At 72.6% G+C, this 111,729-nt stretch carries 108 protein-coding genes, 3 tRNA genes, 2 pseudogenes and 1 riboswitch; of the genes and pseudogenes, 42 read left to right on the top strand and 71 right to left on the bottom strand.

Translation table 11 applies throughout. The annotated features are described in order from the left end of the window. Positions 1–54: 54 nt before the first annotated feature. From IE294_RS49755 to IE294_RS49075, 7 genes are all read right to left on the bottom strand, one after another. On the bottom strand, positions 55–168 hold the full coding sequence (locus IE294_RS49755; protein WP_359834900.1) for a putative leader peptide: 114 nt from the start codon (positions 166–168) through the stop codon (positions 55–57). Positions 169–182: 14 nt separating this feature from the next. Then, the gene (locus IE294_RS24875; RefSeq protein ID WP_189889639.1) at positions 183–992 is read right to left on the bottom strand and encodes a GNAT family N-acetyltransferase; all 810 of its coding nucleotides are present in this window, start codon (positions 990–992) and stop codon (positions 183–185) included. 47 nt (positions 993–1,039) lie between these two features. Next, a complete protein-coding gene (locus IE294_RS24870) occupies positions 1,040–2,059 on the bottom strand; it encodes an ABC transporter substrate-binding protein (RefSeq protein WP_189889637.1) in 1,020 nt (339 codons plus the stop codon). Positions 2,060–2,174: 115 nt separating this feature from the next. Further along, positions 2,175–2,966 (bottom strand): amino acid ABC transporter ATP-binding protein, encoded by a 792-nt coding sequence (locus tag IE294_RS24865; RefSeq protein WP_189889635.1) that lies wholly within the window; start codon positions 2,964–2,966, stop codon positions 2,175–2,177. After that, the gene (locus IE294_RS24860; RefSeq protein ID WP_189889633.1) at positions 2,963–3,946 is read right to left on the bottom strand and encodes an amino acid ABC transporter permease; all 984 of its coding nucleotides are present in this window, start codon (positions 3,944–3,946) and stop codon (positions 2,963–2,965) included. The genes IE294_RS24865 and IE294_RS24860 overlap by 4 nt, the downstream gene beginning before the upstream one ends. Before the next feature lie 353 nt (positions 3,947–4,299). Beyond that, positions 4,300–4,410, bottom strand: a riboswitch (SAM riboswitch). Between the two features lie 77 nt (positions 4,411–4,487). Continuing rightward, positions 4,488–5,375: a glutathione S-transferase C-terminal domain-containing protein gene (locus tag IE294_RS24855; protein WP_189889631.1), complete on the bottom strand. Its 888-nt coding sequence runs from the start codon at positions 5,373–5,375 to the stop codon at positions 4,488–4,490. An 82-nt stretch (positions 5,376–5,457) separates the two neighbouring features. After that, the gene (locus tag IE294_RS49075) at positions 5,458–5,580 is read right to left on the bottom strand and encodes a putative leader peptide (protein ID WP_268252808.1); all 123 of its coding nucleotides are present in this window, start codon (positions 5,578–5,580) and stop codon (positions 5,458–5,460) included. A 140-nt stretch (positions 5,581–5,720) separates the two neighbouring features. Here IE294_RS49075 and IE294_RS24850 point away from each other — a divergent pair, with 140 nt between their 5' ends. The 7 genes from IE294_RS24850 to IE294_RS24820 all read left to right on the top strand — a co-directional run bounded on the left by IE294_RS24850 (position 5,721) and on the right by IE294_RS24820 (position 12,892). Continuing rightward, positions 5,721–6,881 carry an NAD(P)/FAD-dependent oxidoreductase gene (locus IE294_RS24850; RefSeq protein ID WP_189889629.1) on the top strand — a complete coding sequence of 387 codons (1,161 nt, stop codon included), beginning with the start codon at positions 5,721–5,723 and terminating at the stop codon, positions 6,879–6,881. After that, positions 6,878–7,180 (top strand): (2Fe-2S)-binding protein, encoded by a 303-nt coding sequence (locus IE294_RS24845; RefSeq protein WP_189889627.1) that lies wholly within the window; start codon positions 6,878–6,880, stop codon positions 7,178–7,180. Before IE294_RS24850 ends, IE294_RS24845 begins: the two co-directional genes overlap by 4 nt. Beyond that, complete coding sequence (locus IE294_RS24840) at positions 7,173–8,570, top strand: FAD-dependent oxidoreductase (protein WP_189889625.1); 1,398 nt, start codon at positions 7,173–7,175, stop codon at positions 8,568–8,570. Before IE294_RS24845 ends, IE294_RS24840 begins: the two co-directional genes overlap by 8 nt. A 79-nt stretch (positions 8,571–8,649) precedes the next feature. Continuing rightward, a complete protein-coding gene (locus IE294_RS24835) occupies positions 8,650–9,546 on the top strand; it encodes a dihydrodipicolinate synthase family protein (protein WP_189889624.1) in 897 nt (298 codons plus the stop codon). A gap of 13 nt (positions 9,547–9,559) precedes the next feature. After that, entirely contained in the window at positions 9,560–10,561 is a 1,002-nt protein-coding gene (locus tag IE294_RS24830) for a proline racemase family protein (RefSeq protein WP_189889622.1), read from the top strand. 32 nt (positions 10,562–10,593) lie between these two features. Next, complete coding sequence (locus tag IE294_RS24825; protein WP_229917328.1) at positions 10,594–11,280, top strand: GntR family transcriptional regulator; 687 nt, start codon at positions 10,594–10,596, stop codon at positions 11,278–11,280. Between the two features lie 178 nt (positions 11,281–11,458). Then, entirely contained in the window at positions 11,459–12,892 is a 1,434-nt protein-coding gene (locus tag IE294_RS24820) for an amino acid permease (RefSeq protein ID WP_189889618.1), read from the top strand. A gap of 21 nt (positions 12,893–12,913) precedes the next feature. Here the strand turns inward: IE294_RS24820 and IE294_RS24815 are convergent, their stop codons facing one another. The 6 genes from IE294_RS24815 to IE294_RS24790 form a co-directional block, all read right to left on the bottom strand. After that, a complete protein-coding gene (locus tag IE294_RS24815) occupies positions 12,914–14,128 on the bottom strand; it encodes a sensor histidine kinase (RefSeq protein WP_189889617.1) in 1,215 nt (404 codons plus the stop codon). A 34-nt stretch (positions 14,129–14,162) separates the two neighbouring features. Beyond that, positions 14,163–15,917: a sodium/solute symporter gene (locus tag IE294_RS24810; protein WP_189889615.1), complete on the bottom strand. Its 1,755-nt coding sequence runs from the start codon at positions 15,915–15,917 to the stop codon at positions 14,163–14,165. Between the two features lie 49 nt (positions 15,918–15,966). Beyond that, complete coding sequence (locus IE294_RS47810) at positions 15,967–16,368, bottom strand: hypothetical protein (RefSeq protein ID WP_229917327.1); 402 nt, start codon at positions 16,366–16,368, stop codon at positions 15,967–15,969. 76 nt (positions 16,369–16,444) lie between these two features. After that, on the bottom strand, positions 16,445–17,233 hold the full coding sequence (locus IE294_RS24800) for a LytR/AlgR family response regulator transcription factor (RefSeq protein ID WP_189889613.1): 789 nt from the start codon (positions 17,231–17,233) through the stop codon (positions 16,445–16,447). A gap of 176 nt (positions 17,234–17,409) precedes the next feature. After that, positions 17,410–17,483: transfer RNA gene (locus IE294_RS24795), tRNA-Pro, on the bottom strand. A gap of 45 nt (positions 17,484–17,528) precedes the next feature. Continuing rightward, on the bottom strand, positions 17,529–18,959 hold the full coding sequence (locus tag IE294_RS24790) for an MFS transporter (protein WP_189889611.1): 1,431 nt from the start codon (positions 18,957–18,959) through the stop codon (positions 17,529–17,531). 241 nt (positions 18,960–19,200) lie between these two features. Here IE294_RS24790 and IE294_RS24785 point away from each other — a divergent pair, with 241 nt between their 5' ends. After that, positions 19,201–19,779, top strand: coding sequence for a TetR/AcrR family transcriptional regulator (locus IE294_RS24785; RefSeq protein WP_189889609.1), 579 nt, complete (start codon positions 19,201–19,203; stop codon positions 19,777–19,779). 27 nt (positions 19,780–19,806) lie between these two features. On the opposite strand, the gene IE294_RS24780 is transcribed toward IE294_RS24785, so the two are convergent. Then, positions 19,807–20,322, bottom strand: coding sequence for a hypothetical protein (locus IE294_RS24780; protein WP_189889607.1), 516 nt, complete (start codon positions 20,320–20,322; stop codon positions 19,807–19,809). A 130-nt stretch (positions 20,323–20,452) separates the two neighbouring features. Here IE294_RS24780 and IE294_RS24775 point away from each other — a divergent pair, with 130 nt between their 5' ends. Beyond that, positions 20,453–20,797, top strand: coding sequence for a cupin domain-containing protein (locus tag IE294_RS24775; RefSeq protein WP_189819139.1), 345 nt, complete (start codon positions 20,453–20,455; stop codon positions 20,795–20,797). 25 nt (positions 20,798–20,822) lie between these two features. On the opposite strand, the gene IE294_RS24770 is transcribed toward IE294_RS24775, so the two are convergent. After that, a complete protein-coding gene (locus IE294_RS24770) occupies positions 20,823–21,830 on the bottom strand; it encodes a LacI family DNA-binding transcriptional regulator (RefSeq protein WP_189889605.1) in 1,008 nt (335 codons plus the stop codon). A 127-nt stretch (positions 21,831–21,957) separates the two neighbouring features. Here IE294_RS24770 and IE294_RS24765 point away from each other — a divergent pair, with 127 nt between their 5' ends. Then, complete coding sequence (locus IE294_RS24765) at positions 21,958–23,118, top strand: Gfo/Idh/MocA family protein (protein WP_189889603.1); 1,161 nt, start codon at positions 21,958–21,960, stop codon at positions 23,116–23,118. On the opposite strand, the gene IE294_RS24760 is transcribed toward IE294_RS24765, so the two are convergent. Beyond that, positions 23,099–24,130, bottom strand: coding sequence for a LacI family DNA-binding transcriptional regulator (locus IE294_RS24760; protein WP_189889601.1), 1,032 nt, complete (start codon positions 24,128–24,130; stop codon positions 23,099–23,101). The genes IE294_RS24765 and IE294_RS24760 overlap by 20 nt on opposite strands. Positions 24,131–24,286: 156 nt before the next feature. Here IE294_RS24760 and IE294_RS24755 point away from each other — a divergent pair, with 156 nt between their 5' ends. Genes IE294_RS24755 through IE294_RS24745 form a run of 3 tightly spaced genes read left to right on the top strand, consistent with a single transcriptional unit; the run spans position 24,287 to position 27,275 of the window. After that, positions 24,287–25,453, top strand: a complete 1,167-nt coding sequence (locus IE294_RS24755) for a phytanoyl-CoA dioxygenase family protein (protein ID WP_189889599.1) — start codon at positions 24,287–24,289, stop codon at positions 25,451–25,453. Between the two features lie 8 nt (positions 25,454–25,461). After that, entirely contained in the window at positions 25,462–26,238 is a 777-nt protein-coding gene (locus IE294_RS24750) for an SDR family oxidoreductase (RefSeq protein ID WP_189889597.1), read from the top strand. Positions 26,239–26,270: 32 nt separating this feature from the next. Continuing rightward, a complete protein-coding gene (locus tag IE294_RS24745; protein ID WP_189889595.1) occupies positions 26,271–27,275 on the top strand; it encodes a Gfo/Idh/MocA family protein in 1,005 nt (334 codons plus the stop codon). Positions 27,276–27,324: 49 nt separating this feature from the next. Here IE294_RS24745 and IE294_RS24740 read toward each other — a convergent pair whose 3' ends face one another. The 5 genes from IE294_RS24740 to IE294_RS24720 form a co-directional block, all read right to left on the bottom strand. Continuing rightward, on the bottom strand, positions 27,325–27,525 hold the full coding sequence (locus IE294_RS24740; RefSeq protein WP_014676274.1) for a hypothetical protein: 201 nt from the start codon (positions 27,523–27,525) through the stop codon (positions 27,325–27,327). Positions 27,526–27,684: 159 nt separating this feature from the next. Then, positions 27,685–28,593, bottom strand: a complete 909-nt coding sequence (locus tag IE294_RS24735) for a sugar phosphate isomerase/epimerase family protein (protein ID WP_189889593.1) — start codon at positions 28,591–28,593, stop codon at positions 27,685–27,687. A gap of 2 nt (positions 28,594–28,595) precedes the next feature. Then, on the bottom strand, positions 28,596–29,507 hold the full coding sequence (locus IE294_RS24730) for an ATP-binding cassette domain-containing protein (protein WP_189889590.1): 912 nt from the start codon (positions 29,505–29,507) through the stop codon (positions 28,596–28,598). A 3-nt stretch (positions 29,508–29,510) separates the two neighbouring features. After that, the gene (locus IE294_RS24725) at positions 29,511–30,587 is read right to left on the bottom strand and encodes an ABC transporter permease (RefSeq protein WP_189889588.1); all 1,077 of its coding nucleotides are present in this window, start codon (positions 30,585–30,587) and stop codon (positions 29,511–29,513) included. Then, entirely contained in the window at positions 30,587–31,606 is a 1,020-nt protein-coding gene (locus IE294_RS24720; RefSeq protein ID WP_189889586.1) for a sugar ABC transporter substrate-binding protein, read from the bottom strand. Before IE294_RS24720 ends, IE294_RS24725 begins: the two co-directional genes overlap by 1 nt. A gap of 176 nt (positions 31,607–31,782) precedes the next feature. Between IE294_RS24720 and IE294_RS24715 the strand changes: the two genes are divergently transcribed. From IE294_RS24715 to IE294_RS24695, 5 genes are all read left to right on the top strand, one after another. Next, positions 31,783–32,574 carry a GntR family transcriptional regulator gene (locus IE294_RS24715; protein ID WP_229917326.1) on the top strand — a complete coding sequence of 264 codons (792 nt, stop codon included), beginning with the start codon at positions 31,783–31,785 and terminating at the stop codon, positions 32,572–32,574. A gap of 267 nt (positions 32,575–32,841) precedes the next feature. Then, entirely contained in the window at positions 32,842–34,155 is a 1,314-nt protein-coding gene (locus IE294_RS24710; RefSeq protein WP_189889584.1) for an ABC transporter substrate-binding protein, read from the top strand. An 8-nt stretch (positions 34,156–34,163) separates the two neighbouring features. Next, complete coding sequence (locus tag IE294_RS24705) at positions 34,164–35,144, top strand: carbohydrate ABC transporter permease (protein WP_189889583.1); 981 nt, start codon at positions 34,164–34,166, stop codon at positions 35,142–35,144. Continuing rightward, the gene (locus IE294_RS24700; RefSeq protein ID WP_189889581.1) at positions 35,141–36,028 is read left to right on the top strand and encodes a carbohydrate ABC transporter permease; all 888 of its coding nucleotides are present in this window, start codon (positions 35,141–35,143) and stop codon (positions 36,026–36,028) included. The genes IE294_RS24705 and IE294_RS24700 overlap by 4 nt, the downstream gene beginning before the upstream one ends. A gap of 26 nt (positions 36,029–36,054) precedes the next feature. Beyond that, the gene (locus IE294_RS24695) at positions 36,055–38,073 is read left to right on the top strand and encodes a beta-galactosidase (protein ID WP_189889580.1); all 2,019 of its coding nucleotides are present in this window, start codon (positions 36,055–36,057) and stop codon (positions 38,071–38,073) included. A gap of 10 nt (positions 38,074–38,083) precedes the next feature. Here the strand turns inward: IE294_RS24695 and IE294_RS24690 are convergent, their stop codons facing one another. After that, on the bottom strand, positions 38,084–39,070 hold the full coding sequence (locus IE294_RS24690) for an aldo/keto reductase (RefSeq protein ID WP_189889578.1): 987 nt from the start codon (positions 39,068–39,070) through the stop codon (positions 38,084–38,086). A gap of 107 nt (positions 39,071–39,177) precedes the next feature. Between IE294_RS24690 and IE294_RS24685 the strand changes: the two genes are divergently transcribed. Continuing rightward, on the top strand, positions 39,178–40,533 hold the full coding sequence (locus IE294_RS24685) for a cellulase family glycosylhydrolase (RefSeq protein WP_373315847.1): 1,356 nt from the start codon (positions 39,178–39,180) through the stop codon (positions 40,531–40,533). A gap of 57 nt (positions 40,534–40,590) precedes the next feature. On the opposite strand, the gene IE294_RS24680 is transcribed toward IE294_RS24685, so the two are convergent. From IE294_RS24680 to IE294_RS24665, 4 genes are read right to left on the bottom strand one after another with little or no spacing between them, the layout of a single operon-like run. Beyond that, a complete protein-coding gene (locus tag IE294_RS24680) occupies positions 40,591–42,975 on the bottom strand; it encodes a beta-xylosidase/alpha-l-arabinosidase (RefSeq protein ID WP_189889574.1) in 2,385 nt (794 codons plus the stop codon). Further along, positions 42,972–43,790, bottom strand: coding sequence for a carbohydrate ABC transporter permease (locus IE294_RS24675; protein WP_189889572.1), 819 nt, complete (start codon positions 43,788–43,790; stop codon positions 42,972–42,974). Before IE294_RS24675 ends, IE294_RS24680 begins: the two co-directional genes overlap by 4 nt. Next, positions 43,787–44,743, bottom strand: coding sequence for a carbohydrate ABC transporter permease (locus tag IE294_RS24670; RefSeq protein WP_189819120.1), 957 nt, complete (start codon positions 44,741–44,743; stop codon positions 43,787–43,789). Before IE294_RS24670 ends, IE294_RS24675 begins: the two co-directional genes overlap by 4 nt. A gap of 7 nt (positions 44,744–44,750) precedes the next feature. Continuing rightward, on the bottom strand, positions 44,751–46,055 hold the full coding sequence (locus IE294_RS24665) for an ABC transporter substrate-binding protein (protein ID WP_189889570.1): 1,305 nt from the start codon (positions 46,053–46,055) through the stop codon (positions 44,751–44,753). Positions 46,056–46,188: 133 nt separating this feature from the next. On the opposite strand from IE294_RS24665, the gene IE294_RS24660 reads away from it, so the two are divergent. Next, positions 46,189–47,211 (top strand): LacI family DNA-binding transcriptional regulator, encoded by a 1,023-nt coding sequence (locus IE294_RS24660; RefSeq protein WP_189889567.1) that lies wholly within the window; start codon positions 46,189–46,191, stop codon positions 47,209–47,211. Between the two features lie 522 nt (positions 47,212–47,733). Here IE294_RS24660 and IE294_RS24655 read toward each other — a convergent pair. After that, complete coding sequence (locus tag IE294_RS24655) at positions 47,734–48,819, bottom strand: endo-1,4-beta-xylanase (RefSeq protein ID WP_189889565.1); 1,086 nt, start codon at positions 48,817–48,819, stop codon at positions 47,734–47,736. Between the two features lie 310 nt (positions 48,820–49,129). On the opposite strand from IE294_RS24655, the gene xynA reads away from it, so the two are divergent. The 3 genes and pseudogenes from xynA (at position 49,130) to IE294_RS24640 (ending at position 50,961) form a co-directional block, all read left to right on the top strand. Further along, complete coding sequence (xynA, locus tag IE294_RS24650; RefSeq protein ID WP_014676256.1) at positions 49,130–49,825, top strand: endo-1,4-beta-xylanase XynA; 696 nt, start codon at positions 49,130–49,132, stop codon at positions 49,823–49,825. 65 nt (positions 49,826–49,890) lie between these two features. Further along, positions 49,891–50,571, top strand: a pseudogene (locus IE294_RS24645) (polysaccharide deacetylase family protein); the annotation flags it as partial. Between the two features lie 219 nt (positions 50,572–50,790). Continuing rightward, positions 50,791–50,961 (top strand): hypothetical protein, encoded by a 171-nt coding sequence (locus IE294_RS24640; protein ID WP_189889561.1) that lies wholly within the window; start codon positions 50,791–50,793, stop codon positions 50,959–50,961. A 114-nt stretch (positions 50,962–51,075) separates the two neighbouring features. Here IE294_RS24640 and IE294_RS24635 read toward each other — a convergent pair whose 3' ends face one another. Both IE294_RS24635 and IE294_RS24630 read right to left on the bottom strand, forming a co-directional pair. Beyond that, positions 51,076–52,092, bottom strand: coding sequence for a zinc-dependent alcohol dehydrogenase family protein (locus IE294_RS24635; protein ID WP_229917325.1), 1,017 nt, complete (start codon positions 52,090–52,092; stop codon positions 51,076–51,078). A gap of 274 nt (positions 52,093–52,366) precedes the next feature. Next, positions 52,367–52,440 (bottom strand) — tRNA-Pro (locus IE294_RS24630). 104 nt (positions 52,441–52,544) lie between these two features. On the opposite strand from IE294_RS24630, the gene IE294_RS24625 reads away from it, so the two are divergent. From IE294_RS24625 to IE294_RS24615, 3 genes are all read left to right on the top strand, one after another. Further along, entirely contained in the window at positions 52,545–53,051 is a 507-nt protein-coding gene (locus IE294_RS24625; protein ID WP_189889559.1) for a DUF309 domain-containing protein, read from the top strand. 146 nt (positions 53,052–53,197) lie between these two features. Further along, positions 53,198–53,980, top strand: coding sequence for a precorrin-6A synthase (deacetylating) (gene cobF / locus IE294_RS24620; protein ID WP_229917324.1), 783 nt, complete (start codon positions 53,198–53,200; stop codon positions 53,978–53,980). A gap of 238 nt (positions 53,981–54,218) precedes the next feature. After that, a complete protein-coding gene (locus IE294_RS24615) occupies positions 54,219–54,581 on the top strand; it encodes a hypothetical protein (RefSeq protein WP_229917323.1) in 363 nt (120 codons plus the stop codon). Here IE294_RS24615 and IE294_RS24610 read toward each other — a convergent pair. Further along, positions 54,568–55,314 (bottom strand): cobalt-precorrin-6A reductase, encoded by a 747-nt coding sequence (locus IE294_RS24610; RefSeq protein ID WP_189889555.1) that lies wholly within the window; start codon positions 55,312–55,314, stop codon positions 54,568–54,570. The genes IE294_RS24615 and IE294_RS24610 overlap by 14 nt on opposite strands. Positions 55,315–55,383: 69 nt before the next feature. Between IE294_RS24610 and IE294_RS24605 the strand changes: the two genes are divergently transcribed. Beyond that, on the top strand, positions 55,384–56,163 hold the full coding sequence (locus IE294_RS24605; RefSeq protein WP_189889725.1) for an HAD-IIA family hydrolase: 780 nt from the start codon (positions 55,384–55,386) through the stop codon (positions 56,161–56,163). 31 nt (positions 56,164–56,194) lie between these two features. Here the strand turns inward: IE294_RS24605 and IE294_RS24600 are convergent, their stop codons facing one another. From IE294_RS24600 to IE294_RS24590, 3 genes are all read right to left on the bottom strand, one after another. Then, positions 56,195–56,968 (bottom strand): sulfite exporter TauE/SafE family protein, encoded by a 774-nt coding sequence (locus tag IE294_RS24600; RefSeq protein ID WP_189889553.1) that lies wholly within the window; start codon positions 56,966–56,968, stop codon positions 56,195–56,197. 84 nt (positions 56,969–57,052) lie between these two features. Beyond that, positions 57,053–58,564 (bottom strand): long-chain-fatty-acid--CoA ligase, encoded by a 1,512-nt coding sequence (locus IE294_RS24595; RefSeq protein ID WP_189889551.1) that lies wholly within the window; start codon positions 58,562–58,564, stop codon positions 57,053–57,055. 73 nt (positions 58,565–58,637) lie between these two features. Further along, positions 58,638–59,825: a thiolase family protein gene (locus IE294_RS24590; protein ID WP_189889549.1), complete on the bottom strand. Its 1,188-nt coding sequence runs from the start codon at positions 59,823–59,825 to the stop codon at positions 58,638–58,640. Between the two features lie 163 nt (positions 59,826–59,988). Here IE294_RS24590 and IE294_RS24585 point away from each other — a divergent pair, with 163 nt between their 5' ends. The 5 genes from IE294_RS24585 to IE294_RS24565 all read left to right on the top strand — a co-directional run bounded on the left by IE294_RS24585 (position 59,989) and on the right by IE294_RS24565 (position 63,276). After that, positions 59,989–60,798, top strand: a complete 810-nt coding sequence (locus tag IE294_RS24585; RefSeq protein ID WP_189889547.1) for an alpha/beta hydrolase — start codon at positions 59,989–59,991, stop codon at positions 60,796–60,798. An 84-nt stretch (positions 60,799–60,882) separates the two neighbouring features. Then, positions 60,883–61,374, top strand: a complete 492-nt coding sequence (locus IE294_RS24580) for a Dps family protein (RefSeq protein WP_189889545.1) — start codon at positions 60,883–60,885, stop codon at positions 61,372–61,374. A 32-nt stretch (positions 61,375–61,406) separates the two neighbouring features. Then, on the top strand, positions 61,407–61,751 hold the full coding sequence (locus IE294_RS24575; RefSeq protein WP_189889543.1) for a DUF3140 domain-containing protein: 345 nt from the start codon (positions 61,407–61,409) through the stop codon (positions 61,749–61,751). A 12-nt stretch (positions 61,752–61,763) separates the two neighbouring features. Further along, positions 61,764–62,411, top strand: coding sequence for an HhH-GDP family DNA glycosylase (locus tag IE294_RS24570; RefSeq protein WP_189889541.1), 648 nt, complete (start codon positions 61,764–61,766; stop codon positions 62,409–62,411). A 67-nt stretch (positions 62,412–62,478) separates the two neighbouring features. Further along, positions 62,479–63,276 carry an SAM-dependent methyltransferase gene (locus IE294_RS24565; protein ID WP_189889539.1) on the top strand — a complete coding sequence of 266 codons (798 nt, stop codon included), beginning with the start codon at positions 62,479–62,481 and terminating at the stop codon, positions 63,274–63,276. Here the strand turns inward: IE294_RS24565 and IE294_RS24560 are convergent. After that, positions 63,266–64,141 (bottom strand): Cof-type HAD-IIB family hydrolase, encoded by an 876-nt coding sequence (locus tag IE294_RS24560; RefSeq protein WP_189889537.1) that lies wholly within the window; start codon positions 64,139–64,141, stop codon positions 63,266–63,268. The genes IE294_RS24565 and IE294_RS24560 overlap by 11 nt on opposite strands. A gap of 371 nt (positions 64,142–64,512) precedes the next feature. Here IE294_RS24560 and IE294_RS24555 point away from each other — a divergent pair, with 371 nt between their 5' ends. From IE294_RS24555 to IE294_RS24535, 5 genes are all read left to right on the top strand, one after another. After that, positions 64,513–65,325: an SAM-dependent methyltransferase gene (locus IE294_RS24555; RefSeq protein WP_189889535.1), complete on the top strand. Its 813-nt coding sequence runs from the start codon at positions 64,513–64,515 to the stop codon at positions 65,323–65,325. A 39-nt stretch (positions 65,326–65,364) separates the two neighbouring features. Beyond that, the gene (locus IE294_RS24550; protein ID WP_189889533.1) at positions 65,365–66,768 is read left to right on the top strand and encodes a type I glutamate--ammonia ligase; all 1,404 of its coding nucleotides are present in this window, start codon (positions 65,365–65,367) and stop codon (positions 66,766–66,768) included. A gap of 2 nt (positions 66,769–66,770) precedes the next feature. Then, positions 66,771–67,946, top strand: a complete 1,176-nt coding sequence (locus tag IE294_RS24545; protein WP_189889531.1) for an amidohydrolase family protein — start codon at positions 66,771–66,773, stop codon at positions 67,944–67,946. Between the two features lie 7 nt (positions 67,947–67,953). After that, entirely contained in the window at positions 67,954–68,490 is a 537-nt protein-coding gene (locus IE294_RS24540) for an NUDIX hydrolase family protein (RefSeq protein WP_189889529.1), read from the top strand. Between the two features lie 147 nt (positions 68,491–68,637). Further along, positions 68,638–69,375: a hypothetical protein gene (locus tag IE294_RS24535; RefSeq protein WP_189889527.1), complete on the top strand. Its 738-nt coding sequence runs from the start codon at positions 68,638–68,640 to the stop codon at positions 69,373–69,375. An 81-nt stretch (positions 69,376–69,456) separates the two neighbouring features. Here IE294_RS24535 and IE294_RS24530 read toward each other — a convergent pair. Then, a tRNA-Pro gene (locus tag IE294_RS24530) sits at positions 69,457–69,530 on the bottom strand. A 124-nt stretch (positions 69,531–69,654) separates the two neighbouring features. Here IE294_RS24530 and IE294_RS24525 point away from each other — a divergent pair. Together IE294_RS24525 and IE294_RS24520 are read left to right on the top strand one after the other, a co-directional pair. Next, on the top strand, positions 69,655–70,362 hold the full coding sequence (locus tag IE294_RS24525; protein WP_189889525.1) for a thiamine pyrophosphate-binding protein: 708 nt from the start codon (positions 69,655–69,657) through the stop codon (positions 70,360–70,362). Positions 70,363–70,384: 22 nt separating this feature from the next. Then, complete coding sequence (locus tag IE294_RS24520) at positions 70,385–71,308, top strand: transketolase family protein (RefSeq protein ID WP_189889523.1); 924 nt, start codon at positions 70,385–70,387, stop codon at positions 71,306–71,308. A gap of 716 nt (positions 71,309–72,024) precedes the next feature. On the opposite strand, the gene IE294_RS24515 is transcribed toward IE294_RS24520, so the two are convergent. From IE294_RS24515 to IE294_RS24450, 14 genes are all read right to left on the bottom strand, one after another. Next, positions 72,025–73,317, bottom strand: a complete 1,293-nt coding sequence (locus IE294_RS24515; protein WP_189889521.1) for an MFS transporter — start codon at positions 73,315–73,317, stop codon at positions 72,025–72,027. A gap of 125 nt (positions 73,318–73,442) precedes the next feature. After that, positions 73,443–73,802, bottom strand: a complete 360-nt coding sequence (locus IE294_RS24510) for an MmcQ/YjbR family DNA-binding protein (RefSeq protein WP_189889519.1) — start codon at positions 73,800–73,802, stop codon at positions 73,443–73,445. A 74-nt stretch (positions 73,803–73,876) separates the two neighbouring features. Continuing rightward, positions 73,877–74,422 (bottom strand): GNAT family N-acetyltransferase, encoded by a 546-nt coding sequence (locus IE294_RS24505; protein WP_229917322.1) that lies wholly within the window; start codon positions 74,420–74,422, stop codon positions 73,877–73,879. Next, on the bottom strand, positions 74,419–74,985 hold the full coding sequence (locus tag IE294_RS24500; RefSeq protein ID WP_189889517.1) for a helix-turn-helix domain-containing protein: 567 nt from the start codon (positions 74,983–74,985) through the stop codon (positions 74,419–74,421). The genes IE294_RS24505 and IE294_RS24500 overlap by 4 nt, the downstream gene beginning before the upstream one ends. Positions 74,986–75,031: 46 nt before the next feature. Then, on the bottom strand, positions 75,032–75,934 hold the full coding sequence (locus tag IE294_RS24495) for a LysR family transcriptional regulator (protein ID WP_189889515.1): 903 nt from the start codon (positions 75,932–75,934) through the stop codon (positions 75,032–75,034). A 30-nt stretch (positions 75,935–75,964) separates the two neighbouring features. Continuing rightward, a complete protein-coding gene (locus IE294_RS24490; RefSeq protein WP_189889513.1) occupies positions 75,965–77,158 on the bottom strand; it encodes a glycine C-acetyltransferase in 1,194 nt (397 codons plus the stop codon). 45 nt (positions 77,159–77,203) lie between these two features. Continuing rightward, entirely contained in the window at positions 77,204–78,232 is a 1,029-nt protein-coding gene (gene tdh / locus IE294_RS24485; protein WP_014676226.1) for an L-threonine 3-dehydrogenase, read from the bottom strand. 197 nt (positions 78,233–78,429) lie between these two features. Continuing rightward, on the bottom strand, positions 78,430–79,005 hold the full coding sequence (locus IE294_RS24480; RefSeq protein WP_189889511.1) for a GAF domain-containing protein: 576 nt from the start codon (positions 79,003–79,005) through the stop codon (positions 78,430–78,432). 61 nt (positions 79,006–79,066) lie between these two features. After that, positions 79,067–79,666 carry a GTP-binding protein gene (locus tag IE294_RS24475; protein ID WP_189889509.1) on the bottom strand — a complete coding sequence of 200 codons (600 nt, stop codon included), beginning with the start codon at positions 79,664–79,666 and terminating at the stop codon, positions 79,067–79,069. Then, positions 79,644–80,015: a DUF742 domain-containing protein gene (locus IE294_RS24470; RefSeq protein WP_189889507.1), complete on the bottom strand. Its 372-nt coding sequence runs from the start codon at positions 80,013–80,015 to the stop codon at positions 79,644–79,646. The genes IE294_RS24475 and IE294_RS24470 overlap by 23 nt, the downstream gene beginning before the upstream one ends. Before the next feature lie 2 nt (positions 80,016–80,017). Next, positions 80,018–80,452, bottom strand: coding sequence for a roadblock/LC7 domain-containing protein (locus IE294_RS24465; RefSeq protein WP_189889505.1), 435 nt, complete (start codon positions 80,450–80,452; stop codon positions 80,018–80,020). Between the two features lie 89 nt (positions 80,453–80,541). Further along, positions 80,542–82,974, bottom strand: coding sequence for an ATP-binding protein (locus tag IE294_RS24460; RefSeq protein ID WP_268252807.1), 2,433 nt, complete (start codon positions 82,972–82,974; stop codon positions 80,542–80,544). A 698-nt stretch (positions 82,975–83,672) separates the two neighbouring features. Continuing rightward, positions 83,673–84,407: a TetR/AcrR family transcriptional regulator gene (locus tag IE294_RS24455; RefSeq protein WP_189889503.1), complete on the bottom strand. Its 735-nt coding sequence runs from the start codon at positions 84,405–84,407 to the stop codon at positions 83,673–83,675. A gap of 91 nt (positions 84,408–84,498) precedes the next feature. After that, positions 84,499–85,674 (bottom strand): MBL fold metallo-hydrolase, encoded by a 1,176-nt coding sequence (locus IE294_RS24450; protein ID WP_189889501.1) that lies wholly within the window; start codon positions 85,672–85,674, stop codon positions 84,499–84,501. A 195-nt stretch (positions 85,675–85,869) separates the two neighbouring features. On the opposite strand from IE294_RS24450, the gene IE294_RS24445 reads away from it, so the two are divergent. Both IE294_RS24445 and IE294_RS24440 read left to right on the top strand, forming a co-directional pair. Then, positions 85,870–87,045, top strand: a complete 1,176-nt coding sequence (locus tag IE294_RS24445; protein WP_189889500.1) for a glutamate dehydrogenase — start codon at positions 85,870–85,872, stop codon at positions 87,043–87,045. Positions 87,046–87,101: 56 nt separating this feature from the next. Next, positions 87,102–87,722, top strand: coding sequence for a TetR/AcrR family transcriptional regulator (locus IE294_RS24440; RefSeq protein ID WP_189889498.1), 621 nt, complete (start codon positions 87,102–87,104; stop codon positions 87,720–87,722). A gap of 239 nt (positions 87,723–87,961) precedes the next feature. On the opposite strand, the gene IE294_RS24435 is transcribed toward IE294_RS24440, so the two are convergent. Together IE294_RS24435 and IE294_RS24430 are read right to left on the bottom strand one after the other, a co-directional pair. Further along, on the bottom strand, positions 87,962–88,747 hold the full coding sequence (locus IE294_RS24435) for an SGNH/GDSL hydrolase family protein (RefSeq protein ID WP_189889496.1): 786 nt from the start codon (positions 88,745–88,747) through the stop codon (positions 87,962–87,964). A gap of 195 nt (positions 88,748–88,942) precedes the next feature. After that, positions 88,943–91,018: an alpha-galactosidase gene (locus tag IE294_RS24430; protein ID WP_189889719.1), complete on the bottom strand. Its 2,076-nt coding sequence runs from the start codon at positions 91,016–91,018 to the stop codon at positions 88,943–88,945. A gap of 172 nt (positions 91,019–91,190) precedes the next feature. On the opposite strand from IE294_RS24430, the gene IE294_RS24425 reads away from it, so the two are divergent. After that, positions 91,191–91,988 carry a tyrosine-protein phosphatase gene (locus IE294_RS24425; RefSeq protein WP_189889494.1) on the top strand — a complete coding sequence of 266 codons (798 nt, stop codon included), beginning with the start codon at positions 91,191–91,193 and terminating at the stop codon, positions 91,986–91,988. A gap of 10 nt (positions 91,989–91,998) precedes the next feature. On the opposite strand, the gene IE294_RS24420 is transcribed toward IE294_RS24425, so the two are convergent. From IE294_RS24420 to IE294_RS24330, 20 genes and pseudogenes are all read right to left on the bottom strand, one after another. Then, positions 91,999–92,232 carry a hypothetical protein gene (locus IE294_RS24420; RefSeq protein WP_189889492.1) on the bottom strand — a complete coding sequence of 78 codons (234 nt, stop codon included), beginning with the start codon at positions 92,230–92,232 and terminating at the stop codon, positions 91,999–92,001. A 512-nt stretch (positions 92,233–92,744) separates the two neighbouring features. Further along, positions 92,745–92,867 (bottom strand): DUF6126 family protein, encoded by a 123-nt coding sequence (locus IE294_RS24415; RefSeq protein WP_014676213.1) that lies wholly within the window; start codon positions 92,865–92,867, stop codon positions 92,745–92,747. Then, positions 92,864–93,493, bottom strand: a complete 630-nt coding sequence (locus tag IE294_RS24410; protein WP_189889490.1) for a helix-turn-helix domain-containing protein — start codon at positions 93,491–93,493, stop codon at positions 92,864–92,866. The genes IE294_RS24415 and IE294_RS24410 overlap by 4 nt, the downstream gene beginning before the upstream one ends. A 91-nt stretch (positions 93,494–93,584) precedes the next feature. Then, complete coding sequence (locus IE294_RS24405) at positions 93,585–94,970, bottom strand: aspartate aminotransferase family protein (RefSeq protein ID WP_189820378.1); 1,386 nt, start codon at positions 94,968–94,970, stop codon at positions 93,585–93,587. Continuing rightward, positions 94,967–96,865, bottom strand: coding sequence for a 1-deoxy-D-xylulose-5-phosphate synthase (gene dxs, locus IE294_RS24400; protein WP_189889488.1), 1,899 nt, complete (start codon positions 96,863–96,865; stop codon positions 94,967–94,969). The genes IE294_RS24405 and dxs overlap by 4 nt, the downstream gene beginning before the upstream one ends. Before the next feature lie 36 nt (positions 96,866–96,901). Continuing rightward, the gene (ispG, locus tag IE294_RS24395; RefSeq protein ID WP_189889486.1) at positions 96,902–98,029 is read right to left on the bottom strand and encodes a flavodoxin-dependent (E)-4-hydroxy-3-methylbut-2-enyl-diphosphate synthase; all 1,128 of its coding nucleotides are present in this window, start codon (positions 98,027–98,029) and stop codon (positions 96,902–96,904) included. A 4-nt stretch (positions 98,030–98,033) separates the two neighbouring features. Then, positions 98,034–99,056, bottom strand: coding sequence for an adenosyl-hopene transferase HpnH (gene hpnH / locus IE294_RS24390; protein WP_014676208.1), 1,023 nt, complete (start codon positions 99,054–99,056; stop codon positions 98,034–98,036). 5 nt (positions 99,057–99,061) lie between these two features. After that, positions 99,062–99,703, bottom strand: a complete 642-nt coding sequence (locus tag IE294_RS24385) for a phosphorylase family protein (protein WP_189889484.1) — start codon at positions 99,701–99,703, stop codon at positions 99,062–99,064. A gap of 1 nt (position 99,704) precedes the next feature. After that, positions 99,705–101,735, bottom strand: a complete 2,031-nt coding sequence (gene shc, locus IE294_RS24380; RefSeq protein ID WP_189889482.1) for a squalene--hopene cyclase — start codon at positions 101,733–101,735, stop codon at positions 99,705–99,707. A gap of 120 nt (positions 101,736–101,855) precedes the next feature. Further along, positions 101,856–102,989 carry a polyprenyl synthetase family protein gene (locus tag IE294_RS24375; RefSeq protein ID WP_189889480.1) on the bottom strand — a complete coding sequence of 378 codons (1,134 nt, stop codon included), beginning with the start codon at positions 102,987–102,989 and terminating at the stop codon, positions 101,856–101,858. Next, positions 102,989–104,416 (bottom strand): hydroxysqualene dehydroxylase HpnE, encoded by a 1,428-nt coding sequence (gene hpnE, locus IE294_RS24370; protein WP_189889478.1) that lies wholly within the window; start codon positions 104,414–104,416, stop codon positions 102,989–102,991. Before hpnE ends, IE294_RS24375 begins: the two co-directional genes overlap by 1 nt. Continuing rightward, positions 104,413–104,634 (bottom strand): DUF6380 family protein, encoded by a 222-nt coding sequence (locus IE294_RS49750; protein WP_359834795.1) that lies wholly within the window; start codon positions 104,632–104,634, stop codon positions 104,413–104,415. The genes hpnE and IE294_RS49750 overlap by 4 nt, the downstream gene beginning before the upstream one ends. A gap of 38 nt (positions 104,635–104,672) precedes the next feature. After that, positions 104,673–105,635, bottom strand: a complete 963-nt coding sequence (hpnD, locus tag IE294_RS24365; protein WP_189889476.1) for a presqualene diphosphate synthase HpnD — start codon at positions 105,633–105,635, stop codon at positions 104,673–104,675. Continuing rightward, complete coding sequence (gene hpnC, locus IE294_RS24360; RefSeq protein WP_189889474.1) at positions 105,632–106,528, bottom strand: squalene synthase HpnC; 897 nt, start codon at positions 106,526–106,528, stop codon at positions 105,632–105,634. Before hpnC ends, hpnD begins: the two co-directional genes overlap by 4 nt. A gap of 361 nt (positions 106,529–106,889) precedes the next feature. Beyond that, a complete protein-coding gene (locus IE294_RS24355) occupies positions 106,890–107,678 on the bottom strand; it encodes an ABC transporter ATP-binding protein (protein WP_189815727.1) in 789 nt (262 codons plus the stop codon). After that, positions 107,671–108,600 (bottom strand): ABC transporter permease, encoded by a 930-nt coding sequence (locus IE294_RS24350; protein WP_189889472.1) that lies wholly within the window; start codon positions 108,598–108,600, stop codon positions 107,671–107,673. The genes IE294_RS24355 and IE294_RS24350 overlap by 8 nt, the downstream gene beginning before the upstream one ends. Before the next feature lie 90 nt (positions 108,601–108,690). Then, complete coding sequence (locus tag IE294_RS24345; protein ID WP_189889470.1) at positions 108,691–109,563, bottom strand: glycosyltransferase family 2 protein; 873 nt, start codon at positions 109,561–109,563, stop codon at positions 108,691–108,693. 8 nt (positions 109,564–109,571) lie between these two features. Continuing rightward, positions 109,572–110,351 (bottom strand): CDP-alcohol phosphatidyltransferase family protein, encoded by a 780-nt coding sequence (locus IE294_RS24340; protein WP_189889468.1) that lies wholly within the window; start codon positions 110,349–110,351, stop codon positions 109,572–109,574. Beyond that, complete coding sequence (locus tag IE294_RS24335) at positions 110,329–111,390, bottom strand: iron-containing alcohol dehydrogenase family protein (protein WP_189815730.1); 1,062 nt, start codon at positions 111,388–111,390, stop codon at positions 110,329–110,331. Before IE294_RS24335 ends, IE294_RS24340 begins: the two co-directional genes overlap by 23 nt. Further along, a pseudogene (locus tag IE294_RS24330) lies at positions 111,378–111,729 on the bottom strand (phosphocholine cytidylyltransferase family protein); the annotation flags it as partial. The gene IE294_RS24335 and the pseudogene IE294_RS24330, both read right to left, overlap by 13 nt.

The following is a 111,729-nucleotide window of genomic DNA, read 5'->3' as shown; positions in this document are numbered from 1 at the left end:
CACGGGCGGGCGCGGCGGGAGGAGCCCCGGGCCGGGGCGGGGGCCGGGAAGGGGTCAGTGGCGACAGAGCGCGGCGGACACGCGCTGGAGGTCTATGTGCGGCCGGGAGTGCAGACGGACGGACCGGTACGGGTGCGGGGCGCGCGGCGGGCGGGCCCGCGGGGGCACTCGGGTCACGGCCGTCACCTCCGTCCGTCGGGCTCGGCGGGCCGGGTCGGCGTCCGCCTGGCGGATCTCGTCGTGACGTCCAACGTCCGGCCGGCGCCGGTTGTTCCCGGGCTGCGCAGATGCGTGATGCGGGAGCGGCGGCGCAGGGTGAACCCGATCGACTCGTAGAGCCGGATCGCGGGCGTGTTGTCGGCGGCGGCGTGCAGGAACGGGGTGTCCCCGCGGTCCCGGATGCCGGCCGCGACCGCGCGCACCAGCCGGGTGGCCAGTCCCCGGCCGCGGTACGCGGGGTCGGTGCACACGGCGCTGATCTCGGTCCAGCCGGGCGGCCGCAGCCTCTCCCCCGCCATGGCGACGAGCCTGCCTCGGTGCCGGATGCCGAGGTAGGTGCCCATCTCGACGGTCCGGCTCAGGAACGGGCCCGGCCGGGTGCGGGCCACCAGATCGAGGATCTCGGGAACGTCGTCGGCTCCCAGGCGGACCGCCCGCGGGTCCGGCTCGGCCCGCAGCGCGGTGTCCACGAGCTGGACTCCGGTGCCCTCGCCGAGCACCTCCCAGCCGTCGGGAACCCGCTCGACCGGCTTGACCCGTACGGGGTTTCCCGGACCGACGAGCGTGTGCAGGTCGGCCCAGGCCGCCGGGTCCGCCGGGTCGGCGAGCGCCGCGAAGGCGTAGGTCTCCGGCCGGTAGCGGGCCGCGCGGCCGTACCGGTCGGCGAGATGGGCGTGCGGGCCGGTGAGGGCGGCCCAGACGGCGTTGTCCAGGACGGGGTCGGCGGGCAGGAGCGGGGCCGCGCCTGGGCGGACGTCGGTCGGGTGGGCCACGGAAGCGATCCCCTCTGTTGACTCCATGTCGGTGGAGCGACGTCCCGTCAGGAGTTGTCCAGCGGCAGCCCGGGCGGGTTGACCTCCGACTTCGCCACGGACTCGTTGGAGAGGCCGTAGGCGGCCAGCCACTTGCCGTACTGCCCGTGCTCGATCAGGTGGTTCAGGGCGTCGGCGAGCGGCTTGGCGAGTCCGCTGTCCTTCTTGGCGGTCGCGGCGATCAGGCCCTGGAGCGTCTCGCCGGCACCGGAGAAGGTGCCCGCGTTGCGGGTGGCGTTGGGGGTGTTCGCGGTCTGCCGGGCACGGTAGGCGACCGCGGGGTTGGGACCGAGGAAGGCGTCGATCTTTCCGCTGCTCAGCGCCAGGTTGGTGGCGTTCTGGTCCGGGAAGTACTTGACGGTGAGCTTCTTGCCCTCCTTGGCCAGCCTGGCCTTCCACTCCAGGAGGATCTTCTCCTGGTTGGTGCCGGCGCCCACGCTGACCGTCTTGCCGGCGAGGTTCTCGTAGTCGCCGTCGAAGTTCCAGGAGTTCTTCTTCAGCACCTCGAAGGCCAGGTTGTCCTTGCGGTAGGAGGCGAACTCGTACTTCCGCTTGCGTTCCTCGGTGACGGTGACGTTGGAGAACGCCACGTCGACCTTGCCGCTGTCGACGCCGACGAAGAGGTTCTCCCAGGTGGAGTTCCTGATCTCGGGCTTCAGGCCGAGGACCGCGGCCACCAGGCGGCCGAGGTCGGGCTCGGAGCCGGTGAGGGTCTTCTGGTCGCTGCCCACGAAGTTCAGCGGCGCGGAGCCCGAGGGCAGGGCTCCGACGCCGATGACGAGCTTGCCGCTCCTGCGCACGGAGGCGGGCAGTTCGGCGCTGATGGACTTCACTTCGGAGACCTTGAGCGCGGTCTCCTCGGCGGCTCCGTTGGACAGCCGCCCCACGGTCACCGTGCCGGTGGCGTCGGTCTTGGTGACGGCCTCGCTGTCACCTCCGCAGGCGGCGAGCCCGGTGGCGAGGGTGGCGACGGCGGTCGCCGCGGTGATGCCGCGGAACACGGCGCGTCGGGAGAGGTGGCTGGGCATGGCGTGGCTGTCCTTGTCTCGCTGATGAGGGCGGTGAGCGACGGGAGTGCGGTGGGGGGTGGTGGTCATGGAGGGCCTGAGCGGCAGAGCCGGAGCACCCTGCCGGGCGGCGCGGTCAGAGCACCTTGCCGAGGAATTCCCGGGTCCGTGCGTGCCGGGGCCGGTCCAGCACCTCGCCGGGCGGGCCCTGTTCGACGATCCGGCCGCCGTCGATGAAGACGACCCGGTCGGCGACCTCGCGGGCGAAGCCGATCTCGTGGGTGACGATGACGAGGGTGGTGCCGCTGGTGGCCAGGTCCTTGATGACGGCCAGCACCTCGCCGACGAGTTCGGGGTCGAGCGCCGAGGTCGGCTCGTCGAAGAGGATGATCCCGGGCCGCAGGGCGAGGGCGCGGGCGATGGCGACGCGCTGCTGCTGGCCGCCGGACAGCTGCCGCGGGTAGGCGCCGGTCTTGTCGCCGAGGCCGACGCGGTCGAGGAGTTCCCGGGCGAGTTCCTGCGCCGCCGCCCTGGTCAGCCCGCCGGTGGCGGCGGGGGCCGCGGCGACGTTCTCCAGGACGGTCAGGTGCGGGAAGAGGTTGAAGTTCTGGAAGACGAAGCCGATCCGGCTGCGCTGGGCGAGGATGGCGCGCTCGCTGAGTTCCCTGAGCCGGTCCCCGTGCCGCCTCACCCCGATCAGCTCGCCGCCCACGCTGACGTGGCCGATCTCGGGCTTCTCCAGGTGGTTGACGACCCTGAGCAGCGTGGACTTGCCGGAGCCGGACGGTCCGAGGATCACCGTGACCTCGCCGGGGCGGACGGTCAGGTCGATGCCGTCGAGGACGCGGTGGGAGCCGTACCACTTGTGGACGCCGTGCACTTCGAGCGCGGCGGGGGCGGCCTTCGGCAGGGTCTGCGCGGTGGTCATACGGCGGCCTCCCGGCTCAGCCGGGCCCGCAGGCCGGCGAGGACGGCCCGGGCCTTCTGCAAGGGGGTCGGCGGCAGGGTGCGGGTGGCGCCCCGGGCGTAGTACCGCTCGACGTAGAACTGGACGACGGACACGGCGCTGGTGAGGATCAGGTACCAGACGGTGGCGACCATCAGCAGCGGCACGACGTCACCGGGGTAGGTGCTGCCCATCGACTGCACCGTGCCGAACAGGTCGAGCAGCGACACGTAGAAGACCAGGGACGTGCTCTTGATGAGGCCGATGAGCTGGTTGACGTAGTTCGGGGTGATGGACCTGAGGGCCTGCGGGAAGACGATCCTGCGGAACTGGTAGCCCCGGGGCAGGCCGAGCGCGGCGGCGGCCTCGTGCTGTCCCTGGTCCACGGAGAGGATGCCGCCGCGGACCACCTCGGCCGCGTACGCCGCCTCGTTGAGGCTGAGGCCGATGACGGCGATCGTCATGTCCGTGGCCAGCCGGGACTCGTCGAAGGTGACGAAGGCGGGTCCGAACGGCACGCCGAGGCTCAACGTCTTGTACAGGGCACTGAAGTTGTAGAGGAAGATCAGTACGACGATGAGCGGTACGGAGCGGAACAGCCAGGTGTAGGTCCAGCTGACCGCGCGCAGAACCGGGCTCCCGGAGAGCCGGGCGAGTGCCAGCAGGATGCCGCCGAGGAGCCCCAGGACGGCGCTGAGCGCGGCGACTTCGAGGGTGACGAGGAGGCCGTCGAGGACGGTGGGGCGCAGGAACCAGTAGCGGAAGCGGTCCCACTGGTAGAAGGGGTTCGTGACCAGTCCGTGCAGGATCTGCGCGACGAGTACGAGGACGGCGGCGGTGACGATCCACCGGCCGGGCCGGCGCAGCGGCTGGACCGGCTGGGCGGACAGGGGTTTTGACGGTGTGTCGGCGGGGGCCGGCGCCTCGGCTAGGGAGACGGCGGCGCCTGCGGGTTCACTCATGGCGGGCTCCGGCGGAGTCGGTCACCCCGGGGCCGCGCGGGAGCGGAGGTGGGCCACGACGGCACTGGGGCACGAGGCGGCGCACTAACAGGCGCGGAACCGGGGGCTGGGCGGACAACGGCACACCGGACGGACGGTGTGCGGCGGGAACGCGGGGGCTGGGAGGAGACGTCAGCCCTGACAGCGGGCAGAGCCCGGTGCGGTACACAGTGCGCTGTTCACGCGGAGCAGATCGACGGCGCGGTCGGCGACGAGGAGACCGGCGTACGACGGTACGCAGCCCTGGGGGCGGCTCGCGGCCGTCCTGGGAGCTGCGTACATGGCGTCACCTGTCACTGTTCCGGCCCCGTGGGGCCTCGCGCTTACCGAAAACGTCATCCGGTCCGGTCGTCACCTGGGGCACCCCACCGCGGTGCGAGGGTTGCCGGTCAGCGAGCCAGGGCTTGGCGCTGACGCTCATGACCGTTCTGAGCCGTAAGTAAGGCAGTTGCCCGTTCGAATGTCAACGGCCGTCCGCCCAGTGGACCTCGGCGGCCCGCTCTCACCTGCGCGAAGCGTCCGGGGCATCCGCGGCGTGGCCTGCCCAGTCCAGGATCTGGACAGCGGCTCCGGCGGCCTCCAGGCCCTGGCAGCGACCGTGGTGGCGGCGGGCGATGCCGTCGAGGTCGAGGTGGCGGCCGAAGGCGGGGTGGGCGGCCAGGCGGCGGGCGTAGGCCCACAGGGCGTGGTGGCCGACGATGCGGTGCACGGCGGAGGCGTCGAGGTGGCAGCGGTGGACGGTGTCGAGTTGCACGAGGGTGACCCACAGCTCGATGTCGGCGGCGGTGAGCCGGTCGTCGGCCAGGTACTCCGCGCCGCTCAGCCGCCGCTCCAGCCGGCCCAGGGTGTCCAGCAGCACGTCGAGGGCGGCGGCCCGTTCGGCGGGGTCGGCACCGGCGCGGCCGGCGCCCTGCGCGGCCTCCTCGATGCCCTCGGCGCACATCCGCTCGACGGCCTCGATCACGGACTCCAGGCCGGAGGGGTACAGGCGGGCGTCGCCGCCCGGCCGGAACCGGTCCAGGTCGCGCAGGATGTCGGGGGTGTGGGTGCTGACGATGCGTCCGGACCAGTCGTCGCTGAGCACGGGCGCGAGCGCCGGGCCGGTGTAGTGGTGGGCGCTCGCCTCGTAGAGCGGGCGGAGCACGGCGTGGCCGCCGCCGGGACAGTCCGGGACAGCGGGCAGGAGGGTGACGGGACAGCGGTCGTCCAGGCCGAGCAGGCTGTGGCCGACGGCGAGGCGCAGCCCGTCGGGGCAGGCGGTCGACAGATGGAGCCGGTAGCGGTGCGGCACGGCGTAGTGGCCGCTGCGCGCGTCCCGGCCGATCCGGCCTCGGAAGACGGGCGCGGTACCGCGGGTGGACGGGACGGCGGCGAGCGGAGTGATGGACATGCGTCTCCCCGGGTGGTGGGTGTGCGAAGGGGCGCGCCGGCACGGGCGTGACCGGTCGGTGGGGGCGGAGGGGCGGCCCGGCTCAGCGGTGGCGGCTGATCGCGCTGCACACGCGCTGGAGGTCGATGTGGCGACGGGAGGTGAGCAGGGGGGCGCACAAGGGCGTCCGGCCGGTCCGGCCGGTGCCCGTTGCGCGGCGCGTCATGATTCCCTACCTGTTCACTAGGATTCCCTCCCTGGAGTGTCGATCGGGCTCCGTACGACGTCAAGGGGGCGTCCACGCCTGGGGATCGAGGTCGGCGCCGGGTACTCCTCAGGGAGAGAAACATGTGACATAGTACTGGCGTGGCGAAGCTACTGACCTGCGATGTCGTGGTCGTCGGGGCCGGAATGACGGGCGCGGCCTGTGCCCTGTACGCCGCGCGCGCCGGACTCGACGTACGACTGGTGGACCGGGGCCCGGTGGCCGGCGGTACCACCGGAGCCGGCGAGGGCAACCTCCTCGTCTCCGACAAGGAGCCGGGCCCGGAACTCGAACTCGCGCTGCTGTCGGCCCGGTTGTGGGCCGAGCTGGCGGGGGAACTGGGCGCCGCGATCGAGTACGAACCCAAGGGCGGCCTCGTGGTCGCCTCCACGCCCGGCGCCCTGACCGCCCTGCGGGACTTCGCCGCGGACCAGCGGACCGCCGGCGTCACCGCCGTACCGGTCGACGCCGACCAGGTCGCCGAGCTGGAGCCGCACGTGGCGCCCGGCATGGCGGGCGCGGTGCACTACCCGCAGGACGCCCAGGTCATGCCCGCGCTGGCGGCCGCACACCTGGTCCGCGCCTCCGGCGCCGCCCTGCACACCGGCCGTACGGTGACCGGGGTGCTGCGCACCGCGCGGGGAGCCGTCCGCGGCGTCCGCACCGACCGGGGCGACATCCACGCACCGGCGGTGGTGAACGCGGCCGGCACCTGGGGCGGCGACCTCGCCTCGCTCGCCGGCGTCCGGCTGCCGGTGCTCCCCCGGCGCGGCTTCGTACTGGTCACCGAGCCGCTGCCGCGCATGGTCCGGCACAAGGTGTACGCGGCGGACTACGTGGCCGACGTGGCCAGCGACTCGGCCGCGCTGCGCAGCTCACCGGTCGTGGAGGGCACGGCCGCCGGTCCGGTGCTGATCGGCGCCACCCGGGAACGGGTCGGCTTCGACCGGTCGTTGTCGCTGACCGCGATGCGGGCGCTCGCCGCCGGGGCGATCGGGCTGTTCCCGTTCCTGCGAGGGGTCCGCGCGCTGCGCACGTACGCGGGCTTCCGGCCGTACCTGCCGGACCATCTGCCGGCGATCGGGCCCGATCCGCGGGTGCCCGGCCTGTTCCACGCCTGCGGGCACGAGGGCGCCGGCATCGGACTGGCCCCCGGCACCGGGCGGTTGATCGCGCGGACGCTCACCGGGAAGGCGCCGGAGCTGGACCTCACGCCGTTCCGGCCGGAGCGGTTCGACACCGAGGGAGGCGACGTCCAGTGAATCCGAGGGAGTTGACCCGGGCCCGGCCGGGTCCCGCCCACACCGTGACCTTCGACGGCCGGCCCCTGGAGGCGCTGCCGGGCCAGACGGTCGCGGCGGTGCTGTGGGCGGCGGGCGTGACGTCCTGGCGCAGCACACGGGACGCCGGGCGGCCCCGCGGGGTGTTCTGCGGGATCGGGGTGTGCTTCGACTGCCTGGTCACCGTCAACGGCCGCCCCAACCAACGGGCCTGCCTGGTTCCGGTGCGCCCGGGAGACGACATCCGCACGCAGGAGGGGACGGGCCGGGACGATGACTGAACGACCGCGCCTCGCCGTCGTCGGCGCGGGCCCGGCCGGGCTCGCCGCGGCGCTGGCGGCGGCAGCACGGGGCGTCCAGGTGACCCTGGTCGACGCCGCCGACCGGGCCGGCGGACAGTTCTACCGGCAGCCCGCCGCCGCCCTCGGCGCCCGCCGGCCGCAGGCCCTGCACCACCAGTGGCGCACCTGGGAGCGGCTGCGGGACGGCCTGGACCGGCACCGCACGGCCGGCCGGATCACCCATCTGACCGACCATCACGTCTGGTGCGTCGTACGGGACTCCGCCTCCGCAGCGTTCGCCGTGCACGCCCTGCTCGGCCCCGCCCAGGAGGACGGCGTCACCGTGCACGCCGACGCGGTGCTGCTCGCCACCGGCGCCTACGAGCGGGTGCTGCCCTTCCCCGGCTGGACGCTGCCCGGCGTCGTCACGGCGGGCGGGGCGCAGGCCATGCTCAAGGGCGGTCTGGTGCTGCCCGGCCGCAGGGTGGTGGTGGCCGGGACCGGACCGCTGCTGCTGCCGGTGGCCGCCGGGCTCGCCGCGGCCGGCGCGCGGGTCGCCGCGCTGGTGGAGTCCGCCGGTCCCGGCGCGCTGCTGCGCCGGGCGCCGGCCCTGGCCGCACAGCCCGGCAAACTCGCCGAGGGCGCCGGCTACGCGGCCCGGCTGGGGCGGCACGGCGTGCGCACCCTGGCCCGGCACACCGTCGTGGCGGCGCACGGCACCGACCGGCTGGAGGCGGTGACGGTGGCCGCGCTGGACCGGGACGGACGCCCGCGGCCCGGCAGCGCCCGGCGCATCCCCTGCGACACCCTGGCCGTGGGCCACGGCATGCTGCCGCACACCGACCTCGCCGAGACCCTCGGCTGCACCCTGTCCGGCACCGCCGTACGGGTCGACGCCGAACAGCGCACCGACGTGCCGGGCGTCTGGGCCGCCGGGGAGGCCACCGGCGTCGGCGGCGCGGCGCTCGCGCTCGCCGAGGGGCACATCGCCGGGCGCTCGGCCGCCGCCCGGCTGCGCGGCACCGCCCCCGACCCGGGCGGCTGGGGCGCCGCCGCCCGGACCCGCACCCGGCTGCGCGCGTTCGCCACGGCCCTGGACGCGGTGTACGCCCCGCCGGCGGGCTGGGCGGACCGGGTCCGGGACGAGACGGTGGTGTGCCGCTGCGAGGAGGTCACCGCCGGGGAGGTGCGCGGGGCCGTCGACTCGCTCGGCGCGGGAGACCTGCGCACGGTGAAGCTGCTCACCCGGGCCGGGATGGGCTGGTGCCAGGGGCGGATGTGCGCGCCCGCGGTGGCGGGCCTGGCCGGCTGCCCGCTCACCGCCGGACGGCGGCCGTTCGCCCGGCCGGTACCGCTCGGCGTCCTGGCCGCCCTGCCGGAGACGGAGTGAGGCCGCGGCAGGTCCCATCCCGAACCGGCCTTCTGAACCGCTCAGTAATATGTCACACCCCATTGAATGAGGGATCACCATGAGCAACTCTGAGCACCGCCCCTGGCGCGGCATCCTCGTCGCCACCGCCCTCCCGCTGCGCGCCGACCTCTCGGTCGACCACGACCGCTACGCCGAGCACTGCGCCTGGCTCGTCGCGAACGGCTGCGACGGCGTCGTGCCGAACGGCTCGCTCGGCGAGTACCAGGTGCTCACCCCCGAGGAGCGCGCCCGGGTGGTGGAGACCGCCGTGGCCGCGATCGGCGGGGAGCGGGTGATGCCGGGCGTCGCCGCGTACGGCTCGGCCGAGGCCCGCCGCTGGGCCGAGCGGGCGGCCGAGGCCGGCTGCGCGTCGGTGATGCTGCTGCCGCCCAACGCCTACCGCGCCGACGAGCGCTCCGTCCTCGCCCACTACGCGGAGGTCGCGAAGGCGGGCCTGCCGGTGGTGGCGTACAACAACCCGATCGACACGAAGGTCGACCTGGTGCCCGAACTCCTCGCCCGGCTGCACGGCGAGGGGCTCGTCCACGCGGTCAAGGAGTTCTCCGGTGATGTCCGCCGCGCCTACCGCATCGCCGAACTCGCCCCGGAGCTCGACCTGTTGATCGGCGCCGACGACGTGCTGCTGGAGCTGGCGGTGGCCGGCGCCAAGGGCTGGGTGGCCGGCTATCCGAACGCGCTGCCGCGCGCGTCGGCGGAGCTGTACCGGGCCGCGCTGGCCGGTGACCTGACCACCGCGCTCCCCCTGTACCGGCAACTGCACCCGCTGCTGCGCTGGGACTCGAAGACGGAGTTCGTCCAGGCGATCAAGCTCTCCATGGACGTCGTCGGGCGGTACGGCGGCCCGGTGCGCCCGCCGCGCGTGCCGCTGCTCCCCGAGCAGGAGGCCGCGGTCCGTGCGGCCACCGAGAAGGCCGTCGCCGCCGGCCTGGCGTGAGAGGAACCGGACCATGCGCAGCAAGCTCGTCCTGCACGCCGTCGACTCGCACACCGAGGGCATGCCGACCCGCGTGATCACCGGCGGGATCGGCACCATCCCGGGGGCGACCATGAACGAACGGCGGCTGTGGTTCCGCGAACACCGCGACGACGTCAAACAGCTGCTGATGAACGAGCCGCGCGGACACGCCGCGATGAGCGGCGCGATCCTTCAGCCGCCGACCCGCCCCGACTGCGACTGGGGCGTGGTCTACATCGAGGTCTCCGGCTATCTGCCGATGTGCGGGCACGGCACGATCGGCGTGGCGACCGTGCTGGTCGAGACCGGCATGGTGGAGGTCACGGAACCGGTGACCACGATCCGGCTCGACACCCCGGCGGGGGTCGTGGTCGCCGAGGTCGCGGTGGAGGACGGCGCCGCGCGGAACGTGACGCTGAGGAACGTGCCGTCGTTCGCCGTCGCCCTGGACCGCGAGATCACCCTCCCGGACGGCCGTACCGTCACCTACGACCTGGCCTACGGCGGCAACTTCTACGCGATCCTGCCGCTCGACGCCTTCGGGCTGCCCTTCGACCGCGCCCGCAAGGACGACATCCTCACGGCCGGCCTGTCCCTGATGGACGCGATCAACGCGGAGGCGGAGCCGGTGCATCCGGAGGACCCCTCGATCCGGGGCTGTCACCACGTCCACCTCCACGCGCCCGGCGCCACGGCCCGGCACTCCCGGCACGCCATGGTCATCCACCCCGGCTGGTTCGACCGGTCCCCGTGCGGCACGGGGACCAGCGCGCGCATGGCGCAACTGCACGCGCGCGGCGAACTCCCGCTGCACACCGAGTTCGTGAACGAGTCGTTCATCGGCACCCGGTTCACCGGCCGGCTGCTGGGGACCGCGGAGGTCGGCGGGGTCCCGGCCGTGCTGCCCAGCTTCACCGGCCGCGCGTGGATCACGGGGACCGCGCAGTACCTGCTGGACCCGGCCGATCCGTTCCCGGAAGGGTTCGTCCTGTAGCGTCCTCTACACTCACCCCGGTGATGCGTGACATGGCACAGAACACCCAGGGCGACCAGATGCCCGCGCTGCCCCGGCTCGGCGGCCGGCGGAGCAGCTACCGCGAGCGGGTCGCGGACGCCCTGCGCGCCGCGCTGATCGCGGGCGAGCTGCGGCCGGGCGAGGTGTACTCGGCGCCCTCGCTGGCCGCCCGGTTCGGCGTCTCGGCCACCCCGGTGCGGGAGGCGATGCTCGACCTGGCCAAGGAGGGCCTGGTCGACACCGTGCCCAACAAGGGCTTCCGGGTCACCGCCGTCTCCGACAGGCAGCTGGACGAGTACACGCACATCCGGGCGCTCGTCGAGATCCCCACCGTGGTGGACCTGGCCCGCACGGCCGACCGCGTCTCCCTGGAGGCGCTGCGCCCGGCGGCCCGGGAGATCGTCACCGCCGCGGTGGCGGGCGACCTGATCGCCTACGTCGAGGCCGACACCCGCTTCCACCTCGGGCTGCTCGCCCTGGCGGGCAACTCCCACCTGGTCGAGGTCGTCGCCGACCTGCGCAAACGCTCTCGTCTGTACGGCCTGACCGCGCTGGTGGAGGCGGGCCGGCTGCTCGCCTCCGCCGAGGAGCACCTGGAGCTGCTGGACGCCCTGCTGGAGCGCGACGAGAAGGCCGTGCACACGATCATGACCCGGCACCTGGGGCATGTGCGCAGCCTGTGGGCGGCGACGGACTGATCGGCGTGCGGCGCGGGACATCTCACGGCCGGGGATCCGCGCCGCGACGGTTTTTGCACGATCCGGCACCCCGCACGGAACAAAAATCGGTGATTTTGCGCCACATCGGCACATCCCCGACCATGGGACGCGTCCCGGTGATCCCGGGAACACCAGTTCCATGAGAGGCGCACCACCCATGCACAACACCGGAACCGTCCCGCAGTCGGCTCCGGCCCCCGCGGAGATCCCCGCGGAGACCCCCACGGCTCCCGTCGAGGACCCGCACGGCGACACCGGCAGGCATGCCCGCCGGTTCGGCCTGCCCGTCGCCACCGCCCTGGTCATGGGCAACATCATCGGCGGCGGCATCTTCCTGCTCCCCGCCTCCATCGCCCCCTACGGCACGGTCAGCCTGGTGGCCTTCGGGGTGCTGACCGTCGGCGCCATCGCGCTGGCCCTGGTCTTCGGCCGGCTCGCCGCGCGCGACCCGCGCACCGGCGGCCCCTACGTCTACGCCCGCGAGGCGTTCGGCGACTTCGCGGGCTTCCTCGCGGCCTGGTCGTACTGGATCACCACCTGGGTGTCGAACGCCGCGCTCGCCGTGGCCGCCGTCGGCTACCTCGACGTGCTGATCCCGGTGAACCAGCACCGCTGGACCGCCTGCCTGGCCGCGCTGGTCCTCCAGTGGCTGCCCGCCCTCGCCAACTTCGCGGGCACCCGGTACGTGGGTGCCGTGCAACTGGTGTCCACGGTGCTGAAGTTCGTGCCGCTGCTGCTCGTCGCGGTCGGCGGGCTGTTCTTCTTCGACCCCGACCGGCTCGGCCCGTTCAACTCCAGCGGCCAGGGCGCGATCGGCGCGGTGTCGGCCTCCGCCGCCCTGCTCCTCTTCTCCTACCTCGGGGTGGAGTCCGCCGCCGTCAGCGCGGGCGAGGTCAGGAACGCCCGCCGCAACGTGGGGCGGGCCACCGTGATCGGCACCGCGGGGGCGGCGCTGGTGTACCTGCTGGGCACGCTGTCGGTGTTCGGCACGGTCGCGCACGACCGCCTGGTGACCTCCACCGCGCCGTTCTCGGACGCCGTGAACACGATGTTCGGCGGCAGCTGGGGCGGTACGGCCGTGGCGCTCGCCGCCCTCGTGTCGATGACCGGCTGCCTCAACGGCTGGACCCTGCTGAGCGCCCAGACACCGTACGCGGCGGCCCGCGACGGGCTGTTCCCGAGCGCCTTCACGCGCCGGCGGCGGGGCGTGCCCACGGTCGGGGTGGGCGTGACGGTCGTCCTCGCCTCGCTGCTCACCGTCTACAACTACTTCTCGGGCTCGGGCAAGGTCTTCGAGGTCCTGGTCCTGGTCACCACGTTCACCGCGACCGTGCCGTACCTGCTGGCCGCCGCCGCGCAGATCTTCCACCTCGTGTCCGGCCGTCCCGAGGCCGTCGACCGGGCCCGGCTGGTGCGGGACTGCGTGGTCACCGCGGTGGCCGCCGCCTTCTCGGTCTGGCTGATGGCGGGCGCCGGCTACGCGGCGGTCTACCAGGGCGTGCTGTTCCTGTTCGCCGGGATCATCGTCTACGCGGTGATGGCCGCGCGACGGCAGCGCAAGCGGACGATGCCCTCGGCGACCGGACGCTGACGTACCGGCCGGCCGGTCCCCTCAGGCGCCGCCGGACGCCGTGCGCGGGGGCGTGCTGTGTACTCCCGGCCGGTACTTGGGGATGCGGATCGTGATCTTCATGCCGGCTCCGACGCCGGTCTCGATCACCAGCCCGTGGTCGTCGCCGTAGACCTGCCGCAGCCGCTCGTCCACGTTACGCAGCCCGATGCCCGTCGGGCTGCCCTCGCCGCGCAGGATCCGGCGCAGCCGCTCCGGTTCCATGCCGACCCCGTTGTCCTCGATGACGATCCGGGCCAGCGCCCCCTCGTCCAGCGCGGTGATGCTGATCCGGCTGCGCTCGACGCTCTCCTCCAGCCCGTGCTTGACGGCGTTCTCCACCAGCGGCTGGAGGCACAGGAAGGGCACGGTCACGGGCAGCACCTCGGGGGCGATCTGGAGGGTCACGCGCAGCCGCTGCCCGAACCGGGCGCGGACCAGTTCCAGGAACTGCTCGATGGAGCGCAGCTCCTCGGCCAGGGTGGTGAACTCGCCGTGCCGGCGGAAGGAGTAGCGGGTGAAGTCGGCGAACTCCAGGAGGAGTTCGCGTGCCCGCTCGGGGTCGGTGCGGACGAACGAGGCGATCGCCGCCAGGGAGTTGTAGATGAAGTGCGGGGAGATCTGCGCGCGCAGCGCCCGGATCTCCGCCTCGATCAGTCCCGTGCGGGCCCGGTCCAGCTCGGCGAGTTCGAGCTGGACGGAGATCCAGCGCGCCACCTCCTCGGCGGCCCGCAGGAGGGACGCCGACTCCCGGACGCCGAGCACGACGAGGGCGCCGAGCACCCGCCGGTCGACGGTGAGCGGCACGGCCGCGCCCCAGCGCACGGGACAGTCCGGGTCCGGGCAGCCGACGGCGAAGGTCTGGGCGCGGCCGGTGTCGAGCACCTGACGGACCCGGTCCAGGACGGTGTCCTCGTGGTGCCGGCCCGGCCCGTCCCAGGCCAGCGGCCGGTCCCGGTCGGTGAGGCCGAGCGCGGCCGTGCCGAACAGCGGCCGGAGTCGTCGTACCGCCTTGCGGGCCGCGTCCTCGGTGAGTCCGGCGCGCAGCGGGGGCGCGGCCTCCGAAGCGGTGTGCAGGGTGTGGAAGGTGGCGCGTTCCACGGGGGTGCCGGGGTCCGTCCCGCCTTCGGCGGCGCGGCGGGCCAGCAGGCGTCCGGCGGCGAGACCCCCGGCGAACAGCAGCGGGGCCCCGGCGGCGAGGAGGGCGAACTGGTTCACGCGCGGGCCCCCTCGGCCGCGGGCCGGTGGGTCGTCATGGGGTGGTCACTCCTCGGCGGGTGGGGGGCGCGCCCTGGCCGGCGGGGCGTTCGGGCAGGTGGAGGCGGGCCATGGCGGCCTCGGTGCCGGCCGGGATCCGGTCCCGGGTGGCCATGGAGACCAGGAGCATGGTCAGGAAGCCGAGCGGTACGGACCACACGGCCGGCCAGGCGAGCAGGGTGTGCGCCCAGCCGTCGGTCAGGGGCCCGGCGATGGTCAGGGCGACCGCGACGAGGGCGCTGCCGCCGCCGGTGAGCAGCCCCGCGACGGCGCCGGGCGCGGTGAGGCCGCGCCACCAGATGCCGAGCACCAGCAGCGGGCAGAAGGAGGAGGCGGCCACCGCGAAGGCGAGGCCCACGGCGTTGGCGACGGGGAGGTTGCCGGCGGCCACGCTCACCGTGACGGGCACCGCGACCGCCAGGAGCGTCGCCAGCCGGAAGTGGCGGACGCCGAGCGAGGGCAGTACGTCCTGGCTGAGCACGCCGGCGACGGACAGGGTGAGCCCGGAGGCGGTGGACAGGAAGGCGGCGCAGGCGCCGGCGGCGATCAGCGCGCCGAGCAGGTCGCCGCCCGGCCCGCCGACGAGGCGTTCCGGCAGGACGAGCACGGCGGCGTCCGTGGTGCCGGTGAGCAGCAGGTCGGGGGCGTAGATGCGGCCGAGCAGGCCGTAGAGGGGCGGCAGCAGGTAGAAGCCGCCGACCAGGGCGAGCACGATCACGGTGGTGCGCCGGGCGGCGCGGCCGTCGGGGTTGGTGTAGAAGCGGACGAGGACGTGGGGTAGCCCCATGGTGCCGAGGAAGGTGGCGAAGATCAGCCCGTACGTCGTGTAGAGCGGGTGATCGTCCTTGCCGCCCGACAGGGGCGCCGCCCAGCTGGAGGCTCCGGTGCGCCGTCCGTCGTCGGACGCGCGCTCGGGCACCGGGGTGTCCGGCGGGAACCGGAGGGTCGTGCCGGCCCGGACCTCGTGCACCCCGGGGTCGAGCAGCAGGCGGCCGTTGTCGTAGCCCTGTCCGTCCACGGCGCCGGTCGCGACGGCCCGCAGCGGCGTCTCGATCCGGATGCGGACGGTGGTCTCGACGGTGACCTGGGTGTGCCGGCGGAAGGTCGGCGGTTCGTCCAGGGCGCCGGCGGGGCGCGGGTCGCCGTGCCAGGCGAGCACCAGGAAGATCGCGGGCACGAGCAGGGCGGTCAGTTTCAGGCAGTACTGGAAGGCCTGGACGAAGGTGATGCTGCGCATGCCGCCGGCGGCCACGGCCAGGGTGACGACGACGGCGACGAGCACCCCGCCGAGCCAGCGCGGTGCGCCGGTGACCAGGCCGAGGGTGAGGCCCGCGCCCTGGAGCTGGGGCAGCAGGTAGAGCCAGCCGACGCCGACGACGAGCACGCTGGCGACGCGCCGGGCGGCCCTCGACTCCAGCCGCGCGTCGGCGAAGTCGGGCAGGGTGTACGCCCCGGAGCGGCGCAGCGGGGCGGCGACGAACACGAGCAGCACGAGGTAGCCGGCGGCGTAGCCGACGGGGAACCAGAGCATCTCGACGCCCTCGGCGGCGACGAGTCCGGCGATGCCGAGGAAGGAGGCCGCCGACAGGTACTCGCCGCTGATGGCCATGGCGTTGAGGTACGGCGGAACGGTACGGGAGGCGACGTAGAAGTCGGAGGTGGTGCGGGAGATGCGCAGCCCTGTCGAGCCGATCACCAGGGTCGCGACGACCGCCGCCGACACGGCCACGATGCCGTACGTCTGGTTCACCGGGCGGCCCCCGCGCGGCCGGGCCGGTGGTGCGGAGCGTCGGTCACCGTCAGACCCTTTCGGCGAGGTCCGCGGTGTCCCGTTCGTTGCGTTCGGCGCGTACGACGTACCAGCGGCCGATGACGACGAGCGCCGGGTAGACGGCGACGCCGAGGACGGCCCACACGACCAGGGCGCTGCCCGGCCGGGCCCCCGTGTCCGGCCGGGCCGTGAGGACGAGGGGCAGTGGCCCGAGGAGGACGACGAGCAGACCGAACGCGAGGAGGCCGAGCCGGAGTTGACGGCGTATCAGGGCGCGAAGCGCGAGGGATTCGACGGCCGGGCCCTCCTCACCGGCCCGGACGGCACCGGGGCGGGCGTGACCTTGGCCTCCATGGCCCCCGTGGTCCACGCGGGCCGCACGCGGAGTCCCCGTGACCACTTCACGTCGAGGAGTCCCAGGAGCACCCATGCCGCGTCCTCCGACCGCGATGATCACACGTCGCAGTGGAGTGTACGCACCAGGGAACCAAAGCGACAGCTTCCGGTCAGCGACCGTTGCCGGGCGGGTCCGTCGTGGCCTTCTCGACCAGCAGATCCCGCAGTTCACGGGCGCACCGGCGGCTCACGACCAGCACCGTCGCGCCGATCCGGACCGTCAGCCTGCCCCCGTCGACCCGCAGTGCGTCGATGCGGGCGAGGGAGACGAGATGGCGCCGGTGGATCCGCACGAAGCCCTTCGCCCGCCAGCACTCCTCCAGCGTGGACAACGGGATGCGCACCAGGTGGCTGTCCTGGCGGGTGTGGAGCCGGGCGTGGTCGCCGTGGGCCTCGGCACGGGTGATGTCGGCGACGGGCAGGAACCGTGTGACCCCCTCGCGCTCCACCGGGACGCCGTCGGCGAGCGGCCGGGGCCCGGAGCGACCCGGGTGGGGGGCGCGGTCGGCCGCGACCAGTTCGGCGACCCGCCGCACCGCCTCGGCCAGGCGCTCGCGCCGCACCGGTTTGAGCAGCCAGTCGACGGCCCGGAGCCCGGGCGCCCGGAGGGCGTACTCCTCGTGCTCCGCGTGCGCGGAGACGAAGACGACGCGGGGCGGCTCGGCCCGACCGGCGAGCAGCCGGGCGAGGTCCAGACCGCTGAGACCCGCCATGCGGACGTCCAGGAACACCGCGTCGACGTCGGCCGCACCGTCCGTCCCCCGCCGGCCCAGCCGCCGCAGCGCCTCGGCCGCTTCGAGGACCCCCTCCGCCGACCGCACCCGGGGATCGGCCCGCAGCAGGAACAGCAGTTCGGCGAGCGCCGGTTCCTCGTCGTCGACGGCCAACACCCGAAGCATGGCGACTCCCCCAGGAAGCGGACGGGCGGGGGCCGTGGGCGTGCGGTGTCCCCGTGCAGGAGCACGGGGCGGGGAGCCGACGGGTTCAACGGGACGGAGGCGTCCGGTCCCCGGGCACAGCACAGGGCCGGTTCCGGATGGCTCCGGAACCGGCCCTGGTCTACGACTCTCACGAGTCGGGACGACAGGATTTGAACCTGCGACCCCTTGACCCCCAGTCAAGTGCGCTACCAAGCTGCGCCACGTCCCGCCGCGGTCTCACGCGGAGCGTTCCGCGTGATCACGCAGGTCAACCCTACCGCACCTGAGCGGGTGCCCGTGTCGCCCCCGGTACGGCGTCCGGGACGGACGGGCGGCCGGTGCGGTGGACCGGGACGAGGAGGGCGGCGCCGGTCGCGGCCAGGCAGAGGACGGCGAGCAGGGCCCAGCCGTGGGTGTAGCCGGAGGCGTACGGCAGGCCCGAGGGCTGGAGCCGGCCGGTGACCAGGACGCTGGTGAGCGCGGCGCCGATCGAGCCGCCGATGGTGCGGATGTTGGCGTTCATGCCGGTCGCGGCGCCGGTCTGCTCCGCCGGCACGCTGCCCACGATGAGGTTGGCCATCGAGGCGAAGGCGAGTCCGATGCCGAGGCCGAACAGGCCCGAGACGACGGCCACCTGCCACTGCTCGTCGTGCCAGAGGGTGAGGAAGCCGCAGGCCAGCGCGCCGAGCGCGGCACCCGTGGTGAGCAGTGCCTTCGCGCCGACGCGGGGCTCCAGGCGGCCCGACAGGACGCCGGAGAGGAACATCGCGACCAGCATCGGCAGCATGAGCAGTCCGGAGGCGGTGACGCCGGCGCCGAAGCCGTAACCGGCCGCGGACGGCGTCTGGACGAAGCCCGGCAGGAAGGACCAGATGGAGTACATGCCGGCGCCGAACAGCAGCGCGGCCGTGTTGGTCGTCCACACCGCGGGCAGCCGCAGCACCCGCAGGTCGATGAGCGGGTTGCGCGAGCGGGCCTCGGTCACCAGCCACACGCCGAACAGCACGACGGCGGCGGCGAACGGACCGAGCACCTTCGCCGAGCCCCAGCCCCACTGGCCGGCCTGGCTCAACGGCAGCAGCAGGGCCACCAGCCAGCCGGAGAGCAGCACGGCCCCGCTCCAACTGACCTTCCCCCGCGCCCGCTTGGGCGACTCGGGGACGTAGCGCAGCGCGATCAGGGCCGTCGCGGCGACGATCCCCACCGGGATCCAGAACAGCCAGCGGTAGTCGAGCGCGGACACGATCGGACCGGCGGCCACGATGCCGACCCCGCCGCCCGCGGCGATCACGGCGGAGAGGTTGCTGATGCTGCCGCTGACCTCGCCGGGGGCGAACTCGTCCCGGATGATGCCGAAGGAGAGCGGGAACAGGGCGCCGCCGACGCCCTGGACGACGCGGGCGATGATGAGCACACCGATGTTCGGGGCGAGCGCGGCGACGAGACAGCCCGCCAGGACGGCCAGCAGGACGGCGACGAGGGTCCGCTTCTTGCCGGCGAGGTCGCCGACCCGGCCGAGGATCGGGGTGAAGACCGAGGCGGACAGCAGGTAGGCCGTCATCACCCAGGTCGCGGTGGACTGCGAGGTGTGCAGGGCGTGTTGGACGGTCGGCAGGGCCGGCGCGATCAGCGACTGGAGCATGGAGAACACGCCGGCACCGGTCGCGAGGACCGCGAAGGTGAGGCGAGTGGACGCGCGGGGCATGAAGAAGCCTCTCCGAAATCAGGGGCGCGGAGGGAGAACAGGGACGCGGAGGGTCGGTACCGAGTGGGCCGGGCACCGGGGGCGCGGTCGTACGGGCCGCGCCACGGAAATGCCCGAGCCGGCTCCGCGGGCCGCGTCCGGCCACGGCGGAGCCGACCCCGCACTGTTAAAGTGGAGGTATGCCTCCACTGTAGCGGAGGTACACCTCCGGTTCCAGTCGATTCCCTCCCGGGAGGCAGCAGTGACGGCCACGCCGTTCCCCGTCAGCGAGATCGTGGCGGCCCGACGGCCGCACCGTAAGGACGCCGCCCGCAACTACGACGCCCTGCTCGGCGCGGCCCGCGAGGCGTTCGCGGAGCACGGCGCCGACGCCTCCCTGGAGGACATCGCCCGCCGCGCGGGCGTCGGCATCGGCACCCTGTACCGGAACTTCCCGACCCGCCGCGACCTGTTCGAGAGCGTCTACGCCGACGAGGTCAACGCCCTGTGCCGGGTGGCCGTCGAGCTCGCGGACCGGGAACCGTGGGAGGCGCTGACGGCCTGGCTGAACCGGTTCGCCGGGTACATGGTCACCAAGCGCGCCGTGCGCGAGGCCCTCGACGGCGAGTCGGACATCTTCCAGTCCTGCCGCGACTCCATGTTCGCGGCCGGCGGCCCCCTGCTGGAGCGCGCGCAGCGGGCCGGCGCCGCCCGGACGGACATGGACTTCGGTGATCTGGTGCGGATGGTCGCCGGGATCACGGCGACGGCGTTCGAGGACGACGCGCAGCGCGACCGGGTCCTCGCCATCGCCCTGGACGGAGTCCGCACCACCCGCTGAGCGCACCGGTCCGTGGACCGCCCGCCCCTACTTGATGAGCGCGTTCGCCACCACCACCACGACCCCCAGGCACGCGTCCCCGAGCCCCATGAGGACGGCGGTCGGCCAGCGGCGCCCCGACCAGCGGGCGGTGACGAGGCCGATGCCGAAGAGGATCACGATGTTGAGGACGAACGCCACGTACTCGACGCCTTTCGCGGGCCACCACCCCCAGCGCGCGCCCGCGAGCAGGAAGACCGTGGGCAGCACGGCCGTGACCAGCGGCCACTCGTTGCGCACGGCGAACAGGACGTCCCACCGGCCGTGCGGGGCGCGCTCGGCGATGTAGTGGGCGTAGCCGTGGGCGAGGGCGGAGGCACACGCGGTCACCAGCACCCATGCCGCGTCGTAGCCGCGGACGTCGGCGGACGTGTGCCCGTACTGGGTGAGCGCGGCGACCATCGAGCTGGCGAGGACGGCGCCGTACACCCCGCCGAACAGGACGATCTCCCGTGTGTCGTGCTGCCGGGGCGGCGCCGGTCCGGCCGCCGTGGAGTCAGCCATGCCCCCACGATCACCCGGGCCCCGCGCCCCCGCCAGCCGGCGCTCCCCGACGAAGTGTCCCCCGACCAGGCCCGATGCCCCACACACTGTCCATGGCGGCGCGGCTGCCGCACCGGCCAGGGTCGGTGGCATGACGCACAGCTTCGCGCTCCACATCCCCGACGCCGACCTCGAACCCGAACCCCTGGACCCGGGGCTGATCGTGGCCGGGAACCCCGAGGTGACGGGGAAGGTGGTGTGGGAGTCGGCGGACGGCCGGCAGCTCCGCGGGATCTGGCAGATCACCCCGGGCGTGGTCACGGACACGGAGGCGGACGAGGTGTTCGTGGTGATCAGCGGCTCGGCGACCATCGAGGTCGAGGGCGGGCCGACGCTGAGGGTGGGGCCCGGCGACATGGCGGTGCTCCGCGCGGGCGACCGTACGACGTGGACCGTGCACGAGACACTGCGCAAGGCCTACGCGATCAACCTGTGAGGCCGCGTCCCCGCGTGAGGCCGTATCACCCCGGGAGGGCGTCCCCCGGCGGCCCCGTCGTCCCCCGGATCTCCAGGGTCGGCGTGGCCAGCCGCACCCGCCCCTCGGCGCCCGGCCGTTCGAAGCGGTCCAGCAGGCAGCGGGCGGCGCGCCGGCCCACCTCGTGCGGGGCGGTGTCGACGGTGGTCAGCCAGAGGTGCCGCAGCCGGGAGATGCTGGTGTTGTCGTACCCGGTCACCGACAGCTCGCCGGGCACCCTCAGCCCCAGCTCGCCGGCCGCCGACAGCGCGCCCACCGCGGCCATGTCGTTGACGGCGAACAGTGCCGTGGGCCGGTCGGGGCGGCTGAGCAGGCGGACGGTTCCGCGGTAGCCGCCCTCCTCGGTCAGGTCACCGGGTTCGACGAGCGGTTCGGCGCCGTGCGCCCGCATCGCCGTCTCGAAGCCCCGTCGGCGCAGTGCGCCGACGGCGCCGTGGCCGGCGAGGTGCGCGATCCGGCGGTGGCCGAGCCCGAGCAGATGCTCGGTGGCGAGCCGGGCGCCCCGCTCGTCGTCCCCGGCGACGACGTCCACGCCCGGCGGCTGCGCCTCGCGGGCACCCGCCACGACCACCGGCATCCGCCGCGCGAGCGCGCCGAGGCCGCCCGCGTCCGGGACCGTGCCGACCACCACCAGTCCGTCGACGCCCAGGTCCAGGAAGGGCTCGGCGAGGTCGTGGCCCATCCGCCGGCCCAGGCGGGCGTCGGCGAGGAGCATGTGCAGACCGGCCGCGTGCAGCAGGGAGTTCAGCCCGTCGAGCAGCTCCACGAACCAGGGGTTGCGCAGGTCGTCCAGGAGGACACCGATGGTGCGGGTGCGCTGCTCGCTCAGGCTGCGGGCCGCCGCGTTCGGCCGGTAGCCCAGCTCGCGCACGGCCCGCAGGACCGCCTCCCGCTTCTCGGGGCGTACCGGACCGGAGCCGCGCAGCACCAGGGACACGAGCGACTTCGACACGCCGGCCCGTTCGGCCACGTCACGGATCGTCGGCGGTCTCATGGGATGGACCGTTCCATGCGGCGCGCCGCGCTGTCAAAGGGTTGACACGCTGGTCATGTCCGAACAAAGGTGGCCCCGGAGCGGATCTGGACCGGTCCAACAACCGGTCCGAGGGAGAGGGGCTGTCATGGTGGACACGCTCGGCGTCGCCGTCATCGGGTTCGGCTGGATGGGCCGGGTGCACACCCAGGCGTACGCCCGTCTCCCGCACCACTACCCCCGGCTGCCGTTGCGGCCCCGGCTCGTCACCGTCGCCGAGGAGGTGCCGGGGCGGGCGGAGGAGGCCGCCGAGCGGTTCGGGTTCGCCTCGGCGACCCGGGACTGGCGCGAGGTGGCCGCCGACCCGCGCGTCCAGGCGGTGAGCGTCACCGCGCCGAACTTCCTGCACCGGGAGATCGGCGTGGCGATGGCCGAGGCCGGCAAGCACCTCTGGATCGAGAAGCCGGTGGGCCTGACCGCCGGAGACGCCCGCGCGGTCGCCGACGCCGTCGCCAAGGCCGGCGTGCGGGGCGCGGTCGGGTTCAACTACCGCAACGCGCCCGCCGTCGAGGCCGCCCGCGAGCTGATCGCCTCCGGCGAGATCGGCACGGTCACCCACCTCCGCATCCGCCTCTTCAGCGACTACGCGGCCCATCCGGACGGCGCCCTGACCTGGCGTTACGAGCGCGAGCGCGGCGGCAGCGGGGTGCTCGGCGACCTGGCCTCGCACGGCGCCGACCTGGCCCGCTTCCTGCTCGGCGACATCACCTCGCTCACCGCGGACACGGCGGTCTTCGTTCCGGAACGCGCCCGTCCGAGCGGGGCGACGGCCGGCCACGCGCTGGCCGCCGGCGGCGAGCCGGGCCCGGTCGAGAACGAGGACTACGTCAGCTGCCTGCTCCGCTTCGCCTCCGGCGCCCGCGGCGTCCTGGAGGCCTGCCGGGTCTCGGTCGGCGAGCAGAACAACTACGGCTTCGAGGTGCACGGCACCCGGGGCGCGGTGTTCTGGGACTTCCGCCGGATGAACGAGCTGAAGGTGAGCCGGGGCACGACGTACCAGGACCAGCCGGTGAGCACGGTGTACGTCGGTCCGGGTGCCGGGGAGTTCGCGGCGTTCCAGCCGGGCGCGGCCAACGCGATGGGCTACGACGACCTCAAGGTGATCGAGGCCTACCGCTTCGTCCGCTCCATCGCCGAGGGCACCCCGTACGGCACCACGCTCGCGGACGCGGTGCACAGCGCGACCGTGCTGGACGCGATGGCGGAGTCGGCCGCGAGCGGGACGTGGGTCACCCTGCCGGGGTCGTAGGCATGTTGTACGGCGTGACCACCTGGATCGCGGACGGCAGGACCGGCCCGGCCGGCGGCAGCGCGCCGTGGAAGCGCATCACCTCGTGGCAGGCCTCGCGCAGATCGTGCCGCAGGTCGTGGTGGAGCACGGCGGACAGGCGGTGCTCGCGCAGCAGCCGGGTGTTGTCGTGGTCGAGGTCGTGCGCGACGAACACGGCGCACTCGCGGCCGAGGTCGGCGAAGGCCCGCAGGGTGGCGTTGTTGCCGCCGCCGATGGAGTACACCGCCCGGATCCCCGGGTCGCGTTCCAGGGCGGTGCGGACCAGGTCGTACTGCGTGGCGTCCAGACCCTGGCCCTCGGCGATCTCCACCAGCGCCCGCTGCGGGTGCCGGGCCCGCATGACGCCGCGGAAGCCCATCTCGCGCTCCTCCTCGTTGCGGAAGAAGCCGCTGCTGAGGCTGGTGAGGACGTTGCCGGGCCGGTCCCCGAGCCACTGGCCCATCAGATAGGCGGCGGTCGCGCCGGCCGCCCGGTTGTCGATGCCGACGTAGCCGACGCGTCCGCTCGCGGGCAGGTCGGTGACGAGGGTGACGACCGGGACCCCGGCGGCGGTCAGCCGGCCGACGGCCGCGGTGACCTCGGGGACGTCCGGCGCCTTGAGGATCACGCCCTGCGAGCCGCGGCGGGCGATCCGGTCGAGCGTGCCGACCAGCTCGCGGACCGGGCCGGTCTCCCGGAAGTGGAAGCGGGAGCGCACGACGGCCGGGTGCAGGGCAGGCAGTTCGGCCTCCAGGGCGGCGCGTACGGCCGTGGTGAACCGCTCGGGCGCCTGGGCCACGATGTCGACCATGAAGGTACGGCCGACCAGCCGGACCTGGGTGCGCTGCCGGTCGAGATCGGCGATGGCCCGGTGCACCTCCCGCGCGGTGCTCTCCCGCACCCCTCCCCTGCCGTTCAGCACCCGGTCCACGGTGGCCTCGCTGAGACCGGCCTGACGTGCGATCTCCCGTATCGGGAAGGGGTGGCCCATGGACCGGCTCCTTGAGGGGTTTTTGATGGCCTCGTGCTGGTTGTTCGAGGGGTTTGTACTGACAAGAATGACAGGACCGCGCAGCTGCCGTGACCGAGATCCCGACGCTCCCGTGACCGAAGGCGCGCCGCTCCCGTGACCGAAAGAGGGACACCGATGTCCGTCGCCGCCGTGCCAGGCCCTGCCTGGCTGTCCGAGCAGGACTGCGATCTCGGCGCGTTCCGCGCCCTCGTGGAGCGGACCACGGATGCGGCCGGCTACCCGCACGCCGCGTCCGTCGCGGAGAACGTCCTCGTGTACGAGGGTGAGCGGCTGCGGACGGCCGGCGACCGGACCGCGCTGCGGGCCGAACTGGTGCGGGCGCTCGCCGAGGGTCCCGGGATCGTCGTCGTCCGGGGCGCCTTCCCGGAGCCGGACGTCGTCGACCGGGTCACGGCGGTGTTCGAGGCGCTGATCGCCGAGCAGCGGGCCGCGGGGGCGACCGCGGGCGACCACTTCGCCGCGCCGGGCGCCAACGACCGGGTGTGGAACGCGCTGGACAAGACGGCCCTGTACGACGCGGAGGCGTTCGCCGACTACTACGCCAACGACGTCCTGGCGCTGCTCGCCACGGCCTGGCTGGGCCCCGGCTACCAGGTCACCTCCCAGGTCAACGTGGTCAACCCGGGCGGCGCCGGACAGACCGCGCACCGGGACTACCACCTGGGCTTCCTGAGCAACGCGGTGGCCGCCGCCTACCCCGCGCACGTGCACCGCCTCTCCCCCGTGCTCACCCTCCAGGGCGCGGTCGCCCACTGCGCCATGCCGGTGGAGTCCGGACCGACGCTGTACCTGCCGTACTCCCAGCTCTACGAGCCGGGCTACCTGGCCTGGCGGCTGTCGGAGTTCCAGGAGTACTTCGCGGCCCACCACGTGCGGCTCCCGCTCGCGAAGGGCGACGCCGCCTTCTTCAACCCGGCGCTCTTCCACGCCGCCGGCACCAACCGGACGGCGGACGTCCGGCGCACGGCCAACCTCCTCCAGATCTCGTCCGCGTTCGGCCGCGCGATGGAGACCGTGGACCGCGAGGCGGTGACGAACGCGGTGTTCCCGGTGCTGCTGCGGCGCAAGGCGGCGGGCGCGTCCGAGGAGTGGCTGGAGAACGTGGTCGCCGCGAGCGCCGAGGGCTACCCCTTCCCCACCAACCTGGACAGCGATCCGCCGGTCGCCGGGCTGGCCCCGCCGGCGCAGGCGGACCTGGTGCGGCGGGCGCTGGGGGAGACATGGCAGCCCGAACGGCTGCGCGAGGAACTGCGGGCGGCGGCGGAACGCCGGGAGAGCTGAGGCAGGGCATGGGACTTCTCGACGACAAGGTCGTTCTCGTCAACGGCGGCAGCCAGGGCGTGGGGGCCGCCGTCGCGCGGGCCGCCGTCCGCGAGGGCGCCGTCGTGGCGGTGAGCGGGCGGCGCCGGGAGCCGGGCGAGGCGCTGGTGGCGGAGCTGTCGGCGGCCGGCGGCAAGGCGATGTACGTCCAGGCCGATCTGGCGGACGCCGGGCAGGCCAAGGCGTCGGTCGCCGCGGTCGTGGACGCGTACGGCCGCATCGACTGCCTGGTCAACTCGGCCGGGCTGACCTCGCGGGGCACGCTGCTGGACACCACGCCGGAGCTGTTCGACGCGCACATCGCGGTCAACCTCAAGGGGCCGTTCTTCGCGATGCAGGCGGCGGTCGCCGACATGACGGCCCGCAAGGCGCCCGGCACGATCGTCAACGTCATCACCTCCTCGGCGCACGGCGGACAGCCGTTCCTCGCGCCGTACGTCGCCGCCAAGGCGGGCCTGGCGGGCCTGACCCGGAACGCGGCGCACGCCCACCGCTGGGACCGGATCCGGATCAACGGCCTGAACATCGGCTGGACCGCGACCGAGGGCGAGGACGCCACCCAGCGGGCCTTCCACGGCGCCGGCGACGACTGGCGGGAGCAGGCCGCGGCCCGGCTGCCGATGGGCAGGCTCGGCCGGCCGGACGACATCGCGGACTTCGTGGTCTTCCTGCTGTCCGAGCGGTCGGGGGTGGTCACGGGGTCGGTGATCGACTGGGACCAGAACGTGCTCGGCGGCCTCGACTAGAACTGAAGCACCCACCCTAGGAGCAGTACCGCATGCGTATCGGAATCCTCGGCCTCGGCCGCATCGGCGCCTTCCACGCCGAGACCCTCTTCGGACTGGACGCCGTCGAGTCGCTCGTCGTCGCCGACCCGTTCGCGGAGGCGGCCAAGGCCGCCGCCGAGCGGTTCGGGGCACAGGTCGCGGACTCGCCGGAGGCCCTCCTCGCGGCCGGCGTGGACGGCCTGGTCGTGGCGGCGGCCACCGACGCCCACCCCGCCCTGATCCTGGCCGGCGTCGAGGCGGGCGTCCCGGTCTTCTGCGAGAAGCCGGTCGCCCGCACCATGGCGGAGGGCGTGGAGGTGCTGAAGGCCGTGCAGGGCAGCGACGTGCCCATCCAGATCGGCTACAACCGGCGCTTCGACGCGGGCTTCGTCGCCGCGCGGGCCGCCGTGCAGGCCGGTGAGCTGGGCATGCTGCACACGGTCCGCTCCACGACCCTGGACCCGGCGCCGCCGCCGGCCGCCTACATCGCCGCGTCCGGCGGCATCTTCCGTGACTGCTCGGTGCACGACTTCGACATCATCCGCTGGGTGACGGGCCATGAGGTCACCGAGGTGTACGCGGTGGGCGGCAACCGGGGCGCCGACTACATCAAGGCCGCGGGTGACGCCGACACCACCGGCGCCGTCCTGACCCTGGACGACGGCACGATCGCGGTGGTGTCCAACTCCCGGCACAACAAGCGCGGTTACGACGTGCGCATGGAACTGCACGGCTTCGCCGACTCCATCGCCGTCGGCCTGGACGACAAGCTGCCGCTGCGCTCGGTCGAGCCCGGTGTCACCTTCCCCGCCGGCACCCCGCACGACTTCTTCATGGACCGCTTCACCGACGCCTACCGCGCCGAACTGACCGCGTTCACCGAGGTCGTGGCCGGCACCCGGACCTCGCCGTGCACCGTCGAGGACGCCCTGGAGGCCGGCTGGATCGCCGAGGCCTGCACACTGTCGCTGCACGAGCACCGGCCGGTGACCCTCGCGGAGGTACGGACGGCCTGACCGCACGGGAACGGCGCCGGGCACCTGCCCGGCGCCGTCGGCGTGCCGCTCAGCCGCAGTACCGGATCAGCCACTCGTCCGGGTTGTAGGTGTCCCGCGCCGGGTCCGGCACCGTCGCCGGCTTCGTCTCCACCGTGTCCTGCGGGCGTATCCGCTCCGGCAGCGCGCCGAATCGGTCGCGGCGCCGGGCCTCGGCGTCGGCCGCCTCCTGGGATGGGGGTGTGGTGCGAGCGTCCGTACGGTGTGTCATCTCGTCCTCCCGTCCAGGCGTTCCCCGTCGTCTGTCGGAACGCCCGCGTGACCCCGTTGGTTCCCTGCGGGCCGGTGACCGAATCCCCCGGGACAGCGCAGGAACCGGGCCGCGGTCGTCGGTACCGCGGCCCGGCTGACGGTGTGACCGCCCGGCCCCTCAGGCCCCGCAGGACCGCAGGAAGCGCCGGGTGCGTACCGCGATCGGCAGCGGCTTGTCCGGCTCGCACGGGTACATGTCCTGCTCGACGATCGCGAACAGCTCCACACCCAGCTTCTGCGCCGCCTCCAGCACCGGCCCCAGCTCCGGGACCCCGGAGGGCGGCTCGCACATCACCCCGCGCTGCACGGCCGGCCCGAACGGCACCCCGCCCGCGACCACCTCGGCGAGGATGTCCGGGTCGACCTGCTTGAGGTGCAGGTACCCGATGCGCTCGCCGTAGGTCTCGATCAGCTTGACGCTGTCCCCGCCGCAGTAGGCGTAGTGCCCGGTGTCCAGGCAGAGGTTGACCAGCTCGCTGTCGGTCGAGTCCAGGAAGCGCTCGACGTGTTCCTCGGTGTCGATGTGGGTGTCGGCGTGCGGGTGCACGACGATGTCCAGGCCGTAGGTCTCCTTGACCTCGTGGCCGAGCCGTTCCATGCCCTTCGTCAGGTGGGCCCACTGCCCGGCGGTCAGCTCGGGCGGCTCCAGGATCTCGGCGGTCTTGTCGTCCCGCCAGAAGGAGGGGATGACGACCAGGTGCCGGGCGCCCATCGCCTGGGTGAGCGCGGCGACCTGGCTGACGTGCGCCCAGGTCTCCTCCCAGACGGCGGGGCCGCGGTGCATGCCGGTGAAGACCGTGCCCGCCGAGACCTTCAGGTTCCGCTTGGCCACCTCGTCGGTGAGCCGTGCCGGGTCGGTGGGGAGGTAGCCGTAGGGGCCGAGTTCGATCCAGTCGTAGCCGGCCTCGGCGACCTCGTCGAGGAAGCGTTCCCAGGGCACCTGCCGGGGGTCGTCGGGGAACCAGACGCCCCAGGAGTCGGGGGCCGAGCCGACCCGGATGCGGTCGAGCGGAGTGGGGTGCGCCATGATCAGGGGGTTCCTTCCGGGGAGGTCGCCACGGGTGCGCTGAGGTCGCCCTCCTCGGGCAGCTCCTCCACGTCGACGCCGCGCACCTGGGCCAGTTCGTGCTTGAGCGCGGCGAGTTCGGCGCCGCCGGCCATGTGGTTGGTCAGTTCTTCGAGGCCGATGTCGCTGCGTTCGGCGCTCAGCTCCAGGGTGCCGAGGCGCAGGACGCTGAAGTGGTCGCCGACCATGTAGGCGTGGTGGGGGTTGTGGGTGATGAAGATGACGCCGAGGCCGCGGTCGCGGGCGGCGGCGATGTACTTCAGCACCACCCCGGACTGCTTGACGCCGAGGGCGGCGGTGGGCTCGTCCAGGATGAGGACGCGGGCGCCGAAGTGGACGGCGCGGGCGATGGCGACGCACTGGCGCTGGCCGCCGGAGAGGGTGCCGATGGGCTGTTCCAGGTCGTCCAGGACGATGCCCATGTGGCGCAGTTCCCGGTCGGCGGTCTCCTTCATGCGGGCGATGTCGAGCCGGCGCAGCGGCCAGGGGCCCCGGGTCAGCTCGGAGCCGAGGAAGAAGTTCCGCCACACCGGCATCAGCGGGACGGTGGCGAGGTCCTGGTAGACGGTGGCGATGCCCCGGTCCAGGGCCTCGCGCGGGGTGGTGAAGCGCACCGGCTGCGCGTCGACGAGGAATTCGCCCTCGGTGTGCTGGTGCAGCCCTGAGATGATCTTGATGAGGGTGGACTTGCCGGCGCCGTTGTCGCCGAGCACGCAGGTCACCCGGCCGGCGTGGACCTCCAGGTCGACGCCGTGCAGGGCGCGGATGTTGCCGTAGGACTTGCCGGCGCCGCGGAGTTCGACCAGTGGCCCGTCGGGGGCCGGCGCGCTGTCCTGGAGGACGGCGCCATGGGTGCCCGTGGTGTTGTCGGTCATCGCTTACCTCCGGGTCGCCGTGCGCTGGACCCACAGATTGATCAGGACGGCACCGAGGAGCATCACGCCGAGGAATGCCTTGAACCAGTCGGGGTTCCAGCCGGCGTAGACGATGCCCTGCTGCACCATGCCGAACATGAAGGCGCCGAAGACCGGGCCGATCGCGGAGCCGTAGCCGCCGGTGAGCAGGCAGCCGCCGATGACGGCCGCGGCGATGTAGATCAGCTCCTGGCCGACGCCCTCGCCGGACTGCACGGTGTTGAACGAGAACAGGTTGTGCATGCCGACGAACCAGGCACCGAAGCCGACCAGCATGAACAGGGTGATCTTGGTGAACCTCACCGGGACGCCGACCGCGCGGGCGCTGTCCTTGTTGCCGCCGACGGCGAAGATCCAGTTGCCGTACTTGGTGCGCAGCAGCACCCAGGTGGCGAGGGCCGCGAAGACCAGCCACCACAGCACGGTGATCTTCACCTGGACCCCGCCCACGTCGAAGGAGGAGGCGAAGATCTTCCGGGCCTGGTCGAAGCCGTCCATGTCGCTGATGTCGTCGGTGGCGACGTTGCCGGTGACCAGCTTGGTGACCGCGAGGTTGGCGCCCTGGAGGATCAGGAAGGTGCCGAGGGTGACCAGGAAGCTGGGCAGCCCGGTCTTCATCACCATCCAGCCGTTGAAGGCGCCGATCGCGAGGGACACGATCAGGGCGACGACCACGCCGGTCCACACGTTCACGGTGAGCTGGTAGCTGAGCATGCTCGCGGTGAGCGCCGAAGAGATCACGGCGACGCCGGAGGAGAGGTCGAACTCCCCGCCGATCATCAGCAGGGCCACCGGGAGGGCCATGATGCCGATGGTCGAGGACTGGTACAGGATGTTCGCCATCGAGCTGCCGTCGCGCACCGGCGGCGCCGTGATCAGGAAGAAGACCAGGACGGCGACGGCGCCGAGGAAGACACCCACCTCGGGCCGGGCCAGCAGCCTGAGGGCCGGCGGGCGCCGGGCGGTACGGCCGTCGGTCGGTTTCGGGCCGGACGCCGGCGGCCTGCCGACCGCGGGCTCAGCCTGCTGGGCCATGCTCATCACCGGGTGCCCTTCGCGGCGAAGGCGGCGACCTTGTCGACGTTGGACTTGTCCACGAAGGCCGGGCCGGTGAGCACGGCCTGCTCACCGCCGCCGCTGTAGTTGCCGTTATTCTTGTAGAGCCACAGCGAGTCGACCGCCAGGTAGCCCTGGAGGTAGGGCTGCTGGTCGACGGCGAACTCGATGGTGCCCTTCTGCACCGCCTTGACCAGGTCCTTGTTGAGGTCGAACGTGGCCACCTTCGCCTTGCTGCCCGCGTCGCCCACCGACTGCACCGCGGTCAGCGCGAAGGGGGCGCCGAGGGTGACGACGGTGTCGACGGACGTGTCCTGCTTCAGCTTGGCCGTGATGGTCGACTTCACCGACGGCATGTCGGTGCCGTTCACGTACAGGGTCTCGGTGGTGCCCTTGAACGTCTTCTTCACGCCGTCGCAGCGCTGGGTGAGGCCCACGTTGCCCTGTTCCTGGATCACGCAGACGATCTTCTTCGCGCCGGTGGTGTTGAGCTTGTTGCCGAACGCCTCGCCCGCCACGCTCTCGTCCTGCCCGAAGAACTCCAGCAGGCCGAGCTTCTTCCAGTCGCTCAGTCCGGAGTTGAGGCCGACCACCGGGATGCCGGCCTGCTCGGCCTTGGCGATCGCGCCCTTCATCGCGTCGGGCTTGGCCAGGGTGACCGCGATGCCGTCGACCTTCTGGTCGATCGCGTTCTGCACGTAGTTGGCCTGGGTGCCGGCGTTGGGGTCGGCGGAGTAGATCAGCTTGATGTTGTCCTTGGCCGCCGCGGCCTCCGCGCCCTTGCGGACGGTGTCCCAGAAGGTGTCGCCGGGCGCCTGGTGGGTGACCAGGGCGACGGTCATGCGGGGGGTGTCGGCCTTGCCCGCGGAGGGGTTCGCCGCTTCCTCCCCGGCCTTCTTGCCGCCGGAACTGCTGGAGCAGCCGGCGAGGGTGAGGGCTGCCGCGGCGGCCACCGCCACCAGGGGGGCCAGTCTGCGGGAGCGGGGACGAGAAGAGCGGTCCATCTTTCCAGCACCTCACTGTGCGTGCGACGGGGCAAGGACGCTGTTGCGTTGGGACGGGATACAAGCCCCTGTCGAGCCCGCTGTCAATACTTTGTTAAGACATCATTTCACAAGCAGGTCCGAATGTAAGTACAAACTATTGACACCTTCGGCACCGGGCCCTACACCTGAGGGGCATGAGCCCAGTACACCGCACCCCGCAGCGAACGGCACCGGGTGATCGCGCGCTGGATCCCGTGGCCTTCGCCCTGGACCGGTCGAGTCCGGTTCCGTTGTACTACCAACTCGCCCGGCAACTGGAGGCGGCCATCGAGCGCGGCGTGCTGGTGCCGGGGAATCTCCTCGGCAACGAGGTCGACCTGTCGGCACGGCTCGGGCTGTCCCGGCCCACCGTCCGCCAGGCGATCCAGTCCCTTGTCGACAAGGGGCTGCTGGTGCGCCGCCGAGGAGTCGGTACGCAGGTGGTGCACAGCCAGGTCAGACGCCCGCTCGAACTCAGCAGCCTCTACGACGACCTGGAGTCGGCCGGACAGGGCCCGACCACCCGGGTGCTGCGCAACGAACGGATCGCGGCGCCCGCCGACGTGGCCGCCGCCCTGGGCCTGACCGAGGGCGCCGAGGTCGTCGTGCTGGAGCGGCTGCGTCACACCCACGGCCGGCCGGTGGCGTTCCTGTGCAACCACCTGCCCGCCTCGCTGCTCGAACTCGACACCGAGCGGCTGGAGTCCACGGGTCTGTACCGGCTGCTGCGCTCCGCCGGGATCGTCCTGCACAGCGCCCGCCAGTCCATCGGCGCCCGCGCCGCGAGCGCCGAGGAGGGCGCCCTGCTGGAGGAGCCGGAGGGCGCGGCCCTGCTCACCATGTGGCGCACCGCCTACGACGACGCGGGCCGGCCGGTGGAGCACGGCAGCCATGTCTACCGGGCGTCCCGGTACGCCTTCGACTTCCAACTGCTGGTCAGAAGCTGAAACGGAGCGATCTGTTTCACACAGCACCCTCGGCCGCCCGGGCCGTGGGGGCCGCTGCGTCCCGCCGTCGCCAACGATGCAGGTGACGATGACGATTACGTTTCGGGCAAGAGACACCTCCGCGCGACCGGAGCTATTGACGCATGAGCGGACATGGGGCTGTTATTACGCCCACGATGTTCGGTCGAGTTGATTTCTGAGCGGTTTCGAACTTTTCGGTGATCAACTCATCCCCTTGGCCGAACCCTGGATGCCTCAGGAGCCGCCATGCGCCTCTCCCCCTCCGGTCTCTCCGTTCCGGGGCCCAGCCGACGTTCCCTGCTGCGCGGAGCGGGCGGTGCCGCCCTGCTCGCGGGCGCCGGCATACCCCTGTTGTCCGCCTGCGGAGGCAGCGGTTCCGGATCCGACCCCAAGGCCGTCTCCCTGGGCTCGAACCAGTCCGACGCCGTGCCGAAGAAGGCCTACGGTGACCTCTACACGGCCTTCACCAAGCAGTCCGGCATCAAGGTCGATGTGAACACCAAGGACCACAACACCTTCCAGGAGCAGATCAACTCGTACCTCCAGGGCACGCCGGACGACGTGTTCAACTGGTTCGCCGGGTACCGCATGCAGTTCTTCGCGGCCAAGGGCCTCGCCAGCCCGATCGACGACGTGTGGGCGAAGATCGGGGACAACTTCCCCGAGGCGATGAAGAAGCTCAGCAAGGGCGCGGACGGCAAGTACTACTTCGTGCCGCTGACCACCTACCCGTGGGCGGTCTTCTACCGCAAGAGCGTCTTCCAGCAGCACGGTTACAAGGTCCCCGCCACCTGGGACGACCTGGTCGCCCTGTGCAAGCAGATGAAGAAGGACGGCCTGGTCCCGATCGCCTTCGGCGACAAGGACGCCTGGCCGGCGATGGGCACCTTCGACCAGATCAACTTCCGCCTGAACGGCTACGACTTCCACGTCGAGCTGATGGCCGGCAAGGCGTCCTGGACCGACGCCAAGGTGAAGGACGTCTTCGACCACTGGGCCGAGATCCTCCCCTACCACCAGGACGGCTTCATGGGCCGCACCTGGCAGGACGCCGCGCAGACGCTGGTGGCGAAGAAGGCCGGCATGTACCTCCTCGGCTCCTTCGTGGCCCAGCAGTTCACCAACAAGGCCGACCTGGACGACCTCGACTTCTTCGCCTTCCCGGAGATCAACTCCGCGTACGGCCAGGACACCGTCGAGGCGCCGACCGACGGCTTCATGGTGAGCAAGTCCCCGAAGAACCACGCGGGTGTCGTCAAACTGCTGGAGTACCTGGGCAGCCCGGCGGCCGAGGAGCTGTACCTGAAGACCGACCCGAGCGTGGTCGCCGCCTCCAGCAAGGCCGACACCTCCTCCTACTCGGCGCTCCAGAAGAAGGCGTTCGAGATGATCGGCGGCGCCAAGAGCCTCACCCAGTTCATGGACCGCGACAGCCGCCCCGACTTCACCGCCACGGTGATGCAGCCGAGTCTCCAGAAGTTCCTCCAGAACCCCAAGGGCGTGGACGGTCTGCTGGCGTCCATCGAGCGCCAGAAGAAGACCATCTTCGCGTCCTCGTGAGCGGCCCGATGAGCACTGACACGACGACGAAGACCCCGGAGCCGGCGGCCGTGCCGGCTCCGGGGGCCGCGCCCGAGAAGAAGCGGGTCTCGCAGGGCCACCGGCGCCTGCTGACCCGCCGTGACCGGATCACGCTCGCCCTCATGGCGGGCGTTCCGACCGTCCTGCACGTGATCCTCGTCTGGTTCACCGCCCTCGCCTCGATCCTCCTCGCCTTCACCACCTGGGACGGCATCGGGTTCGACTCGATCAAGTGGGTCGGCCTGGACAACTTCAGACAACTCTTCACCGACAACCCGCAGTTCTGGCCTGCCGTCCAGCACAACGTCATCTGGTTCGTCGCACTGATCCTGATCCCGACGCCGTTCGGCCTGTTCCTCGCGGTCCAGCTCGACAAGCGGATCCGGTTCAGCCGGGTCTACCAGACCGCGTACTTCCTGCCCGTCGTCCTCTCGATGGCGTGCATCGGCTTCGTCTGGCAGTTGGTCTACAACCCGGACACCGGCCTGATCAACAGCATCATCGGCGCCAACAAGCCCGGTCACTACATCGACTGGATCGGCGACCCCGACCTCAACCTGTGGGCCGTCCTGATCGCCGCGTCCTGGCGGCACGCGGGCTACATGATGATCCTCTACCTGGCCGGCCTGAAGAGCGTCGACCCGTCGCTCAGGGAGGCGTCCGCGCTGGACGGCGCCAACGAGTGGCAGACGTTCAAGAACGTCATCTTCCCGACCCTGCGCCCGACCAACACGGTCGTCCTCGTCGTCACCATCATCGAGGCACTGCGCGCCTTCGACCTGGTCTTCGTCTTCAACAAGGGCGCCCAGGGCACCGAGTTGCTGTCGATCCTGGTCACCAACAACATCATCGGCGAGTCCAGCCGCATCGGATACGGCTCCGCCATCGCCGTCGTCCTGCTGGTGATCTCCCTCGCCGTCATCATCCCGTACCTGATCGCCACCTTCCGGAAGGAGCGGCGCGCATGAGCACCGTGAGCGCCCTGGGAAAGCGGCGTACCCCCGTCCGGCCGGCCCGGATCCTGCTGCACGTCTTCCTCGCGGGCACCGCCCTCGCCTGGCTGGCGCCGCTGCTCTGGGCGGTCTTCTCGGCCCTGCGCCCGTACAGCGAGACCAGCGCCAAGGGGTACGTCTCCTGGCCGGACACGCTGAACTTCGACAACTTCACACACGCGTTCCAGCAGTCGGACATGCTGCACTACTTCGGCAACACGCTGATCATCGCGGTGCCGGCCGTGCTGCTGACGCTGTTCCTGTCGTCGATGGTCGCCTTCTACGTCAGCCGCTTCGACTTCCGGGTCAACCTGGCGCTGCTGCTGGTCTTCACGGCGGGCAACCTGCTGCCGCAACAGGTCATCATCACCCCGCTGTACCGGCTGTACCTGCTCACCGACCTGCCGGGCATCACCGCGAGCGGGAAGCTGTACGACTCCGCGCTGGGCCTGGTCCTGATCCACGTGGCGTTCCAGTCCGGCTTCTGCGCCTTCGTGCTGAGCAACTACATGCGCTCGCTGCCGCACGAGCTGACCGAGGCCGCCCTGGTCGACGGCGCCTCGGTGTGGCGGCTGTACTGGCAGATCACGCTGCCGCTGTGCAAGCCGGCGATGGCGGCCCTGGCGACCCTGCTGTCCATCTGGATCTACAACGACTTCTTCTGGGCCCTCGTACTGATCTCCACCGGCGAGAACATGCCGATCACCTCGGCGCTGAACAACCTCTCCGGGCAGTACTTCACCGACCCCAACCTGGTCGCCGCCGGCGCGCTGCTGACCGCGATCCCCACCCTGGTCGTGTACTTCGTGCTCCAGCGCCAGTTCGTCAGCGGCCTCACCCTGGGCTCCAACAAGGGCTGAGGCACCCGCACGTGAAAGAGATCCCCGTGAAGCGCACCCTGTCCGTCCCCGGCCTCGCCTACGGCGGCGACTACAACCCCGAGCAGTGGCCCGAGGAGGTGTGGGCCGAGGACATGCGCCTGATGCGCGAGGCCGGGGTGAACCTGGTCAGCGTCGGCATCTTCTCCTGGGCGCTGCTGGAGCCGTCCGAGGGGGTGTACGACTTCTCGCGCCTGGACAAGGTCCTGGACCTGCTGCACGAGAACGGCATCGCCGCCGACCTCGCCACGCCCACGGCGGCGCCGCCGGCCTGGTTCTTCCGGGCCCACCCGGAGGCGCTGCCGGCCGACCGGGACGGCCGTACCCTCTCCTACGGCAGCCGCCAGACGTTCTGCCCGTCCAGCCCCGCCTACCGGCAGGCCGCGCTGCGCATCGCGGGCGCGCTCGCCGACCGGTACGCGGACCACCCGGCCGTCCGCATGTGGCACGTGCACAACGAGTACGGCTGCCACAACGCGGCCTGCTACTGCGACACCAGCGCGGCGGCCTTCCGGCGCTGGCTGCGCGACCGCTACGGCGACGACCTGGCGGCCCTCAACCACGCCTGGGGCACCGCGTTCTGGTCCCAGTGGTACTACGACTGGGAGGAGATCCTGCCGCCGCGCGCCACCGGCGCCGTGTCCAACCCGACGCACCAGCTGGACTGGCGGCGGTTCTGCTCCGACGAGCTGCTGTCGCTGTACACGGCGGAACGGGACCTGCTGCGGGCGGCGGCGCCCGCGATCCCGGCCACCACCAACTTCATGGTGAACTTCAGCTTCGACGCCCTGGACTACTGGCGCTGGGCGCCCGAGCTGGACATCGTCTCCAACGACCACTACCTCCGGTCCACGGACCCCGAGCCGCAGATCGACATCGCGCTCAGCGGCGATCTGACGCGCTCGCTCGCGGACGGCCCGTGGCTGCTGATGGAGCACTCGACCGGCGCGGTGAACTGGCAGCCCGTCAACCGAGCGAAGAACCCCGGCCAGTTGCGCCGGGACGCGCTCGCCCACGTGGCGCGCGGCGCGGACGGCATCGCCTACTTCCAGTGGCGCCAGTCCAAGGCGGGTGCCGAGCAGTGGCACTCGGCGATGGTGCCGCACGCCGGGACGGACAGCCAGATCTGGCGGGACGTGGTCCGGCTCGGCGCCGATCTGAAGGCGCTGGCCGAGGTGCGCGGCAGCACCGGCACCGCCGAGGTCGCGATCGTCTGGGACTGGGACGCCCGCTGGGCCCTGGAGCTCCCCTCCCAGCCGAGCGGCGAGCTGTGCTACCTGGACCTGGTGCGGGCCTGGTACGAGCCGCTGTGGCGGTCGGGCGTGGCCGTGGACTTCGTCCGGCCGGACGCGGACCTGACCGGCTACCGGCTGGTGCTGGCCCCGAGCCTGTACCTGGTCGACGAGGCGGGCGCGGCCACCCTCACGTCGTACGCCGCGGACGGCGGCACCCTTGCGGTCGGCTTCCACAGCGGGGCGGTGGACGAGAACTGCCATGCCCGGCTGGGTGGTTACCCCGGAGCGTTCCGGGAGGTGCTGGGCGTGCGCTCCGACGAGCCGTTCCCGCTGCTGCCCGGCGAGCCGGTGGCGCTGACCGGTGCCGTGCCGGTCGGGGCGACGGGCTCCCTGTGGTCGGAGCGGCTGCGGCTCGCGGGTGCCGAGGCGGTCGCCTCGTACGCCGACGGACCCCTGGCGGGGGTTCCGGCGGTGACCCGGCTCGCGCACGGCACCGGGTCCGCCTGGTACCTGGCCACCCTGCCGGACCCGGTCACGCTGGCCGCACTGCTGGACCGCGTCCGCGAGGAGGCGGGCGTGACGCCGGTGCGGACCGCCCCGCCCGGGGTGGAGGTGGCCCGCCGGCGCGGTCCGCAGGCGGACTACCTGTTCGTCATCGACCACACCGGCCGGGGTGCCGAAGTCCCGGTGCGCCACGGCTCGTTCGAGCTGCTGACCGGCAAGGAGACGACCGGCACGGTCACCGTCGCCCCCGGCGACGTGGCCGTCGTCCGCGAACCACGCGACCGGTAGGCGGCGCGGCTCAGTGAGCCGCGTCCAGCCGGGCGCGCTGTTCCCCGGTGAGTTCCAGGCCGACGGCGGCGAGGTTCTCGTCGAGCTGGGCCACCGAGGAGGCGCCGACGAGCGGGATCACGGGCAGCTCACCGCCCAGCTGCCAGGCGAGCACGACCTGGTTGACGGTCGCCCCGGTCTCCCGGGCCACCTCGCGCAGCACCGCGAGCCGGGCCGGGGTGCCGGGGTGGTCGTAGTCCGGCGGCAGCGGCTTGTCGGCGCGGGTGTAGGCGCCGGTGAGCAGCGGTGAGTAGGCGACCAGGGTCAACCCCGGCTCCGCCCGCAGGTAGTTCAGGAGCTGGGCGTCCGCGCCGCCGAGGCTGCCGTCCGGGAACAGCTCGCTCGGCACGTCCGTGCGCGGGCGCAGATGGCTGTGCTGGTACTGGAGCACCTCGTACCCCGGCAGTCCCGCCGCCGCCGCGAGGGCGCGGGCCCGTTCCACCCGCCACACGGCGTGGTTGCTGACGCCGAGCAGGCCGACGGTGCCCTCGGCGACGAGCGCGGCGAAGCCCTCGACGGTCTCCGCGAGCGGGACGGCGGGGTCCTCTATGTGCGCGTAGAGCAGGTCCAGCCGGTCCACGCCCAGCAGTTCCCGGCTGCGTTCGGCCGACTCCCGGATGACCTCGGCGGACAGTCCCTCGGCGTTGCCGGTGTAGCTGGTGCCGGGGGCGAGGGGCCGGGCGCCGAGCTTGGTGGCGATGACGATCTCGTCGCCGACGCCCCGGCTGCGCCGCCACCGCCCGAGCAGTTCCTCGCTCTGACCGCCCTGGCCGCCGTCCTCCCAGAAGGCGTAGTTGTCGGAGGTGTCGATGAAGGTCCCGCCGGCCTCGACATAGCGGTCGAGGACGGCGAAGGAGGTCTTCTCGTCGGTGCGCGACCCGAACAGCATCGCGCCGAGCGCGAGCACGCTCACCTCCCGGCGGGTGGCCGGATCGGTGCCGATGGTGCGGTACTTCATGTGGTCCTCCCCGTGCATGGCTGGTAGCACGGGAGTGTTCAGCTTGAAGTGCACACGAAGTCAAGGAACTCGACGCCGGCTTCCCGGAGGTTTCCGTGCTGCGAGCGATGCTGACGGCGGGCGCGGTCCTCGCCGCCCTCCTGACCCCCGCCACCGCCCACGCCGAGGAGACCGGGTCGGACATCCCCCGGCTCACCGACCGGAACGGACGGGTGCTCACCCTGCGCGGCTGGAACATCGAGGACAAGGCGCACCGGGGCGAGGACGCCCTGACCGCCGTGACCGAACGCCATCTGCGCGACCTGCGGGCCCGGGGCTTCGACTTCGCCCGGCTGCTGGTCTTCTGGGACGACCTGGAGCCCGCACCGGGCCGGTACAGCCGCGCTTACCTGCAAAAGATCGAGCGCGTCCTGGACTGGGCCGGGCGCCATGACGTGAAGGTCGTCATCGACGCCCACCAGGACGTCTTCGGACCCGCCTTCGGCCACCGCGGCATACCCGAGTGGGCGACCCGGACGGACGGGCTGCCGTTCACCGCGCACCCGGACGACTGGTTCGCCGAGTACTTCGAACCCGCCGTGCAGCGCGCGTTCACCCATCTCTACGAGGACGAGGACCTCCGGCGCGCCCAGGCCGGGATGTGGCGCACCCTCGCCGCCCGCTTCGCCCGCCACCCGGCCGTGCTCGGCTACGACCTGATCAACGAGCCGATGGGCGAGCCGAAGCCCGGGGAGGACCTGCCGACGGCCGCGCGCCGCATCGAACGCGAGCAGCTCACGCCGATGTACGACCGCCTCGCCGACGCCGTCCGTTCGGCCGACCGGGACGCCTGGCTGTTCGTGGAGCCGACCCCGGTCGTGGGCGAGGGCGTACCGACCGGACTCGGCCGCGTCCACGATCCCCGGGTCGTGTACGCGCCGCACTTCTACGACACGGCCATGGAGGCGGGCGCCGACTACGACCCCGGGGCCGGCTGGATCGAGGCGTACGAGCGGGCCGTCACCGCGTACCCGAAGCGGTACCGGGTCCCGGTGGTGGTCGGCGAGTGGGGTCCGCCGGACAGCTCGCTGCCGCACATGGACCGCTTCTACCGGGACGCGATGGCCTCCCTGAGCCGCTACACGTCCGGCTGGGCGGGCTATGTGTGGTGCTACGGCGGCGGGTACTGCGCGCTGGACGGCACCGGCGCCTTCCACGCCCACAAGGAGCTGACCGCCGAGCCGTACGCGGAGGCCGTGGCGGGCACGGTCCGCTCCGCCGCGTACGACGCCGGGACGGGCGTGTACCGGCTGGTCTACCGCGCGGCGCCGCGCGGTTCCCGGGTGACGGAACTGTCCCTGCCGCCGGGCGCCTGGCGGATCACGGCCGACGGCGGCGCGAGCGTCGTACGCCGGACGGCCGGCCGGGCCCGGGTGACGGCCGCCCCGGGCGGTCTGGTGACCGTCACCGTGGAGCGGGGCTGAGCGCGCCGTGGCCCGTTCCCCGGGCGTGCGGGGAGCGGGCCACGGCGCGGTGGTGGGTCACGCGGCAGGGTGCGCGGGCTCCTGCTCGAAGCGCGCGTGGAACCGGCGGGTGTGGTCCACCGGGCGTGCGGGGCCGGTCAGGGTGACCGTCGCCGTCAGCCGGGCGTCGCTGCTGGACGCCGCCAGCCGCAGCTCCAGTTCGCCCGGTTCGACCACCCGGCGCCCGTCGCGGCCGGTGAAGGAGGCCAGGTCGGCCGGCACGGTGACCCGCAGCCGGCGGGCCTCGCCCGGGGCGAGCGGCACCCGCGCGTAGCCGACGAGGCGCTGCACCGGCTGGACGACGGAGGCGACCGGGTCGTGCAGGTAGAGCTGGACGACCTCGGTGCCCTCCCGCTCCCCCGTGTTGCGCACGGTCAGGGCGAGGGAGAACGCGCCGCTCGTGTCCGCCTCCGGCCGGTCGACGGTCAGCCCGCCCCACTCGAAGGACGTGTACGACAGCCCGTGTCCGAACGCGAAGGCCGCCGTGGGGTCGATGTTGGACACGTCGCTGGCCTGGGCGAGCCGGGCGCCGAGGTAGCCGGCGGGCTGGCTGCCGGTACCGCGCGGCACGCTGACGGGCAGCCGTCCGGAGGGGTTGGTCCGGCCGCTGAGCACGCCGGCGATGGCCGTGGTGCCCTCCGCCCCGGGGAAGAAGGACTGCACGATGGCGGCTGCCTCGTCCACGGCGCGGCCGAGGGCGTAGGGCCGGCCGGCCAGCAGGACCGTCACCACGGGGGTGCCGGTGTCGAGCAGCGCGTCGAGCAGGCGCTGCTGGGCGCCGGGCAGGGCCAGGGACTCGACGTCGCAGCCCTCGCCGCTGGTGCCCCGGCCGAAGAGGCCCGCGCGGTCGCCGAGCGCCGCGACGACGACGTCGGCCCGGCGCGCGGTGTCGATGGCCTCGGCGATGCCGAGGATGTCCCCGTCGTCCACGCCGGTGCCGCGTACGACGGTGAACTCCGCGTCGGGGAACTCGCTCCGGAGGGCGTCCTCCAGGGTCGGCAGGTCGATGCCGGGCGGGGTCTGGGGGTGGTGCACGCCGACGTGCTGGGGGAAGGAGTAGCAGCCCAGTACGGCCGTGGGCTCGGTCGTGTTGGGCCCGATCAGGGCGATGCGGCGCGGCCGGCCGAGGGGCAGGGTGCCGTCGTTGCGCAGCAGGACGACCGCTTCCTCGGCGACCGTGCGGGCCAGTTCCCGGTTCTCGGCGGAGTCCAGGTCGACGGTGCCGCGCAGGGCGTCGGGGTCGTCCAGGTCCGCTCCGCCGAGGGCGGCCGGGACCGGGTTCCAGTCGGCGTCGAGCAGGCCGAGCCGGGCCTTCTGGAGGAGCACCCGGCGCAGCGCGCGGTCGATCAGCGCCTCCGGTACCCGGCCGTCGGCGACGGCTTCGGCGAGGGGCGCGCCGAACGTCTTGACGGTGGGCAGTTCCACGTCGACGCCCGCGCGCAGGGCCGTGCCCGCCGCGTCCGCCCAGTCGCCGGCGACGCCGTGCAGGATGCGGAGGAAGGCGATGCCGAAGTAGTCGGCGACGACCGTGCCCTCGAAGCCCCAGGTGTCCCGGAGCAGCCCGGTGAGCAGGTCCTCGTCGGCCGCCGAGGGCATGCCGTCGGTGTCGGTGTAGGCGTGCATGACGGAGTCGGCCGCGCCCTCGCGCACCGCCATCTCGAAGGGGGGCAGCAGGACGTCCGCCCGCTCGCGCGGGCCCATGCCGACGGGGGCGAGGTTGCGCCCGGCGCGGGAGGCGGAGTAGCCGGCGAAGTGCTTCAGGGTGGCGACGACACCGGCGGACTGGAGGCCCTGGACGTAGGCGGTGCCGATGCTGCCGACGAGGTAGGGGTCCTCTCCGATGGTCTCCTCGACACGGCCCCAGCGGGCGTCCCGCACCACGTCCAGGACGGGCGCGAGGCCCTGGTGGACGCCGACGGACCGCATGTCGCGGCCGATGGCGGCGGCCATCCGGCGGATGAGGGCGGGGTCGAAGGTGGCGCCCCAGGACAGCGGGACGGGGTAGGCGGTGGCGCCCCAGGTGGCGAATCCGGCCAGGCACTCCTCGTGGGCCAGGGCGGGGATGCCGAAGCGGTTCGCGGCGGCGATCCGGGTCTGGGTGCGCAGCAGGGAGAGCGCGCCGAGCGCGGGGTCGACGGGCGCCGTGCCGAAGGGGCGGGTCAGCTGGCCGAGCCCGGCCGGCAGGAGCGCGTCGAGGTCGACGGCCTCCTCCATGTCGTGCTGGTGCGGGGCGACTTCGCCGCCCTCGTCGGACGCGCCGACCCACACGCCGTACAGCTGGGCGATCTTCTCCTCGACGGTCATCGCGTCGATCAGCGCGGACACGCGGGTGCCGATGTCCTGGGTCGGGTCGTTCCAGAGGGGGATCTCGGGGGTGGTCTCTACGGCCACGTTGGTGGTCACTTTCCTCCCATGCCCATCAGGCCCTGGACGAGGGCACGGCGGGCGAACAGGTAGACGAGCAGGACGGGCACCATGGACAGCGTCACGGCTCCCAGCAGGCCGGGGATGTCGATCCCGTGTTCGGTCTGGAAGTTGTACAGACCCAGGGTGATGACCTTGGTCGAGTCGGACTGGGTCAGGACGAGCGGGAACAGGAAGCCGTTCCATGCCTGGAGCGCGGAGAACACCACGATCGTGGACAGGCCGCCGCGCGAGAGCGGCACGACGAGCTGGAAGAACATCCGCCGCGGGGTCGCTCCGTCCACCGTCATGGCCTCGAACAGCTCCGGTGAGATGTCGCGCATGGAGCCGCTGAGGATCAGCGCGGACATCGGCAGACAGAACGCGGCCGTGGGCAGGATGACCCCGAGGAGGTTGTCGTACAGGCCCGCCTCGCTGATCAGGTAGAACATCGGCACGATGACGGCCTGGGCGGGGATGGCGAGGCCCAGCAGGAACAGCCGGAAGATCTGCGAGGTGACCCGGCTGCGGCTGCGTACGATCGCGTAGGCCAGGGGCGGTACGAGCAGCAGCACCACGCCGACGACGCAGACGGTGACGATGATGGTGTTGAGGAAGTACTGCCCGAAGCCCGAGTCGAACGCCCCGGTGTAGTTGTCGAGGGTGAAGTCGCCGGGGAAGGACAGCGGGCCCTTCTTCGCGTAGTCCTGCCGAGTGCGCAGGGTCGCCGCGAGCATCACGTACAGCGGCAGACCCACCAGGACGAGCCAGAAGATCGAGCCCGTTCCGGCCAGGTAGTTGGGGCGGCGCCTCATGACACCCCCTCCATGTCGCTGCGCATCTTGTCGTAGCCGGAGACGCGGACGACGATCAGCGAGACCACCGTGGCGGCGACGACCAGGCACAGGGCGATGGCCGAGCCGGCGCCGAAGTCGAAGCCCTTGAAGGCCTTCTGGTACATGTAGTAGGCGCTGATCGTGGTGTCGGTGCCCGGTCCGCCCTGGGTCAGGATGAGCACGGTCTCGAACGTGGTGAGCCCGCCGACGATCATCAGGATCATCGAGGTGACGATCGAGTTGCGCAGCTGCGGCAGGGTGATGTGGAAGAACTGGCGGTAGCGTCCCGCGCCGTCGATCTCCGCCGCCTGGTACAGCACCGGCGGGATCGCCCGGGCGGCGCCCTGGTAGATCAGCGTGTGGAACGGCGTGAACTGCCAGGTGCTGACGAAGGCCAGCACCCCGATGGCCGAGGCCTGCTCACCGAACAGGTTGCCGTCCCCGAACAGCCAGGTCATGCGCGCGGGGATGCCGAAGTTGGGGTCGAGCAGCGCCCGCCAGAGCACCGACACCGCGGTGGAGGACAGCAGCAGCGGGATGAAGTAGATCGCCGAGAGGACGGCGCGGTTGCGCTGGTGTCCCGCGGCCCAGACGCCGAGCACGATGCTCAGCGGGGTCTGGATGGCCACGCCCAGGGCGGTGAGCAGCAGGGTGAGCCAAATGCTCTTGATCATGACGGGGTCGTCGAGGATGCGCTCCCAGTTGTCCGTCCCGACGAACTGCGGTGACCCCAGGCCGTTCCAGCTCATGAAGGACAGCACCGCCACCATGATCAGCGGTACGAGGGCGAAGAGGGCGAAGAACAGGGTGGCGGGCAGCGCCCAGCCGAAGCCGGGGCGCGTGCCGCGTGCGGTGTAGGAGTCCTCCGGCCGCCGTCGGGCCTTCTTGGCAGGCACGGCGGAGGGCGGAGCACTCGTGAGCTGTGTGGTCATGAGCGGTTCATTCGGTCGGGAGGGCCTGCATGGCCTTGATGAAGCCGTCCGCGTCGAGCTGTCCGTTGAAGAACTGCTGGACGGCCTGGTGGATCGGCGTCATGGCCGACGGCGGGAAGGCCTGGTCCCAGGAGAGCTGGAAGGACTTGGCCTTGGCGACGAGGTCGTACTGGAAGCGGGAGTACTCGGGGCTGGCCGAGGTGTCCAGGAACTTCTGGGTGTTCGTGGTGGTGGGCAGGTTGCCGATGGCCATCTGGGCCTTGACGAACTCGTCGGAGTACATCAGCTTCAGGAACTCGGCGACCGCCTCGGGGTGCTTGGTCTTCTTCAGCACCGAGTAGAAGTTGTTGGTGTTGCCGACGACGTCGGTCGGGTCACCCTTGCCGCCGGTGATCGTCGGGAACGTGCTGTAGCCGAGCCCCTTGGCGGCGAAGTCCTTCGCGTCCTGCTGCTGCTGCGCGTAGTACCAGGACCCCATCAGCTCGAAGCCGGCCTTGCCCTGGGCCACCAGCGCGGGCGAGGCGCCGTTGGTGTACTTCACCGAGTCGTAGTTCTTGCCGAAGGCGCCGGTGTCGACCAGCTCCTTGAGCATGCCGAGCGCCTTCTTGCTGTCCGCGCTCGCCCAGGCGTCCTTGTCGCCGCTCAGGGCCTTCTGGAACAGCTCGGGGCCGGCCACACGGTCGTAGACGTACTCGAACCACATCAGCGTCGGCCACTGGTCGCCGCCGCCGAGGGCGATGGGGGTGACGCCCGAGGACTTGAGCTTCTTGACGGCGTCGAGCAGCTGGTCCCAGGTCTGGGGCTGCTTGACGCCCGCCTTGTCGAGCACGTTCTTGTTGCTGAACAGCAGCACCGGCTGCGTCCCGCGCATGGGGATGCCGTACGGCTTTCCGTCGACGACCGCGCTGTTGTAGACGCTCGGCAGGAACTTGTCGTCGAGGTTCGGGTCCTTCTTGACGAAGTCGTCCAGCGGCATCAGCAGCCCGGCCTTGACGAACGGCTGGATGCTGCCGCCGCCCCAGTTGAAGAAGACGTCCGGCGCCTGGGGCGTGTTGATGATCGTCTGCAACTTCTGCTGGTAGTCGGCGCCGGGGATGGTGTCCAGGACGGCCTTGACCTTCGACGTCTTGTTGAAGGTATCGACGATCTGCTTCTCGACCTTGTTGCTGGCGTCCCCGTACACCAGCACATGGATCTTGCCGTCGTTCGAGGAACCCCCGCCGCTGCCGTTCCCGCAAGCGGCGAGACTCGCCGCGAGCGCGAGCGTCGCACCGCAGGCGAGCACCCGGGGCATCCGTGTACGCATGATCATCCGCCTTCCGAAAGTTTCGGCTCTAGACCCGAAAGTCATGCGCTGGACAGTAGGAGCGGAGGGAAGAAATGGTCAACGGTCGTGCACCTACGCGGCCAAACCGTTATCCGGCGGAGTGGCCTATGCTGCGGCCATGCGCGAAGAAGCCCAGGTCGGTCACAGAGTCACCTTGGCAGCCGTGGCACGGGAGGCCGGCGTCTCACTGCCGACAGTTTCGAAGGTCCTCAACGGTCGTTCGGATGTATCCCCCGCGACCCGCGCCAAGGTCGAACGGCTGCTGGAGGCCCACGGCTACCGCCGGCGCACCCCGGGACAGCCGCAGGCCCCGCTGATCGAGATCGTCTTCCACGAGCTGGAGAGCGTCTGGGCGATGGAGCTCATCCGCGGGGTGGAGAACGTCGCCAAGCAGAACGACGCGACCGTCGCGCTCACCGAGAGCGGCACCCGGCAGGCTCCCGGGCCCGAGTGGATCGGGGGCGTACTGCGGCGTCGCCCCCTCGGGGTGCTGCTGGTCTTCTCCACCGTGCCGGAGGACGTGAAGCGGCAACTGCGGTCCCGCGCCATTCCGTTCGTCATCGTGGACCCGGCGGGCGATCCCGACCCCGACGTCCCGTCCGTCGGTTCGGCCAACTGGGCCGGCGGAGTCGCCGCCACCCGCCACCTCACCGACCAGGGACACGAACGCGTCGCCATCATCACCGGCCCCGAGGACCTGATGTGCTCACTGGCCCGGCTGGACGGATACCGCTCCGCGATGGCGATGGCCGGTCATGAACCGGACCCCGGGCTGGTACGGTTCGGCGACTTCCACGTCCAGGGCGGCTTCGAACACGCCATGGACCTGCTGCGGCGGCCCGACCGTCCCACGGCGATCTTCGCCGGGAGCGACCTCCAGGCGCTGGGCGTCCTGGAGGCGGCCCGGGTCCTCGGTCTGAGCGTCCCCGGGGACCTGTCGGTGGTCGGCTACGACGACGTACCACCGGCCCGCTGGTCGAGCCCCCCGCTGACCACCGTGCAACAGCCCCTCCAGCGCATGGCCGAGGAGGCGGCCCGGATGCTGCTGCGGCCGAAGGACACCAAGAAGGCGGCCCTGCGCATCGAACTGGCCACCCACTTGGTGGTACGCCAGAGCACGGCACCGCCCGCGGGGCGTTGAGGGGGCACGGGGAGGCGACGGGGCCGCCGGTTCCGCCGACGGCGTAGGCGAACGTGCCGGGCTGAGGGGCGGTGACCGGCTCGCCCCGGGTACGGCGGACGGGCGAGCGGCATGGCCTCGCCCCTCAAGAGGCGGGCATCGGCGCGGCGGAAACGGACGACCCGGCCCGCCGCAGCAAGCACCGCCCCAGCGGAACAGGCCTGCCGGCTCACCGTGTCGGACACCGTCGCGGCCGGACCGGCGGGCCCTCCCGGGCCGGCGGCCCGCCACCGGCGGCCATCGAGGAGGCGGTGGCGCCCTCGTCCGCCGGGGCAAGCGGAGGTCGCCCGTGGGCCGGAACCGAGGGACGGCCGCTCGCGTCGTTCACCCACGCGTGCGCGGCATGCCCCTACCGGCGCCCCCCGGGCGGCCCGGCACACCGCGGACATGCGCGGGGGCACGTCGTCCGCCGTATCGGGCCACAGCCGTACGGACCGGCCGGCCACCAGGGGCCGGCCGGTCCGTACGGCACCAGCGCACGTGCTACTCGGCACCCCCGGCCCGCGCCCGGCCCGCCAGTTCGGACCGGAGCGTGCGGTACGCCGGCTTCGGGCGGTAGCCCTCGTCGTACAGGTTCGCGGCGCCCTCACCGGGGAACGTGCCGGGGACCCAGGAGTACTTGTCGGTGAAGCCCCAGACGGTGAACGAGATGCAGTGGCGGGTGCGCAGACAGGCGTCGAGCAGGAGCCGGTAGCCCTCGGCCTGCGTGGCGAGCTTGTCCGCGTCGGCCGGCAGCGGCATGCGCACGTCCGCCTCCGTGACGGCGGTGGCCAGTCCGAGCTTGTCGAAGCGGGCGAAGTTGGCCGCCATGCCGGTGGGCAGGCCGTACTGGATGCCGAGGTGTCCCTGGAAGCCGACCCCGTCGACGGGAACGCCCTCCGCGCGCAGGCGGCCGACCAGATCGTGGACGGCGTCGCTCTTCGGGCCCGTCCACTCGGTGTTGTAGTCGTTGTAGAACAGCAGGGCGTGCGGGTCGGCCTCGTGGGCCCAGCGGAAGGCGTCGGCGATGTAGCCGGGACCGAGCTCGCGCAGCCAGATGCTGTCCCGCAGGGTGCCGTCCTCGTTGAACGCCTCGTTCACCACGTCCCATTGCCAGACCCTGCCCTTGAAGTGCCGGACGGTGTCGGTGATGTGACGGTGCAGGATCTCGCGCAGCTGGTCGGCGCTGAAGTCGCCGGAGGTGAGCCAGGACGGCAACTGGTTGTGCCAGACCAGGACATGGCCGCGCACCTTCTGGCCGTGCTTGCGCGCGAAGTCGACCAGGCGGTCGGCGGGCGCGTAGTCGTACTCCCCCTGGCGGGGCTCGATCGCCTCCCACTTCATCACGTTCTCCGGGGTGACGGTGGAGAACTCGGAGCCCGCGAGCCGGCGGTAGGCGGCGTCGTCGGCGAGCGCGGACATGTCGACGGCGGTGCCGACCCGCAGGTGGTCGTCGGCGGCGAGCTGCCGCAGCGGACGGTCCGGTACGGCGGTGCCGCCGGAGGCGCTCGCGGGGCTCGCGGCGACGAGGGGGAGCAGGGTCAGGCAGCAGGCCGAGGCGACGGCCGCGAGGGAGCGGGGCAGGGTCACGGGCACTCCTGTGGGAAATCGAAAGTTTCGTAATACCTGACGAGCGTTGCGTCACGCTAAACAGGCGCCGATTCCGCGTCAACCATCGTGCCGACCGTCATTTCAGCCACTCCTTCCAGCGACTTCGAAACTTGCGGCTCTACATGCCGAAGTTCCCCGTCAAGTTTCGATGAAGTTTCGGAAACAGACGCATTGACCGCCCTTTCGCACCCGCCCCATACTCTCCAGCAATCGAGCCCTCCCTCCACGGGGACGGCCCAGCCACGGCGTATGGCGCGAACATGACAACCCACCTCATCCAGGAGGCACCATGGACATGGAGCACGCCCTCACCCGCCCGATGAGCCGCAGGGGCTTCATCAACCGCGCCGGCGCGCTCGCGCTGGCCACGACCGCGTCCGGGCTGCTGCTGCCCGACACCGCTCAGGCCGCCACGGTCATCACCACCAACCAGACCGGCACCAACAACGGGTTCTACTACTCCTTCTGGACCGACGGCGGCGGTTCGGTCTCGATGACCCTGAACTCCGGCGGCAACTACAGCACCTCGTGGACGAACTGCGGCAACTTCGTCGCCGGCAAGGGCTGGAGCAACGGCGGACGCAGGAACGTGCAGTACTCGGGCAGCTTCTACCCGTCCGGCAACGGCTACCTGGCGCTGTACGGATGGACCTCGAACCCGCTCGTCGAGTACTACATCGTCGACAACTGGGGCAACTACCGGCCCACCGGAACGTACAAGGGCACGGTCACCAGCGACGGCGGCACGTACGACGTCTACCAGACGACGCGGTACAACGCCCCCTCCGTGGAAGGCACCAAGACCTTCAACCAGTACTGGAGCGTCCGGCAGTCCAAGAGGACCGGCGGCACCATCACCACCGGCAACCACTTCGACGCCTGGGCCCGCTACGGCATGCAACTGGGCAGCTTCAGCTACTACATGATCCTCGCCACCGAGGGCTACCAGAGCAGCGGCTCCTCCAACCTCACGGTGAGCGGCTGACCCTTCCCGTCCCGTCCCATCCCCCCACGGCGGTCACGCCGCCCACCCGAGGAGGACGCACCCGCATGCGTGCCGCGCCCCGCCCCCTGCTGACCGGACTGGCCCTCGCGGCGACCGCCGTGGCCGGCACGGTCACCGCCGTCACCGACGCCGCCCCGGCCCACGCCGCCACCTGTTCCGGGTACGTCGGGCTCACCTTCGACGACGGCCCGTCCAACGACCACACCCCGGCCCTGCTCAACGCCCTGCGGCAGAACGGGCTGCGGGCCACGATGTTCAACGAGGGCCAGTTCGCCGCCGCCTACCCGGCCCAGGTCCGGGCCGAGGCCAACGCCGGGATGTGGATCGGCAACCACAGCTACACCCATCCCCACCTCACCCAGCAGAGCCAGGCGCAGATCGACTCCGAGATCTCCCGCACCCAGCAGGCCATCGCCGCGGCCGGCGGCGGGACGCCGCAACTGTTCCGCCCGCCGTACGGCGAGACCAACACCACCGTCCAGGCGGTGGAGGCCAAGTACGGCCTGAGGCAGATCATCTGGGACGTCGACTCGCAGGACTGGAACGGCGCGAGCACCGACGCGATCGTGCAGGCGGTGTCCCGGCTGACCAACGGCCAGATCATCCTCATGCACGAGTGGCCGGCCAACACCCTGGCGGCCATCCCGCGCATCGCACAGACGCTGGCCGGCAAGGGCCTGTGCGCCGGCCGCATCTCCCCGCAGACCGGCCGCGCCGTGGCCCCCTGACCCCGGGCGCGAAGTGGTGAGGGGCGGCTTGGGACACCACCGGAGCCGCCCCTGACCCATGTCCGCACGGCAGGTCGTCCACGCGGGCATTTCCCCGCGTCCGGAGAGAACCCGCACGTCGCAGGCCCGCGGCGGGACGACATGCGCGTTACGCCGTTCGGGCGCATGCTGGGAGCGGCCCAACCAGGTGCCACAGACCGACCTCCGGGAGGTGCTGTGATCCTGATTGCCCTGCTCGTGCCCGTCCTGATGATCGCGTTCCTCTTCATCACACCGGCACTCGAGGAACTCCTGTTCCCCCTTCCCGAGACCGACGACGTCGCCGTCCCCCCAGCCCACGCAATCGCGCCCCGCCTCGTGCACCCGAGGCAGGAGGAAGAGCAGTGAAAAGAACCGCCGGCCCGGCTCGGCGGCCGGGCCGGCGGCGTACCCCTCGTCGAGGAGGCGGCGTACCCCTGGCCGGCGCCGTACTCCTCGGCGCCGGCGTGTCCACGGCGTGGGTCAGGGCGTGAGGAGGGCCTTGACGGCGCGCCGCTCGTCCATGGCCCGGTAGCCCTCCTCGACCTGCTCCAGGGGCAGGGTGAGGTCGAAGACCTTGCCCGGGTCGATCCGGCCCGACAGGACGCGGTCGATCAGGTCGGGCAGGTAGCGGCGTACGGGGGCGGGGCCACCGCGCAGGCCGACGTGGGTGAAGAACAGCTCCTCCCCGTCGATCGCCACCTCGTGCGGGAGGCCGACGAAGCCGACGTTGCCGCCGGGCCGGGCCGAGTGCAGGGCCTGCCGCATGGCCTGGCCGGTGCCGACGCACTCCAGGACCGAGTCCACGCCGATCCCGTCGGTCATCTCCTTGATCCGGGCGACGCCGTCCTCGCCGCGCTCGGTGACGATGTCGGTGGCGCCGAACTCCCGGGCCAGTTTCTGGCGGGACTCGTGCCGGCTCATGGCGATGATCCGCTCGGCGCCCTTCTCCTTCGCGGCGATCACCCCGCACAGCCCGACCGCGCCGTCACCGACCACCACGGCCGTGGAGCCGGGCCTGACCTCGGCGGCCTCGGCGGCGTACCAGCCGGTGCCCATCACGTCGGAGACGGCCAGCAGGCCGGGCCAGAACTCCTCGCCCGGCACCTCCTCGGTGGCGACCAGGGTGCCCTGGGCGTTGGGGATGCGCACGTACTCGGCCTGGCAGGTGGTCATGAACTCGCGGTTCACGCAGTTGGACTGCCATCCGTTGCGGCAGTTGGCGCAGGTGTTGTCCGAGGTCGCGAACGAGCCGACGGCGAACTGGCCGGGCTCGACCGAGGTGACCTCGCTGCCGACCGCCTCGACGAAGCCGACGTACTCGTGCCCCATGGGGTGTGCCTCCTCGGTCGCGTCCAGGCCGCGCCAGGGCCACAGGTCGGTGCCGCACACACAGGTGACGGCCGTACGGATGACCGCGTCCGTCGGCTCCAGGATCTCCGGGTCGTCCAGGGTCTCGAAGCGCACGTCTCCGGGGGCGTGGATCACTGCTCCGTGCATGGGGAAGTCCTTATGTTTCGTGGGGGGGGTGGGGCTCGGGGCGGTTCGCGGGCCGCCGCGGCCGTGTGCGCCACGGATCGGGGACGCCTCCAGGCGTCGTCGTCCTTCACGCGCTGCCCGGCCGGGTACCCCTCCACGCGGTCGATGCCACGCGGGGTTCGACTCCCCCGGCCACCCAGAACGCCGGCCAGGCTCCCCGACCGGTCTCCACACACAGGTCAGGGCCGGTCTCGGATGCTTCCGAAACCGGCCCTGACCTGTGACTCCCACAAAGTCGGGACGACAGGATTTGAACCTGCGACCCCTTGACCCCCAGTCAAGTGCGCTACCAAGCTGCGCCACGTCCCGTCGCACTCACGCGCGGTGCCCCGCGTGATCGTGCGGACAGAACTTTACCCCACGCCCGGGGGTGCGCCGAAGGAGGCCCGGCGGTGCGAGGGACAATCGGCGGTATGACGAACGCGGGCGCATCGGATGCCAGGGACCGGGACGTGGCCGGGCGGGCGCGGAACGCGCGGCCCCGGGACGGGCTGGGACGCCCGCTGCCGTACGGCGCCGAGGGCGTCCCGCGGCAGCCGGAGGGGGTCCTGCGGACGCCGGAGGACACGGTCGCCGAGGCGCGGGCGCTGCTGGCCTCGGGGCGGCCGTTCCACGCGCACGAGGTGTTCGAGGACGCCTGGAAGTCGGGTCCGCGGGAGGAGCGCGCGCTGTGGCGGGGGCTGGCCCAGCTGGCGGTGGGCCTCACCCACGCGGCCCGCGGGAACGCCGTCGGCGGGGCGCGGCTGCTGCGGCGGGGGGCCGGCGCGGTCGAGGGGTGGGCGGCCGAACGCGGCGAGGACCGCCTGTACGGACTGGACCTGCCGGGCCTCGCCCGCTGGGCCCGGGAGCTGGCGGGACGGGTGGAGGACGACTCGGCACCGGTCGACGCCGAGACCGAGGCCCCGCGCCTGGGGCCGTGACCGCCGGACGCCCCTGAGCCGCGCCCTCCGCGACGGGCCCGGCGGGCCCACGCTCCGGGGACCTCCCGCAGCGCCGAGCAGGCCGTCGTCGCAGGCTGTGCGGAGGCGGTGGACGCATGGTCAGTGGGATGCGGCAGACTCGGGGCGTGCGAAAGATTCATGTCATCGGTATCGGCGCGGGCGACCCCGACCAGCTGACCCTCCAGGCGGTCAAGGCGCTGCGGAGCACGGACGTGTTCTTCCTGCTCGGCAAGGGCGAGGTGAAGAGCGATCTCACCCAGCTCCGCCGGGACATGCTGGACGCGCACCTGCCCGAGGGGTCGTACCGGGTGGTGGAGGCCCGTGACCCGGAGCGGGACCGGACGGCGGGCGGGTCGGCCTACTCCCCGGCCGTCGGCGACTGGCGCAGTGCCCGCGCCGGGATCTACGAGCGGCTGATCGCCGAGGAGTTGGACGAGGACGGCACGGGCGCCTTCCTCGTCTGGGGGGACCCGGCGTTGTACGACAGCACGCTGGGCATCCTGGAGGAGGTGCTGGAGCGGGGCGCGGTGGCGTTCACGTACGACGTGGTGCCCGGAGTCAGCAGTGTCTCCGCGCTGGTCGCCCGGCATCGCACGGGGCTGAACCGGGTCGCCCGGCCGGTGCAGATCACCACCGGGCGGCGGCTGGCCGAGGGCTTCCCGGAGGGCGTCGACGACGTGGTCGTGATGCTCGACGCGCACCAGGTCTTCCGGCGGTACGCCGAGGAGGACATGGACATCTACTGGGGTGCCTACATAGGCACGCCGGACGAGATCCTCGTCTCCGGGCCGATCGCCGAGGCCGCTCCACGCATCGAGCGGCTGCGGGCCGAGGCACGGGAGCGCAAGGGCTGGATCATGGACACGTACCTGCTGCGTCGGCGTCCGTCGCGGGACGGGCGGGACTGACACACCGGCCGGAGGCAGGCGCGGGCCGGCGGCCCGGCCGGGCGGTGGCGCGGAGCAGCGCGCTGACATCAGGTGCGGGCCGGGACGGGACGCCGTGATACTCGGGGCGCGTCCGCCGCGCCCCTCCCCTTCCGCGCTCCGCGCGGCACCAAGGCCGGCTCCTCGACTCGGTGCCGGTGCGCCGTCCCCGCTGCGACGGCGTGACCCATGTGCGGCGGCGGCCGGAGGCCGAGGAGCGGTGGATCTTCGCACCCCGGTGCCCGGTCTGCCGTCCCTGTGGTCCGTCCCGCACCTGGGCCGGCCGGTCCGTGGTGTTCGACTCGCGTTCGGCGGACCCGCGCGGGACCCGTACCCCCGTGCCCCGCTGTGGCTCCGGTGCGAGACCCGGCACGGCCGGGTGTGGGCGTACGACCTGCGGCGGCTGGACCTCGTCCGGCGCTGTGTCGCGGCCGGTCCGCGCGAACGCGCCCCTGGGTACGACACCGGCCGGAAGACGACCCTCTTCGCCCGTCCCCCCTCCTGGACGAAGAGCGCCAGGAACCGGGACGAGGTGCTGCGCGCCATCGAGCGGCTCCGGGCCACCGTCGTCAGGCCGGGCTGAGGCCCAGCCGTTCCAGGGCGCCCGCCACGTCCGGTACGGCGGTCACGCCGGCCGGCAGGGCGGGGCGGCGTACGACGACCACGGGCAGGCCCAGCTCGCGTGCCGCCGTCAGCTTCGCGGCCGTCGCCTCGCCGCCGCTGTCCTTGGTGACCAGGACGTCGATCCGGTGGGCGCGCAGGAGCTCCGTCTCCCCGGTGACCGTGAAGGGGCCCCGGGCCAGGACGACGGCGGTGTCCGGGGGCAGCGGGGGCTCGGGCGGGTCGACGGAGCGGACGAGGAAGCGCAGGTCCGTGAGGTGGGCGAAGGCCGCGAGCCCGAGGCGGCCGGTGGTGAGGAACACCCGGCGGCCGAGGCCGGGCAGGGCCTCTGCGGCTCCGGCCAGGGACGGGACGTCGTACCAGCGGTCGCCGGGGCCCGGCCGCCAGCCGGGGCGGCGCAGGACGACGGCGGGGACGCCCGTGGCCCGTGCCGCACGGGCCGCGTGGTCCGTGATCGACTCGGCGAAGGGGTGGGTGGCGTCCACGAGGGCGTCCACCCGGTGCGCGCGCAGCCAGTCGGCGAGGCCCTCCGGCCCGCCGAAGCCACCGGTCCGTACCTCGCCGGGCAGCGCCCCGGGCCGGGCGACCCGGCCGGCGAGCGAGGTGGTGACCCGCACCCCGGGCCGGGCCGCGAGGTCGGCGGCGAGGCGGCGGGCCTCGGTGGTGCCGCCGAGGACCAGGACGTGGGCGGGCATAGGGGTGAGCGTACGAGGTCGTACGGGCCGGTGCGCCGGCCGGGTCGCTACCGTCGGGCCATGGAGTCCTTGGCGTCCGTGCGTGCCGTCCTGATCGACATCGACGGGGTCCTCACCGTGTCCTGGAAGCCGCTGCCCGGTGCGGTGGAGGCGCTGCGCGGCATCCGCGCGGCCGGGTTCGGCGTGGCGCTGGTGACGAACACGACCTCCCGGACCCGGGCGTCGATCGCCGCGACCCTGTCGGAGGCCGGTTTCGAGGTGGGCGCCCAGGACGTGCTGACCGCGCCCGCCGTCACCGCCGCCCATCTCGCCGAGCGTCATCCGGGCGCCCGGTGCCTGCTGCTCAACAGCGGGGACATCGCCGCGGACCTGGGCGACGTCACGCTGGTCGAGGAGGGCGCCGACGTGGTCGTGGTCGGCGGCGCCGGGCCGGGGTTCGACTACGCGGCGCTCAACCGGGCGTTCGGCGAGTTGCAGCGGGGCGCGCGGCTGGTCGCCATGCACCGCAACCTGTACTGGCGCACCGACGCCGGGCTGCAACTGGACTCGGGGGCGTTCCTGCTGGGGCTGGAGCGGGCGGCGCGCGTGGAGGCCGAGGTCACGGGCAAGCCGTCCCCGGCGTTCTTCGCGGCGGCGCTCGCCCGGCTGGGAGTGGACGCAGAGCGGGCGCTGATGGTCGGCGACGACATCGAGTCGGACGTGCTCGCGGCGCAGCGGGCCGGGCTGACCGGGGTGCTGGTGAGGACGGGCAAGTACCAGCCGGAGACGCACGAGGAGGCGAGCGGCACCCCCGACCATGTCCTGGACTCCTTCGCGGACGTCCCTGCGCTGCTGGGGCCGGCGCCGTAGCCGTTGGGCGCAGGGCCCAGCGGAGCAGGGCCTAGCGGAGCAGCAGTTGCAGGCCGCCCACGATCGTCGCCGCGATGACGAGTTGTTCGAAGAGTCGCTGGTTGATCCGGTGCACAGCCCACTTCCCGAGGAACGCGCCGGGCACCACGAACACCACCAGCGCGGCGTCGAGGAGCAGCGAGTGCCCGTCGATCAGGCCCAGACCGGCGCTGAACGGCACCTTCGAGACGTTCACGATGAGGAAGAAGAACGCGGAGGTGCCCAGGAAGCCGAGCTTCCGGAAACCCGCGGACAGCAGGTACATCGACATCACCGGGCCGCCGGCGTTGGCGACCATCGTCGTGAACCCGCCGAGCACCCCGTACGAGCGGGCCTTGACGCGGCCCGCCCGGGTGCCGACCTCGTCCGGGTCCTCCGGGGTGCCGGCCGTCCGCCGGCGCCACAGCGTCACCCCGGCCATCAGCAGCAGGATCGCGCCGATCGAGGTCCGTACGACCCCGTCGTCGGCCCAGACCAGGAACAGCGTGCCGGCCACCACGCCCGCCGCCACCGCCGGGAACAGCCGCCACAGCGTGGGCCAGTGCGCGTGCCGCCGGTAGGTGAGGACGGCGAGCACGTCACCGGCGATCAGGACGGGCAGCAGTACGCCGGTGGAGGCGCGGGCGGGCAGGATCGCCGCGAAGATCGCGAGACTGACCGTGTTGGCCCCGCTGACGGCCGTTTTGGAGAAGCCGACGAGCAGGGCCGCGAAGGCGAGCGCCGCGAACCCCCAGCCGGATATGTGCCAGAGCGTCATCGTGTTCATGGAGGAACCGATGCTATGCACATGCATGGGTGGGGCGTAAGCGGCGTCTCGCCGGTCGGTCCTGGTGCGACGGCCGCTCGGCGCCTAACGGCCCGTGTACCGCGCCCGCAGTTCCCGCTTGAGCACCTTCATGCTCGGTCCGAGCGGCAGCGCGTCCGCGAGCTCCACCCGCCGCGGGTACTTGTGCCGGCCCAGGTGCTCCTTGGACCACTCGGTGAGCGCGGCGGCGTCCGGCGCGGTGCCCGGCGCCGGGACGACGACCGCGCACACCTCCTCGCCGTGCAGGTCGTCGGGCAGGCCGATGACGGCGACCTGGGCGATCTCCGGGTGGCGCATGAGGACCTCCTCGACCTCCCTCGGGTAGACGTTGTAGCCGCCGCGGATGATGACGTCCTTCTTCCGGTCGACGATCCGCAGGAAGCCCTCGTCGTCCTTGGTACCGAGGTCGCCGGTGCGGAACCAGCCGTCCACCAGGACCTCGGCGGTGGCCTCGGGGCGGCCGAGGTAGCCGGAGAAGACGTTGTGGCCGCGGATGACGACCTCGCCCACCTCACCGGGCGGCAGCAGCTCGATCCGGCCCTCCGCCTCCGCGCGGGCGATCTCCACGTCGATGCCCCACAGCGGGTGGCCGATGGTGCCCGCCTTCGTGCCGAACGCCGGCTGGTTGACGGCGGCGGTCGGCGAGGTCTCCGACAGCCCGTACCCCTCGTGGATCTTCGCGCCGAAGGATGCCTCGAACCGCTCCAGCACGGCGACCGGGAGCGAGGCCCCGCCGGAGACGCACACGCGCAGCGCCGGGAGCCGCTCCGCGTCCGCGGCAGCCGCCGCGAGGGCGACGAACATGGTGGGCACGCCGTGGAAGGTGTTCACGCCCTCGCGCACCATCAGGTCGATGGCGCGGGCCGCGTCGAAGCGGGGCAGCAGCACGAGCGTGGCGCCGGCCCGCCAGGTGGAGTTGAGCGAGACGGTCTGGCCGAAGGCGTGGAACAGCGGCAGCGCGCCGAGGGCGATGTCGTCGGCGCGGATGTCGTTGGCGTCGAAGGCGTTGACGGTCGCATTCATCACCAGGTTGAAGTGGCTGAGCACGGCGCCCTTGGGGACACCGGTCGTACCGCTGGTGTAGAAGATCACCGCGGGGTCGTCGGCGGCCCGGGTGACGTACGACGCGAGGGGCTCGGCGTCGGCCGCGAGCTTCTCGAACTCCGTGCCGAGGGTGAGCGCCCGGACGCCCGTCGCGCGTGCGGCGGCCGTGCCGGTCTCCGCCTGGGCCGGGTGGACCAGCAGCAGGGTGGCCCCGCTGTCGCGCAGCACGTGCTCGACCTCGCCGGCGGAGAGCAGCAGGTGCACGGGGACGACGACCCCGCCCGCCGCGGCGATGGCGTAGTACGCCACCGGGAACTCCGCGGTGTTGGGGGCCATGAGGGCGACCCGGTCGCCGGGCCGTACGCCGAGAGCGGTGAGCGCGCCCGCCTGGGCCAGCGCGCGCCGCCACGCGTCGGCGAAGGTGAGCCGCAGGTCGCCTTCGACGAGGGCGGTCTTGCCGGGGCGGCGCCGGGCGTTCTCGGCGAGGATGGCGGCGACGGACAGGGTGGCCATGGAGTGCTGCTCCGTTTCCTTGCTGCGGCTCGTGTACCGGATCCCCTTCAAGGGAGCCCCCGTTGAGGTAGCTCTAGTGCCTCTCGACCAGCACCGCGCTCCCCTGCCCCACGCCCACGCACATCGTCGCGAGCCCCCGCTGCGCGCCCGTGCGGCGCATCCGGTGCAGCAGGGTGGTGAGGATGCGGGCGCCGGAGCAGCCGAGGGGGTGGCCGAGGGCGATGGCGCCGCCGGTGGGGTTGACCAGGTCGGGGTCGATGCCCAGCTGGTCGACGCACGCGAGTGCCTGCGCGGCGAACGCCTCGTTGAACTCGGCCTCCTGGACGTCGCCGGTCTCCCAGCCGGCCCGGGCCAGCGCCTTGCGGGTGGCGGGGACCGGGCCGAGGCCCATCACGTCGGGGTGGACACCGGCGGAGGCGCCCGCGACGTAGCGTCCGAGGGACTGAAGCCCCAGCTCGTTCAGGGCCTCCTCGCTGACCAGCAGCAGGCCGGCCGCGCCGTCGTTCATCGGCGAGGCGTTGCCGGCGGTGACGGTGCCGTCTGCGCGGAAGACCGGCCTCAGCCGGGACAGTTTCTCCAGCGAGGTGTCCTCGCGGACGCACTCGTCCCGCTCGACCACGATGCCGTCGGGACGCTCGACGGGCAGGAGTTCGTCGTCGAAGTGGCCCTTTACGCGTGCGGCGGCGGCGAGCCGGTGGCTGCGCAGGGCGAACTCGTCCTGGCGCTCGCGCGGGATGCCGTACCGCGCGGCGACCTCCTCGGCGGTCTCGCCCATGGAGAGCAGGCCGTGCAGTTCCTTCATGGCGGGGTTGACCAGCCGCCAGCCGAGCCGGGTGTCGTGGGTCTCGATGCGCTGCGGCAGGGCCTCGTCGGGGCGGGGCAGGACGAAGGGGGCGCGGCTCATGGACTCGGAGCCGCCGGCGATCACGATGTCGGCCTCTCCGGCGGCGATGGTCCGGGCGGCGGTGGTGACGGCTTCGAGTCCGGAGGCGCACAGCCGGTTGACGGTGGCGCCGGGCACGGAGTCGGGCAGTCCGGCGAGCAGGGCGGCCATGCGGGCGACGTTGCGGTTGTCCTCGCCGGCCTGGTTGGCGGCGCCCCAGTAGACGTCGTCGATCCGGGCGGGGTCGAGCGCGGGCACGTCGGCCACCAGGTGGCGGATGACGGTCGCGGCCAGGTCGTCGGGGCGGACCGGGGAGAGGGCTCCGCGCAGCTTGCCGATGGGGGTGCGGCGGGCGGCCGCGAAGTGGACGGGACGCACGGCTGGGACTCCTGACCTACGACGCTGTGGATCAGCACGGACCTCGCGACAGCCTCTTTCGCTGCCCGGCAGCTTAATTAGCACTGCTAGTTTTGGACTATAGACCGCCGACCGCCCCACTGGGAAGATCCCCAGGACCTTCCCCGAGGCAGCTGGAGGAGAGATGTCCCACGTCCGCGAGCACGTCCTCGACGGCACGCACGGAGCCCTCGCCGTACGGGAGTGGCCGCACCCGGCCCCCCGTTGCCTGGCCCTCCTGGTGCACGGGTACGGCGAGCACGCCGGCCGGTACGCGGAACTCGCCGCCCGGCTCACCGGCTACGGCGCCGCCGTGTACGCGCCGGACCACACCGGCCACGGCCGCTCCGCGGGGGAGCGGGTGGTGATCGAGGACTTCGAGGACGTGGTCACGGACGTGCACACGGTGGCGGACTCGGCCCGCACCGCGCACCCCGGCCTGCCGCTGGTCATGGTGGGCCACTCCATGGGCGGGCTGATCGCGGCCCGCTACGCCCAGCGGTACGGCGACGGACTGAGCGCCCTGGTGCTGTCCGGCCCGGTGATCGGCGCCTGGGAACTGCCGGGGCGGCTGCTGGCCCTGGAGGAGATCCCGGACATCCCGATCAGCCCGTCCGCGCTCTCCCGGGACCCGGCCGTGGGTGCCGCGTACGCGGCCGATCCGCTCGTCTGGCACGGGCCCATGAAGCGGCCGACGCTGGAGGCGTTCGCCCGGACGCTGGACACCGTCGCCCGGGGCGGTGACGTCGGCGCCCTGCCGCTGCTGTGGCTGCACGGCGACGACGACCGGCTGGTGCCGCTGCCCGGGAGCCGCGTCGGCGTGGAACGGCTGAGCGGCGGCCGGCTGACCGGGCGGATCTTCCCGGGGGCGCGGCACGAGGTGTTCCACGAGACGTGCAAGGAGGACGTCTTCGCGGAGCTGCTGACCTTCCTGGACCGGGTACTGCCCCGCTGATCAGCCGGTTTGCTCCCCCACCCAGCGGGCACCCGCCCTGTCGGACATGACCGTGGACAGTTGCCGAAAGGGGATATACGGACCATGACCGTGGTCAAGAGCACGCTGCCCGAAGAGGCGCTCGGCGTCACCGGAACCGCCCTTCAGGAGACCCTGGTGGACCTGCTCGGGCTGTCGCTGATCGGCAAGCAGGCGCACTGGAACGTCGTGGGCCCGCGGTTCCGGTCGATCCACCTCCAGCTCGACGAGCTGGTCGCCACGGCCCGGAGCCACTCGGACACGGTGGCCGAGCGTGCCGCCGCGCTGGGCGTGCCGCCGGACGGCCGGCCGGAGACCATCGCCGCGAGCTTCGCGCTGCCGGGCGCCAAGGACGGCTGGCTGCGCGACACCGAGGCCGTGGAGCTGATGGTGTCGGCGCTGGAGGCGGCCATCGGCCGCCTGCGCGAGCGGATCGAGGCGACCGAGAAGGCCGACCCGGTCACCCAGGACCTGCTGATCTCCGTCACCGCCGACCTGGAGAAGCAGCGCTGGATGTTCGAGGCCGAGAACCACCCGCGCGACGGCGCCGCCCGCTAGTACACCCAGTCCCGCACGGAAGGGGGAGACCCATGGCCGACGCACTGGAGATCGAGGCGCTGTGGGAGGACTTCCACCGCGTGGTGAACATGACCTCCGCGGAACTCGCGGCCTGGCTGAAGGTCCGGGACGCCGGCGAGGAGACGGAACCACTGCCGGAGGAGGCGGGCACGCCCACCGGGCAGCATGTCCTCGCCATTCTCCAGAAGCGCCGTACCGACCTCACCGACGACGACGTCCGGGTCATGCACAAGGTCGTCGACACGGTCGGTGACCTGGCCGACCTGGAGAACGAACCCGAGCCGGAGAGCACGCCGCAGGACACCCGGCGCAGGCACCGGCTGATGACGCTGGGCCACGACCCGCTCAAGCCCTAGCCGGAGCGCACCATGGACCGGGACGAACGGGTCGTGCGCGAGCTGGTGTCCGAGTACGGGCGGACGTACGCCGAGGAGGCGGGCATCCGCCTGAAGGACACCCCGCAGCCGCTGTACCGGCTGCTCGTGCTGTCCCTGCTGCTCAGCGCCCGGATCCGGGCCTCCGTCGCGGTGGCCGCCGCCCGGGCCCTGCACGAGGACCACCTGGACAGCCCCCGCCGGATGGCCGGGGCCGACTGGCAGCGGCGGGTGGACGCGCTCGGCCGGGGCGGCTACCGCCGGTACGACGAGCGCACCGCGACCCAGCTCGGCGACGGCGCCGAGCTGCTGACCGAGCGCTGGGGCGGCGACCTGCGCCGACTGCACCGGGAGGCGGAGGGCGACGCCGGAGAGTTGAAGCGGCTGCTCCAGGAGGAGCCGGGCATCGGGCCGGCCGGCGCCGACATCTTCCTGCGCGAGGCGCAGCGGGTGTGGCCGGACGTCGCCCCCTACCTGGACGGCAAGGCGCTGTCCGGGGCCGGGCGGCTCGGCCTGCCGCAGGACCCGGAGAAGCTGACCGAGCTGGCCGGGGACACCCAACCGGCCGTCCTGGCCGCCGCGTTGGTCCGGGCGGCCCTCGACGAACAGGTGGCCGAAGACTGTCTGCGCCGGGCCGCTTGATCGTGTCGGACTGCTCCCCGCACGTCCCGGAGTGACCACCGGGGCCTGACGGCTGGAGGAGCGGCACGTGACGGGGACAGGCCCGCCGATCCAGGACGGCATCGACACGACCCGGCCGCATCCGGCCCGGGTGTACGACTGGTTCCTCGGCGGCAAGGACAACTACCCGGTCGACGAGGAACTGGGCCGGCGGATCGCGGCGATCGACGGGGGCGCCCCGAAGGCCGCCCGCGCGAACCGGGCGTTCATGCGCCGCGGCACGCGGATGCTCGCCACGGAGCGGGGGATCCGCCAGTTCCTGGACATCGGCACCGGCATACCCACCGAGCCGAACCTGCACCGGATCGCCCAGTCCGTGGCCCCCGACGCCCGCGTGGTGTACGTGGACAACGACCCCCTCGTGCTGGCCCACGCGAGCGCGCTGCTGCGCGGCACCCCGCAGGGCGTGACCGAGTACGTGCAGGCCGACGCCCGCGATCCGCACGCGATCCTCGACGAGGCCGCCCGCGTCCTCGACCTCGACCGCCCGGTGGCCCTCTCCCTCATCGCCCTGCTCCACTTCATCGCCGACGAGGACGGCGCCCACGACCTGGTGGACACCCTGGTCGGCGCGCTGGCGCCGGGCAGCTGTCTGGTGCTGTCGACCATGACCGCCGACTTCGAGCCGGAGAACGTCCGGCGGGGCATCGCGGCCTACGCGGCCGGCGGGGTCACCCTGGTGGCGCGTTCGCGGGCCGGCGTGGGCACCTTCTTCGAGGGGCTGCGCCTGCTGGAGCCCGGGATCGTGTCGGTGGCCGAGTGGCGGCCCGAGGAAGCGCCCGACGGGCCGATCTCGCTGTACGGCGGGGTCGCGGTCAAGCCCTGACGCCGTCGTAGGGCAGGTCCAGCACCCGGGCGACGGTCCGCAGTACGCCGTCGTCGTTGTTGGACGGGGCCAGGTGGCGGGCCCGCCGGATCACCTCGGGGTGGGCGCCCGCCATGGCGAAGGACCACTCGGCGGCGTCGAGCATCTCCAGGTCGTTCAGGTAGTCGCCGAACACCATGGTCTGGGCGGGCGTGATGCCGAGCGCCCGCTGGAGGCCGCGCAGGGCGGTGCCCTTGTCGGCGGTGCGGTTCATCACGTCCACCCAGTGCTCGCCGGAGACGACGACCTGGTGGGTCGCGGCGAACTCGGCGAGGGCCGGGGCGGTGGTGTGCTCGGCGGACCCGAAGTCGAACAGCGCCACCTTGATCATCTCGTCGTCCACGGCGGTGACGTCCTCGACGATCCGGTGCTCGACGTAGTACTTGCGCACCTCCGCAAGGAACGCCTCGTCGGTCCGCTCGACGTACGCCGCCCGCTTGCCGCAGACGACCGCGCCGACGTCCGCGCCGTCCGCGACCAGCCGCCGCGCCGCCCGGGCCACCCCGGCGGCGACGGACCGGTCCAGCGGGTCGGAACTCAGCTCCACGCCGTCGCGGACCACGTACGTGCCGTTCTCCGCGATGAAGACCATGCCCTCGGCGACCTCCTCGAACTGCCGGAAGAGGGTGGCGTACTGGCGTCCGCTCGCCGGGCTGAACAGCACCCCGCGGCGGCGCAGTTCGGCGAGCATCGGCCACAGCCCGTCAGAAATCCGCTTGGCGTCGTCCAGCAGCGTGCCGTCCATGTCGGTGACGATCAGCCGGATGTCGGCGGGGCCCGCGGGCAGGCCGGAGGCGTCGAGGAGGGGCGTGGGCGTGGCGGGCATGTCCTGCTTCCGGTCGGGGGCGGGGATACCGGTCCAGTGTTCCTCATGCGCCTCGGGGACCCGGAACCGCCCGGGGCCGGGGCGCACGGCTGTCCGGAACCGCCGAGGGCGAAACGTCTGCCCTGGAACCGCCGCGGGCCAGGGCGCCCGGCCGGCCGGAACCGCCGATGCGGGACGCAGACCGCCCGGAAACCGCCGAGGGCGAAACGTTCGGCTGCACCCGCCGGGGGCCGAAGTCCGGCCCTCCCCGAACCGCCCGGGGCCGGGGCGCACGGCTGTCCGGAACCGCCCACCGTGCCCGTTTCCCGGGACAGCGCGATCACCGGGGGGCACAATGACGGCGGAGAACCGCACGTGAGAAGGGCGGACAGGTGAGCGAGGTCGACTCCCCGGGGGCCGGATCGGCACGGCTGGACACCAGCGTGGCGCACAACGCCCGAGTCTGGAACTACTGGATCGGTGGCAAGGACCACTACGAGATCGACCAGCGCGTGGGCGATCGGATCGCCGGCATGTTCCCGGTGATCCGGGCGGTGGCGCGCGCGGACCGGGAGTTCCTGGGACGGGCGGTGCGCTTCCTGGCCGCCGAGCGGGGCATCCGGCAGTTCCTCGACATCGGCACCGGCCTGCCGACGGCCGACAACACGCACGAGATAGCGCAGCGGATCGCCCCCGAGTCCCGGATCGTGTACGTCGACAACGACCCGATCGTGCTCGTGCACGCCCGCTCGCTGCTCACCAGTTCCCCGGAGGGTGTCACGGACTACGTCGACGCCGACGCGCACGACCCGGACGGCATCATGCGACGGGCCGCCGAGACCCTGGACCTGACCCGGCCGGTGGCGGTGCTGATGCTGGGCATCCTCAACTTCGTGCTGGACACCGACGAGGCCCGGGACATCGTGCGCCGGCTGATGGCGGCGGTGCCCGCCGGCAGCCACCTGGTCCTCACCCACCCGACGGACGACCGTGACGTGGGCGGCGAGGGCAACGTGGCCGCCATGGAGTTCTGGAACGCGCACGCCACCCCGCCGATCACCGCCCGCGGCCGTGCCGAGATCGCCGGATTCCTGGAGGGCCTGGACCTGGTGGAGCCGGGACTGGTGCCGTGCTCGCAGTGGCGCGCCGAGTCGGCGTCCGCCGCACCGGTGCCGCAGTTCGGCGCGGTGGCCGTGAAACCCTGACCCCGGCCGCGCGCGGGCCGGGCCCGCCGAGGAGGACGCATGACGACTTTCGCCGACCCCGTGCCCGGCGGCCGTCCCGGGGACCTGCGCCGGGTCGCCGGCCTCACCGCCGAGCTGGCCGCGCAGGGCGTGCGCGGCATCGTGCTGGCGTACGTGGACACCGCGGGCGTCTGCCGGGTGAAGACGATCCCCACCGGGCGGCTGGAGGCGGCCGTGTCGTGGGGCGTCGGCATGTCCCCGGTGTTCGACACCTTCCTCGCGCACGACTCGATCGTCACCACCGACGTGCTCGGCTCCCCCGACGGCGACCTCAGGCTCTACCCGGACCTGGACCGGCTGGTGGCGCTGGCCGGGCAGCCCGGCTGGGCGTGGGCGCCGGTGGACCGGATCACCCAGGAGGGCGCCCGGCACCCCGGCTGTGCCCGGACCTTCCTGCGCCGGATCGTCGCCGGCGCCGCCGAACGGCACGGCCTCGCCTTCAAGGCGGCGATCGAGATCGAGTGGTCCGTCGGGCTGGACTCGGCGCCCGCCGGGGAGTTCGTACCGGCCGTCTCCGGCCCGGCGTACGGCGCGATCCGGCAGGTCGGGCTGAGCGACTACACCGCCGATCTGCTGGCCGCGTGCGCCGCGCAGGGCGTGGACGTCGACCAGTTGCACCCCGAGTACGCGCCCGGACAGTTCGAGATCTCGGTGGGCGCCCGGGATCCGGTGGCGGCGGCGGACCTCAGTGTGCTGGTCCGGCAGACGATCCGGGCGGTGGCCCAGCGGCACGGTCTGCGGGTGTCGTTCGCGCCCGCGGTGTCCGCCGAGGGCGTCGGCAACGGCGGCCACCTGCACCTGTCCTGCTGGCGCGACGGCGTCAACCTGCACGCCGGCGGCGAGCGCCGGTACGGCATGACGGCCGAGGCGGAGTCCTTCGCGGCCGGGGTCCTCGCCCACCTCCCGGCCCTGACGGCGGTCACCGCCCCCAGCCCGGCCAGCTACCTGCGGCTGAAGCCCTCCCAGTGGGCCGGTGTCTTCACCGCCTGGGGCCGCGAGACCCGCGAGGCCGCCCTGCGGATGATCACGGGCACGGCGGGCCGCCACGACCAGGACGCCAACATGGAGGTCAAGCCCGTCGACCTGGCCGCCAACCCGTATCTCGCCCTCGGCTGTGTGATCGCCGCCGGACTCGACGGCGTCACGGCGGCCCGCACGCTGCCCGACGAGATCACCGGCGATCCGGCCCGCCACGGCCCCGACGAGGCGGCGGCCCTGGGCGTGCGGCGGCTGCCGCGGTCGCTGCCGGAGGCGGTGGAGGAGTTCCGCGCAGACCCGGTGCCGCGGGCCGCGCTGGGCCCGGTCCTCGCGGACGCGGTGATCGCCGTACGGCTCGGTGAGGCGGCGGCCGTCGACGGACTCGGCCCCGACCAGGTGGCGGCGGCCTACCGCTGGACGTACTGACCATGGCCGCACCCGGACCGGTCCACGAGGCCCTCGCCGCGCTGCCGCTGGTCGACCACCACTGCCACGGCGCCGTCACGGCCGACCTGAGCGGCACGGAGTTCGCGTCCCTGCTCACCGAGGGCGCGGCCTGGCCGGACGTCTCGCCGTTCGACAGCCCGGTCGGCCTGGCCGTCCGCCGCCACTGCGCGCCCCTGCTGGACCTCCCCCGGCACACGCCGCCCGCCGACTACGTGGCCCGGCGTGCCGAGCTGGGCTGGCGGGAGGTCAACCGCCGCTTCCTGACGGCGGCCGGAGCCGGGGTGTTCTGCGTGGACACCGGCTACGCCCCGCACCCCGTCACCACCCCCGCCGAACTGGCGTCGGCCGCCGGCACCGCCGCCTGCGAGGTCGTACGGCTGGAGCAGATCGCGGAGTCGGTGGCGGCGCGGGGCGTGGAGGCGGGCGAGTACGCGGCCGTGTTCCGCACCACCGCCGAGGAGGCCGTACGACGGCCGGGCGTGGTGGCGGTGAAGTCGGTCGCGGCGTACCGCACGGGTTTCGCCCTGGACCCGGAGCGCCCGGCCGGGGCCGAGGTGACGGAGGCCGCCCGGCGCTGGCTGGGGCGGGGCGGACGCCTCACGGACCCGGTCCTGGTCCGGCACCTGCTGTGGACCGCCGTGGAGCTGGGGCTTCCGCTGCAACTGCACACCGGCTTCGGCGACGCGGACGTACGGCTGCACCGCGCGGACCCCGCCCTGCTCACCGACTGGCTGCACCGGACCGCCGGCACGATCCCGGTGCTGCTGCTGCACTGCTGGCCGTACCACCGCCAGGCCGCCTATCTGGCCGCGGTGTTCGAGCAGGTGTACCTGGATGTCGGACTCGCCCTGCACTACACCGGCCCGGCCCGGTGCCGGGCGGTGCTGGAGGAGGCGCTGGAGATCACCCCGTTCCGCAAACTGCTGTACAGCTCCGACGCCTATGGTGTGTCCGAGTTCCACCACCTGGGTGCCCTGTGCTTCCGGCAGGGCCTCGCCGATCTGCTGCAAGAGCGCGTGGACGCCGACGAGTTCAGTCTTGCCGACGCCCTGCGGATCGCGGCCTGGACGGGCCGCGACAACGCCCGCCGACTGTACGGACCGCCCGTATCCGAACCGGCCCGCGATTCCAGCGGGCGCCCCACCCGGAAAGTATGATCAAGCAATGTCTGACATGACCGAGACCACGCCCGGCTGGCTGACCACGGACGAGTTGGAAATGGCCAGGGCCCGGATGCCGATCCTGTACGTCGAGGCCGTGCCCGTGCGCGTGGACGACAGCGGTGAAGTCACCAGTATCGGGGTGCTGCTGCGCATCGGCCCGGACGGCACGGTCAGCCGGACCCTGGTCTCCGGCCGGGTGCTGCACCACGAGCGGGTCCGCGACGCGCTGCTGCGCCACCTGGAGAAGGACCTCGGCCCGGTCGCCCTGCCGCGCGTCCCTGCCTCGCTCCAGCCGTTCACGGTCGCGGAGTACTTCCCGACGGCGGGCATCACGCCGTACCACGACCCGCGCCAGCACGCGGTGTCGCTGGCCTACATCGTGCCGGTGACCGGCGACTGCCGGCCCCGCCAGGACGCGCTGGACCTCGTCTGGTTCAGCCCCCAGGAGGCCGCCTCGCCGGCGGTGCAGAACGAGATGCCGGGCGGCCACGGGGTGCTGCTGAAGCAGGCGCTGGCGCACGTGGGCCTGGCCTTCTGACCGACCGTCACCGGCACCCCGATCCGCCCGGCCCAGAAAGAGGAAGCGACTATTCCACAATTCCCGGGAAACCGGAGTTCCACGGCGGCCGTCACGAGGTGAAAGGCCGCCCAGGAATTACAGCAGGTTTCCCGGGAAGGGTTTTCCATGTCTGTGAGCCGCACGTTGGCCGCTTCCGTGATCTGTGCGACCGCCGCCATAGGCGCCGCGGGATGCTCGGACGACGAATCGTCGGATCAGCCGTTCAAGGGGCAGAGCGCGGACCAGGTGGCCGCCAAGGCGGTGACCGCCACCCGGAACGCCGCATCGCTGCGCATGGCCGGCAAAGTGTCCGCGGAAGGGCAGCCCCTGACGGTCGACTTCCACGTCGACACCCAGAAGAACTGCAAGGGCCGGATGGCCATGGAACAAGGCTCGGCCGACGTCGTCCACGCAGGCCAGGCGACGTACGTCAAGGGCGACGAGGAGTTCTGGGCCAACGCCGCCAAGGGCTCGGCCGGCCGGCAGAAGCAGGCCCGGGCGCTGAGCGGCCGCTGGGTGAAGGTACCGGTCGGCGACGCCCGTACGACGGGGCTGTGCGACAAGCAGGGATTCCTGGCCGACATGGACAGCGACAAGTCCGAGCGCAAGGGAATGACGAAGGGCGACGTCACCACGGTCAACGGCCGGAAGGCGATCGCCCTGGAGAAAAAGAAGGGCGGCGGCGAAACCGTCACCATGTACGTCGCCACGGAGGGAAAGCCGTACATTCTCAAGCTCGACCAGTCCGGCGGCGAGAATCCCGGCACGGTCGTCTTCTCGGACTACGAGAAGCCGGTCAAGGCGGCGCCCCCGCCGGCGGGACAGGTGATCGACGCGACCAAGGGCGACAAGGCGGCTTCCTGACCCGTGGGAAGAATCCCTCGAACGTTTGAGGGCCGGTCCCGGATGTCTCCGGAACCGGCCCTCACCGGCGACTCTCACAAGTCGGGACGACAGGATTTGAACCTGCGACCCCTTGACCCCCAGTCAAGTGCGCTACCAAGCTGCGCCACGTCCCGGTGCCGTTTGACCTGGGGTTTCCCCGGCCGAACGCGCAGGGAAACAATACCGCACTCGGCTCGGTGGTCGCGCGCCCCTTTCCCGGTTGACCTCAAGTTTGATTGAGGTTGCACGATCGTCGGCATGACGACCGCAACGGACCAGAGCCGTACGTACGGCTACGACGACCTGCCCCGGCTGCTGGGGCTGATGACCGGCGACGAGAAGCACGGACCGGCCGCCACGTCCACGCTCGACGTGTTGTGGGTGCTCTACGACCGGGTGCTCCGGGTCGCTCCGGAGCGGCGGGACGACCCGGCCCGGGACCGCTTCCTGCTGAGCAAGGGGCACGGGCCCATGGCGTACTACGCCGTGCTGGCCGCGAAGGGGTTCGTGCCCGTCGAGTGGCTGCCGGGCTTCGGGTCCTACGACTCCCCGCTCGGGCACCACCCGGACCGGGTGCTGGTGCCGGGGGCCGAGATCGGCAGCGGCTCGCTCGGGCACGGGCTGCCGATCGCCGTGGGCACCGCGCTGGGCCTGCGGGCGCAGGGCCGGCCCGATCCGGCGGTCTGGGTGCTGATCGGGGACGCCGAGCTCGACGAGGGCAGCAACCACGAGGCGATCGCCTTCGCGGGGCCCGCCGGGCTGGACCGGCTGCACACCGTCGTGATCGACAACTCCTCCGCCAGCCACGCGCTGCCCGGCGGGATCGCCGCCCGGTTCGAGGCCGCGGGCTGGTCCGCCGTGACCGTCGACGGGCGCGACCACGAGGCGCTGTACGCCGCGTTCACCGCGCCGCATCCCGGGCGGCCGCATGTCGTCGTGGCCCGCGTCGAGCCGAAGAACGCCTGACTTCCCCGAAAGGGTCTTTTCGATGGACACCATGCGTGACCGTTTCGCCCCCGTCGTCTCCCGGCTGCTGGAGGAGGACCCCCGGGTCGCGGTCGTCCTCGCCGAGATCGGCCGGGACGGGTTCCGCGAGGCCGAGCGCCGGCACCCCGACCGGGTGATCAACGTCGGCATCCGCGAACAGCTGCTGGTCGGCGCGGCGGCGGGGCTGGCGCTCACCGGGCTGCGGCCGATCGTGCACACCTTCGCCAGCTTCCTCGTGGAGCGGCCGTTCGAGCAGGTCAAGCTGGACCTGGGGCATCAGGGCACGGGCGCGGTGCTGGTGAGTGCCGCCGCCTCCTTCGACTGGCCGGCCGGCGGCTTCACGCACATGGCCCCGGGCGACGTGGCCCTCCTCGACACGCTGGACGGCTGGACCGTACATGTGCCCGGACACCCGGACGAGGCCGAGACGCTGCTGCGCCACGCGGTCGCGGCGGGCGACGACCGGGTGTACGTACGGCTGTCCGTGCAGTCCAACCGGCAGGGGCGGGTCACCGACGGCCGACGCTTCGTCACCGTCCGTGAGGGCCGCTCGGGAGTGGTCGTCGCCGTGGGCCCGATGCTGGACGCGGTCCTCGCGGCGACGCAGGGCCTGGACGTGACCGTGCTGTACGCGACGACCGTACGACCGTTCGACGCGGCCGGGCTGCGCCGGGCGACTCAGGCGGCGGGCACCGACGTCGTGCTGGTCGAGCCGTACCTGGCCGGGACGTCGACGGCCGCGGTGAGCGAGGCACTCACCGATGTCCCGCACCGGGTGCTCGGCCTCGGCGTCGCCCGCCGCGAACTGCGCCGCTACGGGACGGTCGAGGAACATGTGGCCGCCCACGGCCTGGACGCGGCGACCTTGCGGGAACGGATCGGGCACTTCATGGACGCGGGCCGGGTGACGGCGGAACGCGGGTGAGCGCCGACGCGAGGGGGGCGTGGCGGGGGGCCAGGTCGGCGCCCACGGCCCAGGCCGCCGACGAAGCCACACGTGCAAGGGCCGGCGAGGAGGCGGTCCCATCGGCGCCACGCGTGAAGCCTGGCACTCAAGGTCCGGCGCAGACGGTCCCCTCGACCCGGACCAGGCCACGCGTGCAGCCTCGCGGCGAGTGCGGTCGCGGCGGTCCCGACCAGATCGCGCCGACCCCCGCGCTCGGGGCCGACGAAGGCGATCCCTCGGACCGGACGAGGACAGGCGTGAAGCTGCGCGCTCAAGGTCCGGCGCAGACGGTCCCCTCGACCCGGACCAGGGCACGGGTGAAGCCTCGCGCTCAGGCTCGGGCGGAGGTGGCCCCGTCGGCACAGGCCACGTCGCGCCCTCATGCTCGCCGTCACGGGGCGACGGTGGTCCTGTCGGCCTGGACGGGGCGCGGGCGAGCCCGCTCGCGCAGCGGTACGGCGAGTGCGGTCGCGGCCGTCCCAGCCACATCGCGCAGACCCCCGCACTCAGACGAGCCCCCGCGCTCGGGGCCGACGAAGGCGATCCCTCGGGCCGGGCCAGGGCACATCCGGCCCCGTGCGCGGAGCGCGGTCGGCGCGGTGGTGGCTCGCACAGTGCGCGCCCGGCCCGCGCACCCACGTTGCCGTGGAGGACGGTCGCGTCGGCACGGAGCAGGGGCGTGCCCGGCCCTCTTCTCACGCTGCGGCGGATGCCGTCGCGTCGGCCCGGGTCAGGTCGCGTATCGGGGGGATCGTCAGCAGGATGGCGGCCACCGCCAGGCTCACCGCCGCCGCGGTCAGCAGGACGTGGCCGGCGCCCAGGGATCCGGCCGCCGGGCCCGCGAGGGCCTGGCCGACCGGCATCATGGCGAGGGAGCCGGCCACGTCGTAGGCGTGGATGCGGTTGAGGACGTCGGCCGGGACCTGGGTCTGCACGGTGGTCGCCCACATCACGCCCCAGAACGACATCCCGGCGCCGGCGACCGCGGCCCCGGCCGCCATGGCCGGTACGCCGAGGCCCGCCCCGACGGTCGCGGGGAAGCCGAAGAAGGCGAAGAGGGAGAGCGCGCCCGCGCGGAGCATGCGGCGGGGGCGCAGCCGCAGGGCGAGCAGGCCGCCGACCACCGTGCCCGCGCCGAGGGCCGAGTTGACCAGGCCGTAGGCGCCGGGGCCGTGGTGCCGGACGACCTCGGTGGCCACCAGCGGCACGGTGGGGCCCCATACGGCGATCATGTAGAGGCACCAGACGGCGATCACCCCCCACAACCAGGCACGGGAGCGGAACTCCCGCCAGCCGTCGACGAGATCGGTGCGGAAGGCACGCAGGGCGGACCCTGCGGCGGCGCGGCCGGCGACGGGGAGCGGGCGCAGCCGGAGCAGCAGCAGGCACAGGGCGCTGAGCCCGTAGGTGGCGGCGTGCGCGGCGAAGACCCCGCCGGGCGAGGCGAGGCCCACCAGGACGCCGGCGACGGCGGGACCGGCGAGCTGGGCGGCGGACTCGGCGATGCGGATGGCGCCGTTGGCGCCCTGGATGTCGGTGGCGAGGCGGGGCACGGTGCTGGCCACGCCGGGCTGGAAGACCGCGCCGGCCACGCCGTTGACGACGCCGATGGCGCAGATCTGCCACAGCACCACGTGCCCGGTGAAGAACAGGCCCGCGGCGAGGGACTGGGTACCGAGCCGGACGAGGTCGGCGCCGATCATCAGCCTGCGGGTGCTGAACCGGTCGGCGATGACCCCGCCGAAGACGACCAGTCCCGCGAACGCGGCGGCCGTGGAGGCCATGGCGAGGCCGACCGCACCCGCGCCGTACCCGTGTTCCAGCAGGCCGGCGGCGAGGGCGACGGGCAGCATGGTGTCGCCGAGGCGGGCGACGGCCCGGGCCACGAAGAAGAGTCCGAAGTCCCGCGACCAGACCGCCGGGGCACCGGCCGCCGTCTCCCGCACACCCTGGCCGACGACATCCCGCCGCGCGTCCGTTCCGGTCATCCCGAGCGCTCCCCTCCCCGGCCGGGCCGCTCCCCCGCCCGTGCCGTTCCCCCGCCGTGTCCCGGCCGCTCCCTGCCCGCCGAGGCGGGATCATGCCACCCCCCCGGCCGCGCCCGCCGGGCTTTTCAGCCCCCGGCCGGAAACCCCAGCTCCGGGTGGGCGTCGAGGAGTCGGGGCGGTGCGGCCTGGCGCCAGGAGTCGGCCAGGATGTCCCGCAGCTCCTCCTCGTCCTCCAAGGCGGCGAGTCTCGCTCTCACCCAGGCGAACTGCGCCTCGTGGCCGGCGATCCAGAACTTCTCCGGCTCGGCCAGCACCAGTTCGTCGCGCTCCTCCTTGGGGCAGCGCACGGCGAGGGACGTCTCGTCCTCGGGGAGGGTCGCGAACATCTTCCCGGCGACCCGGAACGTGGGCATGCTCCAGGCGGTCTTCTCCGTCGTGTCCGGCAGGGACAGGGCGATTCGGCGTACGTCGTGTGCATCCGGCATGCCACGCACGGTAGCCCCTGCCACTGACAGTCACCCGTCCCAGCCGTCCTCCTGCCAGCCACACCCGCCGACCGTCATCCTCCGAGCCGCTTGTAGTACAGCGTCGTCGGCCGCAACACGCCCGCCGGGCTCGCCGCGTAGTCGGGGATGGTCCCGGCCCTGGTCCAGCCGGCCGAGCGGTACAGGTCCTCGGCGGGGCTGCCCGTCTCGGTGTCGAGGTGGAGCAGGGTACGGCCGTCGGCCGCGGCGGCCTGTTCGGCGGTGGTGAGGAGCCGGCGGCCGAGGCCCTGTCCGCGCGCGCAGCGGTGCACCATCAGCTTGACCAGCTCCGCGCGGTGCCGGCTGTTCGGCTTGTCGGGGTGGGCCAGGCCGACCGTGCCGGTCACCCGGTCCCCGGGGTCCAGGGCCGCCCACACGGCGAGCCGTCCCGCCGCCGCGGCCTCCGCCCGCTCCCGCCACCAGGCGACCGCCTCCGCGTGGCCGAGCGGCGCGAGGAAGCCGACGGAGGCGCCCGAGGCCACGGTGTCGGCCAGCAGTGCCGCCAAGTCGTCGGCGCGGTCGCGCACTCGGGTGCCGTCCCAGCGCTCCACCCTCGTCGCCGCATCCCCGCGAGCCCTCATGGCCGTACCACCGCCAGCACGTACCGCGCCTCGCCCGGACCGGCGCAGCGGAAGCGGGTCGCGCCGGTCACCCGCATCCGCAGGCAGTCCCCCGCGCCGAGCCGGTGCGCCCGGTCCCCTACGGTCACCTCCAGGGCTCCCTCCAGCAGCCAGAGGTGCTGTTCCAGGCCGGGCACGGGCGGGCGGTCGTAGGCGATGTCCGCGCCCGGGGTGAGCCGGCCCTCGACCAGTTCGCCGCGCAGTCCGGTGTGCGGCGGGGACACGGACCGGCGGACGAAGCCGGAGGCACGGTCCTGCCACACCTGCTGGTCGGCGGCCCGGACCAGCGGGGCCGGTGCCGCCTCGACCTCGCTGAGCAGCTGGGACATGGTGCGGCCGTAGACGTGGCAGAGCCGGTTCAGGAGGGCGGCGGTGGGGCTGGTCTCCGCGCGTTCGGCGCGCGACAGGGTGGACCGGCTGACCCCGCTGCGCTCCGCCAGCTCGCCGAGGGACCAGCCGTGCTGGGCGCGCAGTTCGGCGAGCCGGGCGCCGATGAGGAGATCGACAGCGTCCTCGTTTCTCATATCCGGGACGCTATCCCGGATATGAGACGCCCCTGTTACGGACGCCTCACGCCTGCGCCGCCTCGCCGAGCGCCTCCAGCACCGGGCGGATCAGCGGGTGCCCTTCGGCGCCCCGGCGGACGGCGGCGAAGACCCGGCGGGTCGGGGCGACGCCGTCGACGGGCCGGACGACCACGCCGGCGAGGTCCATGCCGCGCAGCGCGGAGCGCGGGACGAGGGCCACGCCCGCGTCGGCCGAGGCGAGCGCGACGACGGCCCGGAAGTCGTCGGAGGAGTGCTCCAGGCGCGGCTGGAAGCCGGCGCTCTCGCAGGCGAGGACGACCACGTCATGGCAGGGGTTGCCGGGGTAAGGCCCGATCCAGGGGTCCTTGGCCAGCTCGGCGAGGGGGACCTCGGGGGCGTCCGCCAGGCGGTGCCCGAGGGGTACGACGGCGTCGAACGGCTCGGCGTAGAGCGGGACGTGGGTCAGGCGGGGGTCGTCGGCGGACGGCGCGCCCCGGTACTCGACGGCGACCGCGACGTCGACCTGCCGGTCCAGGACCATCGGCAGGCTGGCGTCGCCCTCCGCGTCCTGCACACGGATCTTTATGCCGGGCGCGTGGTGGGCGAGGCGGGCCACGGCCGGGGCCACGACCTGGGCGATGCCGGTCGCGAAGGCGGCCACGGTGACCGTGCCCGCCTCGCCCGAGCCGTAGGCGGCCAGTTCGGCCTCGGCCCGCTCCAGCTGGGCGAGGACCACGTTGGTGTGGCTGAGCAGGATCTCGCCCGCCGGGGTGAGCCGTACGCCCTTGGCGCCGCGCTCGACGAGGCGGTGGCCGGTCTCCTGCTCCAGGGCCGTCAGCTGCTGGGAGACGGCGGAGGGGGTGAGGTAGAGCGCGGCGGCAGCCGCGGTGACCGTGCGGTGGTCGGCCACCGCACGGAGGATGTGGAGCCGCCGTGCCTCGATCATGCCCCCATTATCCCAGGGCGTCCGTCCTGGTCAGGCCGCCAGCTCGGCGCGCGCCGCGACGAACGCGTCGACCGCGCGGTCGACGTCGGCCGTGGAGTGCGCGGCGGACAGCTGGACGCGGATGCGGGCCTGGCCCTGCGGCACGACCGGGTAGGAGAAACCGATCACGTAGACCCCGCGCTCCAGCAGCAGCTCGGCCATCCGGGCCGCCTCGGCCGCGTCACCGATCATGACGGGGGCGATGGCGTGGTCGCCGGGGAGGATGTCGAAGCCCTCCTCGGTCATCCGGCGGCGGAACAGCGCGGTGTTCTCGGCGAGCCGGACGCGCAGGTCGTCGGCGGACTCCAGCAGGTCGAGGACCTTCAGGGAGGCTGCCGCGATCACCGGGGCGAGCGTGTTGGAGAACAGGTAGGGGCGGGAGCGCTGGCGCAGCAGGGCGACGATCTCGGCGCGGGCGGCGACGTAACCGCCGGAGGCGCCGCCGAGGGCCTTGCCGAGGGTGCCGGTGATGATGTCGACGCGGTCCATGACGCCGTGCAGCTCGGGGGTGCCGCGGCCGGTCGGGCCGACGAAGCCGACGGCGTGCGAGTCGTCGACCATGACCATCGCGTCGTAGCGGTCGGCGAGGTCGCAGATCTCCGCCAGGGGCGCCACGTAGCCGTCCATGGAGAACACGCCGTCGGTGACGATCAGGCGGCGCCGGGCGTCGGACGCCTCCTTGAGCTTGGCCTCAAGGTCCGCGAGGTCGCGGTTGGCGTAGCGGAAGCGGCGGGCCTTGGACAGCCGGATGCCGTCGATGATGGAGGCGTGGTTGAGGGCGTCGGAGATCACCGCGTCCTCCTCGCCGAGCAGGGTCTCGAAGACACCGCCGTTGGCGTCGAAGCAGGAGGAGTACAGGATCGTGTCCTCCTGGCCGAGGAACGCCGACAGCCGGGCCTCCAGCTCCTTGTGCACCTCCTGGGTGCCGCAGATGAAGCGGACGGAGGCCATGCCGTAGCCCCAGCGGTCCAGGGCCTCGTGGGCGGCGGCGATCACGTCGGGGTGGTCGGCGAGGCCGAGGTAGTTGTTGGCGCAGAAGTTGAGGACCTCGCCGGGGCGGCCACCGGCGGTGACGTTCACGGTCGCGGACTGCGGGGTGCCGATGACCCGCTCGGGCTTGTGCAGGCCGGCGGCGCGGATCTCGTCGAGGGTGGCGCGCAGGTCGTCGCGGACGGTGTCGAACATGAGGGTGCTCCTGAAATACCTGAAGGTGCTTGCGGGCGAAGGGGGTTACGCGGTCCAGTCCAGGATGACCTTGCCGCCCTTGCCGCTCGCGGCGTCGGCGAAGGCCGCCTCGAAGTCGCGGTAGTCGTACCGGCCGGTGATCACGGGGGCGAGGTCCAGGCCGCCCTCCAGCAGCACCGACATCGCGTACCAGGTCTCGAACATCTCACGGCCGTAGATGCCCTTGATGGTGATCATCGAGGTGACGATCCGGGCCCAGTCCACCGGGAACTCCTCGGCGGGCAGGCCGAGCATGGCGATCCGGCCGCCGTGCGTCATGTTCGCGATCATGTCGCGCATGGCCTCGGGCCGGCCGGACATCTCCAGGCCGATGTCGAAGCCCTCGCGCAGCCCCAGTTCGCGCTGTCCGTCGGCGATGGTGGACTCGGCGACGTTCAGGGCCAGGCTCACCCCTATCTTGCGGGCGATCTCCAGGCGCTCCTCGCTGACGTCGGTGACGACGACGTTGCGGGCGCCCGCGTGCCGTGCCACGGCGGCGGCCATCAGGCCGATCGGGCCCGCGCCGGTGATCAGCACGTCCTCGCCGACCAGCGGGAAGGAGAGCGCGGTGTGCACGGCGTTGCCGAACGGGTCGAAGATCGCGGCGACGTCGAGGTCGACGGGGACGCGGTGCACCCAGACGTTGGACGCGGGCAGGGCGACGTACTCGGCGAACGCGCCGTCGCGGCCGACGCCGAGGCCGACGGTGGCCCGGCACAGGTGGCGGCGGCCGGCCAGACAGTTGCGGCACTTGCCGCACACCAGGTGGCCCTCGCCGCTGACCCGGTCGCCGATGCGGATGTCGGTCACGTCCCGCCCGGTCTCGACGACCTGCCCGACGAACTCGTGGCCCAGCACGAGCGGGGTCCGGATCGTCTGCCGGGCCCAGCCGTCCCAGGACCGGATGTGCAGATCGGTGCCGCAGATACCGGTCCGCATGACCTTGATCAGGACATCACCGGGGCCGATGGCGGGCTCCGGGACGTCCGTCAGCCAGAGTCCCGGCTCCGCCTTCTCCTTGACCAGCGCCTTCAACGCTACGGCTCCTGTGGGTGAGGCCCGGCCCGCGGGCACGCCGAAGCAGCCCGCACCGGGTCAGAGGGGTGGAATCACCCTGCAATCTGCCGTACGCGGGAGCCGGGGTCCATCGAGCTTTTCTTAACCGGCGCCTCAGCTTTCCTACACGCCCCCCGAAAACTCCCGTCACGGCGCCCCGCTCGGTGTCCTACGCGTCACAGGGGCAGACCGTCCTGCGTACTCCGTTCGAGGCGTACGACGAGATCGGCGGCGAGCGCCTTGATGGTCTCCAGGCCGGCCCTGCCCCACGCGCGGGGCGTTGTGTCGGCCGCGCACACGGTGCCGAGCGCCATGCCGGAGCTGTCGATGAGCGGGGCGCCGAGGTAGGAGCGGATGCCGTACCCGTCGACGACCGGATTGCACGCGAAGCGCGGGTAGTCGCCGACGTCCTCCAGGACGAGTGCCTTACGGCGGACCACCACATGGGGGCAGAAACCATGGTCGCGCGGCAGCACCCGGCCGATCTCGGCCCTGGTGCCGTCGTCCCGCACGACCGGGGAGGTGGCCGGGGCGCTCAGGCCCGCGAAGAACTGGTGCTCCTCGCCGATGAAGTTGACCATCGCGTAGGGCGCGCCGGTGAGCTGCGCGAGGTGGCCGGCGAAGGCGTCGAGCGCGGGGTCGGGCCGGTCCGCCAGGCCGAGCCGGCGCAACCGGTGGACGCGGGCGGGGGCCTCCTTGTCCTCGGGGGTGAGCAGCAGGCCCCGGACCGGCCGGGGCGGCTCGTAGCTCATGGCCGGGCTCCGTCGCTGTGGGCGTACCTCATATAGGGGCTCCGTGGGCGGTAGGGCGGGATCACCTGTGGGCGCCGTGGCTGGGCGCGGTCACCGGGGCGTGGGCGAGGAGGTGGCGGACGAGCACGAGCAGGGTCTGGACGCCGGAGCTGGAGATCCGGGCGTCGCAGCGGACCACCGGGATCTCCGGGTCGAGGTCGATGGCGGCCCGCACCTCCTCGGGGTCGTAGCGGTGGGAGCCGTCGAACTCGTTGAGGGCGACGATGAAGGCGAGCCCGCGTTCCTCGAAGAAGTCGACGGCGGCGAAGCAGTCCTGGAGGCGCCGGGTGTCGGCGAGGACGACCGCGCCGAGCGCGCCCTCGGACAGCTCGTCCCACATGAACCAGAACCGCTCCTGCCCCGGCGTGCCGAACAGGTACAGCACATGGTGCGGATCGAGGGTGATCCGGCCGAAGTCCATGGCGACCGTGGTCTCCATCTTGTTCTCGACGCCGTCGAGACTGTCCGTGCCGACACTGACCGTGGTGAGCAGTTCCTCCGTGCTGAGCGGCGCGATCTCGCTGACGGCGCCCACGAAGGTGGTCTTACCGACGCCGAACCCGCCCGCCACCAGGATCTTGAGCGCGGTCGGGAACGGGTCAGAGCTGTCGTCGTAGTCCATCGAGCACTGCCTCCAGCAGAGACCGGTCAGTGGGAGTGTGGTGGTAGACGGGCGGCTTGGTGGTCAGCGCGCCGCAGTCGACCAGGTCCGAGAGCAGCACCTTGGTGACCACGGCGGGCAGTTCGAGCTGGGCGGCGACCTCGGCGACCGAGACGGGCGCGCGGCACAGGTCGAGCGCCTGCGCGTGCTCGGGGCCGAGGTAGCCGAGCGGGGTGACGCCGGTGGCCATCACCTGCGACATCAGGTCGAGGGCGATGCTGGGTTCGGTGCGGCCGTTGCTGACCGTGAACGGCCGCACGAGCCGTCCGGCCGCGTCGTCCAGCCAGGGCCCGTCGCCGGCTGCGGCCACGCTCAGGGCCTCGTCGCCGTGGGTTCGACGGCGTGCTGCCGGGGCGCGGTGACCAGGTAGGGGCGGACGCTCTTGACCAGCATCGCCATCTCGTAGCCGAGCACCGCGGCGTCGGCCTCGCGGCCCGCCAGCACGGCGAGGCAGGTGCCGGAACCGGCGGTGGTGACGAACAGCAGGGTCGCGTCGAGTTCGACGACGACCTGGCGGACGTCCCCGCCGTCGCCGAACCGGACGCCCGCGCTGCGGCCGAGGGAGTACAGGCCGGAGGCCAGGGCCGCCATGTGGTCGGCGCTGTCGGCGTCCAGGCCGTGCACGGACTTCACCAGTCCGTCGCAGGACAGGAGCACCGCGCTGGTGGTGTGCGGTACGCGCTGCACGAGGCCGCTCAGCAGCCAGTCGAGGTCGGATGCGTGGACGGTCGGCGCATCGCTCGCCATGGTGGATCGACTCCTTGGGGTACGAGGACCAGCGGGAGCGCTGGGGGTGGGGGTGGGGGTACGACGTACGGGTGCGGGGGCGGGGGCGGTCATCCGGCCGGGGAGCTCCCCTCGGTCCGGCCGGTGCCGCGACCGCCGTCGCCTGCGGGCGCGTGGGCGTGCGCCTGGGGTATGGGGGCCGGGGACAGGGGGTCCGGCACCGGGTGCTGCGGCGTGGTGGGGCCCGGAGTGGTGGGGGGCTGGGCTGTGTGGTCTGTGGACATATGGCCCGACCCCATGTGGTGCGCATCCGTGTAGCCCTGGGCCGCCTGGTCCGGGCCCCGGTGATCCGAACCCGCGTAGCCCTGGGCCGGGTGGTCCGCGCCCATGTGGTCCTCACCCGTGTGGTCCGGCCCCATGTGCTCCTGGCCCCTGTGCTGTGACCCCATGTCATCCGCATCGCCGTGCTCGGGGCGTGCGCGCGTCGGCTCGGCCGGCCCCGGAGCGGACACCGGCAGATGCGCGTCCGCCCTGTGCTCGGCATCCATAGGGGCCGAACCCATGTGCCCGTACGCCGTTTCCCCGTACGCCGGCTCCTCGTACGCCGTCGTCTCGTACGCCGGCTCCTCGTACTCCCGCTCCCGGAACCCCGGCTCACCGAGCTCGGGTCCCCGGGGCCCCGGCGCCCGGAACTCCGGCTCCTGCTGCTCGGACTCCAGGCTCTGCTGGGCCTCGGCCAGTCCGATGCCGCGCTGGAAGGCGGCCATCAGGCCGGGGTCGTGGCCGGCGACGGTGTCGCTCTCCTGTCGGGGCAGCGGGCCGCCGCGCAGCTGGGGCGCGATGTGCTCCTGGGCACGTCGGCGGGGCAGTCGGGGCTTGCCCATGGTGCCGCGGACCGGGCCGACGCGCGGGGTGGGCAGGACGCCCGTGTGCGCCTCCACCGCCGCCCGGTCCTCGGCGCTGATGCCGGGCACGGCCTCGGCGGGTGTGGGCCGTGCCTCCTGGGCACCGCGCACGGGAAGCGGGGCCGGGGCGCCTCCGTGCCGCCCGCGCGCGCCGCTCTCCGTCCCACGCCGCCCCGGCCCCCGTTGGGCGTGCCTCCGCCGCCCGGTGGCCGCGGACTGCCCGCCGCCCGTCCCGGCCTCGGCCGCCTCGCCGGCCCGGTCCCCGCCGCCCGGAGTGGCGTCGCGCCCGCCGCCGGCACTCCCGGCTCCAGCACCGTTCCCGGCACCTGGCGCCGGCGCCGCCCGCACGTCCTGCGACGCCCCGGCCTCCCCCGACGGCTGCGACTGCGGCTGCGGTACGGCGGTCCCCGCGCCCGCGCCCGGCACGCCCGGTGCGTTGCCCAGCAGGGCCTGCGGCACGACGAGGACCGCCTGCACCCCGCCGTAGATGTTGGTCTGCAACCGCACGTGGATGCTGTGCCGGCGGGCGATCTGGGAGACGACGTAGAGCCCGATACGGCCGTCGGCCAGCAGGCTCGCGACATTGACCTGGTCGGGGTCGGCGAGCACGGCGTTCATCCGCTCCTGCTCGGCGACGGGCATGCCCAGCCCGCGGTCCTCGACCTCCACGGCGAGGCCGGAGGTGACGAGGTTGGCGCGGAGCAGCACCTGGGTGTGCGGGGCGGAGAACACCGTGGCGTTCTCGATGAGTTCGGCGAGCAGGTGGATGACGTCGGCGACGGCGTGGCCGCGCAGTTCGCCGTCGATGGGCGGCACCAGTCTGACCCGGGAGTACTGCTCGACCTCGGCGATGGCGGAGCGCAGTACCTCGGTCATGCTGACGGGGTTGCTCCACTGCCGCCGGGAGACCGCGCCGCCGAGCACGGCCAGGTTCTCGGCGTGCCGGCGGATGCGGGTGGCCAGATGGTCGACGTGGAAGAGCCCCTTGAGCAGATCGGGGTCCTCGATCTCGCTCTCCAGGTCGTCGAGGATCGAGATCTCACGGTGCACCAGGGACTGGAGCCGCCGCGCGAGGTTGACGAACACCTCCAGCTTCTGCTGGCTGCCGGTCTGGCTGGAGAGCTGGGCGGCCCGTACGACGGCGGTGACGGCGCCGTCGTACGCGCGCGCCAGATCGGCGGCGAGCAGTTCGAAGTCGTCGGCGTCGGCGGGCGGCCGGCGGCGCGGGCCGTGCTGCGGCGGCTTCTCGCCCTGCCGCAGCGCGTCGACCAGGGCGTGCAGGTCGGCCTCGCCGCGCGCGGCGGTGCGGCGCAGAGCGTCGACGCGGTCGGCGACCGAGCGGGCGGCGCGGTCGGCGGCCACGGCGGCGATCAGGATGCCGGCGACCGCCACGGTGACCGAGCCGGCGAGCACGGCCCACAGGAGGGGGCCGGTGCGTGCGCCGGTGGAGCGGATGCTGAAGAGCACCGCGGCGGTGGCGCTGAGCGCGACCGCGAGGGGCGGCAGGACGGCGAGCCGCATCAACTGGGGCCGTATGTGCGCTTCGGGCAGTGCGGGAGCGGGTCGGGCGACCGGTCGCCCGTGCCGGCCGCCCTCGCGGCGATCGGCGCGGGCGGCCGGTGCTCGGAGGTGAGACATCTGCGTCCTCGTACTGGTCCGTCGGGCCTGTGTCCTCGTGCGGTGCGCGGTGCGGGCATGCGTCGATGCGGGCGTGCGTCATCGCTGCCGACCGGCGGGACCGGTGCACCCGGCCGCGCGTCGCCCGGCGGACACTCACAGTAGTTGCCTGAGCATCAGGTGCGGTGGGCAGTTGACAAAGTCACCCGAGCAGCGTCCCGCTCTGGTATGAGGCGTCGCACGGAGGTCCGATGACCGCTGTTCAAGACCGGGCCGATTCGATTCGTGAGCGATCCTGCCTGGTCACAAGTGGTCAGGAACGGAACGCCCGACCGATCGCCCTCCACCGCCGCACCCCCTCCGCACGGCGCACGCACGCGGGGACAACGCTCCCGGCGCCGCCTCCACGACGAACCCCGGAGTCCCTCCACCCGGCCACTCCACCCCCGATTCATCACTCAACGTGTTCGCTTTGGCCTTTGACCGGGCCAGGGGCCGGACGGAGACTGGTGTACGCGGTACGTGGGCTGTGTAGGTGTACGGCCCCACGGCCGGGCCCCACTCGCCCGGCGGAAGTCGCTCTCGCGCAGGAGCGTGCGCAGGGTCCGCACGGGAGGGACGCGCTGACGGCGCCCGGTCGACAGCACACGCCATCGGCGACCGAGGCCGAGCGATTTACTGCTGTCCACGGCTTTATGCCTGATGTGTACGTCGTACTCTCAGGGTCCTTTGGGACCGTAGAACGCGTCACGAGGCGCCTCGGGCATGCGGCTGAGCAGGCTGTCGAGACCGTTCGTCAGGTCGCGTTCGTCGTCGTAGTCGGCGAGGTGCGGGACCAGGGCGCGCAGCCGCGGATAGTCGGCGGCGGACAGCCGGTGCAGGCCGAGGCGCAGTACGGGGTCCGGCTCCTCGGGGTTGTCCACGGCCTGGCGTTTGTCCACGAGGAGACAGCCGAGGGTCCAGGAGACGAAGGTGCGGTAGACGGTCAGAGCGGTGGGGTCGTCGAATCCGGCGCGGGCGAGGACGGCGAACATGTGCTCGGTGAGCTGGAGCCAGGGTTCGGGGCGGCGGGCCACGGGCACGGCGAGCGGGCGGACGGCCACCACCGGCAGCACTTCGGGATGGGCGTGCACCACACCGGCGAACGCCCGCGCGATACGGCGCAGCTCCGTCCGCCAGTGCGGTTCGCCTGCCGCGTCGGCGCGGGCCCGCTCGACCGAGGTCCGCAGCCGTTCGTTGACCTCGGCGAAGAAGACCTCCATCAGGCCGTCGAACAGCCCTTCCTCACCGTCCGTGTACCGGTAGGGCGCCGTCGGCTCCACGCCCAGGTCCGCCGCCAGGCGGCGCATGGTCAGGGCCGCCAGCCCTTCCCGGTCCACGAGGGCGACGGCCGCGGCGAGCACCACGGGGCGGCTCAGGCGCCGCCGCCTCTCCGGTTTGTCGCGCTCTGCCATGGCCGCACTCCGCGAACGCCGCGCACATCGCACGTTTCCTTCATATTCGTACGTTTCATCCGCGGAACCGGGGCCGTTCGACCCGGTCGGCTCAGGCGCCCGTGTCGCGCGCGGGCGGTTCCGCGACGAACGCCCCGACCGAGCGCCAGGTGCGCCGCACGTCCCCCGACGCGCTCCGCCACCACGCCTCGGCCGGCAGCTTGCCTGCGGCCTCGAAGGGCTCGCCCGGCCGGGGCAGGGCCACCGCCTGGCCGGCCTCCCCGGCGGCCTCCTTCGTCCACTCCCCCGGCTCGGCCCAGGGGTGCGGGGCGAGGTTGAAGGTGCCCCAGTGGATGGGCAGCAGGACGCCGTGCGGCGCGCCGCCCTGGAGGTCGAGGTGGGCGCGCAGGCCCTCCTCGGGGGTCATGTGGATGTCGGGCCAGAACTCGCTGTACGCCCCGATCTGGATCATCGTGGCGTCGAACGGGCCGTGCGCGGCGCCGATGTCCTGGAAGCCGTCGAAGTAGCCGGTGTCGCCGCTGTGGTAGATCCGGTGCTCCTCGCCGGCTACGGCCCAGGACGCCCAGAGGGTGTGCTGGGTGTTGCGCAGGCCCCGGCCGCAGAAGTGGCGGGCCGGGGTGGCGGTGAGGGTGAGGCCGCCGACCCGGGTGGACTCGTGCCAGTCCAGTTCGCGCAGCCGGTCCGGAGAGACGCCCCAGTGTTCGAGGTGGGCCCCCACGCCGAGCGGCACGGCGAACAGGGTGTCCGTGCCGGCCAGCGCCTTGATGGTGGGCAGGTCCAGGTGGTCGTAGTGGTCGTGCGAGATGACGACGGCGTCGACCGGGCCGAGGGCGGCCAGCGGCAGCGGCACCGGGTGGAGCCGCTTGGGCCCGGCGAAGGGGAACGGGGAGCAGCGCTCGCCCCAGACGGGGTCGAACAGGATCCGGTGGCCGTCGATCTCGGCGAGCACGCTGGAGTGGCCCATCCAGGTCAGCCGCAGTCCGGTGGCGGGCGGCTTGGCCAGGTCGGCGAAGGTCGTGGGGTGTACCGGGACGGTGCCCTTGGGAGCGCGCAGCGGCCGGGTGTCCCTGTCCAGGAACACCTTCGCGAGGTCCAGTGAGGAACCGGAGGGCCGGGTGCGGGCGGGGCCGCCGGGGTTCTGGAAGACGCCGTCCTTGAAATGCGGCGAGCGGCGGATGCGTGCCATGCGCTCACCCCCCGGGTCCGCTCCGAACGCAGCGGGCCGCAGCGTGCGGAGCCCGGAGCTCGCGGAACGCAGACCGGTCACGGTACCTCCCGGTGGAGTGGGTGAGGTCCCCCATTATGGTCGGCGCCGCCGACGGCCGGGCCACGGAGGGGTGCGTCCGCCGGCTACTGACTAGCCGTTCAGCGCGTTGACAGGGTCCGGACCGGCTCCGGATACTGACTCGCCGTTCAGGTGATCACCTCATCGCTCCCCGAGGAAGCCCCTATGACCACCCCCATGACCACCCCTTTGCTGTCACTCGTCTGGACCGATCACGTCACCGGCCGCCGAGGCTTCCTGGTCGTGGACCGGCTGGTGCGGGGCGTGGCGAGCGGCGGGCTGCGGATGCGGCCCGGCTGCACGCTGGAGGAGGTGGCCGGGCTCGCCCGCGGCATGACGATGAAGGAGGCCCTGCACTACCGCCCCGAGGGCCGCTACATCCCGCTCGGCGGTGCCAAGGGCGGCATCGACTGCGACCCCCGCGACCCGGAGGCGTACGGGCTCCTCGTCCGCTATCTGCGCGCCATGCGGCCGTACGTCGAGAGCTGCTGGACCACCGGCGAGGACCTGGGTCTCACCCAGGACCTGGTGGACCGCGCGGCGGCCGAGGCGGGCCTGGTCTCCTCGATCCAGGCGGTCTACCCGCTGCTGGACGACGAGGCGACGGCCCGCAAGCGGCTCGCGGACGCCTTCGCGGTGGAGGTGGACGGCATCGGCCTGGACGAGCTGGCGGGCGGCTGCGGGGTCGCCGAGTCGGTGCTGACGGCCCTGGACCGGGCGGCGGTGCCGTATCCGGGCACCCGGGTCGCCGTGCAGGGTCTCGGCACGATGGGCGGGGCCACCGCGCGCTTCCTCGCGCGCGCGGGCCTGACGGTCGTGGCCGTCGCCGACGTCAAGGGCACGATCGCCAACCCGGCGGGGCTCGACGTCGAGGCGCTGCTGGCGGCGCGGGACGGCTACGGCACCGTGGACCGCGGCGCGCTGCGCCCCGGCGACCGCGAACTGCCCGGCGACGCCTGGCTGTCCGCGGAGGCGGAGGTGCTGGTACCGGCCGCCGTGTCGTACGCCGTCGACCGTGCGAACCAGGAGCGCGTCCGGGCGCGTTGGATCGTCGAGGCCGCCAACATGCCCGTCGTGCCCGAGGCGGAGGCGCTGCTGACCGCGCGCGGGGTGACGGTGCTGCCGGACGTGGTGGTCAACTCCGCGACGAACGCCTGGTGGTGGACCCTGTTCGGCGACATCGGCGCGGACGCCGACGAGGCGTTCGGTCACATCCGGCGCTCGATGCGCGCGCTGACCGGGCGGGTGCTGGACCGTGCGGAGGCCGACGGCACCACCCCGCGCGTGGCCGCGCACGCCCTGGTGGCCGACCGGTTGCCGGTGATCGCGGAACGGTTCGGCTGGTACCGGTGACGGGCCTGTCGCGCGACGGCTTCGGCGGCGTCGGGGTCAACGACTAGGGTGACCGCGTGGCGAGAGTGCGGTTGAGCGTGGCCGAGCGGCGGGAGGAGCTGCTGCGGGCAGCCATCGAGCAGATCGAGGCGCGGGGCGTGGCGGCGGTCAGGATCGCCGACGTGGCCGCGGCCCTGGGGGTGAGCAACGCGCTGGTGCTGTACCACTTCTCCACGAAGGAGAAGCTGGTCGCCGCCGCGTTCGCCTACGCGGCCGAGGACGACCTCGCGCGCCTGCGCAAGCTGCTGGGCCGGCGGACCACCGCGCTGCGCCGGCTGCGGGCGGCGGTGCGCTGGTACGCGCCGACCGGGCAGGCCAAGGGCTGGCGGCTGTGGATCGAGGGCTGGGCCGTGTCCCTGCGCGAGCCCGCCCTGCGGGAGGTCACCCGGGAGCTGGACGCACAGTGGAAGGCGGCGATCGCGCGCGTCATCTCCGAGGGCGTGGCGGCCGGTGAGTTCGCCTGTGCGGACCCGACCGGCACGGCACTGCGGCTGACCGCGCTGCTGGACGGGCTGGCGGTCCAGCTGACGTCGTACCCGGGCGCGGTGCCCCGGTCCCGGGCGCAGGGGTGGGTGGACGACGCCCTCGCTCGCGAACTGGGCCTGGAGCGGGAGGCGTTGGCCGACAGGCAGCGCTGACCCGCGGGCCCTCCACGCCGCGGATACAGCGACAGCGCTGCCGGGCCGCGCGGGAACGGTGCGGCGATGGACGTACGCACCTCGACGAGCTCCGCACCCCGCCGGCCCGGCACGCCCGCCCCGACGGGACCACCGCCCTCGACGGCGTCCCGGCCTCGAAGGCCGACCGGTCGGAGCCGCCGGCGCTCTCCAAGTCCGGCACGGGCCGTGGCAGGGCGGTGGGCCGACGGGTCAGCGGGTCAGGCCACCGAGGCGATCCGCATCTTGATGTCGTCCGGTGACAGCGTGCCCTTGGCGGTCACGTGGTCGCCCGAGGACTCGCCGCGCAGGCGGCGGCCGATCCAGGGGACGAGGTACTCCCGGGCCCACTGGACGTCGTCACGGCGGACCTCCAGCGTGCCCCGGGGCGGCAGCGGCGGCCACGGCTGCTCCGGGTCGGCCGGGACGTCCAGGCCGAGGGCCTGTCCCGCGCGCAGCGCCACGCGCGTGTGCCCCTCGGGCGAGAGGTGCAGCCGGTCGCTGTCCCAGGCCCTGCGGTCCTGCACGGACTTGAGGGACCACAGGTCGAGGACGGGGCAGCCGTACCGGTCGGCGATGGCGCGGACATGCCCGTTGTAGGTGGCGATCTTGCCGCGGAGGTGCTTGAGGAGGGGGACGCCGCGCGTGTCGAAGCCGGTCGTCACCATCACCGTGGCGGCGGCCTCCGTCAGCCGGGCGACGGCGCGTTCGAAGCGCTCGGCCACCTCGTCGGGGTCGGTGCCGGGGCGGATGATGTCGTTGCCGCCCGCGCAGAAGGAGATCAGGTCCGGGGCCAGGCCGATGGCCTGCGGCACCTGGTCGGCCACGATCTGGTCCAGTAGCTTTCCGCGCACGGCGAGGTTGGTGTACTGGAAGTCGCCCTCGGGACGCCGGTCGGCGAGGAGAACCGCGAACCGGTCGGCCCAGCCCACGAACGCCCCGTCGGGGCCGGGGTCGCCGACGCCCTCGGTGAAGCTGTCCCCCACCGCCACGTACGACCCGATCACTGATCTGCTGTCATTCTTCGAATCGTCTGCCACATCGGACCATGATTCACCTTCGGATGTGACCTACGCGACCGTAGGCGGGGCTTGACGAACGGTGAGATGAGCCACTCTTAAATAGTTCGCAAAGCCAGGAATAAAGGCTGCACGGTACACCGAAGGCCGGACCCGGGGATCACGGGTCCGGCCTCGGATGCGTCAGATACGGCGCAGCCGGATGACCGTCGCGTCCAGGTCGCCCTTGAGGCCGGTGCGCAGCCCGTGGTGCAGCAGTACGGCACCTCGGTACACTTCGCCCGTTTCACGGCATTCGTACGACGCCGTCGGGTCGAGTCCGCGCAGCCGCACCGCCGGCACCGGCTCGCCGTAGCTCTGGGCCTGTAGCCAGGCGAGGACGACGGTCTCGTCCCCGCGGACGTACTGCACGGCGCTCAGACCTCCCGCCGGAGGCCGCAGCCGGTACAGCTCTCCGTGCTGCACGAGCGGGCGGATCTCCTTGTACAGCTCCACCCACCGCCGGGCCTCGGCCAGTTCCTGCGCGCTCCACTCCGTCAGGTCGCCGCCGACCCCCAGCACGCCCGCCATGGCACTGACGAACCGGAAGCGCAGCGAGCTGACCCGCCCGTTGAGCTGGGTGTTCGGGCTGTCGGTGACCCAGGCCGCCATCACGCGCGCGGGGTGGATCTGCGTGAAGCCGTGCTGGATGGCGAGCCGGTCCAGCGGGTCGGTGTTGTCGGAGGTCCACACCTGGTCGGTGCGGCCGAGCACGCCGAGGTCGATCCGGCCGCCGCCGCCCGAGCAGGACTCGAAGGCGACCCCGGGGTGCGCGGCCCGCAGCCGGTCCAGCAGGGCGTACAGGGCGCGGACGTGGTCCACCCACAGGCGCTGCGGGTACGGCTCCCCGGGCCAGCCGGCGTCGGTGAAGCAGCGGTTGAAGTCCCACTTCACATAGTCGATGGGGGCGCTGGACAGCAGGGTGTCCAACTGCTCCCACAGGTACTCCTGGACGTCCTCGCGCGCGAGGTTGAGAACGAGCTGGTTGCGCAGTTCCGTCCGCTTCCGCCCCGGCTGGTACTGCACCCAGTCCGGGTGGGCGCGGTACAGGTCGCTGTCCGGGTTGACCATCTCGGGTTCGACCCAGATGCCGAACTGCATGCCGAGCCCGTGCACTTGGTCGGCGAGGGGCTTCAGGCCGTGCGGGAAGCGGTCGGGGTTGGGCGTCCAGTCGCCGAGGCCGGCGCGGTCGCTGGTGCGGGCGCCGAACCAGCCGTCGTCCACGACGAACAGCTCGATCCCGATCTCGGCGGCCCGGCGGGCGAGCGCGAGCTGCTGCTCCTCGGAGATGTCGAAGAAGGTGGCCTCCCAGGAGTTGAACAGCACGGGCCGGTCCCGCTCGGCGTCCGGGATGACGTACGCCCGCTGGTAGGCGTGCCAGGCGCGGCTCGCACCGCCGAAGCCGCCGTCGCTCCACAGCCCCGCGAAGACCGGGGTGGTGTACGACTCCCCGGGCGCGAGGAGCAGCAGGCCGGAGTCGTCGTAACCGGCGCCGCCGGTGATCTGCACGCGCGCGTCCGGGAGCTGGGCGACCGCGATGCGCCAGGAGCCGGACCAGCCGAGCGCGCAGCCGTAGACCTCGCCGCGCTCCTCGGTTGCGTCGGTGTCGAGGGCCACCCAGGGCAGGTGCTGGTGGCCGGTGTGGCCCCGACGGCTGCCGATGACCTTCTCACCGTAGGTGAGGGGGCCGGCGGTGAGCCGGGACTCGGCGGCCCAGCGGCCGTGCAGCTGGGACAGCCGCCAGCCCTCGCGGTCGGGCAGCGTCCAGGTGGCCGCGTCCGCCCGCAGCAGCTCCACGCGCGCGTGGCCGCCGTTCTCGACGGTGACCCAGCGCTCCACCACATCGTCGCGCATCCGGTAGTGCAGGGTGATCGCCACGCCGTCGTCGGCGAAGCGCAGCCGCAGCTCCTCGTCCTCCGTGGTGTCGTACGCCACGAAGCGCCACTCGGTGCCGCGCCGCTCCTCGGTGCGCACGGACAGGGCGGGGCGGACGAAGCGGGGGCCGCCCTCGACCGGGTACTCCTCCCGGCCGTCGAGCGGGGACTCGAAGGCCCAGTAGCCGGGTAGCGGGCTCACCGCGAGCGCCTCGGCGTCGGCGAGGGCGATCCGTGGCCCCCAGTGCAGATGGAGCAGCTCGTCCGCGTCGGTGAGATGCAGGGCATAGCTGCTGTCGGGGCCCGACAGGAGCCACGTACGACCATTTTCGGCGATGTCCAGCATCGAGACCTCACAGGTGCCAACAGATCCGCTCAAGTGCCAACATCATCAAGGGCCGCGGACCTCTCTGACAATGCCTGTGGACAACTCATTGCCCGAGGAAATCGATGCCGTATGGTCGACGGAGCGCCCGCCGACGAGCCGCGACGGCGGGAACCGATCGGGAGGAGCCCCCGTGACGCAGCAGGTCCCGTCGATCGAGCCGGAGCTGGCCGGAGTGCGCAATTTCCGTGACGTGGGCGGGCTGCCGACCACGGACGGGCGGCGGGTGCGGTACGGCGTGCTCTTCCGCAGCGGGCACCTGGCGCACGCGACGGAGGAGGACGCGGCCTTCCTCGCCTCCCTGGGTCTGCACACGATCTTCGACTTCCGCAACGCGGCCGACCAGAAGCTGGAGGGCCCGGATGTCGAGCTGCCCGGCGTGCGGAACGTGAACCTGCCGCTGAGCGACCCGGCGGACGGCGCCGAGTTCTGGAAGATGGTCCGCGACGGCGACCTCGACCAGCTGCGCACGATCCTGGACGACGGCAAGGGCGCGGCCCGGATGATCGCGTCCTACCGGAAGATCGTCACGGAGCGCACCGCCGAGCACACGCACGTGCTGCACGCGCTGGCCGACGACAGCGTGCCCGCGCTGATGCACTGCGCGGCCGGCAAGGACCGCGCGGGCATCTCCATGGCGGTCACGCTCCTCGCTCTCGGGGTGGAGCGGGACGCGATCGTCGCCGACTACCTGGAGTCGGGCGCCGCGCACCGCCGCTACAAGGTCCGCCGCAGCGGCAGCGCGGACACCGCGTACACCCCCGAGGTGATGGAGCTCCTCAACCCGCTCTTCGACGCCCGCGCCGAGTACCTGGAGGCGGCCTTCGCGAGCATCGAGGAGACCTGGGGCGACATCGACGCCTACCTGGCGCGGGGCCTCGGCCTCTCCCCCGACTCGCGCGAGCGCCTGCGCGCCCGCCTGCTGGACTGACGGGACCCGCTCAGGGAGCCCAGGGCAGGCGGACCGCCTCGACCCCGGCATCACGCGGCAGTACCTCGACGGACGGGGCGGGGTCCACCACCTCGGTGGCCCCCAGGCCGTGGTCGGTGCACAGCACCCACGTGCGGTCCTCGGCCCACGCGCCACCGAGCACAGCCCGGGGGGCCTCGGCACCCGCCGCCTCGTCTGCTACGACCCGCTCATGCCGCAAAACCCCGACTTCGACAACCCGCACGTCCGGCCGGCTCCAGGTCTCGCGGTCCGGGCTGCCTCGGCGGAGGCGTGATCCGCAGCGGCCGGCTGTCCCCCCTTCCGCGCGGACGGGAAGCACCGGTACGAGGGCAGCAGCCCCTCGGACACCAGCGGGTCGCCGGTCCGCGCCGCGAGCTCCGCCCGACGGAGCCGCCGCCGGCCGGGGCCGGGATGCCCGGCCCGGACCAGACCGCCTCCGGTCGCCGTCCCGACGCCGCTGAGACCGATCCCGCCGGCGGTCTCCTGTTCGGCGCCGTCCTCCGCCGGGCGGCCCCGGCGGTACTCCTCGTGCGTCACGTCGGCCGGAGCCGCTCGTGCTCGTACAGGGCGTCGAGCGCCCAGGCCGCGTCCGGCGCGGTGGCATGGAGCCGGTGGTGCCGTCATCGGCCGGCTTCCGCAGCCGGTCGGCCGTGCGGGGCGAGGCGGTGGGCCGGTGAGCGGTGACCAGGTCGGATGCCTCGGGCGTCGGCGCATCCTGTCACGCGCCCCGCGGCGTCAGCCCTTGCCGCCCACCGCGAACAGCAGGTAGAGGAACGCGGCCAGGACGTGCCCGAGGGCGATGTAGATGATCAGCCGGATCCACAGGGATCGGGGGAACTTCTCCTCGAAGTTGCTCATAGCAGCTCTCCGGTCAGCGGGCCCAGGCACAGCGTGGCCGTGGGGCTTTGCAGCAGGGTGTGGACGAACAGCAGCTCCACGCCGTCCTGGTCCTCGGCGGCGAGGCGGTGCGGGGTGAGCGAGTCGAAGTGCGCGCTGTCACCGGGCCCCAGCAGGTGCGCGGTGTCGCCGAGACGCAGGCGCAGGCGCCCCTTGAGGACGTAGAGCCACTCCTCGCCGGGGTGGACGCGCACGATGTCGCCCTGCGAGCCGTACGGCACCCGCACCCGCAGGGCCTGCATGCCGCGGCCGGGCGCCCCGGCCTGGACGTACGTCCACCCACCGGCGTGGGTCGGCTCCATGTCGGCGGCCCGCACGATCGCGTCCCGGTCGGCGACCGTCTCACCGAGGAGCTCGGAGACGGTCGTACCGTAGATACGGGCGAGTGCGAGCAGCATCGGCAGCGACGGCTGTCGCTGCCCGGTCTCCAGCCGGGAGAGGTGGGCCGGGGAGAGCCCGGCCGCGCGGGCCGCGGCCTCCAGCGTAAGGCCGGCGCGCCGGCGCAGGGCGCGGAGCTGCGGCGCGACGGCGGGCAGGCCGTCGTCCGGAGCCGGGCCCGCCGCCGGCGCGGCGTCTGAGGCGTTCATGCCTCCATTCAGCCCCAGCCTTGCCTCCTAGGCAATTTTCTTGCCTCAGAGGCAAAGGCCCGGGAGGGCAGCCGCGCCGGCCGGCGTCCCGTCAGCGGTTCGCCACCGCCTGCTTGATCAAGGTCTTGCCGAAGTCCCACATCAGGCCGCCACCGCTGTGGGCGTCGTCCATGACCGCGGCGAAGGCGTCCACGAACCGGTCCACGTCGGCCTCGTCGACGACCAGCGGCGGAATGAGCTTGATCACCTCCAGATGGTCACCGGAGACCTGCGTGAGGATGCGGTGCTTCTGGAGCAGCGGTACGACGACCATCTGGGCGAACAGTCCCTTGCGGGCCGCCTGGAGCATGGTCCAGCGGCTGCGCAGCTTCAGCGAGGACGGCTTGCCGAACTCGATGCCGATCATCAGGCCCCGGCCCCGGACGTCCGCCAGCAGCTCGTACGTGTCGATCAGCGCGGTGAGCCGGGACTTCAGCAGCTCGCCCGTCCGGCGCACGCCGGCGACGATCTGCTCGTTCTCCATGACCGACAGCACGGCGAGCCCGCACGCCATCGCCTGCGCGTTGGCGCCGAAGCTCGCCGAGTGCACCAGCACCCGGTCCATGGACGAGTAGACCTTCTTGAAGATCCACTCCTTGCCGAGGGTGGCGCCGACGGGCACGTAGCCGCCGGAGAGGGCCTTGGCGACGCACACCAGGTCGGGTTCGACGCCGTCCTCGTGCTGGTAGGCGTAGAAGTCGCCGGTGCGGCCGAGGCCGGTCTGCACCTCGTCGGCGATGAGCAGCGCCTTGTGCCGGTGCAGCAGCTCCTGAGCGGCCCGCAGGTAGCCGGGCGGCGCCTCGTGCACACCCTTGCCCTGGATCGGCTCCACGATCAGCGCGGCGACGTCGCCCTTCATCAACTCCCGTGCCAGGGCGTCGAGATCGCCGAGCGGTACGGCGGTGTCGGGCAGCAGCGGGGCGAAGCCGTCGCGGAAGCCGCTCTCGCCGTTGACCGAGAGCGAGCCGGTGGTCAGGCCGTGGAAGGCGTGGTCGCAGTAGAGGACGCGCGGCTTGCCGGTTGCGTACCGGGCGAACTTCAAGGCCGTCTCGACCGCCTCGGTGCCGCTGTTGCCGAAGAACACCCGGTCCAGGTGGGGGCTGTGGGCCAGCAGCCGCTCGGCGAGCAGGCCGGGCAGCGGCTGGCAGTCGAAGCGGGTGAGGTCGGCGAGGTCCAGGTCCAGGACGTCGTGCAGCGCCTTGCGGACGACCGGGTGGTGCCGGCCGAGGCCCATCACGCCGAACCCGGCCAGCATGTCCAGGTAGTCGTTGCCCTCCGCGTCGAAGAAGTGCGCCCCCTCGGCACGCTCGTAGACCTTGTCGAAGCCGATGGTGTGCAGCATGCGCGGGAGCTGCGGATTGAGGTGCTTCGCGTGCAGCTCGTAGCGTTCGGCTCCGCGCTCGGCGAGCAGGGCGCCGAGGTCGAACTCGGTGGTCATTCACTCTCCTTGACTGCGCCGCCGGCGTCCTTGACGGCCAGGCTCGCACTGATCCGCCCGGCGATCTCGACGGGCGTGAGACCGATGTCGGCCAGCACCTCGCCGCGTTTGGCGTGCGGGAGGAACTGCTCCGGGATGCCGAACCGCCGTACCGGCACGTCCACGTCGGCGTCGCCGAGGGCCAGCGCCACCGCCGAACCGACGCCCGCGGCCCGGCTGTTGTCCTCGACCACGGCCACCAGCCGGTGCTCGGCCGCCAGACCCGGCAGCGCGGGGTCGACCGGCTTGACCCAGCGCGGGTCCACCACCGTGCAGCCGATGCCGCGGGCCTGGAGCAGCTCGGCGGCCTGGAGGCACACGGAGGCCATCACGCCGACGGCCACCAGCAGCACCTCGGGGCGGTCGGCGCGGTGCAGGACGTCCATGCCGCCGACGTGGTCGAGTGCCGGGACGGACGGGCCGACGGACTCCTTCGGGAAGCGGACCAGGGTGGGCGCGTCGTCCACGGCGACCGCCTCGCGCAACTGGGCGCGCAGTTGGTCGGCGTCGCGCGGGGCGGCGATCCTGAGCCCCGGGACGACCTGGAGGACGGACATGTCCCACATGCCGTTGTGGGAGGGTCCGTCGGCGCCGGTGACACCGGCCCGGTCCAGGACGAAGGTGACCCCGCAGCGGTGCAGGGCGACGTCCATCAACAGCTGGTCGAATGCCCGGTTGAGGAAGGTGGCGTAGACGGCGACGACCGGGTGCAGCCCGCCGGTCGCGAGGCCGGCCGCGGAGACGGCCGCGTGCTGCTCGGCGATGCCCACGTCCCACACCCGGTCCGGGAAGCGTTCGGCGAACTTCCCGAGGCCGACCGGGTGCAGCATGGCCGCCGTGATCGCCACGACGTCCTCGCGCTCCTCGCCGATCCTCACGATCTCCTCGCCGAACACCGAGGTCCAGGAGGGGCCGCTCGCCGGGGTGAGCGGTGCGCAGGTGAGCGGGTCCATCACGCCGACGGTGTGGAAGTGGTCCTCCTCGTGCGCGAGGGCGGGCTCGTAGCCGCGGCCCTTCACGGTGAGGCAGTGGACCAGGACCGGCCCGTGGAAGCGCTTCGCGCGGCGCAGCGCGGACTCGACGGCGTTGATGTCGTGGCCGTCGATCGGGCCGAGGTACTTCAGGCCCAGGTCCTCGAACATGCCTTGCGGGGCGAAGGCGTCCTTGAAGCCCTTCTTCGCTCCGTGCAGGGACTCGTAGAGCGTGGTGCCGACGACCGGGGTGCGCTGGAGCACCTCCTTGCCCCAGGCGAGGACCTTCTCGTAACCGTCGGTGGTGCGCAGCGTGGCCAGGTGGTTGGCGAGGCCGCCGATGGTGGGGGCGTACGACCGCTCGTTGTCGTTGACGACGATGATCAGCGGCCGGTCCTTGGCCGCGGCGATGTTGTTGAGCGCTTCCCAGGCCATGCCGCCGGTCAGCGCGCCGTCGCCGATGACCGCGACCACATGGCCCTTCTCCCCCAGCACCTGGTTGGCCTTGGCGAGCCCGTCGGCCCAGCCGAGCGCGGTGGAGGCGTGGCTGTTCTCGATGACGTCGTGCTCGGACTCCTCGCGCGAGGGGTAGCCGGACAGTCCGCCCTTGCCGCGCAGCTTGGAGAAGTCCTGGCGGCCGGTCAGGAGCTTGTGCACATAGCTCTGGTGGCCGGTGTCCCACAGGATGCGGTCGGCCGGTGACTCGAAGACCCGGTGGAGCGCGACGGTCAGTTCCACCACGCCCAGATTGGGGCCGAGGTGACCGCCCGTCCTCGACACCGCGTGCACCAGGAACTCACGTATCTCTCCGGACAGTTCACCGAGTTCCGCCTCGGACAGCGCCTTCAGGTCGCGTGGTCCCCGGATGTTCTCCAGAATGGTCACGCTCGGGCCCCCTCTCGGTCCGTGCCTTGCCTCAACTCAACTGTCTGCGGGGCTCGTCCGCTCGGCGAGCTTCATGGCCTCCTCGATGAGGGTCTCCACGATCCTGGACTCGGGCACGGTCTTGACGACCTCGCCCTTGACGAAGATCTGGCCCTTTCCGTTGCCCGAGGCAACTCCGAGGTCGGCCTCGCGGGCCTCGCCCGGACCGTTGACCACACACCCCATCACCGCGACCCTGAGCGGGACTTCCATGCCGTCCAGCCCCGCGGTGACCTCCTCGGCGAGCTTGTACACGTCCACCTGGGCCCGGCCGCAGGACGGACAGGAGACGATCTCCAGGCGCCGCTGCCGCAGCCCCAGCGACTGAAGGATCTGGATGCCGACCTTGACCTCCTCGGCGGGCGGCGCGCTCAGCGACACCCGGATGGTGTCCCCGATGCCCCGGGACAGCAACGCCCCGAAGGCCACCGCCGACTTGATCGTGCCCTGGAAGGCGGGACCGGCCTCCGTGACGCCCAGGTGGAGGGGGTAGTCGCACTGTTCGGCGAGCTGCCGGTAGGCCTCGATCATCACGACCGGGTCGTTGTGCTTGACGGAGATCTTGATGTCGCGGAAGTCGTGCTCCTCGAAGAGGGACGCCTCCCACAGGGCCGACTCGACCAGGGCCTCGGGGGTCGCCCTGCCGTACTTCTGGAGCAGGCGCTTGTCCAGCGAACCGGCGTTGACGCCGATGCGGATCGGCGTGCCGTGGTCCTTGGCGGCCCGCGCGATCTCCTTGACCTGGTCGTCGAACTTCTTGATGTTGCCCGGGTTCACGCGCACCGCCGCACAGCCGGCCTCGATGGCGGCGAACACGTACTTCGGCTGGAAGTGGATGTCCGCGATCACCGGGATCCGCGACTTCTCGGCGATGGTCGCGAGGGCGTCCGCGTCGTCCTGCGTGGGGCAGGCGACGCGGACGATCTGGCAGCCGGACGCGGTGAGTTCCGCTATCTGCTGCAAGGTGGCGCCGATGTCCGACGTGCGGGTCGTCGTCATGGACTGCACCGACACCGGGGCTCCGCCCCCGACCGCCACCGGCCCGACGTGGATCTGCCGCGACTGCCGCCGCGGCGCGACCGGACGGGCCGGTACCCCGGGAACGCCCAAGGGAACGGCGGTCATCGTGTCACTCCCGGTTTCCGGAGACGGTCTCGCGCATCGCCCGCAGGGACTCCTTCAGGGAGCCCATGGTGGCGAGGACGGCGGTCGGCTCGTAGCCGCAGTGCGCCATGCAGTTGTCGCAGCGCGGGTCCTTGCCGCGGCCGTACTTGTCCCAGTCGGTCTTCTCGATGAGTTCGCGGTACGTCGGCACGTACCCGTCGCTCATCAGGTAGCAGGGGCGCTGCCACCCGAAGAGCGAGTAGTTCGGGATCGCCCACGCGGTGCACGGGAAGTCGACCTTGCCCTCCAGGAAGTCCAGGAAGAGCGGGGAGTGGTTGAGCCGCCACTTCTTGCGGTTGCCGCCCGCGAAGGCCTTCCTGAACAGCTCGCGGGTCTGCTCGACCCCGAGGAAGTGGTCCTGGTCGGGGGCCTTCTCGTAGGCATAGGCGGGCGAGATCATCATCTCGTCGACCTTGAGGTCGTCGTTGAGGAAGTTGAGCACCTCGATGATGGTCTGCGGGGTGTCGGTGTTGAAGAAGGTGGAGTTGGTGGTCACCCGGAAGCCGCGCCGCTTGGCCTCCTTGATGGCCTCCACCGCCTCGTCGAAGACGCCTTCCTTGGCGACGGACTCGTCGTGCCGCTCCCGCAGCCCGTCGATGTGCACGGCGAAGGCGAAGTAGGGCGACGGCGTGAACTTGTCCATCTTCTTGCGCAGCAGCATCGCGTTGGTGCACAGGAAGACGTATTTCCGCTTCGCCACCAACTGCCGCACGATCTCGTCGATCTGAGGGTGCATCAACGGCTCGCCACCGGCGATGGACACCATCGGCGCACCGGACTCCAGCACCGCGCCCACGGCCTGGGCGACCGGCATGCGCTGCTTGAGCACACCGGCCGGGTGCTGGATCTTGCCGCAGCCCTCGCACTTCAGATTGCAGGCGAACAGCGGTTCCAGCTCGACGATGAGCGGGAACTTGTCCCGCTTGCGGAGCTTCTGTTCAGCCAGGTATGTCGCGACCTTGATGGACTGGCGCAACGGCATGGCCATCTGGCTCACCTCCGAGGGAGCAGCGAAGAACGGTGCCATTCAAAAAATGAGGGAAGGATGGAACGAAGAACGCGGAAGGCTGATATTCCGCCGCGCACCGTGCCGATCCGGACGAGTTCGTGTTCCGGGGCGTCCACGACCACCCGGACGGCCGCGACCGGGCGCTCGCCCGTGCGGACGGCCGTGCGGAGCGTGGCCGCCGACTCCATGTCGACCGCGATCGCGCCGGTGGCGAGCAGATCGTACCGCTCGGCCCCCCGCACGACGTGGTCGGAGCCGGTGAGCGGGCCGGTGTGGACCGTGCGTCCGGGCAGCAGGCGCACGAGTTCCTCGACCAGCAGGTCGGTGCCCACGCACGGGACGGTCCCGCGCGGGTCCCGGGTCTCCTCGGCGACGACCAGGTCGCCGGGGTGCATGCCGGGGGCGAGCCCGGCACAGAAACCGGTGGCCAGCACGGCGGTGCCGGCCGCCGCCGGACCGGCGAGGTGCCGGCCGACGGAGCGTTCCGCCGCCTTCGGGCCCATGCCCGTACGGACGACGGTGTACGGCCCGTCCGCCCCGCTCCTGTCGCCGGTGCGCAGGGCGAGGTGCTCGATGCCGAGCGCGCAGGCGATCAGCAGCGGGGCCGGGGCGGGCTGGTCGCTCAAGTCAGCTCCCCGTCGCCCGTGACGCGGCCGTCCCGGCCTTGGCGAGCAGATTGCGCTCGAAGGGGTCGCCGTGCAGGTAGCGGCCGAGCGCGGTGAGCGGGAAGACCTGCCGGTACAGGTGGTAGTTGATGGAGAAGTCCCAGGGGAAGCCGGTGCCGGTGAAGTACGGCTCGTCCCAGGTGCCGTCCTCGCGCTGGGTCCGGGCCAGCCACTGGATGCCGCGCTCGACGGCCTCGGAGTCCTTCTCCCCCGCCGCGAGCAGCGCCATCAGCGCCCACGCGGTCTGCGAGGCGGTGGAGGCGCCCCGGCCGCTCCACTCCTTGACGTACTTGTAGGAGCGCAGGTCCTCGCCCCAGCCGCCGTCGTCGTTCTGGACGCTCTCCAGCCAGGTCACGGCCCGCCGGATCGCCGGGTGCGAGCCGGGCAGTCCGGCCGCGGTCAGCGCGGGCACCACCGAGCCGGTGCCGTAGACGTAGTTGACGCCCCAGCGGCCGAACCACGAGCCGTTCGGCTCCTGTTCGGCGAGCAGCCAGTCGATGCCGCGCCGGGTGCGCGGGTCGCGGGCGAGTCCCTCGGCGGCGAGCATCTCCACGACGTGCGCGGTGACGTCCGCGGACGGCGGGTCGATGACCTCGCCGAAGTCGCAGAACGGCAGCCGGTTGGGGAACGGGCTGGTGTTGTCGACGTCGAAGGCGCCCCAGGCGCCGTTCTTCGACTGCATGCCGAGGTTCCAGCGCACCGCCCGGCCGATCGCCTTGTCGACGCGCTCCGGGTCGTGGTGCCGGACCCGGCGCAGCGCGAGGGCGACCTCGGCGGTGTCGTCGATGTCCGGGTAGTTGTCGTTGTGGAACTCGAACGCCCAGCCGCCCGGCGGCAGTCCGGGTCGCTTCACGGCCCAGTCGCCGGGCCGGACGATCTCCTCGCCGAGCATCCAGTCGGCCGCCTTGACCAGTTGGGGGTGGTCGACGGGCAGACCGGCGTCCACGAGGGCGATCGTGGCCAGGCAGGTGTCCCAGACCGGGGACTGGCATGCCTCGATCATCCGGGCGCCGTCCTCGCGCCAGACGGCGAAACGGTCGAGCGAGGCGAGGCCCTCACGCATCACCGGGTGCTGGAGGTCGTAGCCGAGCAGATGCAGGGCGATGATCGAGTACACGGCCGGGGGCTGGATGCCGCCCCAGCAGCCGTCGTTCTCCTGGCGCTCGATGATCCAGCGGGCCGCCGCGTTCACCGCGGCCTTGCGCAGCCTGCGCGGGGCGACCTTGCGGAACTGGTGCAGCGCCTTGTCGATGCGCTGGAAGGCGCCGTCCCAACTGGCCAGCGGGGCCAGAGGCCGCGGCGGGTTGGGCCGGGCCGGGTCGGTGTGCAGTTCGTCCAGCGGGAAGGGCGCGGGGCGCACCGGTCGCTTGGCCGAGACGATGGTGAGCGGAACGATGGTCTGCCGGGCCCAGCACCCGAAGTCGTAGATGTTGAGCGGCATCCAGGTGGGGAACCAGATCAGCTCCGGGGGGAGTTCGGGCAGGTCCTCCCACTTCCACCAGCCGAACAGGGCGAGCCAGATCCTGGTGAACACGCGGGAGGCGGCGATGCCGCCGCGCTCGCGGATCCAGGCGGACGCCTTCGCCATGTGCGGGGCGTCGGGCGCGTCACCGGCCAGGCGCAGGGCGACGTACGCCTCGATGGTGGTGGACAGTTCGCCGGGGCCGCCGTAGAAGGTGGCCCAGGTGCCGTCCTCACGCTGCTCGCCGCGGATGAACTTCGCGGCGGCCTGCGTGGTCTCCTCGTCCTGGATACCCAGGAACTGACGGAGCAGCAGGTCCTCGGCGTCCATGGTGACGTTGGTCTCCAGGTCGCCCTTCCACCAGCCCTGGGAGTCCTGCCGGGAGAGCAGGAAGTCGGTGGCGCGTCGTGCGGCGTGCGCGGCGGCTTCTTGTACCCCGGCCGCCTCGGGGGTGGTGAGGGCGGTGTCGCTGGCCGCGGCAGCCCGGGACGGCAAGGTCGCCCCGGTGCTTCCGTCGGTCGTCGCTGTCATGGCATCCCCTTCGTGCAGTCGTGCGAGTCGTGCTGCTGTGGGTCCGCCGTCGGCCGGTGTCCTTCAACCGTGGGGAGACACCGGCCGGCGACTACGCGAGGCTCATCAGGCCAATAGTGATCATCTCTTCCGTACGACGACGAAGTCCGCGAGCGCCGTGAAGGAGTCCCGCACCCGGTCGGGCATGTCGACGGCGTCGAGGGCCTCGATGGCGATGGTGTGCTGGCGGCGCGCCTCCGCCGCCGTCCACTCACGGCCGCCGGCCTCCTCGATGAGGGCGGCGCGGGCCGCGAACTCCTCCTCGGAGAAGTTCTCGAAGTCGCTGCTCTTGGCGTCGGCGGCGAGGATGTCGCCGAGCTGCTCGGAGGCGGAGCCGCCGGCCGCGAGCGCGGCCACCACGGGCAGGGACTTCTTGCGCTGGCGCAGGTCGCTCCAGGCCTGCTTGCCGGTGGCCTCCGGGTCGCCCCAGATGCCGAGCAGGTCGTCCACGGCCTGGAAGGCGAGGCCGAGGTGGTAGCCGTACCGTTCCAGCGCGTCGGCGGTGGCGTCGTCCGCGCCGCCGAGGACCGCGCCGATGGAGCAGGCGCAGGCGAGCAGGGCGCCGGTCTTGTTGCCCTCCATCTCCAGGCACTCCTCGACGCTGACCCGGTCGCGGTGCTCGTAGGAGATGTCCTGGGCCTGACCGTCGATCAGGGCGCGGGTGGCGGAGGTCAGCCTGCGGGCGGCGCGGCCGGCCTCGACCGTGCCGAGTTCCAGCAGGACCTCGCCCGCGAGGGCGAAGAGGGCGTCACCGACCAGGATGGCCTGGGCGGGGCCGTGCACCTTCCAGACGGTGTCGCGGTGCCGACGCTGCTCGTCGCCGTCCATGAGGTCGTCGTGCAGCAGCGAGAAGTTGTGCACGAGTTCGACGGCGACCGCGCCCGGGATGCCCGCCTCGGGTGCGGCGCCGGTGACCTCGGCGGAGAGCACGGCGAGCGCGGGGCGGACGGCCTTGCCGCCGTCGCCGTCGGCGGGGTTGCCGGCGGCGTCGATCCAGCCGAAGTGGTAGGCGGCGACGGTGTCCATGGGAGGGGCCAGGCGGTCGACGGCCGCGCGCAGCACCGGTGTGGCCAGGGTCCGGCCGCGCTCCAGCAGCGCGGTCACGTCCACCGCGGCCCGTGGAGCGGGCGTCGAGGCCGGGGGCACAGTGGGCACAGTCTCTCCTCTTGTTGCGGTACCGGGGGTGCGGGGGCCGGCCGCCTGCCGATGGGACATCAGGCCGCCTCCTCGAATGCGAAGAGGTGGCGGGGGCGGGGCCGGCCCAGGGCACTGAGCGCGGCGTCGGCCGCGCTCACTCCACTGCGGACCGCACTCTCCATGGTCGCGGGCCACCCGGTGGCGGTCCACGCTCCGGCCAGGTACAGGCCGGGGGCCTTGGTGCGGGCGCCGGGCCGCAGCCGCCCGACGCCGGGGGTGGGGGCGAACGTCGCCGTGCGCTCCCGGGTCACGAAGAAGTCCAGCACCTCGGCCGCGCGCGTACCCGGGATCAGCCGTTCCAGCTCGGGCAGGTAGCGCTCGCGGAGTTCGGCGACCGGGGTGTCGATCTCGTCCTGCGCGGCCGACTGGGACAGCGCCAGGTACTGTCCCGTGCGCAGCCCGGAGGCGTGGGTGCGGTCGAACACCCACTGCACGGGCGTGCCGAGGGCCGCGAAGAAGGGCCGGGCGAGCACCTCGCGGTCGTACACCACGTGGACGTTGAGGATCGGCGCGGTGCCGATCTCCAGCAGCCGCTCGGGCGCGTCGAGGGCGCCGGGCGGCAGCAGGTCGTGGGCCTCGCGCTGGGGTACGGCGAGGACGACCGCGTCGGTTTCGAGGTTCTCGCCGGGAACCTGAACGCTCCACGTCCCGTTCTCGTTGAGGGAGACGGAGGTGACGCGTGTACGGACCTCGGTACGCACGCCCGCGGAGTCGAGCGCCTTGCGGGCCAGCCGGTCGTGCAGTTCGCCCAACGGGACATGGGCCCAGCCGATGTCGGCCGCGCCCGGGTCGGACAGCAGACCGGTCTTGAACACCATCGCGGCGAGCCCCAGCGAGGCGTCGCCCGCGACCGCGTTGAGGGTGGCGACCCCGACCAGGTCCCACAGGGCCTCGACGGCGCGCGCCGACTGACCGTGCGCGGCCAGCCAGCTGCCGAAGTCCTGGCTGTCCAGGGCCGGATCGGCGAGGTCGAGCCCCTTCAGCGCGAGCGCGGCCCGCCCGACGGCCGCGCGCTCGGCGAGCGAGAGGTGCGGATAGGCGGCCAGGCTGCGCCCCAGGTGGAGGGGGACGGGCAGCGGGTCGCGCCGCAGTCTGCCGAGCCGGCGCCCCGAGGGCTTGGCGACGTCGACGACGGGCACGTCCAGGCGGTCCTGTAGCGGTGCCAGCGCCGCGCCCTCGATCCGGTCGAGGAACCAGCGGTAGGCGGTGCAGCAGCGCAGGTACACGTGCTGGCCGTTGTCGACGGTCAGTTCGCCGCGCTGGAAGGAGAAGGCGAGGCCGCCCAGCCGGGGCCTGCCTTCGAGCAGGGTGACCCGGACGCCCGCGTCGGCGAGGGCGAGCGCCGCGGTGATCCCGGCGAGGCCGCCACCGACCACGACCGCGCTGCGGCCTGCCGTGCCCGGAGCACCGGACCGCGCCGGTGCGGGGAGTGCGCCGTCGCTCATCGTGCGTCCTTCCGTGCGTGCGCGAGCGCTCCGCGGGCAGGGCCGGGACGGGCCGTCAGCCGTCCGGCCGGTCGTGACTGGTCGTGCCCACGCGGCGGTAGCCGCATGTCGGAGACAGCCCCGCGCCCCTTCGGGGCGTGCGCCCGGTGGTGGAACGGTGCACGCCCGGCCGTCGCAGTCAGGGACGCCACGCCGCGGCGGAAGGTTGACTGTCGCATGCCGTCCGGTTCGGCCGGTTCTGGTGCGGTGCGCTGCATCAGGCGCGCCTCCGGACGGAGCGCCGGGAGACGTGGCGGGTCACATGCCGGGTGTCGAGCCCCGAGAGGCCGCGCACGGCGACGTACGCCTTCTCGTGTCCGGGCAGCGAGACCCGGCCGCGCAGCACGGCCTCCGGGTCGCGCTCGATGCGGTCCAGCAGCCGGCGGTAGATGCCGGCCATCGCGGCCACACAGGCGCCGCTGCGGCGGTCGAGCATGGGCAGCAGCCGGTAGCCCTCGGCGAACAGGGCCCGGGCGCGCCGCACTTCGAAGTGCACGAGGCCCGCGAAGTCGGAGCCCTCCGGCGGGGTCGGCCCGTTGAACCCGGCCGAGCAGCCGAACTTGGCGAGGTCGTCGGCGGGCAGATACGTACGGCCGCCGGCCGCGTCCTCGCGGACGTCGCGCAGGATGTTGGTGAGCTGGAGGGCGAGGCCCAGCGTGTCGGCGTACTCGGCGGCGCGTTCGGCTCCGCGCGCGGCCGGTTCGGTGCCGAACACGCCGAGCGAGAGGCGGCCGATGGCACCGGCGACACACCGGCAGTAGACCTTCAGGTCGTCCCAGGTCTCGTAGGTCTCCCCGCGCACGTCCATCTGGACGCCGTCGATCAGCTCGTCCAGGCCGCCGAGCGGGATCGGGAAGACGCGCGCGGCGTGGCTGAGGGCGACGGCCACCGGGTCGGTGTCGTCCTCCTCGACCTCGCCCTCGCGGATCCGGGCGAGCAGCGCCCGGGTGTCCTCCAGTCGCGCCAGCTTGACCTCGCCGGCCAGCTCGCCGTCGCCGATGTCGTCCACGCGCCGGGAGAACGCGTACAGCGCCGACATGGCGCGGCGCTTGGCCGTCGGCAGCAGCCGGATGCCGTAGGCGAAGTTACGGGCCTGCTGCCCGGTGACGGCCTCGCAGTAGCTGTAGGCGGCGAGTACCGGTGCGGACATGTGCGGCGGAGAATCCACGGCCCGGATCACCCCTCTCCTCGCAGGATCAGGCCCGCCTCGCGCAGCAACTGGACCTTGCCGGGTCTGGGCGGGCCGGGAAGTACGTCGTATTCGGCGGCGGCGATCGCCCGGATCGCCGCCCTTCCTCCCGCCACGAACCCTGCGAGCAGCAGCTTGAGCCTGCCGTGGACGCTACCCACCAGGGGGGCGCCTTCATTCAGCAGATCGCGGGCGCGTTGTGCTTCGTATGCAACCAGGGCGCGCACCGATGCGCCCGTGGTTTTCGCGGCGAGGTCCGCTTCCTGGACGTGGAAGCGCTTCATGTCCGTGGCGGGGAGATAGATCCGGTCGCGGCCGAGGTCCTCGGCGACGTCCTGGAGGTGCTCGACGATCTGGAGCGCCGTGCAGATCGCGTCGGACAGCCGGATCCGCTCGGGGGTGGAGGTGCCGGTGACGGCGAGCACGAGGCGGCCGACCGGGTTGGCGGAGAGTTCGCAGTAGGCGAGGAGGTCGTCGTAGGTCTCGTACCGGGTGACGAGCTGGTCCTGGCGGTTGGCGGCGATCAGCCCGAGGAACGGCTCGGGGGTGAGGGCGTGGCGGCGGACGGTGGGCCGCAGGCGGCGCAGCAGCGGGTGGCGCGGGGTGCCGTCGAAGACGCGGCGCAGGTCGGCCTCGAAGGCGTCGAGGAGGACCAGGCGGTCGGCGGCCTCGGCGGGCGACACGCCGAGCAGCCGGGCATCGGCGCCGCCGGGGGCGAGGTCGCCGTCGCCGATGTCGTCCACCAGACGGGCGAACCCGTAGACCGCCATGAGGTCGGCGCGCCAGGCCCGGGGCAGGAAGAAGGGGGCCACCGGGAAGTTCTCGCTCGCGGCCTTGTCCAGGGTGGCGCGTTCCAGGTCGGGCGCCTCGGCGGTGGCCGTCATCGGGCGCTGCCCGGGGCGTGGACGGCACATGCTCCGCCGAGCAGGGGAGTTTCCGTAGCCATTGCCGTCACATCTCCCGTTCTACACTGCCGATCCGATACACACTATTTCGGACACGCCGCCCCACTCCGCGCAGGCGTGCCCACCGCAGGTGGGCGCGCATTATCGCCCCACTTGCCGGTTTCCGACGCCGGTACAGCTTACGTTGTACAACGCGGCGTGGCGCGGCAGGGTGTCCTGCACATCACAACAACACACCGATTGCCTTCAAGATTCCTAACGCCAGACGGAGTTGACGCTTCCTTTGCAGACGGAAGGGCCCCGCCGGAGGAATTCCGGCGGGGCCCTGGCCGAAAACGGGTCACTTGCCCGTGAACTTCTCGTACTCCTTGAGGACCTCTTCGGTGGGCCCGTCCATGCGCAGCTCACCGCGCTCCAGCCACAGCACCCGGTTGCAGGTGTCACGGATGGACTTGTTGTTGTGGCTGACCAGGAACACCGTGCCGGCCTCCTTGCGCAGTTCCCGGATGCGCTCCTCCGAGCGCTTCTGGAACTTGCGGTCGCCGGTGGCCAGCGCCTCGTCGATCATGAGGACGTCGTGGTCCTTGGCGGCGGCGATGGAGAAGCGCAGGCGCGCCGCCATGCCGGAGGAGTACGTGCGCATCGGCAGGGTGATGAAGTCGCCCTTCTCGTTGATCCCCGAGAAGTCCACGATGCCCTGGTAGCGCTCCTTGATCTGCTCCCGGGACATACCCATGGCGAGCCCGCCCAGGATGACGTTCCGCTCACCGGTCAGGTCGTTCATCAGGGCCGCGTTCACACCCAGCAGGGACGGCTGGCCGTCGGTGTAGACCTTGCCCTTCTCCGCGGGCAGCAGGCCGGCGATGGCCCGCAGCAGCGTCGACTTGCCGGAGCCGTTGGAGCCGATCAGGCCGATGGCCTCGCCCCGGTAGGCGACGAAGGACACGCCGCGCACGGCGTGCACCTTGCGCACCCCGCGCGCCGCGTCGTCGGAGCGGCGTCTGAGGATCCGGCTCAGGGCCGCCGTGGCGCTGCCCTTGCCGGTCTTGGCGCCGTTGACCCGGTAGACGATGTGCAGGTCGTCCGCGATGACCGTCGGACGGCGATCCTGGGTGTTCTGCTCAGCCACGGCCGTACCGCTCCTCCGCCTTCCAGAAGTACACGAACCCGCCCACGGCGAAGAGCACGGCCCAGCCGCCGGCCACCGCCCACACATGGTCGGGCAGGTTCGCGGAACCGTAGCCGTCGATCAGGGCAAAGCGCATCAGGTCCATGTAGACGGCGGCCGGGTTCCACTGGAGGACCGTCGCGATCCACTGCGGCTTGTCCTCCAGCATGATCGGGATGGAGAACATCACGCCGGAGGCGTACATCCACGTCCGCATCACGAACGGCATGAGCTGGGCCAGGTCCGGCGTCTTGGCACCCGCACGGGCCATGATCAGCGCGAGCCCGGTGTTGAAGAGGAACTGGAGGGCGAGGACGGGCACGATCAGCAGCCAGGACATGTCCGGGTAGCTGCCGAAGCCGATCGCCACGAGGAACAGCACGATCATCGAGAACAGCAGTTGCTGGAGCTGCTGGAGCGAGAAGGAGACGGGCAGCGAGGCGCGCGGGAAGTGCAGGGCGCGCACCAGGCCGAGGTTGCCGGAGATCGCGCGGACGCCCGACATCACCGAACTCTGCGTGAAGGTGAACACGAACACGCCGGTGACCAGGAACGGGATGTACACGTCCTGGGACATGCCGCGGCTGGCGTGCAGGATCAGCCCGAAGATGAAGAAGTACACGGCCGCGTTCAGCAGCGGCGTGGCCACCTGCCACAGCTGGCCGAGCTTGGCCTGGCTGTACTGCGCGGTCAGCTTCGCCTGGGAGAAGGCGAGGATGAAGTGGCGGCGCCCCCAGAGCTGACGGACGTACTCCACGAGCGAGGGCCGGGCGCCGCTCACGGCAAGCCCGTACTTGGCGGCGAGCTGGGCCGCCGTCAGCCCCTCGTCGGGCGGCGCGGCCGCGGTCACGGCGACCGTGCCGTCGTGCGTGGTCTCACTCACAGGTGGATACTTTCGTCTTCGGATTCGCGTTCGAGTTCGTCGTCCCGTGCGCCCGTCCGCGGGCGCCCGGACACTCCAGGGACGAGCTTGTCAGATGACCGGCGGACGGCCCAGTCGGGTGAGTCGCCACACCGTACGCCAGCGCATCGGGCGGCGGGGACCGCAGGGCGTGGTCCAGCCTTCCCGGAAGCCGCCGAACCATGCCTTCAGGGCCGGCCGCGAGGGGCGGCGGAGCAGCGTGAGCAGCAGCCAGACGCCCAGGTAGACCGGGACCAGGAGGGCGGGGAGGTTGCGGCGGGCGAGCCAGACGCGGTTGCGGGCGACCATGCGGTGGTAGACCGCGTGCCGCGAGGGCGCGGTCGTCGGGTGGTACAGCACCATGTCGGACCGGTAGTCGATCATCCAGCCCGCGTCGAGGGCCCGCCAGGCCAGGTCGGTTTCCTCGTGCGCGTAGAAGAACGCGTCCGGGAGCCCGCCGACCTCCGCGAAGACGCGGGTGCGGACGGCGTTGGCGCCACCGAGGAAGGTGGTGACCCGGGAGGAGCGCATCGGGTCGGAGGCGCGCAGCCGGGGCACGTGCCGGCGCTGGGTCTCGCCGGTGTCGGGGTCGGCGATGCGGAAGCTGATGATGCCCAGCTCCGGGTCGGCCGCGAAGGCCTCGCGGCACAGCTCGGCGGTGTCGTGGCGGGCGAGCAGGCCGTCGTCGTCGAGGAAGAGCAGTACGTCGACATCGCGACCGCCGGGCCCGAAGGCCTCTATGCCGACGTTGCGCCCGCCGGGGATGCCCAGGTTCTCGGGCAGCTCGACGGTCCGCACGCCCTCGGGCACGTCCGGGACGGGCGAGCCGTTGCCGACGACGACCACCCGGACCGGGTCGCCGTCCTGCTTGGCGACGGAGTCGAGCAGGGCCCGCAGCTCCTCGGGCCGGTTGCCCATGGTGATGATGACGGCACCCACCTTCATGGGCGCGCTCACTTCAGCCTGCTGGAGGCGAGGATGGACACCAGGTGCAGCAGCGTCTGGAGCAGGGCGATGCCGGCGAGGACGGCCGTGCCGAGGCGGGTGAAGAACAGGTCGCCGCGGACCTGGTCCAGGATCGCGAGGACGACGATGAGCAGCGAGGCCTCGATGCCGAGGATGAGCCGGTGGAACTTCAGCGCCGAGGCGGCCCGGCGGGCCAGCGCCATGCCGGAGGAGCGCGGTTCGGAGGCCGCCTCCTTGACCGGCGGCTTGCCGGTCTGGTGCCGGGCCACGCCGACCAGGTCGGTCTCGGCCTTGATCAGGATGGCGCCGAGCGCGGCGAGGGTGCCGAGGAAGGCCCACAGCCAGTCGATCCGGCCGCTGCCCCACAGGTCGGCGGCGCGCAGGCCGAGGCCGACCAGGACGGCCGCGTCGGTGAGGTAGGCGCCGACGCGGTCCAGGTAGACCCCGCCGAGCGAGTACTGCTGCCTCCAGCGGGCGATCTCGCCGTCGACGCAGTCCAGCAGCAGGTAGAGCTGGGTGGCGACCACGCCGAGCACGGCACCCGCGATCCCCGGCACCAGCAGGGCCGGGGCCGCGAGCACACCGCAGACGGTCATCAGGTACGTGAGCTGGTTGGGCGTGACCCTGGTGTTCACCAGGTAGCGGTCGACGCGCAGGGACACCTCGCGCATATAGAGGCGTCCCGCCCAGTGCTCACCGCTGCGCCGGTCCTTCACCCCCGCGGGGTGGACGACCGGACGGAGTTCAGCTACCGATGGCCTTGACATAGTCGGCGTAGATGTCCTTGATCTGGTTCGTCTTGAGGTCGAGGTGTTCGAGGATCGTGTAGCGGCCGGGCCGGGTCTCGGGGGCGAACTCCACCGCGCGGACGAACTCGTCCACCGTGAAACCGATCTCCTCCGGCAGCACCGGAAGCCCGTGCCGGCGCAGCACCTCGGTCATGTACGCCGACTCCTCGTGGGCGCCGCGCAGGTACATCGCGAAGGCGGCTCCGAGGCCGCACTGTTCGCCGTGGGCGGCGGCGCGCTTGGGGTAGAGCAGGTCGAAGGCGTGGTTGATCTCGTGGCAGGCGCCGGAGGACGGGCGGGAGTCGCCCGACACGGACATGGAGATACCGGTGAGGACCAGCGCCTCGGCCAGCACCTGGAGGAAGTCGTCGTCGCCGATCCCGCCCGGGTGCCGCAGCACCGCCTCGCCGGCCTGCCGGGCCATGGCGGCGGCGAGGCCGTCGACCTTCTCGCCGTTGACGCGGTTGGCCAGCTCCCAGTCCGCGACCGCGGAGATGTTGGAGATGGCGTCGCCGATGCCGGAGCGCACGAACCGGACGGGGGCCTCGCGGATCACGTTGAGGTCGATGACCACCGCGATCGGGTTGGGCACGCCGTACGAGCCGCGGCCCGCGTCGTTGTCCAGCGTGGCGACCGGCGAGCACAGGCCGTCGTGGGCGAGGTTGGTGGCGACGGCGACCAGCGGCAGGCCGACCCGGGCCGCCGCGAACTTGGCGCAGTCGATGATCTTGCCGCCGCCCAGGCCGACGACGGCGTCGTAGTGCCCGCCCTGCATGTCGCTCGCCAGCCGGACCGCGTCGTCGATGGTGCCGCCGCCGACCTCGTACCAGGTCGCGCCGGGCAGCGAGGGGGCGAGGCGCTCGCGCAGCCGCGCCCCGGAGCCGCCGCTGACGGCGACGGCGAGCCGGCCGGACGGCGAGATGCGCTCGTCGGCGAGGACGCAGGCCAGGTCGTCCAGGGCACCCGGGCGGATGTCGACGACGACCGGCGAGGGGATGAGCCGGGTCAGTACTGGCACGCGATCACCCGTCCGCGGGCGAGGTCGTCGTGGTTGTCGATCTCGACCCAGCTGACGTCGCCGATCGGCGCCACGTCGATGCGGAAGCCGCGGTTGACGAGCTCCTGGTAGCCGTGCTCGTAGAACTGCTGCGGGTCGGTCTCCCAGACGGCCTTCAGCGCGTCGGCGAGTTCCGGAGCGGCGTCGCCCTCGATGAGGGTGACACCGATGTACTCGCCGGTCGCCTCGGCCGGGTCCATCAGCTTGGTGATCCTCGTCATGCCCTTCTGGGGGTCGACGACGACCTTCATCTCCTCGTCGGCCAGGCTCTTCACCGTGTCCAGGGCGAGGATGATCTTC

This window comes from Streptomyces canarius, assembly GCF_014650735.1.
Lineage (GTDB): Bacteria > Actinomycetota > Actinomycetes > Streptomycetales > Streptomycetaceae > Streptomyces > Streptomyces olivaceoviridis.
The sequence above is the reverse complement of the archived record's forward strand: the minus strand, read 5'-3'. Positions and strand labels throughout refer to the sequence as shown.

Excerpts from the sequence above, each read along its gene's own strand:
- IE294_RS24430 (WP_189889719.1), bottom strand. The coding sequence starts at position 91,018 with ATGCTGGACATCGCCGAAAATGGTCGTACGTGGCTCCTGTCGGGCCCC.
- IE294_RS24595 (WP_189889551.1), bottom strand. The coding sequence starts at position 58,564 with ATGGCCACCCTGTCCGTCGCCGCCATCCTCGCCGAGAACGCCCGGCGC.
- IE294_RS24760 (WP_189889601.1), bottom strand. The coding sequence starts at position 24,130 with ATGGGCCACCCCTTCCCGATACGGGAGATCGCACGTCAGGCCGGTCTC.
- IE294_RS24480 (WP_189889511.1), bottom strand. The coding sequence starts at position 79,005 with ATGAGCTACGAGCCGCCCCGGCCGGTCCGGGGCCTGCTGCTCACCCCC.
- IE294_RS24475 (WP_189889509.1), bottom strand. The coding sequence starts at position 79,666 with ATGGACTACGACGACAGCTCTGACCCGTTCCCGACCGCGCTCAAGATC.
- IE294_RS24720 (WP_189889586.1), bottom strand. The coding sequence starts at position 31,606 with ATGGACCGCTCTTCTCGTCCCCGCTCCCGCAGACTGGCCCCCCTGGTG.
- IE294_RS24625 (WP_189889559.1), top strand. The coding sequence starts at position 52,545 with ATGACGAACGCGGGCGCATCGGATGCCAGGGACCGGGACGTGGCCGGG.
- IE294_RS24520 (WP_189889523.1), top strand. The coding sequence starts at position 70,385 with ATGGACACCATGCGTGACCGTTTCGCCCCCGTCGTCTCCCGGCTGCTG.
- IE294_RS24560 (WP_189889537.1), bottom strand. The coding sequence starts at position 64,141 with ATGCCCGCCACGCCCACGCCCCTCCTCGACGCCTCCGGCCTGCCCGCG.
- IE294_RS24830 (WP_189889622.1), top strand. The coding sequence starts at position 9,560 with ATGCGCAGCAAGCTCGTCCTGCACGCCGTCGACTCGCACACCGAGGGC.
- IE294_RS49750 (WP_359834795.1), bottom strand. The coding sequence starts at position 104,634 with ATGCGACAGTCAACCTTCCGCCGCGGCGTGGCGTCCCTGACTGCGACG.
- IE294_RS24635 (WP_229917325.1), bottom strand. The coding sequence starts at position 52,092 with ATGCACGGAGCAGTGATCCACGCCCCCGGAGACGTGCGCTTCGAGACC.
- IE294_RS24800 (WP_189889613.1), bottom strand. The coding sequence starts at position 17,233 with ATGCTTCGGGTGTTGGCCGTCGACGACGAGGAACCGGCGCTCGCCGAA.
- IE294_RS24415 (WP_014676213.1), bottom strand. The coding sequence starts at position 92,867 with ATGAGCAACTTCGAGGAGAAGTTCCCCCGATCCCTGTGGATCCGGCTG.
- IE294_RS24550 (WP_189889533.1), top strand. The coding sequence starts at position 65,365 with ATGACGACTTTCGCCGACCCCGTGCCCGGCGGCCGTCCCGGGGACCTG.
- IE294_RS24745 (WP_189889595.1), top strand. The coding sequence starts at position 26,271 with ATGCGTATCGGAATCCTCGGCCTCGGCCGCATCGGCGCCTTCCACGCC.
- IE294_RS24675 (WP_189889572.1), bottom strand. The coding sequence starts at position 43,790 with ATGAGGCGCCGCCCCAACTACCTGGCCGGAACGGGCTCGATCTTCTGG.
- IE294_RS24545 (WP_189889531.1), top strand. The coding sequence starts at position 66,771 with ATGGCCGCACCCGGACCGGTCCACGAGGCCCTCGCCGCGCTGCCGCTG.
- IE294_RS24855 (WP_189889631.1), bottom strand. The coding sequence starts at position 5,375 with ATGTCCATCACTCCGCTCGCCGCCGTCCCGTCCACCCGCGGTACCGCG.
- IE294_RS24765 (WP_189889603.1), top strand. The coding sequence starts at position 21,958 with ATGGTGGACACGCTCGGCGTCGCCGTCATCGGGTTCGGCTGGATGGGC.
- IE294_RS24510 (WP_189889519.1), bottom strand. The coding sequence starts at position 73,802 with ATGCCGGATGCACACGACGTACGCCGAATCGCCCTGTCCCTGCCGGAC.
- IE294_RS24735 (WP_189889593.1), bottom strand. The coding sequence starts at position 28,593 with ATGGCGCACCCCACTCCGCTCGACCGCATCCGGGTCGGCTCGGCCCCC.
- IE294_RS24820 (WP_189889618.1), top strand. The coding sequence starts at position 11,459 with ATGCACAACACCGGAACCGTCCCGCAGTCGGCTCCGGCCCCCGCGGAG.
- IE294_RS24505 (WP_229917322.1), bottom strand. The coding sequence starts at position 74,422 with ATGAGGGCTCGCGGGGATGCGGCGACGAGGGTGGAGCGCTGGGACGGC.
- IE294_RS24775 (WP_189819139.1), top strand. The coding sequence starts at position 20,453 with ATGACGCACAGCTTCGCGCTCCACATCCCCGACGCCGACCTCGAACCC.
- IE294_RS24740 (WP_014676274.1), bottom strand. The coding sequence starts at position 27,525 with ATGACACACCGTACGGACGCTCGCACCACACCCCCATCCCAGGAGGCG.
- ispG (WP_189889486.1), bottom strand. The coding sequence starts at position 98,029 with ATGACCGCCGTTCCCTTGGGCGTTCCCGGGGTACCGGCCCGTCCGGTC.
- hpnE (WP_189889478.1), bottom strand. The coding sequence starts at position 104,416 with ATGAGCGACGGCGCACTCCCCGCACCGGCGCGGTCCGGTGCTCCGGGC.
- IE294_RS47810 (WP_229917327.1), bottom strand. The coding sequence starts at position 16,368 with ATGGGTGCTCCTGGGACTCCTCGACGTGAAGTGGTCACGGGGACTCCG.
- IE294_RS24725 (WP_189889588.1), bottom strand. The coding sequence starts at position 30,587 with ATGAGCATGGCCCAGCAGGCTGAGCCCGCGGTCGGCAGGCCGCCGGCG.
- IE294_RS24865 (WP_189889635.1), bottom strand. The coding sequence starts at position 2,966 with ATGACCACCGCGCAGACCCTGCCGAAGGCCGCCCCCGCCGCGCTCGAA.
- IE294_RS24705 (WP_189889583.1), top strand. The coding sequence starts at position 34,164 with ATGAGCACTGACACGACGACGAAGACCCCGGAGCCGGCGGCCGTGCCG.
- IE294_RS24700 (WP_189889581.1), top strand. The coding sequence starts at position 35,141 with ATGAGCACCGTGAGCGCCCTGGGAAAGCGGCGTACCCCCGTCCGGCCG.
- IE294_RS24790 (WP_189889611.1), bottom strand. The coding sequence starts at position 18,959 with ATGCCCCGCGCGTCCACTCGCCTCACCTTCGCGGTCCTCGCGACCGGT.
- IE294_RS24525 (WP_189889525.1), top strand. The coding sequence starts at position 69,655 with ATGACGACCGCAACGGACCAGAGCCGTACGTACGGCTACGACGACCTG.
- IE294_RS24535 (WP_189889527.1), top strand. The coding sequence starts at position 68,638 with ATGTCTGTGAGCCGCACGTTGGCCGCTTCCGTGATCTGTGCGACCGCC.
- xynA (WP_014676256.1), top strand. The coding sequence starts at position 49,130 with ATGGACATGGAGCACGCCCTCACCCGCCCGATGAGCCGCAGGGGCTTC.
- IE294_RS24670 (WP_189819120.1), bottom strand. The coding sequence starts at position 44,743 with ATGACCACACAGCTCACGAGTGCTCCGCCCTCCGCCGTGCCTGCCAAG.
- hpnC (WP_189889474.1), bottom strand. The coding sequence starts at position 106,528 with ATGACGGCCACCGCCGAGGCGCCCGACCTGGAACGCGCCACCCTGGAC.
- IE294_RS24665 (WP_189889570.1), bottom strand. The coding sequence starts at position 46,055 with ATGATCATGCGTACACGGATGCCCCGGGTGCTCGCCTGCGGTGCGACG.
- IE294_RS24755 (WP_189889599.1), top strand. The coding sequence starts at position 24,287 with ATGTCCGTCGCCGCCGTGCCAGGCCCTGCCTGGCTGTCCGAGCAGGAC.
- IE294_RS24860 (WP_189889633.1), bottom strand. The coding sequence starts at position 3,946 with ATGAGTGAACCCGCAGGCGCCGCCGTCTCCCTAGCCGAGGCGCCGGCC.
- IE294_RS24750 (WP_189889597.1), top strand. The coding sequence starts at position 25,462 with ATGGGACTTCTCGACGACAAGGTCGTTCTCGTCAACGGCGGCAGCCAG.
- IE294_RS24455 (WP_189889503.1), bottom strand. The coding sequence starts at position 84,407 with ATGGCAGAGCGCGACAAACCGGAGAGGCGGCGGCGCCTGAGCCGCCCC.
- IE294_RS24840 (WP_189889625.1), top strand. The coding sequence starts at position 7,173 with ATGACTGAACGACCGCGCCTCGCCGTCGTCGGCGCGGGCCCGGCCGGG.
- IE294_RS24375 (WP_189889480.1), bottom strand. The coding sequence starts at position 102,989 with ATGTCCCATCGGCAGGCGGCCGGCCCCCGCACCCCCGGTACCGCAACA.
- IE294_RS24570 (WP_189889541.1), top strand. The coding sequence starts at position 61,764 with ATGGACCGGGACGAACGGGTCGTGCGCGAGCTGGTGTCCGAGTACGGG.
- IE294_RS24340 (WP_189889468.1), bottom strand. The coding sequence starts at position 110,351 with ATGTCAAGGCCATCGGTAGCTGAACTCCGTCCGGTCGTCCACCCCGCG.
- IE294_RS24685 (WP_373315847.1), top strand. The coding sequence starts at position 39,178 with ATGCTGACGGCGGGCGCGGTCCTCGCCGCCCTCCTGACCCCCGCCACC.
- IE294_RS24730 (WP_189889590.1), bottom strand. The coding sequence starts at position 29,507 with ATGACCGACAACACCACGGGCACCCATGGCGCCGTCCTCCAGGACAGC.
- IE294_RS24870 (WP_189889637.1), bottom strand. The coding sequence starts at position 2,059 with ATGCCCAGCCACCTCTCCCGACGCGCCGTGTTCCGCGGCATCACCGCG.
- IE294_RS24500 (WP_189889517.1), bottom strand. The coding sequence starts at position 74,985 with ATGAGAAACGAGGACGCTGTCGATCTCCTCATCGGCGCCCGGCTCGCC.
- IE294_RS24460 (WP_268252807.1), bottom strand. The coding sequence starts at position 82,974 with ATGTCTCACCTCCGAGCACCGGCCGCCCGCGCCGATCGCCGCGAGGGC.
- IE294_RS24580 (WP_189889545.1), top strand. The coding sequence starts at position 60,883 with ATGACCGTGGTCAAGAGCACGCTGCCCGAAGAGGCGCTCGGCGTCACC.
- hpnH (WP_014676208.1), bottom strand. The coding sequence starts at position 99,056 with ATGGCCATGCCGTTGCGCCAGTCCATCAAGGTCGCGACATACCTGGCT.
- IE294_RS24690 (WP_189889578.1), bottom strand. The coding sequence starts at position 39,070 with ATGAAGTACCGCACCATCGGCACCGATCCGGCCACCCGCCGGGAGGTG.
- IE294_RS24660 (WP_189889567.1), top strand. The coding sequence starts at position 46,189 with ATGCGCGAAGAAGCCCAGGTCGGTCACAGAGTCACCTTGGCAGCCGTG.
- IE294_RS24770 (WP_189889605.1), bottom strand. The coding sequence starts at position 21,830 with ATGAGACCGCCGACGATCCGTGACGTGGCCGAACGGGCCGGCGTGTCG.
- IE294_RS24515 (WP_189889521.1), bottom strand. The coding sequence starts at position 73,317 with ATGACCGGAACGGACGCGCGGCGGGATGTCGTCGGCCAGGGTGTGCGG.
- IE294_RS24585 (WP_189889547.1), top strand. The coding sequence starts at position 59,989 with ATGTCCCACGTCCGCGAGCACGTCCTCGACGGCACGCACGGAGCCCTC.
- IE294_RS24575 (WP_189889543.1), top strand. The coding sequence starts at position 61,407 with ATGGCCGACGCACTGGAGATCGAGGCGCTGTGGGAGGACTTCCACCGC.
- IE294_RS24405 (WP_189820378.1), bottom strand. The coding sequence starts at position 94,970 with ATGACCACCGAGTTCGACCTCGGCGCCCTGCTCGCCGAGCGCGGAGCC.
- IE294_RS24825 (WP_229917328.1), top strand. The coding sequence starts at position 10,594 with ATGGCACAGAACACCCAGGGCGACCAGATGCCCGCGCTGCCCCGGCTC.
- IE294_RS24540 (WP_189889529.1), top strand. The coding sequence starts at position 67,954 with ATGTCTGACATGACCGAGACCACGCCCGGCTGGCTGACCACGGACGAG.
- IE294_RS24495 (WP_189889515.1), bottom strand. The coding sequence starts at position 75,934 with ATGATCGAGGCACGGCGGCTCCACATCCTCCGTGCGGTGGCCGACCAC.
- IE294_RS24465 (WP_189889505.1), bottom strand. The coding sequence starts at position 80,452 with ATGGCGAGCGATGCGCCGACCGTCCACGCATCCGACCTCGACTGGCTG.
- shc (WP_189889482.1), bottom strand. The coding sequence starts at position 101,735 with ATGACAGCGACGACCGACGGAAGCACCGGGGCGACCTTGCCGTCCCGG.
- IE294_RS24345 (WP_189889470.1), bottom strand. The coding sequence starts at position 109,563 with ATGAAGGTGGGTGCCGTCATCATCACCATGGGCAACCGGCCCGAGGAG.
- IE294_RS24610 (WP_189889555.1), bottom strand. The coding sequence starts at position 55,314 with ATGCCCGCCCACGTCCTGGTCCTCGGCGGCACCACCGAGGCCCGCCGC.
- IE294_RS24780 (WP_189889607.1), bottom strand. The coding sequence starts at position 20,322 with ATGGCTGACTCCACGGCGGCCGGACCGGCGCCGCCCCGGCAGCACGAC.
- IE294_RS24715 (WP_229917326.1), top strand. The coding sequence starts at position 31,783 with ATGAGCCCAGTACACCGCACCCCGCAGCGAACGGCACCGGGTGATCGC.
- IE294_RS24445 (WP_189889500.1), top strand. The coding sequence starts at position 85,870 with ATGACCACCCCTTTGCTGTCACTCGTCTGGACCGATCACGTCACCGGC.
- IE294_RS24600 (WP_189889553.1), bottom strand. The coding sequence starts at position 56,968 with ATGAACACGATGACGCTCTGGCACATATCCGGCTGGGGGTTCGCGGCG.
- IE294_RS24835 (WP_189889624.1), top strand. The coding sequence starts at position 8,650 with ATGAGCAACTCTGAGCACCGCCCCTGGCGCGGCATCCTCGTCGCCACC.
- IE294_RS24710 (WP_189889584.1), top strand. The coding sequence starts at position 32,842 with ATGCGCCTCTCCCCCTCCGGTCTCTCCGTTCCGGGGCCCAGCCGACGT.
- IE294_RS49075 (WP_268252808.1), bottom strand. The coding sequence starts at position 5,580 with ATGACGCGCCGCGCAACGGGCACCGGCCGGACCGGCCGGACGCCCTTG.
- IE294_RS24410 (WP_189889490.1), bottom strand. The coding sequence starts at position 93,493 with ATGAACGCCTCAGACGCCGCGCCGGCGGCGGGCCCGGCTCCGGACGAC.
- IE294_RS24490 (WP_189889513.1), bottom strand. The coding sequence starts at position 77,158 with ATGTTCGACACCGTCCGCGACGACCTGCGCGCCACCCTCGACGAGATC.